A 113,370-nucleotide genomic window follows, 5' to 3' on the forward strand; every position below is an offset into this window, starting at 1 on the left:
TCGCAGGGTGTGCGGGTCATCGAGGGTCACGAACAGGCCCTGACCGTCATCGATGTCGATCGACCGGGCCTGTTCAGCCGCGTCGCCGGCGTACTCGCGCTCCACGGCCTCGCGGTGCTCGACGCCAACATCTCGACCATCGACGGCCGGGCACTCGAGGTCTTGACCGTTGAATCGAGCTTCGGCCCGACGTTCTCGTGGGACGCGATCGAGACGGACGTCGCGTTGGCGCTGGACGGCCGCCTGGCGCTCAAGGCCCGACTGGCGGAACGGGAGGCGACCTACCGACGTCCCCCGAACGCGCTGGCCGTCGACGCTCGGGTGGAGTTCCATCTCGACGACTCGTCGACCGCCACGGTGGTCGAGGTCCACGCAGCCGACTCCGTCGGTGTCCTCTACCGGATCACCGATGCCATCGCCGAGCTCGACCTCGACATCAGCAGGGCTCGGGTACAGACCCTGACCGACGAGGTCGTCGACTCGTTCTACGTGCAGGGCCGTGGTGGCGAGAAGGTCGGCCAGGACCGGCGTGTCGAGCTGCGCAAGGCGATCCTCCACGCCCTGGCCTGAGCGTCGGTCGCCTCGTCCGTCTCACTCGGCGTAGCTGTTGCGGCCCCGCTGGTCCCACTCGATCGCGAACGCGAAGAACTCGTCGCCGAACGGGTCGGCGCCCTGGAGTGGCATCGACCCGCGACGGATCGTCCAGTCGTCGGGCGCGAGCGTCGCGGCCTCGGCGAAGTGCGGTGCGGCAGCCTCGTCGTCGCCGGAGCGATGGAGCCAGGCCGCGACCCGTCGATGTGCCCGAGCGAGCGAGGGTGCTTCCGAGGGCGGCTGCGACCAGCGTGCGAGGAGCTCGCGGTCGAGCTCGCCGTCGACGACCCAGCGGCGCAGGGCGTCGTGGTGCACGGAGGAGTCGACACCGGAGAACTCGCGGAAGCGGTCGTCGCCCGGAGCGATCGTGGGAGGGCGGACCATGTTCCCGTCCTCGTCGAACCAGACGGCGGTCGGCACGTTCACGATCCCGAACCAGTCGGCGACGACGTGATTGACGTCGAGCACCGACGGGAAGCTCAGTCCGGCCTCGACGACCCACGGCCGGGCGGCATCGACGTCACCGTCGAGGCTGACCGCGACGGCGGTCACCCCGTGGTCGGCGAGATCGGCGATCAGTTGCTCCCAGACCGGGAGCTCGTGGCGACACCCTCACCACGACGCCCAGGCGATGAGCACGACCTTCTTGCCGGCCAGGCCGGACAGGTCGACCAAGCGACCCTCGTCGTCCGACGCCGAACAGTCGGGGAGCGCGAGGTCGTGGAGGTTGCGGACCTCGCCGCGGCCCATCGGGTCGTCGGCCAACGCGAGGACGGGTCCTGCGGGGTCGAAGACCGTCTGCTTGCCGAGCGCCGCGGCGACCGCGCGCAGGTCGAGTGCACCGTCGTCGCCGTCGATGGGCTCCCGGACCGGGACGCACACCGGGCCGCGACAGAGCCCTTCAGGCTTCCGAGTCCAGCCGATGGCTGCGTCGAGATCGTCGGCGGAGATCCACACGGCGTCACCGTCGATGCGTGCATCGACGGTCGTCTCGGCGTCGTCGAGCACGGTGATGGTCATCGGCCCACCGTGCCACATCGCTGTGGCTAGCGTCGCTCCATGACCGATTCCGGAGGACCCACCCGCCAAGACCTCCTCCGGTGGTCTGAGGCATTGGCCGGGATCGCGAAGACCGGTCTGGGGTTCACCGACAGCCTCTACGAACGAGAGCGCTACGAAGAGATCCTCGCGGTCGCCGGCGACATCCGCGTGGCTGCCGGCTCGGACTTCGACCCCGATCACTTCATCGACGAGTGGATGAAGGGGGTCGGCGACGGTGTCCCGGGATATCAGACGCCCAAGATCGCGATCGGTGCCGTCGTCCACAACGACCAGGGCGAGATCCTGCTCGTCCAGCGATCCGACTCCGGGGTCTGGCTGTACCCGACCGGGTGGGCCGACATCGGCTACTCGGCCGCCGAGGTCGCGGTGAAGGAGGTGCACGAGGAGACCGGCATCACCTGCGAGGTCGAGCGCGTGCTCATGGTCCTCGACGGCATGCGCCTCGGGTTCACCACGGTCCCGCTCTATTCGCTCGTGTTCTTGTGCCGGGCGACGGGGGGAGCGCTGCAGGCCCACGAACTCGAGACCATGGACGTCGGTTTCTACGGCCGCGACGCGCTGCCCGCACCGATGGCGGGATACGACCACTGGGGCGACCACGTGTTCCGAGCCATCGACGGTGAAGACGTCGACGTCTGGTTCGACGTCCCTCGCTCCGACATCTGGCGCCGCTGACGCCTCAGTCCTGATCGCGGAGGAAGCGCTCGACCTCTTCGATCAGGTCGGTGGGGTCGTCGTCCTGGCCCTCGTCGTGGCGCTGTTCGAGCGCGGCCACATAGGCCTGCGTCTCGTCGTCGTCCTCGACCAGTTCGTTGATCTGGCGCTCGTACGACGCAGTGGCGATCTCGAGGTCGGTCGTGATGACACCCACGTCGAGCAGCGCCGCGGTCTTCTCGACCAGCGCCAACGTCGCCTTGGGGGACGGTGACCCGGGCACGTAGGTCGGCACGGTCGCCCACAGTGATGCCGAGGTCATCCCGGCGGCGCGGCACTGTGCGTGGAGCACGCCCACGATGCCGGTCGGGCCCTCGTAGGTCGACCGGGTGAGCCCGAGTTGTTCGACGACCTCGCCGTCGTACGCAGTGCCGGCGATGCCGACGGGGCGGGTGTGGGGGACCTCGGCAAGCAGTGCCCCGAGGGTCACGACCATCGCAGCGTCGTAGGTCCGGGCCACGTCGATCGTAAGGTCGCAGAACGTCCGCCACCGCAGTTGCGGCTCGACGCCCTGCAGGAGGATCACGTCACGGCCGTTGTCGGGCAGTTGGCCGGCGGAGAAGGTGTTGCTGGGCCAGTCGATCACCCGCGCATCGCCGTCGATGCGGACCTCCGGACGGGTCGACGTGAAGTCGAAGAACTCTTCCGGGTCGATGTCGGCGAAGGGCTCGGCATCCCAACGGTCGGTGAACCAGCGCACAGCCGAAGACGCAGCGTCGCCCGCATCGTTCCAACCCTCGAACGCCGCGATCAGCACGGGACGTTCGAGCGTGGGGCGGTGATTCCATCGGAGATGCTCCACGTCGCGAGGCTACCGGCGTCCCGCGTCGGTTCCGGTGGAGTCCGTTCGGTGGAGTCAGGCGGTCGCGCGGGCGTCGTCCGGCGACGTTCGTGACGCCACCCGCTGGCGGAGGGCCTCGACGTCCCGCTCGGCGTCGTGATGCCGCAGCAGTTCACTACGGCAGTTGCGCAGCGCTCCGGCGGTGCCGACGGAGTCGTCCCAGATCACCCGCACGATGTCGACGACGTTCATGATCGTGACGGTACGAGGGGACCGTGACACCCGGGTCGCCGCGTCGTGACGATGACGTCTCCACCGTCTGAACACTGGCTGACGTCCCGAGGAGACCACGAGCCGCCGATAGCGTGCCGGGCATGTTCATCGAGATCGTCGCCGAGGTCACCGACGCCCTGGTCGAGGCGTACCAGCGCCTCACGCCCCAGCTGTCGAAGTCGAACCCTCCGCCGGACCGGGAGGCGCTCGAGGACATCGTCGCCGCCACCGCGACCGACATGTTCATCGCCACGGACGACGACGGGACGATCCTCGGCACGTCGACGCTCGCGGTCTTCCGGATCCCCACGGGACGTCGGGCCTGGATCGAGGACGTCGTCGTCGACGAGGCCGGTCGGGGCCTGGGAATCGGCGGGGCGCTCACCCGCGCCATGGTCGACCGCGCCGCCGAACTCGGGTGCACGACCGTGGACCTGACGTCGCGCCCGTCACGCGAAGCCGCCAACCGCCTCTACGTCCGCGAAGGCTTCGAGGTGCGAGAGACCAACGTCTACCGGCGAACGTTGGAGAGCTGACGTCGCCGAGGGTGGACAGGCGTCAGCGAGACGACGACCGTGTGCGATAGGTAGTGGTTCCGGATCGCCCCACAGAACACCTCAGCACCCCCGGTGTGGCGTTCGATCTGATTCTGGGCTGCGAATCCGCGCGCCGGTGAGCGGAATCGCAACCCAGAGGCTGTGAGCCGCGACGACGTGCCGATAGCCCTGGCCCTTCGTGGACGTCCAAGGCAACAGAACGGTGCCGCCGCTCATTCGGTGGTTCGACCGTGCCATCCGAACCCGCAACCGGACTCAGGCGAGACTGAGTACCTGGGCGTGGAGGGCATCGGGGGCGAGGTCAGCTCCGTCGGGCCACGTGACGGTGCCGAGTTCGGAGTCGACCGCGACTCGGGAGAAGTACTCGGCGTCCTGGAGTGCCTCGAAGACGGGGCCGACCGGGGAACGGAGGCGGTCGGACAGATCGACGTCGCCGACGAGGCCGTCGGCGAACGTGAGCTGGAGGCGGAATCCGCCGAGATGTTCGACGGCGAGGATCTCGTAGGGCGCGGTCATGGCAGCGGGCCGGTGAGTACGGTGCCAGTGCCGGTGGCGATCGCGATCTGGGCTTGGTCGTCGCCGTACTTGGCATGGACGGTTCACGCACGATGACGAAGGACCCCGACGACGTGAAGCTGCTCTCCGGCGGCAACCCACAGATCCCCAAGGGCGACGGCGACGAGCCGGTCCAGGCGTACCTGGACGCCATGCCGGAGTGGAAGGGCACCATCGGGCGTCACCTCGATGGCCTCGTCCGGGAGGTCGTTCCCGAAGCGGTCCGGGCGGTCCGGTGGAACTCGCCGTTCTACGGCATCGACGGGAACGGCTGGTTCCTCAGCATGCACTGCTTCACGAAGTACGTGAAGGTCACGTGGCTGAACGGCGGCGCGCTCGATCCGCCCCCGCCGGGGACGTCGAAGTACGAACACGTCCGCTACCTGGACATCGGCGAACACGACGGGATCGACGATGCCCAGGTCCGAGACTGGCTACGTCAAGCGGCGGCGATTCCCGGCGAGGCCACGTTCTGAACCTGCAGCGCGGGTGTCCGCCTCCATTGGCGGGTCAGTGGCCGCCGCCACCACCGTGGAGATCGATGCCCTTCGCGGGATTGCACAGTGCTCCCGGCGTCTCGCCGAGCTCGTCGAGGAAGGCCTTGAGTCCGAGTCGGACGGCCTGACCGTACGACTGGACCTGTCCGCCTTCGGGGAACTCGGCATCCGGATCGTCGTTCAGTCCGGAGAACGAACAGATCGAGCGAGCGTGCTCCGGACCGCGCTCCACTTGTCCTCGCGGAACGCCCTCCGGTTTCCCGGCGCCGGCGGCGTCGATCCCGACGCCGCCGATGACGACCGCACACATTGCACCACTGGCCAGAATCCGTCGCAGCTTCATCGCGACACCTCCATGCTCGTTGGACAACGCTGATTTGCGCTACCGGAAAGTGTCGCGCCGAGTGGCACATCTGGGAATCGGAAATGTGGTCAGCCGTCGCCGGCGGTGAGGAGGGTGGCGAGCTTGTCGATGGCCATGGTCCACCCGGCAGCTCCGGGGGAGTCGGCGGGGACGCCCGCGTGGGTCATCGTCATGTGGGTCTTGCCGCCGTCGTCGACGAGTTCGACGGTGACTCGGGTGGTGGTCGGGTGGCCCTCGGCCATGCCGGCCTCGGCGGCGGTCAGGACGGTGCCGTCTTCACGGCACATGGCTTCGGTGTAGACGAGGCGACCGTGCGGGGCGACCTCGAGGTACTCGCCGGTGAACCACATCTGCATCAGGCCACCGGGTGTCTGCATCTCCATGCAGATCAGCCGTGAGCCGCCTTCTCGGACGTCCATCTCGGCGACCGGGATCGATGCGCCGGTGGGGCCGTACCACTGGGCGAAGTGGACCGGGTCGGTCCACAGCGCCCAGACGCGCTCGATCGAGGCGTCGAAACTCCGCTCGATCACCACGTCCTTCGAAGGTCCTTGTCCGGTCATCGTCGTTTCCTCGTCATTCGTGGAGTCGGGAGAGGTAGTCGTCCATCTGGTCGAAGCGGGTCTCCCAGACGTGCCGGTACTGCTCGGCCCAGGTCGACACCGCCTCGAGTGGCGCGCCGTCGAGAGCGCACGGTCGGTACTGCGCTCGGCGTCCTCGAACGATGAGCCCGGCGCGCTCGAGGACCTTGAGGTGCTTGGAGATCGCGGGCAGTGACAGCTCGAAGGGCGCAGCGAGTTCGTTGACTGTCGCCGCACCCTCGGAGAGGCGCGCCAGGATCGCTCGCCGGGTCGTGTTGGCGAGCGCGGCGAAGGTCTCGCTGAGTCGTTCCTCGTCCATCGTCGCGATCGCTGCCATGGCCTGTACTTTCCCTCTTGGTTTGTTAACCAACACCGAAAGTACGAGAGATTGCGGCAGATGTCAACGCCCGCGTCGGTGTGTGACACTGGCGCCGCTGCCCGTGGCGGGCCGCCACGTATTCCTGAGGGGGAACCGATGACCGAAGACGACGGGTCGATCGCGACCGTGACCACCGATGTCGTGGTGGTCGGCGCCGGCTTCGCAGGGCTCTACCTGCTCCACCGGTTCCGCAACGCGGGCATCGACGCCCTGGGCATCGAGGCGGGCGACGACGTCGGCGGGACCTGGTACTGGAACCGGTACCCCGGCGCACGCTGCGACATCCAGAGCGTCGACTACTCCTACAGCTTCGACCCGGAGCTCGACGAGGAGTGGGAGTGGTCCGAGCGCTACGCCACCCAACCCGAGATCCTCCGCTACGTGAACCACGTCGCCGACAAGCACGACCTGCGTCGCGACATCCGGTTCGGCACCCGGGTGGTGTCGGCGGTCTGGGACGACGACGCGAGCGTGTGGACGATCAACACCGCCCGCACCGACGGGTCGGGGGCCGACACCGTCACGTGCCGCTACTACGTCATGGCCACCGGCTGTCTGTCTGCACCGAAGGAACCCGACATCACCGGGGTCGATCGATTCGAGGGTGAGGTCTTCTTCACGAGTCGGTGGCCGCACGAGGACGTCGACTTCACGGGCAAGCGCGTCGGCGTGATCGGGACTGGGTCGAGCGGGATCCAGTCGATCCCGATCATCGCCGCCCAGGCCGCCGACTCGGTGGTGTTCCAGCGCACGCCCAACTTCTCGCTGCCGGCCCGCAACGGTCCGGTCGCCGCCGACAAGATGGAGAAGATCCTCGGCCGCCGATCGGAGTACCGCGAGGAGGCGCGCTGGTCCCGCACCGGCGTTCCCCTCGAGCGTGCCGTCGAGAGCGTGTTCCAGGTCGACGAGGCCGAGCGACTGCGTCGGTTCGAGGCGGCGTACGACGAAGCCGAGCTGTTCTCGATCCCTGGCACCTTCACCGATGTCCTGGTCGATCCCGCGGCCAACGAACTGGCGTCCGAGTTCGTCCGCGGCAAGATCCGTTCGGTCGTCGACGATCCCGAGACGGCCGAGAAGCTCTGCCCCACGACCTTCCCCCTCGGGAGCAAGCGACTCTGCCTCGACAGCGGGTACTACGAGACCTTCAACCGCCCGAACGTGCACCTCGTCGACCTCCGGTCGACGCCCATCGAGACGATCACGGAGTCGGGACTCAACACCACGGACGCTTCGTTCGAGTTCGACGTGCTCGTGTTCGCCACCGGATTCGACGCCATGACCGGCGCCATCGTCAGCGTCGACATCACCGGACGTGACGGCGTGCGCCTGGCCGACAAGTGGGCGCACGGGCCCAAGACCTACCTGGGCCTCACCAGCGTCGGGTTCCCCAACCTCTTCATGGTGACGGGGCCGGGCAGCCCGTCGGTCCTGTCGAACATGATGGTCTCGATCGAGCAACACGTCGACTGGATCACCGACTGCATCGAGGACCTCCGCCGAGACGGCCTCGACGTGATCGAGCCCACCCCGACCGCAGAGGACGCGTGGGTCGAACACGTGAACCGTTGGAGCGAGCTCACCCTCTACCCCCAGGCCGACTCCTGGTACATGGGAGCCAACGTCCCGGGGAAGCCGCGGGTCTTCTTGCCCTACGTGGGCGGCGTCGACCGCTACCGGCAGGTGTGCGTCGACGTCGTCGATGCCGGATACCTGGGCTTCGAGCGACGGGGTGATGATCGCGTCGAGCGGGCCGATGGCGTGATCCGGCGGATGATGCCCGACGTCGAGGTCCTGCTCGAGACCATGGCCGAACTCGATCTCCCGACGATGGACTCGATGTCCCCCGAGGACGCTCGGGCGTTCGACGCGGCCGTCGAGCGCGCAGCGTCCTCCCGGACCCGAGGTCGGCGAGATCGTCGACGGAACCCTCCCGGGGGCCGACGGAACGCTGCGCTATCGCTGCTACCGGCCGGCGACCGACGGCCCGTACCCCGTGGTCGTGTACTTCCACGGCGGCGGATGGGTCCTCGGGAGCGAGGTGTCCGACGACCCGTTCTGTCGGGACCTGTGCGTTCGTTCCGGCGCGATGATCGTCTCCGTCGACTATCGACATGCGCCCGAGGCCCGGTTCCCCGCGGCAGCGGACGACGGGTACGCCGCCGTGCGCTGGATCGCGGACCACGCGGAGGAACTCGGCGGGATCCCCGGCCGTGTCGCCGTGGCCGGCTGGAGTGCCGGCGCGAACGTCGCTGCCGTGGCGTGCCAGACGGCCCGCGACGCCGGTGGTCCCACGATCACCGCGCAGATCCTCGTCTGTCCGGTGACCGACTCCGACCTGACCCGGCGTAGCTACCGCGACAACGGTGAGGGCTATCTCCTCACCGCCGATCTGATGTCGTGGTTCTGGGACCACTACGCCGACCCGGCCGATCGGACCGATCCGCGGGCAGCGCCGCTGCGTGGCGATCTGGCAGACCTGCCGCCGGCGCTGGTCGTGACGTGCGAGTTCGATCCGCTCCACGACGAGGGCGTCGCGTACGCCGAGGCCCTGGCCTCGGCCGGTGGCGAGGTCGAACACCTCGAGTGCCTCGGTCAGGTCCACACGTCGTTGACTGCCGTCGGCATGATCGTCACCGGTGCGCCCCACCGTGAGGAGATCGCCGCAGCGATGGCTCGTCTCGTCGCCGTCGAACCGGCGCGCTGATCGACGTCAGCGTCAGCCGGCGGGCTGCGCGGCGCGCCAGGCGCCGTAGCCGCCCAGGAGGTCGGACACGTCGCCGAAACCGGCAGCAGCCAGGCGACTCAACGCGATCGACGAACGGAAGCCGCCTGCACAGAACACGACCGTGGTCTGCGACGCATCGAGGCTCGCGAGCCGCTCGTTGAGCTGTGTGAGCGGGAGGAGTCGGGCACCCTCGATCGTGCCCTCGGCCGTCTCCCCGGGTTGCCGGACGTCGACCAACTGCAGACCGGGGTCCGACGCCATCGCCTCACGGAGCATGTCCACGTCGATGCGCGAGCTCTGGACGACGTCGTCGGGGTGCGCAGACATCACACCGACCGGATCATCGAGATGGCCGACGACGTTGTCGAACCCGATCCGGGCCAGTCGGGTCTTGGCCTCGAGTTCCATCCCCGGCTCGGTGACGAGGACGATCGGCGCGCCCGGTTGGATCACCCCGCCGGCGAACTCGGCATACCGTCCACCGAGGCCGACGTTGACCGCACCCACGAGGTGCCCGACGGCGAACTCGTTGGGGTCGCGGGTGTCGAGGACGATCGCCCCCGCACGCTGGTGACGGAGTACAGCATCGAGATCGAGTGACGTCGGCGGTGTCTTCTCGTCGAGGATGGGATGGACTTCGCGGTTCCGGTGAGCGTCGTAGGAGAAGTAGGCCGGCGGTGCCGACTGCCCGTCGGTCACGACCCGGACGAACGCTTCCCTGGTCATCGGCGCGAGCGCGTAGTTGGAGGTCCGTTGCTCGCCGATCGTCGAGGTCGTCTCCGTCGACAGGTTCTTGCCGCAGGACGAACCCGCGCCGTGGGCGGGGAAGACCCGAGCGCTGTCGGGGAGCGTGAGAAGTCGTTGGTGCAGCGAGTCGTAGAGCATCGATGCGAGGTCGTCGCTCGACATGCCGATCGACGACAGGAGGTCCGGTCGGCCGACGTCGCCGATGAACAGCGTGTCGCCGGTCAGCACGCCGTAGGGCTCGTCGTCGGCGTGCTCGCGCACGACGATGCTGATCGATTCCGGCGTGTGTCCCGGCGTGTGGCGGATCTCGAGCGTGACGTCGCCGAGCGAGATGACCTCGCCGTCGGCGAGCTTGCGCGAGTCGAACTCGGTCTCGGCGACCGAGCCGTAGGCGATGGTGGCACCGGTCGCTGCTGCGAGCTCGAGATGGCCCGAGAGGAAGTCGGCGTGGAAGTGGGTCTCGATGACGAGCTCGATCTGCATGCCGTGTTCGGCCGCAGACTCGACGTACGGCGCGATGTCGCGCCGTGGGTCGACGACGACGGCCCGCTTCGAGGTCTCGTCGCCGATGAAGTACGACGCCTGCGACAGGCAGTCGAGATAGTGCTGCTCGAAGATCATGCGAGGAACTCCCTGGGTCGAACCCGACTCGGTCCAATCGTGTCACTCCGGGGCGATCGCTGCTGCCGATCGGCAACACTCTGACCCATGGACGTGACGTCGCGCTTCCACGAGCTGCACCGGCGGGGCTTCTTCGCGATGCCGAATGCGTGGGACGTGGGGTCGGCCGTCCGCCTCGAACGCCTCGGGTTCTCCGCCGTCGCCACGACGAGCTCGGGGCACGCGGCATCGCTCGGCAAGTCGGACCAGGAGGTGACCTTCGACGAGCTCTGTGCGCACGTCGAAGCCGTGGCCGCTTCGGTCTCGGTCCCGCTGAGCGTCGACAGCGAGCGTCTCTTCTCCGAAGATCTCGACGGTGTCGAGGCCAACGTCGGAGTCTTCGGGCGGCTGGGTGCTGCCGGGGTGTCGATCGAGGACTACGACCCGTCGACCGGCTCGATCGACGCGATCGACGTCGCCGCCGACCGGGTCGCCGCTGCGGTGTCCGGTGCGCAGGAGCACGGCCTCGTCGTCACCGCGCGAGCCGAGAACCATCTCTACGGCGCCGGCGACCTCGACGACACGATCCACCGACTCCTGGCCTACGCCCGCGCCGGCGCTCACTGCGTCTACGCCCCTGGTCTCACTGAACTGAGCGACATCACCCGCGTGGTCGACAGCGTCGACACGGCCGTCAACGTCCTCCTCCGTCCCGCCGGCCCGCCGCTCGTCGTCCTCGCCGACCTCGGTGTCCGCCGTGTGAGCGTCGGTGGACGACTCGCCCACGTCGCCTACGACGCGATGGAGACCGAGGCGAGATCGCTCCTGGCGCATGTCGCTCCGCCGGGTGAGGACCCGTCGAGTCCCCGCGAATCGTGACGTCGGCCCCGTCCGGCGACGCGGCTGGGTCAGCCGACGGCGTCGGGCCTCCGATGGACGAGGATCACGCCGACGTTGCGATAGAGGACGCGATCGTCGGCGTCGACCAGTGCGTTGTCGACCTCGATGATCCCCATCGTCGGCCGTGACGACGAGGGCCGCTTGTCGACGACCTCGAGGCGCAGTCGGATGACGTCGCCGATCCGTCCGGGAGCGGCGAACTTGCCTTCCCGCTGTCCGAGACCGGCGGCGAGCGCCATGGGCCGAGGGTTCTGGAAGTGGAGCGCCGACATGACGCACTGGAGGTGGCAGGCGCAGGCCACGAGCTCACCGAACACCGAGTCCTTGGCTGCTTCGTGGTCGAGGTGCCACGGCTGCGGATCGAAGCGGGTGGCCATCTCGATGATCTCGGCTTCGGTCAACTCGTAGGCGCCCCACTCGTGGGCGACGCCGACCTGGAGGTCCTCGAAGTACAGGGGTTCGGTCACGGCGGGCGAGTCTGCCAGGCTCCTTCGCCGTGGCCGATTGGGTGATCCGTGACGTGACCGTGGACGACGTCGAGTCGGTCGTGGCGGTGAATGCGGCGAACGAACCCGAGGTCGGGCCGCTCGACGTCGCTCGGGTCGAGCTGTTCCTGTCCTCGGCCGACCGGTTCCGTCTCGTCGAGCTCGACGGCGAGATCGTCGGCGTGTTCGTCGGCCTCGTCGAGGGCCTCGACTACCCGAGTCCGAACTACCAGTGGTTCGCACAGCGTCACGCTCGGTTCGCGTACGTGGACCGCATCGCACTCCAACCCGCAGCGCGCGGACTCGGTGCCGCCGCGGGGCTGTACGACGAGTTCGAGACCTGGGCGCGCGGGTCGTCTCGGCCGGTGGTCTGTGCCGAGGTGAACACCGTGCCGCCCAACCCCCGGTCGCTCGCGTTCCACCGTCGCCGCGGGTTCGCGGTCGTCGACGAGATCGCCCCCTACGGTGGCGACGAACGGGTCGCCATGGTCGAGATGGTGCTGTGATCGACGGGGCGACTGTGGGTTCGCAGCGCTTTCGGGCGACAATGGCGCCGTGGAGATCGGCCTGAACGAGCACTACGACGTCGCGGTGATCGGCGGCGGACCTGCCGGCGCGGCTGCAGCCATCCAGGCGGCGCGGGGCGGCGCCAAGGTCGTGGTCTTCGAGAAGGGCAAGTACGGGCGCGACAAGGTCTGTGGCGACGGTCTCACGCCGCGAGCCGTGGCTGCACTGCAGGACCTGGCGGTCGATCTCGACGCCGAGGGCGTGCACCGAATCGACGGGTTGCGCATGATCGCCGGCAAGCAACGCCGCCAGCTCCCGTGGCCGTCGCACGGCCGGTTCCCGTCGCACGGCGCTGTCTGGCCACGTCGCCGGCTCGACGCCCACCTCGTCGACGTCGCCGACAAGGCCGGCGCCGAACTCGTCTACGAGACCGCAGCCCTTCCGATCATGGACGGCGACCGGGTCATCGGGGTCGAGGCCGGATCGCGTCGGATCGGTGCCGACCTGACGGTCGTCGCCGCCGGCGCCCAGGGCAAGACGGCGCGCATGCTCGGTGCCGAGCGGGACCCGAACGAACCGTTCGGCCTCGCCATCCGCGCCTACATGGAGACGCCACGGCATCTCGATCGCCATCTGGAGGCGTGCCTCACCCTGCGCGATCGCCACGGCACACCCGTCCCGGGATACGGGTGGATGTTCCCCTGCGGCGACGGGACCGTGAACATCGGCGTGGGTGCGTTGTCGACGATGAAGCGGTTCAACGACCTGAACCTGAACACGCTGCTCGACGACTATCGGGCGCTGGTCCGCGACGAGTGGGGTCTCGACGGCGAGTACCTCGAGCGCCCCCGGGCCTGGCGTCTGCCGATGAGTTCGGTCAAGCGGCACGGTCCCGGCTGGGTCGCGATCGGCGACGCCGCAGGTCTCATCAACCCGATGAACGGCGAGGGCATCGACTACGGCCTCGAGTCGGGAATGCTGGCGTCCGACCTCTTCCTCGCCGACCCGTCGACCGCTCCGGAGAAGTACGACGTCGAGATCGGTGAGCGCTTCGACGCCTTCCTCCGCACCGGTCGTCGCTTCTCCTTCTTGATCGGCCACCCGTGGATCCTCCGCAACGGCCTTCGTCTGGCGGTGGGGACCGAGGCGATCGCCAACATCACGCTGGCGGTCATGGGGAACCTCGTCGACAACGACACTCCCGGTGCCGCGGGCCGTGTGCTCCGCATCGCCGACCGGGCCCTCGCGACGGCCGACCCACTCCTCCGCAGGACCCGCGCCTCGTCCTGACCCACCCGCCCCCCGCACCCACATTTCGTTCTGGGTGCGCGATCGGGACGTGGAGAGTGACAATCGCGCACCCAGAAGCGTGGGGTCGGGGGCTGGCAGGATGCCGGGGTGCCGTCGCTGTCGAAGGTCCTGATCGCCAACCGGGGGGAGATCGCCGTCCGGATCGCCCGCGCCGTCCGAGCGGAGGGCATGGTGCCGGTCACCTGCCACACCGTCGACGACGCCTCGTCGCCCCACGTCGGCGCCGCGGACGAGACGGTGGCGCTGCCCGGGACCGGGCCGGCGGGCTATCTGGACATCGCAGCGGTGGTGACGGCGGCGGTGGAGTCCGGATGCGACGCGATCCATCCCGGCTACGGCTTCCTGAGCGAGAACGAGACCTTCGCCCGGACGGTCGGCCAGGCGGGCCTGACGTTCGTCGGCCCCGGCCCGGACCAGTTGCGGCGCTTCGGTGACAAGGCGGAGGCCAGGGCAGCGGCCAGCGCGGCCGGGGTCCCGGTGCTCTCCGCGACCGAGGGTGGCGTCGACCTCGACACCGCCCGGACCTTCCTGCAAGAACACGGCGCGGTCATGCTCAAGGCCGTGGCCGGCGGCGGTGGCCGGGGGATGCGTCCGGTGCGCGACCTCGACGCGCTCGAGGAGGCCTTCGCCGCATGTTCCCGTGAGGCCGAGGCCGCCTTCGGTGATGGTGCGTTGTACGCCGAGGAACTGCTGGCCGACGCGCGGCACGTCGAGGTGCAGATCGTCGGCGACGGCGTGAGGGTCGAGCACTGCCACGAACGGGAGTGCTCGCTCCAACGCTCGCGCCAGAAGCTGATCGAGTTCGCTCCCGCGTGGTGGCTGGACGCCGACCTCCGACGAGCGCTGCACGACGCCGCTGTGCGGCTCGGCGAGCGGGTGGCCTACGACTCTGTCGGCACCGTCGAGTTCCTCGTGTCGGGCGATCGGTTCGCCTTCATCGAACTCAATCCCCGCATCCAGGTCGAGCACACCGTGACCGAGGAGGTCTGTGGCATCGACCTCGTGCGGTTCCAACTGCGCCTGGCCAAGGGCGAGAGCCTCGGAGCGCTCGACCTGTTCTCCCCGCCGCGCCTCGACGGTTTCGCCGTCCAGGCGCGCGTGAACATGGAGACCCTGGGAGCGGGCGGGCAGATGGTGCCGACCGGCGGGGTGATCGAGACGTTCACGCCACCGCCCGGCGTACGCGTCGACACGTTCGCGGCCGTCGGCTACGAGACCAGCCCACGGTACGACTCGCTCCTGGCCAAGGTCGTCGTCCGCCATGGCGACCACACAAAGGTCCTCGGCGCCGCAGCCGATGCACTCGACGCCCTGGTGATCGAGGGCGTCGAGACCAACCGGACGCTGTTGGCGACGATCCTGCGCGAGCCGGACCTCGAGGTCGGCCGATTCGACACGACATGGCTCGAGACCCACCTCGCCCGGCTCGCCCCGGCGGCGGCTCCCGTGGGCGAGACCTCGACCGGCCAGACCCAGACCGACCAGACCGACACCGGCCAGACCGGCGGGACCGGTCAGATCGCCGCACCGCTGCAGGGGACCATCGTCCGGTTCGAGGTCGCCGTCGGTGACGAGGTCCCCGCCGGCGCTCCGGTGGCGATCATGGAGGCGATGAAGATGGAGCACGTCGTCACCGCGACGGGCTCCGGGATCGTGCGGTCGCTGGGCGCGTCGGTCGGCGACGCCGTGGTTGCCGGTCATCCGTTGCTCACCGTCGAACCGGCCGAGGTCGCTGCCCGTGTCGAGGCGGTCGAAGACGACGTCGATCTCGACCACATCCGCCCCGACCTGGCCGAGGTGATCGAGCGGCACGCGCACGGACTGGACGAGAACCGCCCGGACGCCGTTGCGAAGCGACGGAAGCTGGGCAAGCGGACGGCGCGGGAGAACGTCGCCGACCTGCTCGACGACGGGTCGCTCATCGAATACGGGGCGCTCGTCGTGGCTGCGCAGCGGAAGCGGCGCTCGGAGGAGGAGTTGCGCGAGAAGACGCCGGCCGACGGGATGATCGGCGGCGTCGGCACGGTGGGCGGACACTCGGTCGCCGTGGCCTCGTACGACTACACCGTCCTGGCCGGCACGCAGGGGCTGAACAACCACCGCAAGAAGGACCGGCTCTTCGAGATCGCCGAGCACCAGCGACTGCCGTTCGTGTTCTTCACCGAGGGTGGGGGAGGTCGCCCCGGCGACACCGACGGCACCGGTGTGGCCGGCCTCGACTGCTTGGCGTTCGCCTACTTCGGGCGCCTGTCGGGCCTGGTGCCGCTCGTGGGCATCGCCAGCGGCCGCTGCTTTGCCGGGAACGCTGCGATCCTCGGATGCTGCGACGTCGTCATCGCCACCGCCGACGCCAACATCGGCATGGGCGGGCCGGCGATGATCGAGGGGGGTGGCCTCGGCGTGTACCGCCCCGAGGAGGTCGGTCCCATCGACGACCAGATCGCCAGCGGCGTCGTCGACATCGCGGTCGCCGACGAGGCCGAAGCGGTCGCCGTCGCCACGAAGTACCTGTCGTACTTCCTCGATCCGGTGCTCGAGGGCTCGGCCCACGACCACGCCGACCAGCGCCTGCTCCGCCGAGCGATACCCGAGAACCGGCTGCGCGTGTACGAGGTCCGGAACGTGATCGAGACGCTCTTCGACACCGACTCGGTGCTCGAGTTGCGCCGTGGGTTCGGGGCCGGGATGGTCACGGCGCTGGCCCGGATCGACGGGAGAGCGGTTGGCGTGATCGCCAACGACCCGACACACCTCGCCGGTGCCATCGATTCCGACGGGGCCGACAAGGCCGCCCGGTTCATGCAGTTGTGCGACGCCCACGACCTGCCGATCGTCTTCCTCTGCGACACCCCGGGGATCATGGTCGGCCCCGAAGCCGAACGGACCGGTCTGGTCCGACACGCGAGCCGCTTGTTCGTCACCGCCGGAGGACTGACCGTCCCGTACATGACCGTCGTGCTCCGCAAGGGCTACGGCCTCGGCGCCCAGGCCATGGCCGGCGGGTCGTTCCACGCCCCGTCGTTCATCGTCGGGTGGCCGACGAGCGAGTTCGGGGGCATGGGTCTCGAGGGTGCGGTACGCCTCGGCTACCGCAACGAACTGGCCGCCATCGAGGATCCCGACGAACGCGAGCGGACATTCCAGGAGATGGTGGCCCGCATGTACGAGGTGGGCAAGGGCGTGCGCATGGCCGAGGCGTTCGAGATCGACGACGTGATCGACCCCGCCGACACGCGGCGCTGGATCAACGCCGGCCTGGCCGCAGCGCCGGCGCCGACGCCGCGCTCCGGCAAGAAGCGTCCGAACATCGACACCTGGTGAACGCCATGTCCTAGCTTCCGCCCATGCCTCGCGCCGAAGTCCATGGATACTGCTGGCCCCAGTCGGCGGCCGCCGGTGAGCGGGTCGACCTCCATCTGTCCGCGACCGCGCTCGACGGTGACGACCGTCCGGTCCGGGTCGAGATCGCCCGCGTGGGAGCGACCCGAGACGTCGTCCACCGCGAGACGGTCGATGTCGGCGATCATCCGACACCCGACGACGCTGCCGCTGCTGGATGCGGGTGGCCGGCCGGGGCATCGGTCGTGGTCCCCGACACCTGGCGTTCTGGCTACTACGAAGTGCTGCTCGAGATCGACGACGGCGACAAGGTGCGGACGAGCCACGCGTTCTTCGTCGTCCGTCCGACCGCACCCACTGCGAAGGCGTTGCTCGCGCTGTCGACCAACACGTGGCATGCGTACAACGACTTCGGTGGTCCCAATCTCTACACCGGCGGGACACACGTCTCGCTCCAGCGTCCGATGGCGCGTGGGTATCTCCACAAGCCGCCGGGACAGGGTCGGCGGGTGACGACGATGCAGCCGCCCGATCCCCAGATGGCGGCGCACCGCGGCTATGTGCAGATCAACCATCTGTCGGGGTACGCCGGGTCGGCAGGCTGGCCCGACTGGGAGGAACCGTTCATCGCATGGTGCGAGCGTGAGGGCCATGCGCTCGACATCTGCACCAACGCCGATCTCGAGGATCACCCCGAGTTGGTCGAGGGCTATCCGTTGCTCCTCTCGGTCGGCCACGACGAGTACTGGTCGGCGGGGATGCGGGACACGGTCGAGGCGCACACTGCCCGTGGCGGCAACGTCGCCTTCTTCTCGGGCAACACGTCGTTCTGGCAGGTTCGACTCGAGGACCGGATCGACGGCGGGCCCGGGTCGGTGATGGTCGGCTACAAGGCGCAGTTCAAGAACGACCCCGTGTGGGACACCGACCGTCAGGCCGAGGCCACGACCATGTGGTCGGACCACGCGGTCGAGCGCCCGGAGAACCACATGACCGGCGTGACGTTCAGTCGCGGTGGCTACCACCGGATCGGGAAGGTCATCACCAACGGGTCCGGTGGCTACACCATCCATCGGGCGGACCACTGGATCTTCGACGGCACCGGGCTCGGCTATGGCGACCTCCTCGGCCACGACGTGACCGTGGTCGGCTACGAGTGTGACGGCTGTGCGTTCACCTATCGCGACGGGCTGCCCTACCCGACGCACGAGGACGGGACTCCCGAGTCGTTCGAGATCCTCGGCACCGCCCCCGCAGCGCACTTCACTCGCGAGACCGCGACGCGTCCGCCCCCGCCGGGTGCTCCATCCGAGGTCGAGTACGTGGCGTCGCGTGTCTTCGGGACGCGCGACCAGTGGGCGGTCGACAAGATCTCCCACGGACACGCAGTGCTCGGGGCATGGACGTCGGCTTCCGGCGGAACGGTGATCACGTCGGGCTCGACCGACTGGGCGCACGGTCTCGCCGGTCGTGATCCTCAGATCGAACAGATCACCCGCAACATCCTCGATCGCCTCACCCGCTGACCCGACGGCTGTCGCGACGACGGACCGGCGTCAGGCGGTGTCGGTGCCCAGGTGGTGGTCGGGGTTGGCGGCCACGTAGTCGGTCACCGGGATCCGCTCGAGTTGCTCGAACCCCGACGGCAACCACACGTCGCCGGAGGTCGACAGGTACACGACCTGCCAGTGGTAGAAGCCGTTGAAGGCGGCCGGGTCCTCGGCCATGACCGCGGCGTACTGCTTGACGCCCTCGACGTAGCGGTCGCTGTGGTTGTAGTTCCACAGTGCGGTGTCGATGTCGCCTCGACCGCCGCCGTTGTGGGCCAGGTACCGCGCCGCACCGAAGATCGCATCGTGGGGGTCGTTGATGTCGCCGCCGGCGCCGAACGCCTCCCAGGTCGCGGGCATGAACTGCATCGGACCCTGCGCCCCGGCGACCGACGTACCCCGGATGCGACCCATGCCGGTCTCGACCAGGTTGACGGCGGCGAGGACCTCCCAGGGCACGCCGAACTCGGCCTCGGCCTCGCGGTAATACGAGAGGAGCTCCTCCGCGGGTGGGGGATCGACGATCCGCCACGGCGGCAGCGTGTCGGACAAGGTGCGGTGCATCGAGCGGAACTGGCGCCGCGCCGTGGTGTTCGCACGGACCGTGGTCCGCAGGTCGTCCGGGACCGCCTCGAGCACGGCGGCGTCCCAGTCGGGGGCGCGTCCGAGTTGACGGTAGAACTGTTGCAGTTCGAAGGCGGCGGCCTGGACATCGGGGAGCGGCGATGCGGGGTCCCGGGTGATGCGCTCGGCCTCGACGATGCCCGCCGCCAGTTCGACCGGGTCGGCTGCCGGCTCGACGGCTCTCGGAGCAGCGGGAACCGTGATCGTGGTGGTCGTCGGGGCGGTCGTGGTCGTGGTCGACGTTGACGAGGTCGTCGTCGGGTCTGCGGCGCGCTCGGTGGTCGAGGTCCCCTCGTCTGCAGCGCAGGCGGCGACGAGCAGGACGGCGACGAGCAGCGCCGTGGCGATTCGGCGGGTGCGCACGTCGTTCATCGTAGAGATCTGGGTGCCCGGGGAATAGTCGACCCAGCAGGTCATGTTTACAATGGCGTGATGCAGCCGAAGCCCATCGACCCTCGTGCACCCCGGTTCAACCAGGCCGTGCTGACGGCCGCCCTGCTGGCGGGATTCGTCGCCGACCTCCGGGTCGTCGTGCCGATCTTTGCGGTCGTCTTGTTCCTCGGCGCCGCGTTCGGTCCGCAGTACGGACCGTTCCTCCGGATCTACGGCGCACTGATCAAGCCGCGGCTCGCCCCGCCCCGATTCCTCGAGGACCCCCGCCCGCCCCGGTTCGCAGCCACCGTCGGTGTCTGCTTCCTGTCCGCTGCGACGCTCGCGTTCGCCGCCGGCGCCCCGGGGTTGGCGTGGGGCCTGGCGCTGATCGTCGCCGCACTGGCCGGTCTCGCCGCCTCGACCGGCATCTGCGTGGGCTGCGAGATGTGGCTCTTCGTGGCCCGCCGTCGTGGTGTCGAGGTGGTGGCGTGATGCGCCTGCTCCTCGTCGTGGCCCTCCTGGCCGTCTTCGCCGTGGCGAAGGTCTGGTACGACCGGCGGTCGGCATCGCTCAGCGATCGGTCGTCCCTCGACCTCCCGAACCTCCCCGACCGCCTGCGCGGTCCGGGCCGGACGTGGGTCGTCTTCGCGACCGAGTTCTGTGCGACGTGCGGGCCGGTGGCCGATCGCCTCCGTGCGCTGCACCCCGACGACACGGTTCACAAGGTCCTGGTCGAGGACGATCCCGCCCTCGCCGACTCCTACGCCGTCCGCACCGCTCCGACGCTGCTCGAGGTCGCACCATCCGGTGCCGTCGTGCACTCGGTCGCCGGCGCCGAGCCGGTGCTGCGCCACGTCGGCGCCCTCGCCGTGTAGTCGTCAGGCGGCTTCGATGCGGTAGACGTCGCCGGTCTGGGAGAGCACGAGGAGTTCGCCGTCGGAGTCGACGCCGAACGAGATCGGTGTCCCGACGTCGACGTCGAAGGTGTGCTCCTCCACCAGTTCGCCGCCGCCGGCCCGCAGCGCCCGGACCGTCGAACGGCACAGGTCGGCGAACAGATACGCACCCTGCAGGTCGGGGATGGCCGAGCCGCGGTAGACGAACCCGCCGGTGATCGAGCAACCGCCGTCGTCGTGGGAGTACTCGAACACCGGGAGGGTCGAATCGTCCGGTGCCGATCCCTCGAATGCGTGGGTGCCCTCGAGGGCGTTCCACCCGAGGTTGGCGCCGAGGCCTGCGCCGTCGGCTGCGGGGAGCACGGTGATCTCCTCCCAGGTGTTCTGGCCGACGTCGGCGACCCAGAGATCGTCGGTCTCCGAGTCGAAGGCGATGCGCCACGGGTTGCGGACCCCGAAGAGGTAGATCTCCGGCGCGCCGCCGCCGTCGGCGAACGGGTTGTCGTCGGGGATGCCGTAGGCCTTGCCGTCGGCAGGCGCGCTCGGGTCGATCCGCAGGATGGAACCGAGCAGCGTCGAGGTGTCCTGCGCGTTGCCCTCGGGGTCGCCGCGGCTGCCGCCGTCGCCGAGCGCGATGTAGAGCATCCCGTCCGGTCCGAGGTGCACGTCACCACCGTTGTGGTTGCTGAACGGCTGCGTGACCTGCAGCAACGTCCTGACACTGTCGAGATCTGCCGTGCCGTCGGCGAACGCGTATTCGGCGATCATCGTGTCGCCGTCCGAGTCGGAGTACGACACGTAGACGTCGCCCCCGTCCGCGCTGAAGGCGAAGCCGAGGAATCCCTGCTCGCCGTCGTCGGTGACGAGATCGGTGATGTCGAGGGCCACGTCGCCGGACTCTGCGTCGAGGATCCGTCCCGCCTTCTCCGCGATGAACGCGGTGCCGTCGGGATGCGTGCGGTAGCTGATCGGGACGTCGAACGAGCCCACGGACCGGACCGTGAGATCGATGTCGGCCAAGGAACCCGGTCCGGCGTCCGACGGCGTGGACCCGTCACTCTGTTCGGGCTGGTCGGTCTGTCCGGGCTGGTCGGTCTGGGGAGCTGCATCGTCGTCGTCGGACGAACAGGCCGTGGTGAACAACAGGAGTGCGGCGATCGCTCCGCCGACCCGCATGGCTGGCGTGGAGATGCGGGTCATTTCGTGGTGCGCATGCGACGGATCAGGCCCTCTTGGACGACGGAGATGAGCAGGTTGCCGTCAGGATCCCACATGAGTCCTCGGGCGATGCCGCGGCCCCCGGACGCCGACGGGGTGTCCTGGTCGTAGAGGATCCACTCGTCGGCCCGGAAGGGGCGGTGGAACCACATCGCGTGGTCGAGGCTGGCCATGAACACGTCGGGGTCGTGCCAGGTGCCGTGGGGGAGCAGTGCGGTGTCGAGCAGCGTCATGTCCGACGCATAGGTCACCAGGCAGGCGTGGAGCAGCGGGTCGTCGCCGAGCGTGCCGGCGGCTCGCATCCACACCCGCTGGCGAGGAGGGAGTTCGGCGCGACGATCCTCGGGCTCCCAGTCGACGTAGCGCATGTCGATGGCCCGAGGACGGTCGTACCAGTCGCCCAGCTGGTCCTTCATGTGGGCGTAGCGGGTGGCGAAGTCGGGAAGGGTCTCCGGCGGCGGCGTGTCGCCCACGGGCGACTCGAACTGGTGCTCGAAACCCTCCTCCGGGGTCTGGAAGCTCGCCGACATGTGGAAGATCGCCTTGCCGTGCTGGATGGCGACCACGCGGCGGGTCGTGAACGAACGACCGTCGCGGATCCGGTCCACCTCGTAGAGGATCGGCGTCCCGGGATCGCCGGCCCGGAGGAAGTAGGCGTGCAGCGAGTGGACGGTGTGGCCGTCGTCAACCGTACGAGCGGCGGCGACGAGCGACTGACCCGCCACCTGGCCGCCGAAGGTGCGCTGGCGGTCCTCGTCCGGTGACTGGCCGCGGAAGATGTTCATCTCGATCGGTTCGAGGTCGAGGAGACGGACGACACCGTCGAGTGCACGTTGGTCCATGCGTTCATCTTGGCGCACGGCCATCTCGACGCACCGTGCCGTCGGGCACGGTGGGCGCCCTCTGGGTCATCTGGCCCACCCGATTTCAGATCCGATCCGAGAGCGACGATGCTTGTTCGATGGAATGGGTGAAGGACCGACTCGGGGGCGTCGAATGGTTCCGAGCGCTGCGGTATTCCGCGGTCTCGATCGTCGGCGTCGTGGTCACCCAGGTGCTGCTCTTCGGCGCGCACGGCGTCTTCGGACTCGAGGCCGTTCCGGCCAACACGCTCGCGGTGTCCGTCGCCGCCATCCCGGTGTTCTTTCTCAATCGTGCCTGGGTGTGGCAGTTGAACGGACGGAGCTCGTTCCGGCGTGAGGTGGTCCCGTTCTGGGGCTTCACCCTCGCCGGTCTGGCCTTGTCGACCCTCGCCGTGGCCGTCGTCTCGTCGATGACCTCGGCGACGCTCGCCGTGTCGGCGGCCAACATCGGCGCCTTCGGCGTGCTGTGGGTGGCCAAGTTCTTCGTGCTCGACGAGGTCGTGTTCGCGGCAGCAGCCGCAGCGTCCGGCGACGAGATGGTCGGGATCACGTCCTAGCGCAGCGACGTCGTAGGGTCCGTCGCCGTGCCCAGCATGGATCCTGACGTCCTCACCGCCGCCGAAGCTGCCCGCGGCTTCATGCCGCCCGACGAAGGCCTCGCGCTCTTCGACGCCGCGTCGGCGGTCGCGGTCGACGGCCCGTTCCTCGAGATCGGCAGCTACTGCGGCAAGTCGAGCATCTACCTGGGTGCGGCGGCTCGCGACCGCGCGACGGTGCTGTTCGCGCTCGACCACCACCGTGGGTCGGAGGAGAACCAACCGGGCTGGGAGTTCCACGAGCCGGATCTCGTGGATCCGGAGGTCGGTCGGATCGACACGCTCCCGAGGTTCCGCCGAGCTGTCCACGATGCCGGCCTCGAATCACACGTCGTCGCCATCGTCGGCGACTCTCCGACGGTGGGATCGCACTGGACCACGCCGCTGGCGTTCCTGTTCATCGACGGAGGGCACGGCCGGGAGCCGGCACATGCCGACTTCGACCGGTGGGTGCCGCATGTGGTGTCCGGCGGGACGCTCGCGATCCACGACGTCTTCCCCGACCCCGCCGACGGCGGCCAACCGCCCTACGAGCTCTACCTGCGAGCGGTTGCCGGCGACTTCGAGCCGGTCTCGGCCACGGGCTCGCTGCGCGTCCTGCGCCGACGCTGAATCCACCATCCGGCGGCGGCGAGAACGCTGATGCCGGTGATGGCCCGCCCGGCCGGACCGGCTGCGCTCTCGCGGAACCGGAGCGTCACGTCGTGGTCGCCGGAACCGAGCTCGATCTCGACCCTCCCGTGGATCGACCGGCCGACGTCGACCGTCTCTCCGTCGACGGTCGCGTGCCACGAGGGTGAGTAGCCGAGCGCGAACTCCACCGGACCATCGCTGTCACGCTCGACCATGACGTCGTAGGTATCGAGGTCGTAGCCGACGATCTGCGAGCGACCGGTGAGTGCGAGCGTCCCGGTGGGTCGGTCCGGTCGCGACTCGATCCGCCACAGCGACAGCGAGTCCGACTCGAGGAGGGGTCGGAGACGTTCGTTGCCGTGGAGAAGGGCTGCCTTCTCGTCGTTCCCGGTCACGATGTGCGTGGCCCCGAGCAGTCGGACGTCGTCGATCCACGGCTCGACGGCCTCGTCCGGCGGTCCGTTGGACGCCACGCTCACCGTTCCCGATCCGGGTGCGTACTCGGGCCCGAACGGGGTCGTGGAACTCCGGTCCGCCTTCCACGCCAACCATCGCTGGGGCTCGGGGACACCGAGGTCGTTCGTTCCGCCGTCGATCCACGCGAAGCGGGCGCTGTCGGGGACGTCGTCGGCGAGGATGCGGGCAGCGGCCTGCAGGTCGTCGATCGGCCGGTAGCGGTCGACGGGCCCGATCTCGAGCGTCGTGACCGACCGGAACGTCACGGCGGCGATGATCGCGAACAGCGCAACCGAGGTCGCCACCGCTGGCAAGCGTCTCCGGAGCCGTTCGGGGGTCGTCGACAGCCAGTCCTCGAGATTGACCGCGACGGCCGGCGCGGCCAGTACGGCGACGAACACCAGGCCGCGGTTGGGGAGTTGCCGGCCCACGTCGTTGTCGATCCCGAGGATCCCATGGGCGAGATGCAACAGCACGAAGGCGGAGACGGGGATCAGCGCGAGCGACAGCACGCGTCGGTCGCGATGGACGATGGCGTCGGCCACTGCCGAGACCACACCCAACGTCGCGATCGGACCCGCGATGCCCCGCCAGCCCCGCTCTCCGGTGATCAACAACTCGATGTGCTCCCACACCCCGGGGAGGGTGAACGAGGTCACCGGGCCCCGCAGGTCGCTGTGCACCGTCGCCGGCAGCCACCACCATGCCGAGAGCCCGACCGTCCACACCGCGGCGACGAAGAGGACCCGCCAGCCCCGCCGGTCGACGGTGCCCTGGATCCACACCGCGAGCAGGACGACCGGTATGAACATCGCGAGGACGAGGAGCGAGAGCGGGTGGGTGAGTGCGAGCGCCGACACGGTGAACGCCAGCGGGAGCGGCCCGCGCCGGCTGTTGCTCGTCGAGGCCCGGTTCACCCGCTCGACGATCATCGCCAGAGCGAGGACGACGAGTGGCATCGCCACCTGCTGCGCTGCGAGCCCGGTGGCGAAGGTGCCGTCGATGCCGCCGCCTCGTGTCGAGCCGGCTGCCAGGGAGAGCACGCCAGCAGCCATGGCGGCGATCGGTTGCAGTCCGAGCCCCCGTGCGAGCCGTGCCGTGGCGAACGGGGTGGCGACGTAGGCGACGACCAGGACCAACTCGAGCGCTCCCGCGTCGCTCACCAGGCCGAAGGTGACGACGTGCGCCAGGCCGATGAGGATCGTCAGACCCGGCCCGTAGAACAGGAAGAGCTGGTACCCCAGCATCGACGACGGATACCACGCATCGAACCGTCCACTGCCGAACACCTCGCGCAGGCCGAAGCTGCTCCGTTGGAGATGTCCGGTGATGTCATTGCCCGGCGCGAGTTCGCCGCCGGGCAGGATCCGCAGTGCCCACGCCGCGATCAAGACGGTGATGACGTCGGCAGCCCAACGCAGCCACCGCGGGTCCCGATCGACGACGGGTGCGGTCAATCGGGGAGGTGCGGCACCGGTGCCGGGAGCACCGCGTCGTGGTCGGCGAAGAGCGCGGCCGACGGCGACGAGCCGTCGAGCGCCTCGGCGGCGAGGATCACCGCGGCGGCCGAGTACGTGGAGCGCTCGTCGGCGGGGAAGTGGACCTCCTGGGGGTACACGATCCCGGTCCAGTAGTGGCCGTCGTCGAGCCGCTGCGTCTGGGCATGGGCGAAGAGTTCGCGGGCTCGGTCCTCCATGCCGACGCTCAGATACGCCATGGCGCACTCGCACGTCTCGGCCGTGGTGATCCACGGACGGTCGGAGACGCAGCGGATGCCCTTGTCGTCGGCGGCGAAGGTCTCGTAGCGCGACTCGAGGTGCTCGCGGCCCGTGGCTCCACCGACGGCGCCGGCGAGCACCGGGTAGTACCAGTCCATGGCCCAGCGATGCTTCGGGGCGAAGGCGTCGGGAACGTTGCCGACGACGTGGGTCAGCGCCGCGCTCGACGTCTCCCACTCGGGCCGCTCGTGGCCGAGTGCCCGGGCGATGGCGATGGCGCACCGGAGGCTGTGCGAGATGCTCGACGAGCCCGTCAGCAGGGCGAACGACCACGGCGTGCCGTCGGCGTGCCGGGCCCACAGGATCTCGCCCCGGGGCGTCTGGAGGTCGAGCACGAAGTCGATGGCCGCCTCGACGGTGGGCCACAGCGTCTCGAGGAACCCGGTGTCCTTGTGGCGCAGGAAGTGGTGGTAGACGCCGGCGGCGACGTAGGCGCAGACGTTGGCGTCGAGCTTGTCCTGCTCGACGCTCACTGTGCCGTCGTCGGCCTCGACGTAGTACTGGTGCCAGGCGCCGTCCGGACGCTGGAGCCCCATGAGCCACTCGTAGGCCCGTTCGGCCTCGGCCCGGTGGCCGCCGATGTCGAGCGCCATCGCGGCCTCGACGTGGTTCCACGCGTCGGCGTGTCCGCCCGGGAACCAGGGGATCATCCCCGACGGGTGCTGCCAGTCCGCGATCGCGCCCGCCGTGTCGTGGACGTCGGTCGCCGAGATGAGCCCGTCGACGGACGGAGTCATGCGGCCGCGCCCGCCTTGGCTCGCGTCGAACCGCTGCCGGCGGCGGCGGGCTTGGTCGCGTAGACGATGAGGCTCTTGCCGATGACCGGATTCAACAGCGCTTCGGTGAGGCGGGTGGCCAGGGGACGATCGGTGATGTCCCAGACCAGGAGGCGGTGGTACGCCTTGACCAGCGGGTGGTCGTCGGAGTGCTGCGGATCGATCGCGCACCGGAGCCACCAGTACGGCGAGTGCAGCGCGTGCGCGTGGTGGGCGTCGCCCGGCTTGAGACCGGCCGCCCGCATCTTCCGACGCAGGTCGTTCTCGGTGTAGATGCGGACGTGGCCGCCCTCGACGAACGGTGCGTGGTACTCGTCGGAGAGCTTCCAACACAGCTGCTCGGCGAGCCAGGCGGGGACGGTGACGGCGATCGTGCCGCCGGGCTTGAGCACCCGCTGGAGCTCGCCCATCGCGGCTTCGTCGTCGGTGATGTGTTCGAGCACCTCGGCCGCGATGATGCGGTCGAAGGTGTTGTCGGGGAACGGGAGTCGCACGGCGTCGCCGCGGCAGGCGGCGCCGTCCTCGGCTCGTTCGATCTCTCCTGCGATGGCCATGGCGCCGCAGAGGTCGGCCACCTGGCGGAGTTCGTCGAGGTCGTAGTCGAAGGCGACGACGCGGGCACCGTTGCGCAGCGACTGGAACACGTGACGACCGGCGCCGCAGCCCAGATCGAGGATCAGCTCGCCCGGCTCGAGGCCGAGGCGGTCGTAGTCGACGGTCAGCATCAGACGAGACCTCCGGGGATGGTGACGCCGCTGGTGGCGTCGCTGGCGTCGATCTGGCCGAGACGGACCCGGTACTGCTCGACGGTGCGTTCGGCGGTGTGGCGCCAGCTCCAGTTGTCCTTGACCCGCTCGCGTCCGGCGAGGCCGATGGCACGCGACCGTTCGGGCTCCTCGAGCGCTTGGCGGATCCTGGAGGCGAGGGCGTCGCTGTCGCCGGGAGGCACGAGCATGGCGGTCTCGCCGTCGGGGCCGACGACCTCGGGGATCGCGCCGCCGGTGGTGGCGACGAGGGGGCAGCCGCACGACATGGCCTCGATGGCCGGGAGCGAGAAGCCCTCGTAGAGCGACGGCACGACGGCCAGCTCTGCCTCGGAGTACAGCTCGATGATGCGCCGCTCGGGGACGCCGGTCACGAACTCGACGTGGTCGCGTAGACCGAGCGCCTCGATGGCCTGGCTCGATGCCCCGCCGGGCTTCTCCTTGCCGATGACGACGAGGTGCAGGTCCTCGCGCTCGGTACGCAGCTTGGCCATGGCCTCGAGCAGGTACTTGAGGCCCTTCATGGTCACGTCGGCGCTCGCCGTGGTGACCAGTCGGCCGGGGATCCGCTCGATCTCGGGGAGGGGCTCGAACACGTCGGGATCGACGCCCACCGGGACGATGGCCATCTTGTCCGGATCGACCTCGTGGTCGGCGACGATGTCCTTGAACGAGTTGGACGACACGGTGACGACTCGCTGGAGGCGCTTGGCGACCCGGGTCTGCATCTTGGTGAACCCGTACCAGCGGCCGAGGCTCCACCGCCGGTAGCGGTTCGGCGCGTGGCTCATCTCGAGCCGACGGTCGACCGTGATCGGATGGTGCACGGTGGCGAGCACCGGCAGGCCCATCTTCTCGATCAGCAGCAGGCCATAGCCGAGGGTCTGGTTGTCGTGGACGATGTCGAAGTCACCCTTGCGATGCCGCAGGTGGTCCCAGGCACGCATCGAGAACGCCAGCGGCTCGGGGAACTGCCCGGCCGAGAACGTCATCAACTCGACGAAGTCCTTCCAGTCGTCGATCTCCCACAGGCCGGGCATCCGGGCCGGGAAGTGGTCGTTGTAGATGTCGAGGCTCGGCAGCTCGACGAGGGGCACCTCGTCGGGGAGCTCGGGGTAGGGCTGGCCTCCCAGGACCTCGACCGAGTGTCCGAGGTCGACGAGCGCCTTGGCGAGCTGGCGGACGTACACGCCCTGGCCGCCCACGTGGGGCTTCCCGCGGTAGGCGAGGAGAGCGATCCGAAGCGGCGCGAAGCCGTCTTCGCCGTGCGGGGCCTGCGTCTGCATAGCCGACAATCGTCGCCGTTCATTGACTGGGGGGTCAAGTGAGGAGGCCTCGGAGGCGGCGTCAGTCCTCGTGCATCGAGACGATGCGGCCCACGTCGGGGGGCACGGTGCCTCCGGCGACGTCGTGCCAGGTGCGCTCGGCGGCCTCCGGACCGTGGCTCCGCTCGACCCGCAGCCAGTCCCGGCTGCTCTCGACGAACGCCTCGAGCGCCGCTGCCGTGCGCTCCTGATAGCCGGCAGACCCCCAGGCCTCGACCCGCTTCGGGATCTCGGATGGGGCGAAGAACATCTGCGGTGCAGGGCCGTGCTCGATGTCGGCCGGCGGGGCGTCGTGATGGCTCATCCCGACGGCCATCGAGTACTGGAGATGGTCGCCCAGGCGCTCGTGCACCGCGGCCAGGACCGAGCGGTTCCCGGCCATGTCGATCACGACGGCGTCGCGGCCGCCGTCGATGCCGCTGAGGTCGTCGTAGGTGACGACGTCGTCGTACGAGCCGACCGAACGGACGAAGTCGGCATTGGCCGCCGAGGTCACGCCGACGACCCGGACGGCGCCGCGTGTCGAGGCGTTCTGGGCGAAGCCGATGGCCGTCTTGCTCGACGCCGACAGGACCACGACCGACTCGGCGCCGTGATAGGAGGCATCGGCGAAGAACTCGTCGGCCAGGAACCCGGTGAGGAACAGCCCGCGCAGGAGGGCGTGACGGTCCTCGGCGTCGATGTCCGGGTCGTCGGGAGAGGGTCCCGGATGATCCGGGTCGTTGCGGGTGTCTGTCCACGCCCGGTAGACGGCCGCATGCTGCTGGCGGTGCGGGCCGTCATCGCGGAGTCCGCTCGCCGTCGGGGCGACCAGGGCGGTCACGTACCCGGCCATCGGGAACCACCCGAAGTACCGCCCGCCCGGTTCGACTGCCGGGTTCGCCGACTCGACCACGCTGGCCCAACCCATCGCCGGGACTCGCCCCCAGGGCAGTTCGGTGGGGTGAAAGTCCCAGTAACCGAGCATGTCGCCGGCCACCGCGTACGTGATCGTGTTGGCGGTGACGGCGAACCGTTCGACCACGGCACGGACCTCACCCGGTGCGAGCGGGGCGAGGTCGACGTCGACGAGTCGCGTCGTGCTCACGTCGTTGCGGTCGACCTCGAGGACGGTGTCGGACTCCGGTGTGATCATCTCCGCAGTGTGGTCGACGATCGTGCGTGATGCCCTCCGCTTCGAGGTATCCGTCATCGTCGATCGGTGACGACGGAGCCCTAGAGTCGAGAGAACGCTCGGCGACCCTCATCGAGCACGGCGGAAGGAATCCAGATGAAGAAGGCTGTTGGTGCCCTCGCGGGCGCCGCGATGTTCCTCGGTGGTGCGGGTGTGGCTGGGGCCACGGAGTTCGCTCGGGGCGTTCCAGCGGAACGACCACCCATGACGCTGTCGCCCGAGACCGGGGTCCCGGGTAGCTCGTTCACGCTGTCAGGCGCGGACTGCACGTCGGGCGAGGTCTACGTCATCGCTCCCGGACCCTACGTCCAGAATTCGACGCCGGAGGCAGTGGTGGCGCCCGACGGGTCGTGGACGGCGGAATTCACGCTCGCTGACAACGTCGGACCCGACGTCACTGTCCGGATCGAAGCCGACTGCCTGGAGTCGGGCGGCGCGCAGTCGAGCGCGAGCGCGTTCCGGGGTGCGCAGTCCGAGAACATCCTGTTCGAGTACCAGACCGCGTACTTCACGGTCGTCGAGGACCCGACCCTGACGCTGTCCCCCGAGTCGGGCGAGCCGGGTTCCACGTTCACGGTGTCCGGCGGGACGTGCTTCAACCAGTTCGCGGATGAAGAGGTCACCGTCACCGCAGGTGGGGAGACGCAGGAGCTCACGGCGAACAGCGACGATGGAACCTGGAGCGCGACGTTCGATGTTCCCGACGACGCGGCCATCGGGTCCACGATCGACGTCGAAGCGACGTGCGCATTCCCCAACTACGACGACGACCTGCCGACCATCCGACGGGCTCCGTCCGGCGAGGCTCAGGTCGACACCTTCGACTACGACACCGCGGTGTTCACGGTGACGGGTGAGACGACGACCACCGGAGGCACGACGACGGCCACTGGCGCCGTCGGGGCCGCGGCGGCAACCCCCACGACGGCAACGCCGACCTTCACCGGTTGACGATCAGCTGACGCGCAGCCAGCCTCGCCGCTCCATCATCAAGGTCGGCGAGGCTGGTCAGTGCGCAACGTGGTCCCGTCGCCAGCGCCATGTCGTCGTGATCGTCCACGACTCGCCCGGTGCGATCTCGACGAGGTCATGGCCGGAGTTGTGCGAATCGGGCGGCGCGGACTGGGGTTCGACACACACGCCGCGGTCCTCCTCGTCGTACACGACGACGTGTCGGCAGTCCGACTCGACGGTCAGGGCGAGGATGCCCGGCCACCGCACGATCACCGGGCCGTCGAGATCGGTGAAGCAGTCATCCCAGGGTCCGTCCGGTGGGTCCACGAGCGTCCCGTCGGGGATGCCGTCCGGGTCTCGCCGCCACATCCGGGCGCCGGGGAGTTCGATCCGTGCGGTGGCGTCGCCGATCGTTCGGCGGAACCAGGGATGCCACCCGGCCGAGACGGGCATCGTCTGCACGTCGTCGTTCGTCACCGTGATCGTGAGATCGAGGTGGTCCGGGCCGAGGCGGACGGTCTGGTGTGCACGTCCCTTCCAGGGCCAGGCGTCGCCGAGGTCGGTCGTCGATGCGCCGGGGCCGTGCGACGTCCACGGACGGAGATACGTCGTGCCGTGGATGGCGTGTGGTGGGAGTCCCATCGGGAGACGAATCTCCTCGCCCCCGTGTTCGAATCGAGCGTGGTGTACCCGGCCGGCCCACGGGATCATCGGGAACGATCCCCACCGCATCGGGTCGTCGACCGCGGCGACCAGCAACTCGTGACCGTCGACGGTCAGTGAGGACAACCGTCCACCGGCGGCGCGATCGATCGTGAGCGAGGCATCGCCAGCGTGCAGTGTCTCGACAGGAGGCATCGGCGACCTACGTTGCCGGACATGCGTGCGGTGGTCCAGCGAGTGTCCTCAGCGTCGGTGTCGGTCGACGGCGAGGTCGTCGGCCAGATCGGTGCCGGTCTGCTCGTCCTCGTCGGAGTGACCCACGACGACGGACCCGACCAGGCCGTCAGGCTGGCCGCGAAGCTGGCGAAACTCCGTCTGCTCGACGACGCGGATGGCGTGATGAACGAGTCCGTGCTCGACCAGGCAGCCGAGGTGCTCGTGGTCAGCCAGTTCACCCTCTACGGCGACACCCGCAAGGGGAACCGTCCGTCCTGGCTGGCGGCTGCCCGACCCGAGCATGCGGAACCATTGGTCGATCGGCTCGTGGAGGAACTGCGGGGCATGGAGCTCACGGTCGAGACGGGTCGCTTCCGGACCGACATGTCGGTCTCGCTGGTCAACAACGGTCCGGCGACGGTCATCGTCGACTCGTGACGATGCTGCCCTAGAGTCGGCGGGCGCTCGACGACCTTCGTCGAGCACGGCGGAAGGAAAACCAGATGAAGAAGACGGTTGGCGCCCTCGCGGGCGTCGCGATGCTGCTCACGGGCGTGGGGGTGGCTGGCGCCACCGAGTTGGCCGGACCGATCGCGGAACCCGCGATGACGATGACGGTCGCTCCGGGCGAGGGCTTCGCCGGCACCACGTTCGAGGTGTCGGGTGAAGACTGCATCGGCGACGTCGAGCTCGAGGTCTGGGAGGAGTACGTCGAGAACTCGTATCGAGTCGTGGTGCCCGAGGTCGACGGATCGTGGTCGACCGAGTTCACGGTGTTCGACGACGTCGACGTGCACACGGTCATCTGGGTCGACGCAGACTGTGTCGGCAACTCGGAGGACGTTTCCTCCTACGAGAGCGCGTTCTTCGAGGTGATCCCGGACACGGCGTTGGACCTGTCGCCCGAGAGCGGACCGGCGAAGTCGTCGTTCGAGGTCAGCGGCACCGACTGCGTCCTCGAGGATGCGGAGGAATCCGTCACGGTGACGGCCGGCGACCTCGAGCAGACGGTGGCCCCGGGCGAGGCCGGCGACTGGACCGCGACCTTCATGGTCCCGGACGACGCCGCGATCGGCTCGACCATCGACGTCGAGGCCGTGTGCACCTTCTCCAACTTCCAGATGATGCGTTCGATCCGCCAGCTCCCCGCAGGCGGGAACGTCCAGACCTTCGACTACGACGCTGCGGTGTTCACGGTCACGGGTGAGACGACGACCACGCAGGGCACGACCACGACGACCGCGGCCGGCGCCGTCGAGGCCACCGCAGCGACGGCCACCACGGCGACGCCGACCTTCACCGGTTGACGATCAGCTGACGCGCAACCGGCCTCGCCGCTCCACGATCCAGGCGGCGGCGAGGCCGGCCAGCGCAAGCGCGATGGCCAGGTAGTCACCGACCCGCACGTAGATCGTCCGGCCGGTCCGCAGCTCGACGGTGTCGTACAGCACCGCTCGCTCCGAGACCGCCGTGCGCTGGAGCACATGACCGTCGGGATCGACCACGGCGCTGAAGCCGGTCGGTGCGATCTGGGTCACCCAGCGACCGTTCTCGATGGCCCGCATCCGTGAACTCGCGACCTGTTGCGTCTGGACCTGGGTGCCCGAGAACGACGCACCATTCGTGGGGTTGACGAGCAGTTGTCCACCGTGGTTGGTGGCGTCGCGTGCCCGCTCGCCGAAGAAGATCTCCCAGGAGATCGACACGCCGAGTCGACCGACCGGTGTGTCGACTACGGCGGGTGTCGTACCGATCGCCGCGTCGCGGGCCGGGAGGGCGTCTCCGGCGATCGACTCGAGCACGCCCCGGAACGGGACCCACTCGCCGAAGGGCACCCGCTCGACCTTCTCGTACCGATCGATCTCGTCCCCGGCCGGGTCGTAGACCACGGCCCAGTTCCGGAACGCGTCGCTGCCCTCGTCCTCGATCACGCCGGCCATGAACGTCGCGCCGCTGTCGCGGGCGAGATCCTGCAGCTGGGCCTCCTCGGGGCTGCCGACGAGGGTCGCGACGTCGACGACGTCTTCCGGCCACAACACGAGGTCGACGTCGCTGATGCCGTCCGAGGCCGCGAGGTGTCGCTCGAGCACGATGCCGTCCTCGGTCGTGGCCGCTCTCGTCCCCTGGGGTCCGCCGCCCTGGACGAGCGCCACGTCGAGGAACTCACCGGTTGGTTCACCGTCGGGTGCGGCGACGCCCACGAGGAGCACGACCACGGCGGAGGTCGCCAGCATCGCGGCCACCGACCAGTGGCGCTTCCAACAGGCGGCGAGGGCCGAGCCGACGACGACGGTCATGCCGACGACGAACAACGCCCCGCCCAGACGGAGCATCGGTGCGAGGATCCCGTCGACCTGCCCGATCGCCAGGTTCGACAACGGCACGCCGCCGAAGGGCCACCGCCACCGGAGCCACTCGGCGAGGATGATGCCGCCCGGATAGGCGAGGAACCGGCCGGGCCCCTTGGGGGCGAGGATCGTCCCGGTCGCCAGGAAACCGGCGTAGGTCATCGACGCGATCACATAGCCCGGCGCCGTGAGGTCCTTCATCCAGAACAGGGTCGGGAGCAGCAGCGCCAGCCACGCGATCCACGCTCGGCCGAGACGGACGATCCCGTCGGCGCCGTCGAGCACGTGGTCGAGGAGGGCGATGCCGGCGAAGGCCAGCGGCCAGAACCCCCAGGGCGGCGTGGCCGCGGCCAGGAGGAGGCCGGCGACGACGGCGAGCAGCGTGGGTGGGGGGCGGTGCATGGCGGCGGCGAGTCTGTCACCGCCCCGGCGCTCGGTGACAGCGCCTACAGGTCGCCGATGGGGCTTCCGGGCCCGATGGTGTCGAAGAACTCGATCGGCGTCGTGTTCTTGATCGTGAAGTGCCCGACGATGCGCTGGCGGGCCGAACCGCGTGGATGGCACGCGAAGAGCGTGGCCGTCCGCTCGTGGGTCTGTTCGATGATGTGGATGTCGGTCGGATAGACGATCTCGGTCCGATCGAGCACGTACACCGTCTCGGTCCCGTCGATGGTGAAGATCAGTTCGTCGCCCGGCACCAGTTCGTTCAACGCCCAGAACGGCTTCGAGTACGTCGTCCGGTGTCCGGCCACGACCACGTTGCCGACCTCTCCGGGCATCGCCGAGCCCGGCCAGTGACTCGGGCCCCGGTTGATGGCGGTGAGGGTGACGCCTTCGAACAGGGTCTGCGAGAGGCCGATGGCGGGGATCTCGAGCGTGCCGTGGCGGACCTCGGCGGTGGGGGCGTAGGGGTTCGACGGTGCCGGTTCCGGTTGGGGGAGCTCGATCGACGGGTCGATGTCCTCGGGACGCTGGACGTCGACGACGATGCCGGCCAGCGGATCCAGGTCGGTCTCGACCGGTTCTGCCGTCGACGCCAACGCAACCGCTGCAGCGGCGATGTTGTCGTCGGTCTGCGTCGTGAGGTCGACGGCGATGACGGCGACGTCGGCGATCAGGAGAGCCGCGATGGCAGCGCCCAGGGCGCGTGTCCGCATGGAGGTCTTGTACCACGCCGCGTGGGTGATCTCCTTCTCGCGACGGCCGGATCCGGTCAGCGCTGGCGGCCCAGCAACGTCCTGGCGGCAGCGCGACCCTGCCGGATGCAGGCCGGGACGCCGATGCCGCCGAGCGAGGCGCCGGCGAGCGCGACCGGTCCGGCAGCGGCTGCCGCGCGATGGACGTCGGCGACGAGGTCGAGGTGACCGGGCCGGTACTGCGGAAAGGACCGGCGCCAGCGTCCGACCCGGCTCCCGACCGGCGAGATCTCGATCCCCATGGTCGACTGCAGCCCATCGAGCGCGACGGCGACAAGGGATGCATCGTCGTACGAACACCAGTCGGTCGGGTCGGCGTCGTGGCCGATCGAGATCCGGAACACGGCGTGGTCGCCGTCGGCCCAGTGCGCCCACTTCGACGAACCCCACGAGCACGCGGTGATCGGCACACCGGCGGTGCGGGCGACGACGAAGCCGCTGCCGTCGAGGGCATGGTCGACGGACGCGGCGTCCGCCACCACGGTGACCATCACCACCGACGCGAAGTCGACGCGGCCGAGCACGTCGGCCGCGTCCGGCACCGCGGTCTGCAACAGCGTGGCGGCGACGTCGGCGGGAGTGGCGACGATGACGCCGTCGAAGGGCTCGTCTCCGAGGTGGGCGCCGTTGTCGTCGAGTCGCAGTGCCGGCGCCGGGGTCGAGCGACGGATGTCGGCGGCGAGGCGGGCGACGAGGTGTTCGGGGAGAGCGGCCATGCCGTGGGCGGGGGTGGCGAAGACCGGATCCCCCGATGCAACCGCCCGGTTCCGGGTCTCGGCCGCCGCTCGGATCAGTGAGCCACCGGCATTCGCGCAGGCCCAGATCTGCGGTGCCACGGCAGCGGCCGACAGAAGGTCCGCCTCGCCGGCGTTGATGCCACCCAGCAGCGGCTCGACGAGGTGGTCGCAGACCTCGTCGCCGAGGCGGGACCGCACGAGGGCGCCCACCGACATGTCCTCCGTCGGAGCGCTGGCGTCGGAGGTCAGGTCGGAGCGGGCACGCTCCAGCCCTCCGTCGGAGACGAGTCCGGTGGACGCCAGGTCGTCGAGATCGGTGGGTACGCCGAGCAGGTGCGCGGCTGGGAGCGGCCGGAGCGCCCCGTGGGCGAACACGAAGGCCCGACCGATCGCCGGGTGTTCCAGTTCGTCGATGCCGATCTCGGCGCACAGTTCGAGCGCGTCAGGGACCCGGGCGAGGAATGCGTCGGCTCCCTCGTCGAGGGGGATTCCGAGTCCGGCGACGGCTGATCGCCGTAGCTTCCCGCCGACGTGGTCGGTGGCCTCGAACACGGTGACGGCGGCCCCGTGCCGTTCGAGCTCCCACGCCGCCGAGAGGCCGGCGATGCCGCCGCCGACGACGGCGACGCGAGCAGTCATCCCCGCTCGTGGACGTGGTCCACGACCTGGCGCAGGATCCCGGGATCCGATCCCGGGAGCACCCCATGGCCCAGGTTGAACACGTGCCCGGGCCGACCGGCGTTGCGGGCGAGCACGTCGTCGATCGCCTGCTCGGTGGCGTCCCAGCCGGCGAAGACGATCGCGGGGTCGAGGTTGCCCTGTACGGCCTTGCCCGGGACCCGCTCCCTCGCCGCGTCGAGCGGCACTCGCCAGTCGACTCCGACCACGTCGGCACCGGCATCGCTCATCAGCCCGAGGATCTCGCCGGTGCCCACCCCGAAGTGGATGCGGGGCACGCCGAGGTCGGCGACACCTTCGAGGACCCGGCGCGAATGGGGGAGCACGAAGCGTTCGTAGGTCGCAGGGTCGAGCGCGCCGGCCCACGAGTCGAACAGCTGCACGGCGCTGGCACCGGCCTCGACCTGGTCGCGCAGGCTGGCGAGCGCGATGTCGGCGAGGCGATCGAGCAGCTGGTGGAACAGCTCGGGCTCGGCGAACATCATCCGCTTCGTCTGCTCGTAGGTCCGGCTGGGCTTGCCCTCGATGAGGTAGCTGGCCACGGTGAACGGCGCGCCGGCGAACCCGATGAGCGGCGTGTCCCCAAGCTCTCGGACGAGCAGCTCGACGGTCTGTGCGATGTACGGCGCGTGCTCGGCCGGTTCGAACTGTGGCAACCGGTCGAGGTCGGCGGCGGTGCGGAACGGATGCTCGGCCACCGGCCCGACGCCCGCCACGATCTCGATCCCGAAACCGATCGCACGGGCCGGGACGACGATGTCGCTGTAGAAGATGGCGGCGTCGACGCCGTACCGCTTCACCGGCTGGAGCGTGAGCTCGGCGGCGAGTTCGGGCATCTCGACCGCATCGAGGATCGAGAGGTCGCCCTTGCGCTCGTTGTACTCGGGCAGCGATCGCCCTGCCTGACGCATGAACCACACCGGGACACGACTGGTGGGCTCACCTCGGCAGGTGGCGAGGAACGGATGATCGGGTGACGGCGCCATGGGACCACCGACGCTATCGGGGCCGCTGCTAGCGGCCCTCGTCCTGGCCGGCCTCGATCAGAGCGTCGCGTAGCGCGAGACGCAGCCGACGGGCGACGGTGGGGGACAGGTGGGCGATCAGTCCCGCTCCGGGGTTGCCCACCTCCTCGACCGTCAGCACCACGCGGGGTTCGGCGTCGTCGTAGTCGTCCGAGATCGCCACCCCCCACGACACCCGTTGGATGTCGAGTTCGTCGGCATCGGGAGGCAGGTCGTCCTCGGAGAAGGGATAGTCGTCGATCGAGCGTCGCACTCGGCCAGCATGTCGCGTAGCGTCGAACGATGCCCGCAACCCCGGACCAACCGGCACCTCCACGCGCCGAGCGTCGCCCCGTCACACGCGAACGCCACGGCCGGACTGCGGTCGACGAGTACGGGTGGCTGTGTGACGTCACCCGCACCGATGCCGACGTGATCGCCCATCTGGAGGCCGAGAACACCTACGTCGACGAGGTCCTCGGTCACACCACCGACCTGCAGGCCACCTTGTTCGAGGAGATCAAGGGGCGGGTGCAGGAGACCGACCTGTCGGTGCCGAGCCACCAGCGGGGCCGCTGGTACTACGCCCGGACGATCGAAGGTCAGCAGTACCCGGTGTACTGCCGTGTCGAGGCCGAGCCGGGGGTGACCGATCCTCCCGACCCCGACGACGTCGGCGTGGCCGCCCGCGAACAGGTGATGCTCGACGCCAATGCCGAGGCCGGCGACGGCGACTACTTCGCCCTCGGCGTGCTCGACCTCTGCGAGTCGACCCAGGTCCTCGCCTGGGCCGCCGACCGCAACGGTTCCGAGCAGTACGAACTGCGTTTCCGGGACCTGACCACCGGCGCCGATCTCGGCGACGTCGTCGAAGGCGTCTACTACGGGTCGGCGTGGTCGGTCGACGGTCGCCACTTCTTCTACACACGACCCGACGACGCCATGCGCCCGCACGAGATCTGGCGTCACGAGTTGGGGACGCCGTCCGCCGACGACGTGCTCGTGCACCGTGAGGACGACGAACGGTTCTTCTGCTCGATCAGCACCACCAAGGACCGGGACTTCGTCCTGCTCGAGATGGGGTCGAAGATCACCAGCGAGATCCGGGTCTGCCCCGCCGACGACGTCGATGCCGGGTTCACGGTGCTCGTGCCGCGGCGGCAGGGAGTCGAGGCGTCGGTCGAACACGCCGCAGGTGCCTTCTTCGTGCTGACCAACGACGGTGCGCTGGACTTCCGCATCGCCACGGTGGCCGATGACGAAGTCGGTTCGGACCCCGACTCGTGGGTCGACGCCGTGCCCCACACCCCGGGCGTTCGCATCGAGGACGTCGACGTGCTCCGCGACCACCTGCTGGTCGCCGAGCGCATCGACGCGACCACGCGACTCCGTGTGCGGCGGCTCTCGACCGGCGACGAGTTCCTCGTCGACCAACCCGAGGAGGTGTCGACGGTCCACGCCGGCGCCAACGACGACATGGACTGGTCGCAGCTCCGGTTCACCTACACCTCGCTGGTCACGCCGTCGACGGTGATCGACCTCGACCTCGACGGGGAACTCGGTGCTCCGGGCACGCGCCACGTCCGGAAGGTGCAACCGGTGCTGGGCGGCTACGACCCGGCCGACTACGTGTCCCGACGACTGTGGGCGACCGCCGACGACGGTGTCCGCGTGCCGGTCAGCATCGTGCATCGCCGCGACCGCGAGGCGCCGGGGCCGGTCCTGCTCTACGGCTACGGGTCGTACGAGATCTCGATCGACCCGTCGTTCTCCTCCGCCCGGCTCTCGCTGCTCGACCGGGGCTGGGCGTTCGCCATCGCCCACGTCCGCGGTGGCGGCGAGATGGGGCGCCGGTGGTACGAGGACGGCAAGTTCTCGGCCAAGACCAACACGTTCGACGACCTCATCGCTGCCGGGCGGGCCCTGATCGACGACGGTCTGGCCACACCGGACGGCATCGCCATCCGTGGCGGTTCCGCCGGCGGGCTGCTCGTCGGCGCGGCGCTGAACCGATCGCCGGACCTGTGGGCGGCCGTCGTCGCCGAGGTCCCCTTCGTCGACGCCCTCAACACCATCCTCGATCCGTCGCTGCCGCTCACCGTCATCGAGTGGGAGGAGTGGGGCAATCCGGTCGAGTCACCCGAGATCTTCGACGTGATGGCCGGCTACACGCCCTACGAGAACATCCCGGCGGTGCCGCTGCCGCCGGTGTTGGCCACGGGCGGCCTCCACGACCCCCGGGTCGGCTACTGGGAGCCGGCCAAGTGGGTGGCTCGGCTGCGCGACGAGACCGCGGGGATCGACGGTGCCGGGCCGTTCCTGTGCAAGACCGAGATGGGTGCTGGGCACGGCGGGCCGTCCGGGCGGTACGACGCCTGGAAGGACGAGGCATTGGTGTTCGCCTTCCTGTTGGACAGCGTCCGGCCCGGGTAGGCTGTTCGATCCCTCGATTCGCTGAATTTCCCGTGTTCCATCGGAAGGTGCCACGTCGTTGACGTCACATCCCGAACTGGCTTCGGAGCAGGCCTACGTCGATCACGCCCACGAGTGCCTCGACGCGGCCCGAGACCGAGCTCGCTCGCTCCGTTCGATGGTCGAGGTGGGCAAGGGCGGGACCGAACAGGCCCGCTGGGAACGCGAGATGATCGAGGGAAACATCGCCAATCGGCTGACCCAGCTCAACCTCGGTGACCACTCGTTGGTGTTCGGTCGCATCGACACCGACGCCGAGCACGAGCACGACACGTACTACATCGGCCGGATGAGCGTGTCCGACGACCACCAGGAGCCGGTCGTCGTCGACTGGCGGGCGCCGGTGGCCGAGGCCTTCTACCGGGCGACGGGCCCGAATCCGATGGGACTCGCACGCCGCCGGCACTTCACCTCGCGTGGCCGGACGCTCCTCAACCTCGAGGACGAGCTCTTCGGCGATGCCGTGCACGGCGAGGACGGGGGGATCACCCTCGTCGACGACGACCGCATCCAGGGTCACGGGGCCCTGATCAATGCCCTCGAGACGAACCGTGCCGGCAAGCTCGGCGACATCGTCGGGACGATCCAGGGCGAGCAGGACGAGATCATCCGCTCGCCGCTCTCGGGTCTCCTCGTCGTCCAGGGCGGGCCGGGCACGGGCAAGACGGTGGTGGCGCTCCACCGCGCCGCCTACCTCCTCTACACCCACCGCTTCCCGCTCGACGGCCAGGGCGTCCTGGTCATCGGCCCGAACCGCCTGTTCCTCGGCTACATCGACCAGGTGCTGCCCTCGCTCGGCGAGGCCGGCGTCGAACTGGCGGTCCTCGACGACCTCGTCGATCGTGAGGTCATCCGCGACACCGACCGAGCGCCCGTCGCTCGCGTCAAGGGCGACAGCCGGATGGCACACGTCATCCGCAAGGCCGTGGCCGACCGGCAGCGCCCGTTGCGCTCCGACGTCCGGGTCGGCATGGGCGCCCAGACCCTCGTGCTCTCGGTCGAGGCCAGCGCCGCCATCGTCCGCGACGCCCACCGTCGCTACCGCCTGCACAACAGCGCCCGGAAGTTCGTCGAGCAGCAGGTCTTCGAGGCGTTGGCCGACTCGGCCCGCAACCCTGTCAGCGCCGACGACGTCCGCGACCAACTGCGTCGCTCGCCGGCCGTCGTCGAGGCACTCGAATGGATGTGGCCGCTCCTCACGCCCGGGCAACTCCTGCACGACCTGTTCGGATCCCGTGCCCTGGTCGAACTGGCCGGGCGGAAGTGGCTGGACGCAGAGGAGTTGGCGCTGCTCCACCGTCCGCGCACGCCGCTGGGCGAGACGGTGGTGTTCAGTCGCAACGACGTCCCACTCCTCGACGAGGCTCGCGAGTTGCTCGGCCCCCGCAAGAAGCGACGTGGGGTGGACGAGAGCATCCGGACGTACGGCCACATCGTGGTCGACGAGGTCCAGGACCTCTCGCCCATGCAGCTGCGCATGGTCTCGCGTCGTTCGCTCAACGGGTCGCTCACGATCGTCGGCGACATCGCACAGGCCACCGGCGCGTGGGCGCACGAGAACTGGGACGAGATCATCAGCCATCTCCCGACCCGGCGTGGCGTCCAACGTCGCGAACTCACCGTCGGATACCGGATCCCGGCACGGAACATGGAGCTCGCCGCTCGGGTCCTCCGGGTCGCAGCGCCGCAGCTGTCGCCCCCACGCTCGGTGCGCGAGGGCGGCGACGACCCGCTGATCGAACGAGCGCCCCTCGGGGCACTCGCCGCCCGCGTCGCCGAGGTCGCCCGCTCGGAACGCGATCTCATCGAGCCGGGGTCCCTCGCGGTGATCGTTCCGGCGACGATGCTCGACGCCGTGTCCGTCGCGCTCGATGCTGCTGGAGTCCCGCACGGCAAGGCGACGCGACAAGGGCTCAACGAACCGGTCACCGTGGTGCCCGTGAGCATGGTCAAGGGCCTCGAGCTCGACTCGTCGGTCGTGGTCGAGCCGGCGGCGATCGTGGACGAGGAGGCGCAGGGCCTCCGGGCGCTCTACGTCGCGCTCACGCGGTCGACCAAGCGACTCGCCGTGGTCCACGAGCGCCCGCTGCCCGACTTCTTCGACGAGCCCGTGCGCCTCGACCAGTTGTCCCTCGACATCGATCGGGCCGTCTGATGGTCGGAACCGGCGAGGGCATCGACGTCCACGACCTCTCGGTCAGCTTCGACGGCACCGAGGTGCTGCACGGGGTCGACCTCGAGGTGACGGCCGGTCAGGTCACCGCGCTGCTCGGCCCGTCGGGCTGTGGCAAGACGACGCTCCTGCGATCGATCGCCGGCCTCGAGATCCCCGACGCCGGCACGATCGTGATCGGCGGGCGCGCCGTCACCGGGCCGGGAACGCAGGTCGCCGCCGAGAAGCGCCGAGTCGGGATGGTGTTCCAGGACTGGGCGCTGTTCCCGCACCTCTCGGTGGGCGGCAACGTGGCCTTCGGCCTGCCCCGGGCCGAGCGCAAGGGCCCCAAGGTCGAGGCTGCGCTCGAGATGGTCGGCCTCGGCGGCTTCGCCGACCGTGCTCCCGGGACGCTCTCCGGCGGGCAACAGCAGCGGGTGGCCCTCGCCCGAGCGCTGGCGCCCGAGCCATCGGCCCTCCTGCTCGACGAGCCGTTCTCGAACCTCGACACCGCGCTGCGCTCGAAGGTCCGGACCGAGGTCCACGAACTGCTGCACCGGGTGGGCATCACCACGGTGTTCGTCACCCACGACCAGGACGAGGCGTTCGTGCTCGGCGACGACGTCGCCGTCATGTCCGACGGCGTGATCGTCCAGCAGGCGCCACCGCACCGGATCTACAGCGAGCCCGCCGACGCCTGGGTCGCCCGGTTCGTCGGCGACGCCAACCTCGTCCCCGGGACGATGACCGGGGCGTTCGCCGACACCGCCGTGGGCCGGGTGCCGGTGCGCTCCGCGGTGACCGGAGCGGTCGATGTGTTGCTCCGCCCCGAGGATCTCCGGATCCTGTCGGCCCAGCAACAGGCCGAGGGCGCGTGTGACGCGGTCGTCGAACTGGCGGAGTACTACGGCCACGACACCGTGTACGTCGTGGCGCTCGCCGACGGGACCCAGGTCCGGATCCGCGAGGTGTCGGTTCCCCGCTTCGACCGGGGCGACACCGCCAACGTGGTCGCCATCGGGTCTCCCGCCGTCGCATTCGTGCGCCCGTGATCGCCGTCGTCGGCGCGGGTCCTGCCGGCCTCGCGTTGGCCTGGCGTCTCACCCGAGCCGGCCACGAGGTCGTGGTGCTCGAGGCCGGCGACCGCGTTGGGGGCATGGCCGGTTCGAGGACGATCTCCGGCCAGCGCGTCGACCTCGGGAGCCATCGTCTCCACCCGGTGATGACGCCGGAGACGCGAGCGGCGATCGACGAACTGGTCGAGGTGCAGGAGCGACCCCGCAACGGTCGTATCCGACTCGGCGGCCGCTGGCTCCCGTTTCCCCTCACGCCGGTCGGGCTCCTCCGGGGCCTGCCGGCCGGCGTCGCCGCGAAGGCGGGCCTCGACGCCGTGACCGGGCCGGCGCGGTCGCCGAACGCCGACTCGTACGCCGAGGTCGTCCGGGCCGGCCTGGGCCCGACCGTGTGGCGGGAGTTCCACGAGCCCTATGCCTGGAAGCTGTGGGACACCGACCCCAGCGAACTCTCGGGCGAGCTCGCCCGGCGCCGGGTCTCCGCGTCGTCGCCTGCCGACATCGCCCGCCGCCTGGTGCGTGGCGTCCGGAGCACCCCGACGTTCCTCTATCCGCGGCGGGGGTTCGGCGCGATCAGCGAGGCGATGGCCGAACTCGTGCCGGACGTGCGACTCCAGACGAAGGTCACGGGGCTGATCGAGCACGACGACCGGGTCATCGTGGGCCTGGCCGACGGACGGATCGTCACCGCCTCGCACGTCTTCTCGACGCTGTCGGCCGGTCTCACGGCGTCGTGGCTCGGCCTGATCGACGCCGAGCGGGTGGCGATGCCGGTGCGGGCGATGGTGCTCGTGTACCTCACCGTCGCCGGCCGGCCCTACACGCCGTTCGACGCCCACTACCTCCCGGAGCGGACCGTCCTCGCCACTCGGATCTCCGAGCCGGCGAACTACCGGACGAGTGCGACCGACCCGACCGACCGCACCGTGCTCTGCGCCGAGATCCCGTGCTGGCGCGACGACGGCGTGTGGCGGGCGAGTGCCGCCGATCTCGGGCTCCGCGTGGCCGACGACCTCGTCCGCAGCGGACTTCCCGACCCGGTGGTGCAGTCGGTCGACGTCGTCCGCCTGCCCTCGGTCTATCCGGTCATGACCCCGGCTGCGCTCGCCGCGCTCGATCGGGCAGAGCAGGCGTTGGCGTCGTCACGTCGGGTCACCGTCCTCGGACGGCAGGGCCTCTTCACGCCGGACAACACCCATCACGTGCTCGAGATGGGTTTCGCCGCCGCCGACTGCGTCGCCGCCGACGGCAGCTTCGATCACGCCGCCTGGCGAGCCGCCCGCGATCGCTTCCGCGACTTCGTCGTCGAGGACTGACCAATCGTTCTGGGTGCGCGATCGGGACGCAGGATGGCAGAACGTGCACCCAGAACCGGATCGTGGTGGGTGCGCCAGACCGCGTAGGCGGTGGGGACGACGCGGCGTAGGTAGGTCGGGAGGCGGACGAACGACCGGCCGATCTCGCGGTGGGCGTAGTCGATCGGGACCTCGAGGTAGCGGAAGCCCCGGCCCAGCAGGTCGAGCGTCAGCACCTGGGCGTAGTTGTAGTCGTGCGCGATGTCGACGGCGGCGGCCGCCGAACCCGAGAGCGCCCGGTAGCCCGACTGGCCGTCCGTGAGGGGCACGTCGCGCTGGTCTCGGGTGGCTGCCCGAACGAGCATCGTGAGGAGACGGTTGCCGAAGTGCCGGTGCGGCTTCATGCGTCGAGCGCCACCGAGGAAGCGTGAGCCGACGACGTAGTCGGCCCGGCCGTCGAGGATCGGAGCGACGAGGTCGTGGAGTGCGGCGGTGTCGTACTCGAGGTCGGCATCGCAGAACGCGACCGCGGCGGCGCCGATGGTCGCTGCGTGACCGAGTCCCAGACGCACGGCGGCCCCGAGCCCGAGGCCGTCGGTGCGGATCACCGTGGCGCCGGCCGCACGAGCGAGGTCGCCGGTGCCGTCGGTCGAGCCGTCGTCGACGACGAGGAGTTCGACCGGGAACGCGGCCCCGTCGACCTCGACCGACGAGGGTGCGGCGGCGAGCACGTCGGCCACGGTCGCCGACTCGTTCCGTGCCGGGAGGAAGAGCAGGATCGGGGGGTGGACGTCGAGGCTCGCAGTCGGCATTAGGCAGACTTTACACACGACCGACAGCACCAATAGCATCCCCCGCCATGCGTGCACGCCATCTCTTCCTCGCGGTCATCCCGCTGCTGGCGCTGGGGCTCCTGGCTCCCGCGTGCTCGACCGACAGTGACCGTCTGACCGTCTACAGCGGTCGCACCAAGGACCTCATCAGCCCGCTCCTCGACCAGTTCAGCGACGAGACCGGCATCAAGATCGACGTCCGCTACGGCGATTCGGCCGACCTCGCGTTGCTGGTCGACACCGAGGGTGACAACACCGACGTCGACGTGTTCATCTCCCAGAGCCCGGGCGCGGTCGGCTTCCTCGATGCCCAGAAGCGTCTCGCCCAACTCGACGAGGCGGAGCTCGATCTGGTCGACGAGCAGTTCCGATCGGGGTCGGGAGACTGGGTCGGCTTGTCCGGTCGGGTGCGGGTCCTCGTCTACAACACCGACCTCGTCGACGAGGCGGAACTGCCCGATTCGGTGCTCGACCTGACCGACGAGCAGTTCCGTGGCCGAGTCGCCGTGGCCCCCACCAACGGCTCGTTCCAGGACTTCGTCACGGCCATGCGGGTCGAGCTGGGCGAGGACGTCGCCTCCGACTGGCTCGACGGCATGGCGGCCAACGACGCGAAGGCGTACTCGAACAACACCGCGATCGTCGAGGCCGTGACCCGCGGCGAGATCGAGATGGGCCTCGTGAACCACTACTACCTGGCACGGGCGCTGGCCGAGGACCCCAGCCTCCCCGGCGCGAACCACTTCTTCGTCGAAGGCGATCTCGGATCGCTGCTCATCTCGACGGCGGCGTCGATCATCGAGGGCACAGATCAGCGTGACGACGCCCGAGCCCTCGTCGACTTCCTGCTGTCGAAGGCCGCGCAGGAGTTCTTCAGCCAGGAGACCTTCGAGTACCCCCTCGCCCGAGGGGTCGCACCCAGCGACGCACTCCCGCCGCTCGACAGCATCCCGACCACGTCGATCGACCTCGACGAGCTCGGCGGCGGTCTCGCCCGCACGGCGGAGATCATCCAGGACAGCGGTCTGGACGGCTGAGTGGTCGCGGTCGGGCGCGCTCGGGCGCCGTGGGGTCTGAGCCTCTCGTCGGCTGCCGTCGGACTGGTGTTCGCGGCGCCGCTGGCGTATCTGATCTCCCGCGTCGTCGTCGGCGACGTCGACATGGGAAGCGTCGTGGCCGACCCGGTCACGCGCGAGGCCCTCTGGAACACCATCGTCCTCGCCGCGCTCGTGGCGGTGTCGGCGGCCGTGGTCGGGACCGGGCTGGCGTGGGTGGTGGCCCGATCCGACATCCCGGGCCGTCGGATCTTCGCCGTGTTGGTGCCGCTGCCGCTCGTGTTCCCCTCGTTCGTGGGTGCGTTGGCGCTCAAGGCCTCGGTCGCTCCGGGTGGCCTCCTCGAGTCGGTCCTCGGCCCGATCGGGGTCGATCGACTCCCGCAGGTCGACGGCCTGGTCGGGTCGTGGCTCGTGCTCACGCTCTTCACGTATCCCTACGTCCAACTCCCGGTCGCCGCCCGACTGCGGGCGCTGAGTCCGTCGGTGGAGGAGTCGGCCCGCATCCTCGGCCGTCGCCCGCTGGCGGTCTTCTTCCAGGTCGTCCTGCCCCAGGCCCGCACCGCCATCACCGCCGGCACGTTGCTGGTCTTCCTCTACGCCGTGTCGGACTTCGGCGCCGTCGACCTCCTCGGCTACCCGGCGCTGACCCGCGTGATCTACGCCAACCGCGTCCTGCGCCGTGACCTGGCCATGGCGCTCGGTCTCGTCCTCGCCCTGCTCGCCCTCGCCGTGACCATCTCGGAACGGCGGGTCGGTCGACGTGGCGTGGCCGCTCCCGCGGTGCGCACGAAGCGGTCGCTCACCGTGCCACTCGGCGCGTGGCGCTGGCCGACGTTCGCGCTGGTCACGTTCTTCCTCCTGAACGCGCTGGCGGCCCCGATCGCATCGCTCGTCCACTGGACCCGCCGGGGACTGTCGTCGGGCTCGCTCGACCTCGCCGAAGCCGACCTGTGGACGCCGATCCTCAACACCGCAGGCATCGGGTTGGTCACCGCGCTCGTCGCCGTGGTGGTGGTCCTGCCCGTCGCCTTCCTCGGAGCCCGTTACCGCGGTCGCGTCGCCGGGCCTGCGCAGACGATGGTCGTCGCCGGCTTCGCGCTTCCCGGGATCGTCATCGCGCTCTCGATGGTCTTCCTCTCGCTCAACACGCCGGTGCTCGACGGCCTCTACCAGACGTTCCCGCTCCTCGTGATCGCCTACGTCGTCCACTTCGGTGCGCAGTCGGTCCGTGCCGCGGGCATCGCCGTCGGATCGGTTCCCGGCCGACTCGACGACGCCGCCAGGATGCTGGGTGCCGACCGCTGGCGGCGGCTGGTGCGGATCGACCTGCCGCTGATGGCACCGGGCCTCGCCGCCGGCGCGGGGCTGGTGCTGCTGTCGACGATGAAGGAACTCCCGGCGACGTTGCTGCTCGCACCCACGGGGTTCGAGACGCTGGCGACCCGCATCTGGGCGTCGACCGAGGCCAACGCCCTGGCCGAGGCCGGGCTCACGGCGCTGGCGCTGCTCGCTGTGTCGGGTGCGCTCACGTGGGCGCTGGTGGTGCGGCGCGCCGACCTGTTGGACTGACCGCCGGTGAACGTCGGACCGCGCCGTCGCGTCCTGCTCCTGGTCTTCGTCGTGACCGCGGGGTGGGCGTTGCTCGGAGCGGGAGCGCACGCGACCCGCGACGACCGGCTCACCGCCGACGAACCGCAGTACGTGCTGAGCGCGATCAGCCTGATCGAGGACGGCGACCTCGACATCGCCGACGAGTTGGCCGACGAGCGATGGCGGGCGTTCCACGCAGCGAGCCTCCCGCGCCAGACCGAACCACGGCCCGACGGCTCGGAGCTCAGTCCCCACGATCCGTTGCTCCCGCTGCTGCTGGCACCGGGGGTCGGATCGTTCGGCTGGGTCGGTGCGCGGCTCACGATGGCGTTGGTCGTGGGCGCCCTCGGATCCGTGCTGGTCTGGACGGCCGTCGCCCGGCTGGGCGTGCGCCCGCGGACCGCGGTGCTGGTGACGTCGGCCTTCTGCATGAGCCCGCCGATCACGTCGTACGGGAGCCAGATCTACCCCGAGTCGGTGGCCGCACTCGCGGTCGCCGTTGCCGCGGCATCGTTGCTGGGACCGAGGTCGCGGGCTCGGACTGCCGTGTGGCTGCTCGCGGTGGTGGCCCTGCCATGGCTGGGTGTGAAGTACGCCGGGGTGGCGCTCGTCCTCGGGATCGTCGGTCTGTGGCGTGACCGCCACCTGGCGCCGGCGGTTCTCGGCGCTGCGGGCGTGGCCGGTGCGTCGTACCTGGCGTTCCATCAGGCGGTCTACGGCGGATGGACCGTCTACGCGGCGGGCGACCACTTCGTCGGTGGCGAGTTCACCGTGGTCGGCGACGACCCCGATCACCTGGCGCGGACGGTCCGCCTCCTCGGGCTGCTGGTCGACCGGGACTTCGGGTTGGTGGCATGGGCGCCGGCATTCCTCCTGGCGGTCCCTGCGGTCGCATGGACCGCCCGGCGTGCCGATGCCGCGCGCGTCGTCCTGCTCGCACCGCTCGCCGCCGGCTATGCGACTGCGACCTGGGTGGCGCTCACCATGCACGGCTGGTGGTGGCCCGGCCGTCAGACGGTGGTGGTGCTCCCGCTCGCGGTGTTGGCCGTCGCTCGGTTCGTCGACGGTCGCCGTCGGCTCGTCAACGCGGTCGTCGCCGCTGGTGCGCTCGGCGCGCTCTCATGGCTGTGGTTGACCGTCGAGACGACCCACGGTTCGCTCACGTTGATCGTCGACTTCTTCGACACGACCAACCCCTGGATGCGGGTGTGGCGCTCGGTGCTCCCCGACGAGCGTGCCGACGGTACGGCGACGGTGATCGGAAACGTCGTGTGGGCGGCGATCCTGGCGGCCGGTGGGCTCTGGGGATGGCGGTCAGCGGGAGCGGACGAGGATGCGTTCGCTGGCGAAGGCCCCGATGCCGATGGCGTTGCCGTCGATCTCGATGGTGGTCGTGCCGTCGGGCGATGACGCCTTGACCGACCCGGTGGTGCCGGGGAGGACCGACGCGCTCTCGAGGAACTCGAGGAGTCCCGGCGTGAACTCGAGCTCCTCCGGGATGCGGCTGACGGTGAACGACGAGCCGACGTCGACGCCCGACAGCGGGACGGTCAGCGGCGCGTCGTAGTCGGAACCCGGGATGGGGTTGCCGTGCGGACAGGTGGTGGGCGAACCGAGATGGCGGTCGATGGCCTGCTCGACGTTGTCGGAGATGACGTGCTCCCACTTGCCGGCCTCCTGATGCGCCTCGGCCCACGACAGGCCGAGGATGTCGGTCAGGAACCGTTCGGCCAGGCGGTGACGGCGCACGACGCGCTCGGCCAACTTCTTCCCGTCGGCGGTCAGCAGGATGCGGCTGCCGTCGGCGTCGACGAGGCCTTCGCCGTCGAGACGTCGGATCATCTCCGACACCGCAGGACGGCTCACCTCGAGGCGTTCGGCGATGCGCGCCTGGATCACCGAGATGTCGTCTTCCGCGAGCTCCCAGATGGCTTCGCAGTACTCCTCGAAGGCCGGATGCCACTCGGGCGTCTCGTAGGTGCTCATCCCGCCATCCTACGGGTGATGCGGCGATCCCGGTTCTGGTGATCCCGTGCCGCGTGCGGCAGTCGTCCCGTGTCAGCATGCGCCCGTGCAGCATTCGAGGCTTCCCGTCACGCTCGACGACGTCCGGTCTGCCGCCGCGGCCATCCGCGGGTCGGTCCTGCGCACGCCGACCACCCGGTCGCACACCCTGTCGGCCATCACCGGCGCCGACGTCTGGGTGAAGTTCGAGAACTTCCAGTACACGGCGTCGTTCAAGGAACGAGGCGCCCGCAACCGCCTGTTGGCGCTCGACGAGGACGAACGTCGACGTGGCGTCGTGGCCATGTCGGCCGGCAACCATGCGCAGGCCGTGGCCCACCACGCGACGTTGCTGTCGATCCCGTCGACGATCGTGATGCCCGAGGCGACGCCGGCGACGAAGATCAGCCGCACCGAGGACAACGGGGCGACGGTCGTGGTCGAGGGCGAGTCGCTGGACGAGGCCGCAGAGGTGGCGCACCGGATCGCTGCCGAGCAGGGGGCCACGTTCGTGGCGCCCTACGACGATCCGTTGATCATCGCCGGGCAGGGAACGTGCGCGTTGGAGATGATCGAGGACACCCCCGGTCTCGACGCCATCGTGGTGCCGGTCGGTGGCGGCGGCCTCTTCGCCGGGAGTTGTGTGGCGGTCCGCGGTGTCGCCCCGAGCGTCGAGCTCATCGGTGTGCAGTCCGAGCTCTATCCCGCGATGATCGCCGCGACCAACCGCCAGACCACGGAGCCACCGGCGGGTTGGGGGCCGACGATCGCCGAGGGGATCGCGGTGAAGACCCCCGGCATCTTGACCACCGAGATCATCGGTTCGTTGGCGGACGACATCGTCGCGGTCCCCGAGCGGGCGATCGAGGAGGCGGTGGTCTGGTATCTCGAGGTCGAGAAGGTCGTCACCGAGGGTGCAGGCGCGGCGTCGCTCGCTGCGCTGCTCGCCGATCCCGATCGATACGCAGGACGGTCGATCGGCGTGGTGCTGTCGGGCGCGAACATCGACCTCCGGCTTCTCTCGTCCGTCATCATGCGTGGCCTCGCCCGCACCGGTCGCCTCAGCCGGTTGGTCATCGACGTTCCCGACACCCCCGGGGCGTTGGGAGCACTCACCGCAGCGGTCGGGCGGGCCGGCGGCAACATCGTCGACCTGACCCATCACCGCGAGTTCGGTGTCCACTCGGCGCGGGTCACCGAGATCGAACTCCTGGTCGAGACCCGCGATCTGGAGAGTGCGGCCCGCATGCGAACGCAACTCACCGACCTCGGCTACGTGGTCGACGACGACCCCCGACGCATGGAGCAGGACCGATGAACGGTGCAGAACTCGCCCTCCGTACTGCGGTCGGAGCGGGCGTCGACGTCTGCTTCGCCAACCCGGGTACGACCGAGATGGAGTTGGTTGCCGCCGTCGACCGGGTGCCGTCGATGCGTGCCGTCCTCGGGCTCTTCGAAGGAGTCGTGACCGGCGCCGCCGACGGCTACGGACGTGTCACCGGTCGACCCGCGCTGACGGTCCTCCATCTGGGTCCCGGCTTCGCCAACGGCATCGCCAACCTCCACAACGCTCGTCGAGCGCACACACCCGTGGTCAACCTCGTCGGTGATCACGCCAGCTGGCATCTCGGCGTCGATGCACCGCTGACCAGCGACATCGAGTCGCTGGCCCGTCCGGTGTCCCGCCACGTGGCCAGGGTCTCCTCGGGAGCACACGCCGGCACGGCAATGCGCGAGGCGATCGGCGCAGCGATGGGTCCGCCGTCGGGGGTGTCGACGCTGATCTTCCCGCAGGACGCAGCCTGGGGTCAGGCGAAGGTGCACGACGTGTCCGAGGGGAGTTCGACCTCGGTCACGATCGACGCCGACGCGATCAGCCTCGCTGCCGCCGGCCTCCGCAGCGGCGTGAAGGCCGGGTTGTTGCTCGGGGGCGTCGTCCGGCGGGCCGAACTCGAGGCCGCCGCCGCCGTCCAGGCCGCGACCGGGTGCAGCGTGTGGATCGACACCTTCCCCGCCGTCCTCGAACAGGGGGCGGGCATCCCGCACTTCGACCCCATCCCGTACTTCCCCGAGCAGGCCCTCGAGGTGTTGGCGTCGGTCCAGACGCTGGTCGTCGCCGGAACCCGGGCTCCGGTCGCCTTCTTCGGCTACCAGCGGCTCGGCATCAGCGAACTCCTCCCCGCCGACGCCAGCGTGGTGTCGATCGCTCCGCCGGGTGTGCGGGGGAGCGAAGGGCTCGAGGCGCTGGTGGCGGCGGTGGCTGCTGCCCGCGCGAAGTCCGCGCCCCACGACGGGTCTCCGACGGTGCCGACCGGCGACCTCGACATGATGACGATGGGAGCGATGGTTGCCGCCCTCCAGCCCGAGGGTGCGATCGTCGTGAACGAGTCGGCCACCTCCGGGCTCGGCTGGGCCATCGCCTCTGCCGGGGCCGCTCCCCACGAGGCGTTCTCGCTCACCGGTGGCGCGATCGGGCAGGGGCTGCCGTGCGCTGTCGGGGCTGCGGTCGCGGCACCCGACCGGAAGGTCATCACCCTCCAGGCCGACGGCTCGGGCATGTACACCCTCCAGTCGCTGTGGACCATGGCGCGCGAGTCGCTCGACGTCACGGTCGTGGTGTGCGCGAACCGCGCCTACCGGATCCTCCAGATGGAGCTCCACCGCACGGGACACGACGACGCCGGCCCGCAGGCACGCTCGCTCACCGACCTCTCGGACCCGGCGCCCGACTGGGTGTCGCTGGCCAAGGGATTCGGCGTCGAGGGCATGCAGGCCACCACGCTCGACGAGCTGCGGGCCGGCCTCGAACGGGGTCTGTCGACCGAGGGCCCGTACCTGGTCGAAGCAATCCTCTGATCGACGACGTCGCTGTGGGCGCGAGCAGTCAGGGGTTGCGAGGCGGCGAACCGACGTAGGCGGCGCGCGGTCGGAATCGGAGTGCGTGCTCGTACTCCTCGATCGCGTGCGCCAGCCATCCGACGGTGCGAGCGACGGCGAAGACCGCTTCGGTGGCGCCGTCGGCGAAGCCGTACGTCTCGGCCGCGGCGGCGAGTGCGAAGTCGATGTTGGGGAACGGCAGCTTGCGCTCGTCCATCACGGCGAGGATCTCGGGGACGACGCACGGGACGTCGTCGGGTCCCAGTACCTGGAACACGACGTCGGCTCGTGGATCCGACGACTCGTAGACCCGGTGACCGAACCCCGGGATGCGGTCGCCGTTGCCGAGCCGTCGCCCGATCGCCTCGGCGGCCGAGGTCTCGCCGGCCTCGCGGAGGAGCTGGCGAGCCTGCTCGCTGGCGCCCCCGTGGAGTGGCCCGCCGAGCACGGCGAGGCCGGCCTGGAACACCAGGTACGGATCCGCCCAGGTCGACGCCGCGACGCGCGCCGCGAACGTGGACGACGCCAGTTCGTGGTCGGCGAGCAGCACGAGGACGGCGTCGAGGAACCGGACCCGCGATGCCGACGGCTTGGCGTCGGTGATCCGGGCCCACAGACGAGCGGCCAGCGGTGCGCCGTCGGGGGCGTCGTGGCGGCCGAGCACGTCGAGGCACTCGACCATGGCGGCAACGGTCGACCGGCCGGTGTCGGCGACAGCGCTGGGCCGCCGGTCGGCGCGGAACGGATCGGCGTGCCGCATCACGGCGAGCGCGGTGCGGAAGCGGTCGATGGGCGGGAGGTCGCCGACGGCGTCGACCGCGCTGCGGGCGACGGCCACGGCGGACTCGGAGGCCACGAACGGCGTGTCGGCCACGGTGCCGGTCCACAGCCAGGAGGCGATCTCCTCGAAGCTCGCTTCGGCGACGGCGTCGGCCACGTCCCATCCGCGGTAGTAGAGGTGTCCCGAGGGCTCGAGCAGGGTGAGTTGCGTCTCGACGACGACCTCGAGCCCCGCCGTGCGTCCGCCGCGCCTGCTCCGTGACGCGTGGCGTTCGACGTCGGCGCGCAGGAACCGACTCCGCCGTTGACCCGGGACCTTCTCGCTCCGGATCAACCCGCGGCTGACGTAGGCGTACAGCGTCTCGGGTTTCACCTCGAGCCGGCGCGAGGCCTGCTCGCTCGTCATCCACGGGTCGACGACCATGGGTTGACCATAGCTTGATCCGATCAACGTTGACGACATGAACTGGCCGCCCGAGACTGGAGCCGTGAACACCACCGAACGAGACACCACCGCTCCCCGGACCGTCGGCGACGTCATGACCGTCCCCGCCCGGTCGGCATCACCCGACGACAGCGTTGCCACCGCGGCAGCACACATGAACCGCGACGTCGTCAGCTCGCTGGTCGTGACCGACGCCGGACGCCCCGTCGGCATCATCACCGAGCGCGACGTCCTGCACGCAGCCGGCACCGGCGCCGACCTGGCCACCGAGTCGGTCGCCGCCTGGATGACGCCCGACCCCGACTGTCTCGACCCCGACGCCTCGATCGATGCCGCCTGGGCCCAGTTCGCCGAACGCCACTACCGCCACCTCCCCGTGGTGGTCGACGGCGAACTCCAGGGCGTCGTGTCGCTCCGTGACCTCACGGCCATGGCCCATCTCCATCCGGCCGACGAGGCGCTCGTCGCACCGGTCGGGCTCAAGGGGATGATCGTGGCCGAGACCGCCCTCGGCGACGTCCGAGGCCAGGAGGGCTTCTACCACTACCGCCAGTACGCGGCCCCCGAACTGGCGGCCTCACGGACGTTCGAAGACGTCTGGCACCTCCTCGTCGACGGCGACCTCCCCGACGCTGCCCGCCGCCGGACGTTCGACGCCGAGGTCGCCCCGTACCGGGCGCTCCCCGAAGCGGTCCTCGCCGTCCTGCCCGCCATCAGCCGATCGGCCGGCTCGGTCTCCTCCGCACTCCGCACCGCCCTGTCGCACCATGCGTCCGTACTGGCTCTCCCCAACTCGATGGACGTCGACCATGTCGCCCGCCGCACCCAGGCGTTGCAGTTGAGCGCCGTGGTCCCGGCGCTCATCGCCGCCATCCACCGCCTGCGTCGCGGACTCGAGCCGGTGGCCAGCCGGCCCGACCTGTCGTACGCGGCGGACTACCTCCACATGCTCCGCGGCGACGAGGCCCCGCCCGAGTACGTGCGAGCGATCGAGCAGTACCTGATCCTCGGCATCGACCACGGCTTCAACGCCTCGACGTTCACCACCCGCGTCGTCACGTCGACCGGCAGCGACCTGGGCTCGGCGATCGTCGCCGGAGCGGGCGCGCTCCTCGGCCCGCTCCATGGTGGAGCACCGAGCCGTGCGCTCGACACGCTCGACGAGATCGGGTCGCCGGACCGCGCAGCCCAGTGGGTGCGTGAGAAGGTCGAGGCCGGCGAGCGGATCATGGGCTTCGGTCATCCCGTCTACAAGACCGCCGATCCCCGCTCGGTCATGCTGCGATCGATCGCCCAGGGACTCGGCGGCGAACTGGTCGACTTCGCGGTCCAGGTCGAAGCCGAGGTCGAGCGAACGCTCGCCGAACTCAAGCCCGGCCGGGAACTGCACACCAACGTCGAGTGGTACGCCGCCGTGGTGATGGACCGGTGCGGTCTCGACCGTGACCTGTTCACCCCGACGTTCACGGCCAGCCGCGTCGTCGGGTGGTGTGCCCAGGCGCTGGAGCAGGCTGCCGACAACCGGATCATCCGCCCCAGCAGCCGCTACGTCGGGCCGCCCCCGCCCCAGCCGGTGCCGGCGATCTGAGTCGCCCGCAGCCGGTGTCGACTCAGGTGGTCGGAGTCACGGATCGAGGCGCCGCCGCGTCGCCGATTCCCAGCCACAGGTGATCGGCGGCGACGCCCCGGCCGTACCAGAGGATGTCGACGCGTCCGTCACCGTCGAAGTCGCCGGCAGCGGGCTCGTAGCGACCACGTACGCCGAGGCTCCTGCGGGTCGAGCCGTCGAAGAGCACGTCGTCGTGGGCGCCGGGGCCGTAGAAGTGGACCTCGTCCGCGGCGTCGCCGTCGAAGTCACCGACGATCGGGAGGTGGAGGTCGGGGAGCGACTCGCTGCTGCTGGCGAAGTCCGCCGGCCCACCGGTCGCACGCCACCGCCGGTCGGCGTCCGCTCCCGGCGCATACCAGACGATGTCGTCACGGGCGTCGCCGTCGAGATCGGCCACGACCGGTTGGAAGCTGCCGTTCACCGAGCGAGCCGTCGATGCGAACGAGCCGTCGTCGGTCGCGGTCCAGACGAAGTCGGGCGTGGAACCGGATGCGTACCAGAAGACGTCGTCGGCGTCGTCGCCGTCGAAGTCGCCGACCGCGGGGTCGTAGCGGCCGCTGACCGATGTGGCGCTGCTCGCGAAGGTCGACTCCGGCGTGCCGTTCCAGACGAAGTCGGACGCTGGCCCGGGGGCGTACCAGAAGATGTCGTCGGTGCCGTCGCCGTCGAAGTCCCCGAGGAAGGGTTCGTATCGGCCGTTGACGGGTCGGGCGTTGCTGGTGAAGGTGCCGTTGGTCTGGCCGTTCCAGACGAAGTCGGCGGCGGGTCCGGGGGCGTACCAGAAGATGTCGTCGGTGCCGTCGCCGTCGAAGTCCCCGACGAGGGGTTCGTATCGGCCGTTGACGGGTCGGGCGTTGCTGGTGAAGGTGCCGTTGGTCTGGCCGTTCCAGACGAAGTCGGCGGCGGGTCCGGGGGCGTACCAGAAGATGTCGTCGGTGTTGTCGCCGTCGAAGTCCCCGACGAGGGGGAGGTAGACACCGTTGATCGTCGAACCACCCGGGACCGGGGGCGCAGATCCGAGGCGGGGGGCGCAGGCCCGCATGCCGGACAACGCGCTCGATCCGCCGCCGGCCACCGACTGCACACCACCGGGGTCGCCCGGCACACCGAGGCGGCTGGCGACGTTGGACCACGACTCGCCACCCGAGGCCTGCACACACCGTGACCGGTCGACGAGGCGAGGGGCGGCATCACCGGTGGTGAGCACGGTGGCGACCTCGGCCGACACGAACTCGACGAGGGCCTGGCCCGCCGCATGGGTCGCGTTGCGGTCGCTCTGGACCGTGATGGCGTAGCCCTCGCCGGTGAGGTCGTCGCGGACGAAGCCGGTCGAGCCGATGCGCCACCGGGCGGTGCCCGACAGGGGGTAGAAGCCGTTCTTGAGGGCCACCGTGTACCCCGCGGGGACGCCGGCCGAGATGCCCCACTGCTGGGTCGGGTGCACGGCGGTCATGAACTGCCATGCCCTCCCGCGTGCGGTGGCGCCGAGCGCCCCGCCGCCGTGGAGCATCGCGACTGCGAGTCGGGTGCGGTCCTCGGCGGTGCTGACCGTCGCGCCCCAACTCGTGGTGTGCGAGGTCCTGGTGAGGCCGAACCGACGATCCATGGACTCGAGCCCCGCCACCCCGCCGAGCGAGTGGAACAGCTCGCTGGCCGGCGGGTTGTGACTGAGCCACATGGTGGGCTCGAGGCGGCTCCGTTCGAACGACGTCAGGCCGCGGCCCTCGTCCTGGGCCCGGAGGAGGACGCCGGCCAGGAACTGCGCCTTGATCACCGAGGCGGTGGTGATCTCCATTCCGCGGTCGAGGTGGTACCAGCAGTCGGTCCGCGTGTCGTACACGGCGGCGGTGACCCGCTGGCCGGGAAAGCGATCGCGGAGGTCGGCCCGGAAGGACGCCGTGAAGGGATCGGTACACGCAGCAGCGCCGGCTGGCGCCGCGGTGGGGATCGTGAGCGCAAGCAGGACGAGCGTCGTCGCGATGGCGACGATCGGGCGCGTCCCGAGAGGCCGACCGTGTTCGCGCACGTCAGGTCCGACGGGTCGCCGCGCGGAACGCGGTCACGAGTGGCTGCAACATGGCCGCAGCATCGTCGACGTCGGCGGGCAGCGTCACGCCGGTGTGGAAGGTCGTCACTCCTGCGGCGACCGCGTCGGCCACGGGCTCGAGCGTGGCGTCGACGTCGATCGCCCCGTCGTCGTCGGTGACGACGCGCAAGCCACCGACGACGCCGATCGACGACGGATCGCGTCCGTGTTCGGTGACGGCATCGCGCATGTGCCCGATCGACGCAGCGAGGTCGGCAGCGTCGGCCCCCCAGGGGATCCAGCCCGAGCCGAATCGTGCGAGGCGTCGCATCGACCGGGGGTTGACCGTGCCGCTCACCCAGATCGGCACGCCACCGGACTGGACGGGTTTGGGTTGCTGGTGGATCCCGGAGAACTGCAGTTCGTCCGACTCGTGGCTGGCGGCGTCCTCGGTCCAGAGCTGTCGGCAGACCTCGAGCGTGTGGTCGAGCAGGCGGCCTCGATCGGCGTACGACAGCCCGGCGGCCTCGTACTCCTCTCGCTGCCAGCCGACGCCGACCCCGAGGTCCAGTCGTCCCTCGGAGAGCACGTCGATCGTCGCGCACTGACCGGCGAGCACGACCGGTCGCCGGAGCGCGGCGAGCAGGATGTTGGTGCCGAAGCGGACCCGGTCCGTGATGGCGCTCAGATGGGCGATCACCGCCAGTGGGTCGAGCCAGTGGCCATCGGGGCCGGTCGGTTGGCGACCCCCGGCCTGCCCGCCACGTGCCGGGTCGCCGTAGGCGTCGAGGTTCTCGCCCATGACGACGTGGTCCGACATGACGAGGCGGTCGATGCCGACGGCGTCGGCTGCACGCGCCACGGTGCGCAGTGAGCGCCAACGGTCGGCGGGCTCATCCTTCGACCAGGTCGTCAAGCGGAGCGAGAGTTCGGGGTCCATCGAGCGGCGAGGGTATCGGGACGCCGACGCTCGATCAGACGGTGACGGCCCGCCAGCAGGCATCGCACAGCGTCTCCATGCTCCTGGCGTCGAGCCGTTCGCCCGAGGCGACCAGTCGGATCGCCGGGCCGAGTGCCAGGTCGAAGATCACGAGGAGGGGGAGTGGAGCGAACCGTTCCATCATCCCGGCCGCGGCAGCAGCATCGAGCAGGCCATCGCCCGACTCGTCCATCGATCGGGAGTGGGCCTCGTGCGCATACGGCGAGGTGTCGACCTGGAGCAGGAAGCGCGCCCGGTCGGGGTCGTCGGCCAGGTGGTCGTGGACGCGGAACCACAACTGCCGGAACGTCGACTCGGTGTCGCCGGGCCGGAGGTCACGGGTCGCCGCTCGGCCGAGGTCCTCCTTGACCTCCACATAGGTGGCGAGCACGAGATCGTCCTTCGACTCGTAGTGCACGTAGGCGGTGCCGGTTCCGACACCTGCCTCGCGTGCGATCGCGGCCATCGACGTGCCGTGGAATCCCTGGCGGGCGACGAGACGCACGACGGCCGAGCGGATCGCCGCGGCTCGGTCGACCGTTGCCGGCACGCTCACGTGTCGAGCGACGCCTTTGCCGCGACCACGTCGAGCGCCACCCCGGTCTCGCGTTCGGAGACCTCCCACAGGGTGGCGACCTTGCCGTCCAGGCCGAGCGTGCGGAGCACCGGACGCTTGACTGCCGGCCCGTTGCTGCCGAACAGCGGGCCATAGAGCTCGCCACCGTTCGCCGATGGATCGGTCGCGGCGCGGAGCTGCATGCGTGCGCCGTCGGCCGGCTTCATGCCGACGAGGGCAGCGAGCTTGTCGGACACGGCGCCGATGACCCCGCCGCCGCCCTCGGCCTGGGTGTGCGACTGCAGGTCGGTGTGCGACAGGCCCGGATGGGCGATGAGGCTCGAGACCCCGACACCGGCGTCGTCGAAGGCCTTCTGGAGCCCGAGTCCGAAGTAGTAGTTCGAGAGCTTGGCCTGTCCGTAGGAACCCCAGGCGCTGTACTTGCCCTCGAGATGAGGGTTGGCGGGGTCGACCCCGGTGCCCATGAACCGGGCGACACTCGTGACGGTGACGACGCGAACGTCGTCGCCGGCGGCGTCGGCGCGGAGCAGCGCGGGAAGCAGCCCGGCGGTGAAGGTCCAGTGGCCGAGGTGGTTGACGCCGAACTGCATCTCGAAGCCGTCGTCGGTCTTCCGCTCGGGCATGGCCATCAGGCCGGCGTTGTTGACGAGCAGATGGATCTCGGGGTGGGACTTCGTGATCGTGTCGGTGGCGGCCTTGACCGAGTCCTGGTTCCCGAGGTCGACGGCGACGAGTTCGAGCGACGCCGTCGGGTGCGCGGTCAGGATCCGGTTCTGGGCCGCTGCGGCCTTGTCCTGGTTGCGAACCGCCATGACCACGTGGGCGCCCTTGCCGGCGAGCGCCTCGGCGGTCTCGAGGCCGAGCCCGCCGTTCGCCCCGGTGACGACGGCGACGCGTCCGGTCTGGTCGGGGATGTCGTCGATGGACCAGGGCATGGGAGCTCCTCCGCAGAATGAATGAACGTTCAGTCAGCATAGCCCGAGGTGGCGATCGGCCGAGGTCCGGTGGTCACGGCCGGCCGATACCGTTCCTCCGATGCCAGGTTCCGCCGCGCTCGAGCAGTTCTCGCCCGCCGTGCACGCGTGGTTCGAGACGTCGTTCCCGGCCCCGACCCCGCCGCAGGAGCAGGGCTGGCCGGCCATCGCCGCCGGCGACCACAGCCTGATCCTGGCTCCGACCGGCAGCGGCAAGACCCTGTCGGCATTCCTGTGGGCGATCGACCGCCTGACGTCGAGTCCACCGCCCGAGGAGCGCACGCACCGCACCCGCGTCCTGTACATCTCGCCGCTGCGCGCCCTCGCCGTCGACGTCGAGAAGAACCTCCGGGCGCCCATCCAGGGGATCCGTCTCGCCGCCGACCGTCTCGGCGTGGCGTACACCGAGCCGACGGTCGGACTGCGTTCGGGCGACACGCCGAGCGACGAACGTCGGAAGCTGGTCCGGAACCCGCCCGACATCTTGATCACCACGCCCGAGTCGCTCTACCTGATGCTGACGTCGGCAGCGCGCGAGACGTTGATGGGCGTCGAGGCGGTGATCATCGACGAGATCCACTCCGTCGCGAAGACCAAGCGTGGGGCGCATCTCAGCGTGTCGTTGGAACGCCTGGTCACATGGATCGAACAGAACGGCGGAACGGCGCCGCAGCGCATCGGGCTGTCGGCCACGCAGCGGCCGCTCGAGGAGATCGCCGCGTTCCTCGGCGGACGGGCCGACGATGGGTCGTGGCGGCCGGTGTCGATCATCGACGCCGGTGTGCGCAAGGAACTCGACATCGAGGTCATCGTCCCGGTCGACGACATGGGCCAACTCGGCCAGGTGATCGAGGAACCGGTGAGCGGACCCGCCGCCGCCGGTCCGGTGCGGCGGAGCATCTGGCCGTCGATGCACCCGCGGCTGCTCGAGCTGGTGCAGGAGCACAACTCGACGCTGATCTTCGTGAACGCCCGTCGGTTGGCGGAGCGGTTGGCCGCCCGGCTCAACGAGCTCGCCCACGACGAGGCGACGGCCACCGCCGGCGACGGGGTGGGCGCCATGGGTCGTTCCTACGAAGCGCCCGACGACGCCGACGACGGGCCGCCGCCGGAACTCGTGAAGGCGCACCACGGGTCGATTTCGCGTGAACGTCGTCTCCAGATCGAGGACGAACTCAAGTCGGGCCGGCTCAAGGGGCTGGTCGCGACGTCGTCGCTCGAACTCGGCATCGACATGGGCGCTGTCGACCTCGTCATCCAGGTCGAGTCACCCGGCAGCGTGTCGTCCGGACTGCAGCGCATCGGGCGCGCCGGTCACCAGGTCGGCGAACCGAGTCGGGGGAAGCTGTTCCCCAAGCACCGGCAGGACCTGCTCGAGGCCGCCGTCGTGGTCAAGCAGATGCACGACGGTCTGGTCGAGACCACCCGCTACCCCCGCAACCCGCTCGACGTCCTCTGCCAGCAGATCGTGGCGGCCTGTGCGCTCGACGAGTGGAAGCTCGACGACCTCACCCGGATGATCCGCCGGTCGGCCAACTTCGCCTCACTCTCCGACGACGTCCTCACCGCCTGCCTCGACCTCCTCGGCGGTCGCTATCCGTCGGAGGAGTTCAGCGAGCTCCGCCCGCGCATCGTCTGGGACCGCACCGACTCGATGGTGCGCGGGCGCGCCGGTGCACAGCGCCTGGCCGTCACCAATCCGGGCACCATCCCCGACCGCGGGCTCTTCGGGGTGTTCCTCCCCGACGGCACCCGCGTCGGCGAACTCGACGAGGAGATGGTCTACGAGTCGCGTGCCGGCGAGACCTTCCTGCTCGGCGCGTCGACCTGGCGGATCGAGGAGATCACCTTCGAGCGCGTCATCGTGACGCCGGCACCGGGCGTGCCCGGCAAGATGCCGTTCTGGCACGGCGACGGCCCCGGGCGACCGCTCGAACTCGGTCGAGCGATCGGGGCCTTCACCCGGTCGATCCGCGACCGCACCGAGACCCCTGACCCGATCGCCACCCTCCGGGACGACCACGGCCTCGATGCCCTGGCGGCCCAGAACCTGGTGTCGTTCCTCGACGAGCAAGCCGAGGCCACCGGCGTCGTCCCCGACGACCGGACCATCGTCGTCGAACGGTTCCGTGACGAGATCGGCGACTGGCGGGTGTGCATCCTCTCGCCCTTCGGTGCGCAGGTGCACGCCCCGTGGGCCATGGCGCTGCAGACCACGCTCGGCGAGCGATGGGGCGTCGAGGTCGAGATGATCTGGTCGGACGACGGCATCGTGTTGCGCCTTCCTGAGGCCGTCGACGACCTCCCGATCGACGAGCTGGCGATCCCGCCGGAGGAGATCGAGGACATCATCCTCGGCCAGTTGCCGAACACCGCCATGTTCGCGTCGCGGTTCCGTGAGTGCGCCGGTCGGGCTCTGCTCCTCCCGCGCCGCCGTCCCGACCGCCGGCAGCCGCTGTGGCAGCAACGTCAGCGGGCCGCCGACCTGTTGAAGGTGGCCAGCAAGTACCCGACGTTCCCGATGCTGCTCGAGACCACCCGAGAGTGCGTCAACGACGTCTTCGACCTCCCCGCGCTGAAGGAGCTGCTCTCCGACATCCGGTCGCGGCGCATCCGCGTGGTCCCCGTCGACACCGACCAGTCGTCGCCGATGGCGCAGTCGCTGGTGTTCGGGTGGATCGCGGTCTACATGTACGAAGGCGATGCTCCGCTGGCCGAGCGCCGTGCGGCAGCGTTGGCGCTCGACCGCGATCTGCTGCGCGAGCTGCTCGGTTCCGAGGAGCTCCGCGAGCTGATCGACCGCGACGTGCTCGCCGACCTCGAGCTCGAGCTGCAACGCCTGGTCGACGGACGACGTGCCCGCGACGCCGACGAGTGCCACGACCTCCTCCGCCTGCTCGGGCCGCTGAGCATCGACGAGTTGGACCTCCGGTCCGAGGGTGATGCCAAGGCGTGGATCGACGACCTGGTGACCGAACGCCGCGCCTACGCGGTCGGCGTCGGCGGCGAGGAACGCTGGGCGGCGACCGACGACGCCGCACGGCTGCGCGATGCGCTCGGCGTCGCCGTCCCCGTCGGGCTTCCGGCGGCGTTCACCGACCCTGTCGACGACCCGATGGCCGACCTCGCGGCCCGCTACGCCCGCACGCACGGTCCCTTCACGGCGATGGAGGCGGCCGCTCGCTACGGGGTGGCCGTCGACCGGATGATCCCGGCACTCGAGCGACTCGAGGCCGAGGGCCGGGTGCTCCGAGGCGAGTTCCGCCCCGGCGGCCACGACCGGGAGTGGACCGACCCGGAGGTGCTGCGGGTCCTGCGTCGTCGGTCGCTGGCCGCCCTGCGCAAGGAGGTCGAACCAGTCGAGGGCGATGCTCTCGGACGCTTCCTGCCCGAGTGGCACCACGTCGGGTCGAATCGCCGTGGCGTCGACGCGCTGATCGACGTGGTGGCCCAGCTCCAGGGCGCGCCGATCCCGGCATCCGTGCTCGAGGCCGATGTCCTCCCCGCGCGTCTGCGGGAGTACTCGCCGTCCGACCTCGACCAGCTGTGCACTGCGGGCGAGGTCGTGTGGGTCGGTGGCGGATCGCTCGGTGCGCGGGACGGTCGGATCCGGCTCCTGTTCCGCGACACGGCTGGCCTCCTCGTCCCCACGCTCGACGCTCCACCGGACGGACCCATCCACGTCGCCCTGCTCGAACACCTCGGCGGCCGCGGCGCGTCGTTCTGGTCCGACCTCGTCGGCGCCGCACAGGCCGCCGGCGTCGACTACGACGACACCGCGGTGCTCACTGCGCTGTGGGACCTCGCATGGGCGGGCTACGTGACCAACGACTCGCTCACCCCGTTGCGAGCCCACCTCGCCGGTAAGCCCCGACGGTCGGCGGCAGGCAAGGGCCGCGGCCGCCCGCGCCCGGGCCGACTCTCGCGGCTGGGTCCAGCGGCGGGCGCAGGCCGGTGGTCGCTCGTGGCTCCGCTGCTCGCGCCCGCGCCGTCCCCGACCGAGGCCGCACACGCCAAGGCCCGCCAGCTGCTCGAACGCTATGGCGTGCTCACTCGGGAGGCGGCGCTGGGCGAGGGGAGCGAGGGTGGTTTCGCCGGCGTCTACCCGGTGCTGAAGGCGCTCGAGGAGCGTGGCGAGCTGCGACGTGGCTACTTCGTGTCCGGCCTCGGGGCGGCGCAGTTCGCGTTACCCGGGGCGGTCGACCGACTGCGCGCCGCCCGCGAACCCGACGCTCGTCCCGGCGCCGTCGTGCTCGCCGCCACCGATCCCGCCCAGCCGTACGGCGCAGCACTTCCGTGGCCCGAGTCCGCCGGCCGCCCGGCGCGTCAGGCGGGGGCGCACGTGTTGCTGGTCGACGGTGCCCTCGTCGCCTACCTGGAGCGAGGCGGTCACAGCGTGTCGACGTTCGCCGACACCGCCGATCACCCCGACTGGGCCGAACACCTCAAGGTCCTGGTCGAGTCGGGCCCGGATCGTCGTCCGCGCTACCGATCGCTCGAGATCCGCAAGATCGACGGCGAACCGGCCGGCGACTCGCCGTGGCGCGTGGCGCTCGAGACCGCCGGCTACCGCGACGGCTACAAGGGCTTCGTCCACCGCCCCACCCGCTGACCACCCGCTGACGCCCCCCGGAACCCGACCAACATTCGGTTCTGGGTGCGCGATCGGGATGTGTGGCGTCCCGATCGCGCACCCAGAACGGGAGAGGGGGTCGTAGCGTGGTGGGGTGCCTGAAGGCGACACGATCCATCGGGCTGCGGCGCGGCTGCGGCCGGCGCTGGTCGGTCACACGCTCACCCGTTTCGAGGCCGCACGACTGGCGGGGGACCGGCCCCGGCCCGGCGAGACGATCGAGACCGTCGAAGCCCGCGGGAAGCACCTCCTCATCGGCTTCAGCGGCGGGCTGGTGCTGCGCACCCACATGCGGATGACCGGGTCATGGCATCTGTACCGCGACGGCGAGCGATGGCAGAAGGGGGCGCACCTCGCCCGAGCCGTGGTCGGTGCCGACAGCGGTTGGGTCGCCGTGTGCTTCCAGGCGCCCGTGGTCGAGATCCACCACCGAGAGGGTCGTCAACCCGACGCGCTCGCCGGCCTCGGACCGGACCTCACCGCCGAACATCCCGACATCGACGCGGTCCTCGCTCGTGTTGCCCGATCGACGGATGACGAGACCGAGGTCGCCGACGCCCTCCTCGACCAGCGGCTGGGCGCGGGAATCGGCAACGTCTACAAGTCCGAGGTCCTCTTCCTCCACGGCATCGACCCCTTCACCGCGGTGGCGTCGATCGAGCCCGACCGACTCCGGGCCGTGTACGAGACGGCGCACCGTCTGCTCCGGGCCAACCTCTCGACGTCGAGACGGGTGACGTATCGCGGTGGCGTCGCCGTCTACGGACGCAAGGGCCAACCGTGCAAGCGCTGTGGGACCGTCGTCCGCATGCGACGACAGGGCCCGATGGCCCGCTCCACCTACTGGTGCCCCGAGTGCCAGTCGCCCGAGAAATCGGTTGTCACCACACCAGTTCGTGAATAGATTCACAAGCATGCAGGACCGTCCGCACGTGATCGTCATCGGTGCCGGGTTCGGTGGACTCGCCGTGGCCCGCGAGCTGGTGGATCAGCCGGTCGACGTGACCGTCGTCGACCGCAACAACTTCCACACCTTCCTGCCACTGCTCTACCAGGTGGCCACCAGCGGACTGAATGCTGCCGACGTCGCCCACTCGGTGCGGGCCGTGTTCCAGAAGGCCGACAACGTCCAGGTCCGGCTGGGGACCGTCACCGGCGTCGACTGGGACACGCGGTCGATCGAGATCGAGGATCAGCAGCCGTTGGCGTTCGATCACCTCGTGGTGGCAGCGGGATCGTCGACCAACTACTTCGGCGTGCCCGGTGCGGCCGAGCACGCGTTCCCGCTCTACTCGATCACCGATGCGGTCGCGCTCCGGAACCGGATCATCGAACAGTTCGAGGCGGCGGACCGGGAGCCGGCGCTCATCGACGAGGGCGCGCTCTCGTTCGTGATCGTCGGCGGCGGTCCCACCGGTGTCGAGCTCTCGGGCGCGATGGCCGAGCTGTTCGACCGCGTGCTCCGCAAGGACTTCTCCCACCTCCCGGTCGACCGTGCACGCGTCGTCCTCGTCGAGATGTCCGACTCGTTGCTGACCCCGTTCCAGAAGCGGAGCCGCCGTCACGCCATCGATGCGCTGCGTCGCCGTGGAGTCGACGTCCGACTCGCAACGCGCGTCGAATCGGTCGCAGCCGACGACGTGGTGCTCGACGGCGGCGAACGAGTCCCGACCAGGACCCTGATCTGGGCGGCCGGCGTGCAGGCGAGTCCGTTGACCGCGGTCCTCGACGTCGACCTGGGGCCTGGCGGTCGGGTCGTGGTCGACGACGACCTGTCGATCCGTGGCCGTCCCGGCGGCTGGGCGCTCGGCGACGTCGCCCACGTGACCAGCGCCGACGGCGCAGCCGTGCCGCAACTGGCACCGGCCGCCATGCAGGGTGGGCGTCTCGTGGCGCAGAACATCGTCCGCTCGGTCGAGGGCCGCCCCACCGAGGCATTCGCCTACCGGAACAAGGGGACCATGGCGACCATCGGCCGCCGGTCGGCGGTGACCGAGATCCCGCATCTGCCCCCGCTGGTGGGCTCGGTCGCGTGGCTGGCCTGGCTCGTGCTCCACCTCTACATGCTGATCGGATTCCGCAACCGGGTCTCGGTGCTCGTGAACTGGGCGTGGAACTACCTGACCTGGGATCGCGGTCCCCGCATCCTGCTGCGGAGCGGCAAGTAGCGTCCGGCGCATGGCCGATGCAGACGCGATCCGGAACACCATCCACACCTATTGCGAGCGGTACACCGACGACCGCGACGGCTGGCTCGACCTCTTCGCCGAGGGAGCGACCGTCGAGGACCCCGTCGGATCCGAGCCCAACGTCGGCAAGGAGGCGATCGGGGCGTTCTGGGACATGACCCACGCGATGGCCGACAACGTGACGCTGACCCCGTCCTCCTACGTGAAGGTCGCCGGCAACGAGGCCGCCTTCGCCATGGACGCTCGGATGGAGTCGGCGGACGGCGTCAACGGGATGAGCATCATCGACGTGATGACGTTCGACGACGACGGCAAGATCACCAGCCAGCGCGCCTATTGGGACTTCGCCGACATCACCGCGGTCTAGCCAGCGGCGGTCGTCCGGCCGGGGCGGTGTTCCTTGCGCAGGACGAGTCGCAGTCCCGACCAGATGTCGTCGATGGCGCACACCTTGTTGTCGACCATGCCCGTGGGCAGACCGACCTCGCGGACGACGTCCTCGGTCATGTCGGTCGGTACGCCCGACGCCCGCTTGGGCCACGCGATCCACAGACCACCGGCGACATCGAGCGCTCGCATGGCCACCGGGAGTCGCTTCTCGAAGCTCGAACGCGTCGTGTGGAACGACACGATGACGTCGTTGCGGCCACGCGCCGCTCGGCGCACCACCACGCCATCGGGAAGTGGGCCGAGCGTTTCGTCGAAGCCATCGGGCGCATCGAGCAGTGCGACGGTGTGCTCCTCGCGGATGCCGAGCTTCTTCGGCAGCGGGGTGCCGGAGTATCCGGCCATCAGGCCCGCCCGAGCACCCGATCGACCGCGATCTCGATGATCGCCCGGTCGTCGCGCTGCTTGGGTTCGCGATAGCGCTCGGCGTAGCGCCGCTCGCCCTCCCGGCAGTCGTCGGGGTTGGTCGTCACCGTCGCCGGTCCCTCGAGGCTCAACCACCGGCCGCCGTCGACCTGGCTCACGACGGCCCTGGCGCCGGGAGATGCGAGCACGTTGCGGGCCTTCTTCGACGTGTCCCACGTGATCACCCGCGCCAGACCCGCGTCGTCGTCCCAGGTGAACCCGACGGCCACCACGTGGGGCGAGCCGTCGGGGCGGAGCGTCGTCAACGTCGCCAGGTGACGCTCCCGGAGGAACGTGAGCGTGTCGTCATCGAGTGCGGTGGGATCGAGCGCCATGGGTCACTCGGCCCCGATCGCATCGAGGATGTCGAGCTTGGCTGCCCTTCGGGCCGGCCGGATCGACGCCAGGACGCCGAGGGCGGCCGACGCCACCATGACGACGATCATCGACGGCACCGGGATGCTGAACGTGCTGAGTCCGAACGAGCCCAGTGCGGTGACGAGCGCCCAGCTGGAGAGGAGGCCGACGCCCAGGCCGACGATCGTGCCGAGGAGAGAGATGATGACCGCTTCCCACCGCACGGCCGATCGCAGCTGCGAGCGCGACATACCGACGGCTCGGAGCAGGCCGAGTTCGCGAGTGCGCTCGTGGATCGACAGCGACAGCGTGTTGGCGATGCCGATCATCGCGATGACGATCGACAGGAGCAGGAGGGCGTTGATCAGCGTGAGGAAGCTGGTGATCTGGCTGGCGAGGTCACCGATGAACTCCTCGCGGTCGAGCACGTTGACCGACGGGATGTCGGCGACGACCGTCTCGAGGTCCGCCTGGACGGTCTCGAGGTCGGCGCCGTCGGCGAGGACGACGATCACCTGGACCAGTTGTTGTTCGGTGACGAGCTTCCCGTAGGTGTCGAAGTCGATCGAGAAGTTGCCGAGGAGCGTGAAGTCGTCGGAGATGGCGTCGATGCGCAGCTCCTCCATCTGCCCGCCGGTACCCGTGACGGTGACCGTGTCGCCGATGGCGAGAGCGTGGTTCTCGGCCACGCCCACGTCGACGACGAGACCGCCGGGACCGAGATCGGTGATCGCCCCCTCGCTCATGCGGGGCGTGAACGCGTCCTCCGCCGACTCGGGGTCGAGCGCGAAGACGAAGTCGGTGGCGGTGTCGCCGTCGTCGTAGGCCACCTGGCCCTGGGTGAAGCCGACGCGAGTGACCGAGTCGACGCCGTCGGTGGCCGCGATGTCGTCGGCGACGGTGGGCGAGAAGCCTCCGGGCGGGCCGAATCCGGCGTCGGCCTGCACGATCAGGTCGCCGGTGAAGCCACGTTCGACCTCGCTCCGGACCGACACCCGGGCCGACTCACCGAAGATCGTGATGAAGCCGATCAGGGCCACGCCGATCAGGAGCGCCGAAGCCGTGGCCGAGGTGCGCTTGGGGCTGCGGGCGGCGTTCTCCGTCGCCAGTCGACCGGTGACGCCCTTCACCCGGGGCAACCAGCCGCCGAGGATCCGGACCGTGGGCTCCGCCAGCACCGGTCCGATGACGATGGCACCCACGATGAGTGCGATGGCGCCGAGTCCGACGACAGGGATCGAGTCGGAACTCCCGTCGCGCCATGCGGCAGAGAGGTTCCACGCACCGAGCGCCAGGATGCCGATGCCGACGACGATGCGGGCCTTCGAGGCTCCCGCTCGGTCGACGGCGACCTCGCGCAGTGCGGCAAGCGGCGGCACACGAGTCGCCTGCACCGCCGGCAGGAGGCTGGCGATCATGGTCACGCCGAGGCCGATCACGAAGGCGATGAGCACGGTGGTCGAGCTGATGACCAGTCCCGAGGTGGGGAGGTCGGCGCCGCTCGCCGAGAGCCCGGCGGTCACGGCGATGGCGAGTGCCACGCCGCCGAGGAGTCCGAGTACCGCCGCGACGAGGCCGATGACCGCGGCCTCGAGCATGACCGAGGTGAGCACCTGACGGCGGCTGGCGCCGATGGCCCGCAGCAGGGCGAGTTCCCGCGTACGTTGCGCGACGAGGATCGAGAAGGTGTTCGAGATGATGAACGTTCCGACCAGCAGGGCGATGGCCCCGAAGATCGTGAGCAGCTGGCGGAAGAAGGCGAAGCCCTCCTGCACGTTGGCAGCGTCCTGCGCGGACGCTTCCTCGCCGGTGATCGCCTCGGCACCATCGGGGAGCGCCTCGGCGACGCGCTGGGTGAGCGTCTCGTCGTCGACCGAACCGTCGCCGGCCGCCACGACGACCTGGGTCAGCCCATCGAGCCCCGCGATCCGCTGTGCTTCCGGGAGGGTGAAGTCGGCCGAGATCGCGCCGGCGGCCGACTCGGCCTCACCGAACGTGAACGTGCCGACCAGCGTGTAGGACGACTCGCCGAACTGTGTCAGGACCGTCAGCGTGTCGCCGATCTCGATCTCGGCATCGTCGGCAGCGGCGACGTTGAGCGCGATCTGGTCCGCGGCGGTCGGCGCCGCACCATCGGCGAGGTCGTAGGGATTCAGGACGTCGTCGTCGATCCAGCTCTCGAGGAGTGTGGGCGGCCCCTGGCTTGCACCGAGGACCTCGCCGTCCGGGCCGATGACCCGGTTGGTCGCGCCGAAGCCGAGCGTCTGGACGAACGGCGCGGCCCGATCGACGCCTTCGACGGCGGCGACGGTGTCGACGATCGAGATGTCGAGGTTCTCGCGGGCCTCGCCGCCCCCGAACCCTCCGTCGAAGAGGGTCACACCCTGGACCTGGACGTCGACGGCCTCGTTGACGTCGGAGAAGAGGTCGTCGAAGACCTTGTCGATGGTGTCGGCGAAGACGAACGTGCCGGACATGAACGCCACGCCGAGCACGATGGCGAGCACCGTCGAGACGAGCCGTCGTTTGTGCTCCCAGATCGAGCGGAGGGTGACCCGCCTCATCGACGGTCACCGAACTGCTTCATGCGGTCAAGAACCCGCTCGGAGGTCGGGTCGGCCATCTCGTCGACGATCTGGCCGTCGGCGAGGAACAGCACGCGCTGGGCGTACGAGGCGGAGACCGGGTCGTGGGTGACCATGACGATGGTCTGTCCGAGTTCCTCGACGGCACCGTGCATGAACGTGAGGATCTCGCCGGACGTCGAGGAGTCGAGGTTGCCGGTCGGTTCGTCGGCGAAGACGATCTCGGGCTGACTGGCCAGCGCTCGGGCGACGGCGACGCGCTGTTGCTGTCCGCCGGAGAGCTCCGACGGTCGGTGGTCGAGACGGTCGCGAAGACCGACCGTGTCGACGACCTGGTCGACCCAGGCCGAGTCGACCTTGCCGCCGGCCAGGTCGATGGGCAGCGTGATGTTCTCGCTCGCCGACAGGGTCGGGATCAGGTTGAAGGCCTGGAACACGAAACCGATGCGGTCGCGGCGTAGACGCGTGAGTTCCTTCTCCGACAGCGACGAGAGGTCGATGTCGCCGATGAACACGTGTCCCGAGGTGAGGGTGTCGAGGCCGGCGACGCAGTGCATCAGCGTCGACTTCCCCGAACCCGACGGGCCCATGATGGCGGTGAAGCGGCCCTTGGCGAATTCGACATCGACGCTGTCGAGGGCCGTGACGGCGGTCGATCCCGAGCCGTAGGTCTTGACGGCGGAGACGGTTCTCGCCGCGGCGGTGGCGACGGGGGCTGACATCGGTGCACTCATGGTGGGCACGGTATCTCTCCTGTCAGGAGAGACCCATGGGGTATGTCTTCGAGGCCCCGTAGACTCGCGCCCGTGAACTGTCCGCAGTGTCGAGCCGAGGTTCCGCCCGAGGCCCGCTTCTGTCCCTCGTGCGGCCATGAGCTGGTGGTGGTGGGCGACCAGCGTCGGATCGCGACCGTGCTCTTCGCCGACCTCGTCGGGTTCACGTCGTTGTCGGAGACCCTCGACCCCGAGCAGGTCAAGGCCCTGGTCGACCGGTGCTTCGAGCGGCTCGCCCTCGACATCGAGGCGTTCGGTGGTCGGGTCGACAAGGTGATCGGCGATGCCATCGTGGCGCTGTTCGGGGCACCCGTCGCGCACGAGGACGATGCCGAGCGAGCGGTGCGCTCCGGACTCCGGATGCAACAGACCATCGCCGTCGTCGGCGCCGAGTTCGACCACGCCGTACAGATGCGCGTCGGGGTCAACACCGGCGAGGTGCTCGTCGGCGCCGTCCAGGGCGGACGGGAGTACACCGCCATGGGCGACGTGGTGAACACCGCCAGCCGCCTGCAGACCGCGGCCGAGCCGGGCACGGTCCTGGTCGGGCCGCTCACGTACGCCGCGACCAACGCGGTGGTCGAGTACGACTCGATCGATCCGGTGATCGCGAAGGGGAAGGCGCTGCCCGTCTCGGCCTGGGTGGCGAAGGCCGCCTTCCGGCCCCCGGGCTACCGACCGCGCCGTCACCAGTCGCCCCTCGTCGGACGGCAGACCGAGCTCGCGCTGCTGACCAGCGTCACCACCAACGCGATCGACCGATGCCGGGCCGCACTCCTCGTCGTCCACGGCGAGGCCGGCATGGGCAAGTCCCGCCTCGCCGAGGAGATGTCGTCACACGCCTCGTGCGAGTTGGGGGCACTGGTTCTCGAGGGCCGCTGTGTCCCCTACGGCGAGGCCAACGTCTGGTGGCCGATCGCCGACGCCGTCCGTGGTGCGGCTGGGCTCGACCTCGACGCATCGCCGTCGGAGATCGACAACGAGCTCCGACGCATCACCCACGCCGCGCTCACCGAGTCGCGGCGTCTCACCGAGATCGATCGAGTGGTCACGGGTCTCAAGCACTTGCTGGGGACGGACAGCAGCCTGCGGGGCATCGACGTCGCACGGGCGCGCGAAGAGGTGATCCGCTCGGTCGTGGCCGTCGCCGAGGGGTACAGCCACATCCGACCGGTGATGGTCGTGCTCTCGGACCTCCACTGGGCCGATCAGGAGGTGCTCGACCTCGTCGACACGCTCCTCGCCCGGCTGGCCCGCCGACCGTTCGTCCTGATGGCGACGGCACGCCGGTCGATCGGCGACCACTGGCGTCCCTCGCCCGAGGCCGCCAACAGCGTCGTCCTCCACCTCGATCCCCTCGACGCCGACGCGAGCCGCCGGCTGCTGTTCACGCTGACCAAGGGCGACCTGCACCCGTCACTCGCGGCGATGCTGGTCGACCGTTCGGGCGGCAACCCCTTCTACCTCGAGGAGTTGGTCTCCCTCGTCACCGAAGCCGGTGTGAACACCGTCGAGCAGTTGCTCGACACCGAGTCGGGCGAGCTGCCGAGCACGCTCCGCGGTCTGGTCGCTGCCCGTCTCGACGCGTTGTCGCCGGCCGATCGGTCGATCCTCGACGATGCCGCCGTGCTCGGCCGTCGGAACAAGATCGGCGCGCTCGCGACGATGGCCGAGGTCAAGCGCAACATCGACAGCGAAGCCGCCCGCGGGAACATCGAGAGCCTCGCTGCCCGGGAGTTCCTCGTGATCGAGGGCGACGTCTACACCTTCCGGTCCGATGTGATCCGCGAGGTCGCCTACTCGACCCTCACCAAGGCCGACCGGGCCAAGTCGCACGCCGGCATCGCCGTCTGGATCGAGAAGCACTTCGAAGGCGCTCTCGAGGAGCACGAGCACGAGTACGCGCACCTCGCCCACCACTGGGCATCGGCCGCCGAGTTGGTCGACGAGCTGGGCCGTATCCCGGGCGTGCCCGACGACGCCCGCGACCGTGCCGTCACCTGGCTGACCACGGCGGCAAAGCAGGCCGACGACGAGTTCTCCCCGTCGGTCGCCGAGTCGCTCAGCGATCGTGCGTTGGCGCTGCTGTCCGACGACGATCCCCGGCGCGTCGACCTGCTGCGGCTCCGCGCCGACGCTCGCACCGACCAGTACCACCTCGACTCGGCCGAGCGCGATGCCACCGCATCGCTGGAGCTCGCATCGGCCGCCGACGACCAGGTGGCCGTGGCGCGTGCACAGCTGGTTCTCGGAGAGATCCAACAGCACCGGGGCGACATCGTCGGCTCCATCGCCGTCCTCGACGACGCCCGCCGTCGATTCGTCGATCAAGGCGATCGGACGGGCGAGGGCGCGGCCTTGCGCCAGATCGGGATGACCAACATCTTCGCCGGCGACTTCGAGGCGGCCGACGTCGCGCTCGAGGCAGCGCTCGCGCTGTTCGAGGAGCTCGGCGAGGCCCGTCACGCGGCGTGGGCGCACCAGAACCTGTCGTGGTCCGCGTACGTGTCCGGTCGCGTCGACGAGGCCGAGGAACGCGTTCTCCACGCCATGAAGACGTTCGAGGAGTTGGGCGACCCCGGCGGCCTGACGTGGTCGCGTGGTCTCCTGGCCTGGGTGCGCTTCCACCAGGGCCACGACGACGAGGCCCTCGCCCTCGCGACCGTCGTCGGCGACGATGCCCACGAGCGGGGCGAGGTCTGGGGCGAGGCGATGATGGTCGTGCTGACCGGCTCGATCACGTTGTGGGCCGGACGGACCGACGACGCCATCGCCACGCTCGCACGCGCAGGCGATCTCTTCGACGAGATCGACGACGCGTTCGGTGCCCTCCAGGCCAAGTGCAACCTCGGCCGGGCGCTGGCGATGCAGGGCGACGTCCCCGCCGGATTGCAGGTGCTCCACGCCGTCCGTGAAGCAGATCTCACCGCGTCGTCGGAGGACATCTTGAACTTCGAACGCATCACGGCGTTGGCGCTCTCGGTCCAGCTCGGCGACGTGGCCATGGGGGACGAGATCCTCGGTGGATCGCATGAGGTGCCGACCGACATCGTCGGTGCACCCGATCAGACGGTCGCCTCAGCGATGCACGCGCTCCAGTGCGGCCAGGCCGAGGCTGCCCGAGCGGCGCTGGCCGGTCTCGACGACGACCGTGGCTACATCGGTGCCGGTCGGGCACTGGCTGCAGCGGTGCTGGGCGACGTCGAGGGCGCGCGCAGCGCAGCGCGCTCCGTGCCCGAGAAGCCGCACACCTATCTCGACCTCGTCTACGCCCACATCGCCGAGGCGGTGGCCGTCGCCCGTGCCGGGTCGATCGACGAGGCCCGGGCCGTGCTCATCGCCGCGATGGAAGCGGTCGATGCGACCGGCGATCGCATCGCGCAGGCGCTCGTGCGCCTCACCGATGCCCACGTCGCCGAGGCCGCTGGTCGCGACGACGCGGATGCCGCTCGGCGCGTCGCCGAGGAACGCCTCGCCGCACTCGGCATCGCTGCCGATGGCTGGCGGGCACTCCTCAGCGACGCACTCGGCGTCGTCGTCGGCGTCTAGCTCGGCTGCTTGGTCACCCGGAGGTAGGGCTTCTTGGCGTCGTAGGTGCCGAAGCGCGCCGTGGCGTCCTCGTCCGACACGGCCGGAGCGATGATGACGTCCTCGCCGCTCTTCCAGTCGGCCGGCGTGGCGACCGAGTGGTTGGCGGTCAGCTGGAGGCTGTCGATGACCCGGAGCAGTTCGTCGAAGTTGCGGCCGGTCGAAGCCGGGTAGGTCAGCGTCAGCTTGACCTTGTTGTCCGGTCCGATGACGAACACCGAGCGCACGGTCAACGTGTCGTTGGCGTTCGGGTGGATCATGTCGTACAGGTCGGCGACGGTGCGATCGGGATCGGCGAGCAGCGGGTAGTTGAGCTCGTTGCCGGTGACGTCGGCGATGTCGCCCTTCCACGCGTTGTGGGAGTCGACCGGGTCGACCGAGAGGCCGAGGACCTTGACGTTGCGCTTGTCGAACTCGGGCTTGAGGCCGGCGACGCGTCCCAGTTCGGTGGTGCAGACCGGGGTGAAGTCCTTCGGGTGCGAGAACAGGATCGCCCAGGAGTCGCCCTTCCACTCATGGAAGTTGATGGTGCCGTCGGTGCTGTCGGCGGTGAAGTCGGGAGCTTCGTCTCCGAGTCGGATTGCCATTGGGGTTCCCCTTGCAAGGTGTGGATGGAAGTTGACGGCCCGACCCTAGCGAGATCGCGCGGAAACCCGACCGAGTTGGTCGGGTTTCCGTCGTGACCGATGACACATGGCGTATCAAGCGACTGCTTGATACAGTTAGCAAATCAGCGGGCGACAACACGCCCATCGCCCCACGACAGGAGCAACACCAATGAGCAAGGTCATCACCACCGTCACCGAGTACGAAGCCAAGGCCCTCGAGGTCATCGTGAAGGTCCAGGAAGAGGTCCTCGGTTACGTCAAGCAGGCCGTGGCGTTCGTCGACGGCCGCGTCTCCGGCATCGAGCTCCCGTTCGAGCTCCCCGAGATCGAGGCCATCGACACCATCCTCGACGAGGTCCCGACCCTGTCCGAGGTCGTCGACACCCAGTTCGCGTTCTCCAAGAAGCTCCTCGCCAACCAGGAGAAGTTCGCCAAGAACGTCGTGAAGGCCGTCAAGCCCCTCACCCGTGACGCCAAGCCGGCCGCCAAGACCACCAAGGCTGCCGCCTGAGCACCCGGGTCCCCTGCACGAGCAGGGACCTCGCGGAGAGAGCGACGCTTCGGCGTCGCTCTCTTGCTTTTTCCGGCCTGCTTCTTCAGGCCTGCTTCTTCAGGCCTCGTTGGCGGCGTTCGCCGCTTCGAGGCTCACGTTCTGGGCGACGTAGCTCCGGTACACGGCGAGGATCGCCGCCTTCTGGTCGTCGGTGAGGAGCGAGTCGGCGCGCACGGCGTCCTCGACGCTGGGTCCTGCGGTCTTGTCCGGGTCGCCCTCGAGCAGACCGGCCTGCACCAGCAGCGACTCGGCCGAGACGTTGAGCGCCGTGGCGATCGCCTTGAGCACGCGGACCGACGGTGTGTGGAGCCCCCGCTCGATCTGACTGAGGTACGGGTTCGAGACGTTCGCCTTCTCGGCCAGGTCGCGCAACGAGTACTCGGCCGCCTTGCGGCGGTCGCGGATGAACGTGCCCAGCGACTCGAGCTGTTTCCGTGCGGCCTCGTCGAGATCCATGGTCTCCCCAGGCTACGGGGTCGGGGCCCCGGCAGCGCGGCGGACGTCCGGCTCGAGGTAGATCACCTGGGTGTGCGTGACCGACGCCCGGATGGCCCGCTCGACATCGTCGACCGCCGTCGCCAGGTCTTCCATGTCCAAGGAGTCGCCGAAGTCGATCTTCGCGGCGACGAGGAGCTCCTCGGGTCCGAGGTGTTGCGTCCGCATGTGGATCAGGGAGTCGACGGCGGGATGCTCCTCGATCGCAGCACGGATCGCTCGCTGGTCGGCCACCGTCGCCGACTCGCCCATGAGGAGACTCTTCATCTCGACGGCGAGGACGATGGCGATCAATCCGAGGAGCAGGCCGATGCACAGCGTGCCGATGCCGTCCCACACCGGATCGCCGGTGATCTCGGAGAGGCCGACGCCCGCGAGTGCGAGGACGAGACCGGTCATCGCGCCGGCGTCCTCGAGGAGCACGACCGGTACCTCGGGCGCCCGGGAGCGGCGGATGAACTCCCACCAACCCGCGTCGCCCTTCATCCCGCGACCGATCTTGATCGCCGTGCCGAACGAGTAGCCCTCGAGGACGATGCCGAGGAGCAGGATGCCCACGGCCACGCCGAGCGAGTCGATGACGTGGGGATGGCGGATCTTCTCGATGCCCTCGTAGATGGCGAAGCCGGACCCGAGGGTGAAGAGGACCAGGGCGACGATGAACGACCAGAAGTAGCGCTCGCGTCCGAACCCGAACGGGTGCTGGGGCGTCGCGTCCCGCTTCGCACGGTTCCCGCCGTAGAGCAGGAGTCCCTGATTGGACGTGTCGGCCACCGAGTGCACGGACTCGGCCAGCATCGACGACGACCCGGTGATCAGGAACCCGACGAACTTGGCGATCGCGATCCCGGCGTTGGCCACCAACGCCGCGACGATCGCCTTCGTCCCACCTTCTCCACCTGCTGCCATGGGCGACATCCTGCCCGATCGGTCAGCGATCGCGGCGTTTCGCCCCGCCCTTGGTGCGGGCGGTCGGCGCGGCGACGGTCGGGTCTTCGGGCCAGGGATGCTTGGGGTAGCGGCCCCGCATGTCCGCCCGCACCTCTCGGTAGGCGCCGGACCAGAAGCTCGCCAGATCCTGGGTCACCTGGAGCGGGCGACCGGCCGGTGAGAGGAGGTGGAGCACGACGGCGACCCGGCCGTCAGCGACCGTGGGGGTGTCGGTCGAGCCGAACATCTCCTGCAGCTTCACCGCGAGTACCGGCGGGTCGACCGAGTAGTCGACCCGGTGGGTGTTGCCGGACGGCACGGCGAGACGCGGCGGGGCGATGCGGTCGAGCGAGGCTCGCTGCTCCCAGTCGAGGCCTCGAAGCAGGACCTCGCGGCCGTCGACGCGACGGAGGTCGCGGCGTCGGCGGGCGTTCCCGAGGAAGGGTCGGATCCTCTCGTCGGCCTCGGCGAGGAGCGTGTCGTCGTCGACAGCCGGCCAACGATCGGGGTCGACGCCGTGGAGGAACTGGAGACGGGCCTGCACGGCTCGGACCTCGTCGCTCCAGCCGAGGATCGAGATCCCGACGTCGCGTACACCGTCCATCAGCGCATCGACGTGGGCGGCCGCCGGAGCATCCGACACCGGCGACGACGAGAGCGTCAAGGCACCGAAACGCTCGACCCGACGGGCGACGACGTCGCCTCCACGTCGGTCCCAGTGGACCTCGTCGATCTCGTCGACGTCGTCGCCCGCGATGACCCGGACGTCGCGTTCGTCGAGGGTCGTCCCGAGGAAGATGCGTGCTCGTGTCGTCTGGCCGTCGAGCTCGACCGCGCAGACGTAGTCGGCACCGGCGAGCACGTCGTGGTCGTCGACGAAGGCGCCGCGACCCCCGGCGAGCAGGAACTCGCCTCGTTGTCCGGCACGGGCGCGTCCGACACGGTCGGGGAACCCCAACCCGACCACCAGGCCGAGCGCGCCCGCCGCAGCCGATCCGGGCTTCCCGTCGGCGCCGACGAGCGAGCGGAATCGCGTGGCATCTCGCCTCGCCCGATCGACAGCGCCGCGATCGAATCGCCCCGGACTGCGGAGGGCGGCGAGCCGCTCGGCGACGTCGGATCCGCGGCGACGCAGTCCCGACTCGTGGAGCACGGCGGCGACATCTGCCGCCAGGGCGCCGTGCCCCAGTTCGGCGCCGCGCAGGAGGAGGTGTGCGAGTCGGGGGTGGATCGGGAGTTCGGCCATCGCACGCCCGTGGGCGGTCACGGTGCCGGCATCGTCGAGTGCGCCGAGTCTCCGCAGGAGATCGCGAGCGGCGGCGAGGTGGGCGGCCGGTGGCCGGGTGGGCCAGGTCAGGTCGTCGACCTCGGCGCCCCAGGCCGCGAGATCGAGGGCCAGTGGCGCGAGGTCGGTGACCTCGATCTCCGGTTCCGGGTGGTCCCGCAGTGTGGCGTCCTCCGCACGACTCCAGAGTGCGTACGCGGTGCCAGGAGCGAGACGCCCGGCGCGGCCGGCGCGCTGCGTCGCCTCGGCCTTCGTCACCGGCACGGTCACGAGTCGGGTCATGCCGCTGCCGGCGTCGAGTCGCGGAGTCCTCCGCCAGCCGGCGTCGACCACGGCCGTCACGCCCTCGATCGTGAGGCTGGTCTCGGCGATCGACGTCGCCAGCACCACCTTGCGGCGACCGTCGGGCGCCGGCTGGATGGCGGCGTCCTGGGCGTCGGGCGGCAGTCGCCCGTGGAGCGGCCGCACGTCGACGTCGGGGCCGAGGTCGCCGAGCGCCCGCATGGTCCAGTCGATCTCGGCCGCGCCGGGCAGGAAGACGAGGACGTCGCCTCCATGGGCGGCGAGCGCCCGCACGACCGCTGCGGCGACCGCTGGTTCCATCCGCGCACGTCGGCCGTTGACGACTCGTGGCGTGTCGACGTGCACGACGTCGACCGGATGGGTGCGGCCCTCGGAACGGATGACCGGCGCGTCGAGCAGTTCTGCGATCGGGTCGGTCTCGAGCGTCGCCGACATGACGACGATCCGGAGGTCGGGGCGCAGTGCATCGGCCACGTCGAGTGTCAGTGCGAGACCGAGGTCGGCGTCGATGCTGCGTTCGTGGAACTCGTCGAAGATCACCACGGAGACGCCGGCCAGTTCCGGATCTCGCTGGAGGCGCCGGGTCAGCGTGCCTTCGGTGACGACCTCGATCTCGGTGCGGCGCGACACCTTGGTGTCCTGGCGCATCCGCCAGCCGACTCGTTCGCCGGGGCGTTCGCCGAGCAGCGTGGCCAGTCGGGTCGCGGCCGCTCGCACCGCGAGACGGCGGGGTTCGAGCACGACGATCGTGCCGTTGCGCCACGGTTCGTCGAGGAGGGCCAGCGGGACGATCGTGGTCTTGCCGGCGCCTGGTGGGGCGTGGAGCACGGCGCGACCTCGGTCGCGCAACGCCGCCTGCAGCGGTTCGATGGCCTCACCGATCGGGAGGCGGCTGGCGGCGTCTCTCCAGGCGGCGTCGGTCACCGTCGGGCGTGTGCGTCGAGCACGTGGCTCACGGTCGCGGCGATGCTCCGGGCCATCGGCAGGTGGAGGAACTCGTTGGGGCCGTGGGCGTTCGAGCCGGGGCCGAGCACGCCGGTGATGAGGAACTGGGCGTCGGGGAACTGCTCGCCGAGCATCCCCATGAAGGGGATCGTCCCGCCTTCACCCATCGCGGACGACGGACGCCCCCACAGGCTCTCGGACGAGCGGTCGACCGCCGCCTGCAGCCACGGTTCGGTGTCGGGCGCGTTCCAGCCGGCCTCGGCGGCCTCGACCTCGACGGTGACGACCGCGCCGTTGGGTGGGTCGTCGGTGAATCGACGGCGAAGGGCGTCCGTCGCCGCCGACGGGTCGGCCGTCGGCGGGAGCCGGATCGCCAGCGACACCGCCGTGTGTGGCCGCAGGACGTTTCCGGCGCGATCGGGAGGCGGGAAACCGTCGACGGCGATGGTCGCGATCGAGGGCTCCCACGTGCGCGCCCGCACGGCGTCGATCGGGCGTCGATGGTCGGCGACGGTCGATCCGGCGAACGGGAAGGCCATGTCGCCGGCGATCTCGTCGGCGATCTCGTCGATCTGGCGGAGGCGCTCGTCCGGCACGTCGACCCAGAGTTCGTCGACGAGCACCCGGCCGGTGGTCGAGTCCTCGATGCGGTCCATGAGCTGGCGCAGGATCCGGAACGACGACGGCACCACGCCACCGGCTGAGCCGCTGTGGACACCTTCGGTCAGAACGTCGACCCGCAACGTCGCCGACACGACGCCGCGCAGCGAGGTGGTCACCCAGAGTCGGTCGTAGGAGGCCGCGCCCGAGTCGAGTCCGACGACGAGCGAGACGTCGCCGAGTCGATCGCCGAGCGCCTCGAGGTGCGCTGGGAGGTCGGGGCTGCCCGACTCCTCGCTGGCCTCGATGAGCAGCAGCAGTCGGCCGTGGCTCCCGCCCGACTCCTGCAACGCCTCGATCGCGGTGAGGGCGGCGAAAGCGGCATAGCCGTCGTCGGCGCCGCCACGGCCGTAGAGGAGGTCGCCGTCGAGCACGGGCGTCCACGGGCCGAGACCGTCGCGCCAGCCGCTCATCTCGGGCTGCTTGTCGAGGTGGCCGTACAGGAGCACGGTGTCGCCGGCGAGCGAGGGCTCGGAGGCAGGGATCTCGCAGAGCACCAGCGGCGTACGGCCGTCGAGTTCGCGGACCTCGACGGTCAGCCCGTCGATCTCACGCGCCGCGCACCAGTCTCGGACCAGGTCGCCGGCTCGGCCCATGTGGCCGTTCGCCGCCCACAGACGGTCGAACGCAGGGGAGACGTTCGGGATGCGGATGAAGTCGCACAGCGTGTCGACGACGTCGCTCGACCAGCGGGCGTCGACGGCGGAGCGGACGGAGTGAGGATCGAGTGTCACCGGTCCACCCTGACCGGCGGTCACCGCCTAGGCAAGCGGTCCCTTCACGCGGGGGATGACCTCGTTGCCCAGCAACTCGAGGTGCTCCCACGAGACCTCCGGTGGGATGCCGCCGCAGAGCGGGTGGGTCGTGACGGGGTCGAGCGGGCCGATGGCGTCGGCGTACTCGACGCACTCGTCCGGGGTCATGACGGCGTAGATGCCTGCGGCCTTCATCTCCTCGACCGTCGTCGACTTGTCGTGCACGGCCGACGTGACGCCCTTCTGCCACGCGGCATACTCGGTCGCCTCGTAGAGGAGGTGGTCGCCGATGCGCTCCCACGTCCGTTCCGGGTCGCGTGAGACGAAGATCGTCCCGGGCCCGTGCTCGGGCGGGGCGAGTGCCATGCCGGGCTCGAGGCCCAGCGTCTGGCGTTCGTCCTGGTACGCCTGGGCCACGCCCGGGTCGCCGTGCTGCGCGAACAGTGGCATGTCGAGGCGAGCGGCTCGCTTGGCCGCAGCGACCGAGCCACCGCCGTAGAACATCATCGGCCGGGGCTGCGAGAACGGCTTCGGGGTGACCTGGACGGTCCGGCCCTCGTACTCGAACGGCTCGCCGGTCCACGCCTTGAACAGGGTGTCGAGGCAGTGCTCCATGCGGGCGCCTCTGCCCTTCCAGTCGAGTCCGGCCTGCTCGTACTCCTCGGGTCGGTAGCCGAGGCCTGCCGTGTACTGGACCCGTCCCATCGACGCGATGTCGGTGACCGCGATCTGCTCTGCGAGGCGGATCGGGTCGTGCAGGGGGACCAGCAGCGCCGAGATCATGATCGGCAGCGTCGTGGTGACGGCGGCCATCGATGCCGCCAACGTGATCGGTGACGGGAGATAGCCGTCGGCCACGCCGTGGTGTTCCGACAGGACCAACATGTCGAAGCGATGCTGTTCGCACCACGCCGCCTGGTCGAGGGCGGTGCGATACAGATCCGCGTGGGACACGTCGCCGTCGACGGGGGCGCGGAGGTCGTATCGAGCGATGAAGAGGGCCACGGCCAGAGCTTGCCAGGAAATCTGACACCCCGTCAGATCAATGGGGCAACGGTGCGGACACCCGTGCTGCTGCGAGACTCAACCCGTGCTCCTCGATGCAATCGATCACGTGCAGCTCGCGATGCCTCCCGGTGGAGAGGAGGTCGCGACGTGGTTCTACGAAGAGGTGTTGGGCGTGCCCCGGGTCCCGAAGCCGCCGCATCTGGCCATCCGTGGCGGCTGTTGGTTCGAACGTGGCGCACTGCGGATCCACGTCGGCGTGCAGGACGATTTCGTGCCGGCAACGAAGGCGCACCCCGCGTTCAGCGTGATCGACCTCGACCGCATGGAGGCGTCGTTGGCCGACCGGGGCGTGCTCGCACGTCGCGAGTCCGATCCGGTGGGCCCCGACGTGCTCTACGTCGACGACCCGTTCGGGAATCGCATCGAACTCCGTCCCGGCCGGGGCCCGGCCGACGAGGCCTGCGAGCGAACCGAGACGGTCGTCGAGGTCGCCGGCCAGACCCTGGGCGACCGTTTCGCCCGACAGATGACGTTCATCCAGGAGCTCGACCGCCTCAAGACCGTCGAGCGGCAGTCGTTCATCCTCGACGGGCTACGGCGAGAGAACACGGCCGAGCACTCGTGGCACGTGGCGATGCTGGCGCTGGTCCTCGCCGACCATGCCGACGACGAGGTCGACATGGCTCGGGTCGTCGTACTCCTGCTCGTCCACGACATCATCGAGATCGATGCCGGTGACACCGGCATCCACGACACCGACGGTCGCGAGTCCAAGGTCGAGCGTGAGCAGGCCGCGGCGGAACGCCTCTTCGGACTGCTGCCCGACGACCTGGGCGCGACGCTCCGCGCTGCATGGGACGAGTACGAATCGGCCGAGACGCCCGAGGGTCGGTTCGCCCGGGTGTTCGACCGGCTCGCTCCGTTCCTCCTCAACATCGGTGCCGGTGGACTGACGTGGCGGCGTTGGGGTGTCACCTCGGTGCAGGTCCGGAACGTGCTCGAGCCCATCGCCGCCGAGGCACCGGAACTCGGTCGTTTCGTCGAAGCGATGATCGATCGTGCCATCGAGGATCGCCTGCTGGTCGACGGTTCGTCGGGCATCATCCTCCCGTGAGACGTCCAGCAAAGCGGTCCATGGATCCGATCGACCTCGACGCGCCGAAGCACAAGCGGTTCCCGGTCGTCGGAGTGGTCCACGGAACTCCGATCACGCACCTCCCGTCGCGCACGTCCGGCACGGTCGAGAAGCTCGCGAACACCCTGATCCAGGTCCGCGACGCCACGGGTCACGTGCACACCTTCACCATCGCCCCCGGCGAGTTCGTGGTCGAGGGCGTGGCATGCGAGCCGGTCATGGGTTCGGCGAAGCCGGCCGAGACACGGACGATCTCGGCGTCGGGCTCGGTCGCCGTCGACCATCGGGCCCGGGTCGCGCGAGCCAGCCGGATCCTGGTCGAGGGCATCCACGACGCCGAACTGCTCGAGAAGATCTGGGGCGACGACCTCCGGCACGAGGGGATCGTCGTCGAGCGACTCGAACGGCATGGACGACCTCGCCGCCGTCGTGCGCGACTTCGGACCTCGATCGAACCGACGCCTCGGCGTCCTGCTCGACCACCTCGTCGACGGATCGAAGGAGTCGCGGGTGGCCGCGACGATCGACGACCCGAACGTCTTGATCACGGGCACGCCCTACGTCGACGTGTGGCAGGCGGTCCGGCCGACGGTCGCCGGGATCGACGCCTGGCCCGACGTCCCGATGGGCGAGTCCTGGAAGGAAGGTGTGCTCGCTCGCATCGGCCGGCGTGGCGACCATCCGGGGGCGTTCTGGAAGGAACTGCTGGGTCGCGTCGACACCTACGCCGACCTCTTCCCGCCGCTCGTCGGTGCCGTGGAGCAGCTCATCGACTTCGTCACCGAGATCGACGACTGAACCGGGGTCAGAGGTCGAGGAGGGCGTTCTCGAGAACCTCGGTCAGTGCCGGGTGCACCCACATCTGGCCGTGGGCCATCTCGTCGACCGTCTGCCCGAACCGCATGCCCTGGATCAGCAGCTGGATGAGGGTCGAGGCCTGGGGTCCGATGATGTGGGCGCCGAGGAGCTTGCGGGTCTGGGCGTGGGCGACGAGCTTCACGAACGACGTGGAGTCGTCCATCGCCCAGCCGTACGCCGTGGTTCCGTAGTCCTTGACGGTGGTGATGAACGGGACCCCCTCGGCGGCGGCATCGCGTTCGGTCATGCCGACCGACGCCACCTGCGGACTGCCGAACACCGCGTGGGGAACGGCGAACTCGTCCTTGAGGCGGAGATCGTCGGGGTGGGCGACGTTGTGGAACACCATCTTCGCCTCGGCATTGGCGACGTGCTTGAGCTGGAAGTGGTTCGACAGGTCGCCGAACGCCCAGATCCCCTCGACGTCGGTCTGGTGGTCGTCGTGGGTGATGACCCGGCCGGCCGGGTCGCACGTCACGCCGGTCGTCTCGACCTGGAGCTGGTCGCTGTTCGGGATGCGTCCCGTCGCCACCAACAGCGCGTTGGCCTCGAGGACGATCGTCTCGCCGTCCCGGCGGATCTGGACCCGTGTGACGCCGTCCTCGCCCTTGTCGACACGCTCGATGGCGGAGTCGAGGTACAGGGCGAAACGTTCCGACGCGAGCTCGGTGTAGCGACGCGAGATGTCCTCGTCCTCGGACCGGAGCAGGAAGCCACTGCGGTTGACGATCGACACCTGTGCACCGAACGCCTCGAAGACATGCCCCAACTCGGTGGCGATGTAGCCGCCGCCGATCACGACGAGCCGCTCCGGGACCTCGCGCACGCGCATGATCGAGTCCGACGTGTGGAACCCGGCCTCGGCCAGTCCGGGGATGTCAGGGACGAAGGGGCGTGCGCCGGCACCGAGGATGAATTTGTCGGCGTGCAGGCGTTCGCCGTTCACCTCGAGGACCTTGTGGTCGACGAAGGTGCCGTTCCCCTGGAACACGGTGATGTTGTCGCAGTCCTCGATGCGGTAGCGCTCGCCGCTCGCCGCGATGGGGTCGATCCGCCCGAACACCCGGTCGACGACGTCGGGCCAGTCGAACCCGTCCAGGGTCGACCGCACGCCGAAGCGTCCGGATTCGCGGACGTGGAGGGCGACGTCTGCGGCGTAGATGAACATCTTCGAGGGGATGCATCCACGGTTGAGGCAGGTGCCACCGAAGACGTCGCGCTCGACCAGGGCGATGTTCCAGTCGTCGAGTTCGGAAGGGATCGAGTTGCCGGATCCGGTGCCGACGATGACGAGATCGAATTCGTTCAATGGTGCTCCTGGTCGTGTGCTTGTCGGGTGGGAACGCCCCGGCTGCGTCAGTTGTTCCGCCACGTCGAGTCCACTTCGCGTCACGGTGGAGCCGGACCCTGTCTGTCCCGAACCGTTTCTGGTCCCTACAATGGTCCATTCGCCATGTCACCCGGGCGTGGCGAGAACCTTCGGGATATCAGTCATGGCAACACAACGATCGAGTTTCGCCAAGCGTGAGCGAGACCGCGCCAAGAAGGCGAAGGCAGCAGCGAAGCGGGAATCCCGCCTCGACAAGACGCCCGACGACGAAGACGTCGAAGAGGAAGCGGTGCCCACGGGTCCGCAGGAGTCGGCCGAGGTGATCATGGAGAAGCTCGCAAAGCTCCATGCGCTCTTCGACGACGACAAGATCGAGTTCGAGGACTTCGAGGAGCAGAAGGCGGACCTCATGGCCCGCATGCCCATCGAATAGCGGTCGGCGGAATCTCCTCCCATCGTTCGGGTTGGTGGGGCATGAAGGATTCCATCGACACCGACGAGCGCTACGACATCCAGTTCCACTTCGACCCGGTCTGCCCGTTCGCGTGGATCACCTCGCGGTGGGTGCAGAAGGTCGCGGCACAACGCGACTACTCGGTCGACTGGCAGTTCATCTCACTGCGGATCGTGAACAAGGACGTCGACTACGACGCGCACTTCCCGCCCGAGTACGAGCACGGCCACACCGCAGGACTCCGGATGCTCCGTGTCGCCGCGGCGGCGCGCGAGGCGCACGGCCGTTCGGTCGTCGGTGACCTCTACACCGGGCTCGGTGCCAGCGTGTTCGACGTCGAGAAGCCGGCCGATCGGGCCGCGTACCAGGCCTCCATGGGCTCCCGCGACACCGTCGAGAAGGTCCTGGCCGACATCGGTCTCCCGCTGTCCCTGGCCGATGCGCTCGACGACGACTCGTGGGACGCCGTGATCGAAGCCGAGACCGATGCCGCGCTCGCTCTCACCGGCAAGGACGTCGGCACGCCGATCATCGCCTACGACCCGCCGAACGGCCCCGCCTTCTTCGGCCCCGTCATCTCCCGGGTCCCCTCCGACGAGGACGCACTCCGCCTGTGGGACGCCGTGCTCGAACTGGCGAACTTCCCCGGCTTCTCCGAGATGAAGCGCAGCATGCGGGAGGCGCCGGCGCTGCGGGTCCTCGGCCTCGCAGATGACGAGACCGGTGCGTCCGAGGACTGGCACCAGGGCAGCCCCCGGCTCAAGAAGAAGCGGCCCTCGCGAGCAGACGCTGGTGGAGCGGCGCCGCCCGTTCGACCAGCTCGGCGATCCGCCCATCGGTCACGACTGGCGGGTTGCTCGGCTCACGCGCCGTGAAGCCGCTGGAAGCGATCGCGCTCGCGTGGAACTCGAGCCACCGATTCCACTGCGCGACGACGCCGGGTTCCCAGCGGAGCGTCGCGGGGTCGAAGTCGAGGTCGTGGCGTGCGCACCACGCCCGGAGCGTCGGCTCCGGTGCGCGCTGGAGATCTGCCGCGTCGAGCACGTCGTAGTCCTGTCCGGACGTGTCGAGGAGATCGGCGAACTCGGCGAGGGTCCGCCGCCGCACTCCTCCCACGTCACGTCGGCCACACCTGAACGAACGACGGGATCGCCCGTGCCGGGTCGCGCGTCAACAGCGTGTGGCGACCGAGCGCGGCGACGGTCGCCCGTCGCTCCACGGGGACGTGATGGACCATGTCCTTCACGAACAGGGGCGTGGGTGCCCGCTCGACGGTTTCCATGACCGCCGCTGCCGTCGACGCCGGCTCGGTCAACGGATAGCGGCCCGACACCCGGTCCGGACCGAGGTAGTAGACCGCGGAGAACGGTTCGTCGACGACGTGGTGGTCGGCGCGCTCGATCATCCAGCGCTCGAAGGCCGTGGACAGCGAGCGAGGGACGGCCCAGAGGAAGCGTCGGATCTAACGGTCCCGCAACTCGGCGAGCATCTCGTGGTCGACCAGGTCGGCGTACTCGTCGTGGCGCTCGATGTAGCCGGCGATGAACGGGCACAGCGGGACGATCTTCTCGCCGGCGTCGCGCATGGCGTCGAGGGCGCCCCGGGCGATCGCGCTGCCCACGCCCTGCCCCTCGTACGCGTCGTCGACCTCGGTGTGCGGGAAGATCACCCGGCCGTCACGTCGCTCGTACTCGGTGAACCCGGCGAGCTTGCCGCCGATCTTCGCCTCGAAACGAGAGGCATCGGGAACGTCGGTCACCTCGACCGTGGGCGTGTCGCTCATCTGTTCCTCCTGCGAATGGGGGTGCGGCCGTGACGAACCCGAAGGGTTCGCGTGCCCTCGACAGGAATCGAACCTGTGGCCTACCGCTTAGGAGGCGGTCGCTCTATCCGACTGAGCTACGAGGGCGGGGGCTGTCGGTCGCAGGCTAGCGATGGTCTCGGTCGGGGCCGACGTCCGCCTCGGCCGTGACGACGAGGGCGGCGGTGCCGAGTCGCAACTCGCCGTCCACCACACGCTCGGACAACGCCGAGCGGACGGCAGCGCGGATGTCGCTCTGGATCGCCGGATCGTCGGTTCGCTCGAGCGCCTCGCGCACCGCTCCGACACGGCAGGATGCATCGGCCCAATCCCCGAGCCGATCCTCGTCGACGATGACGTGCTCGGCATGCGGGACGACATCGATGGCCCGGAACCCCGCCCCCTGAAGCAGCGCTTCCACGTGAGCGGGGTCCGACAGCGAGAACGGGCCCGGTTCGCCTGGACCTGGCATCGGCGGCAGCTCGCCGGTCACCGACATCGCGGCAGAACCCGGGATGAGCATCCATTCGTTGGCGAACACGTCCTGCCAGCAGACGAATCCAAGTCGTCCTCCCTCGCGCAGCGCCGTCCGGATGTTGGCGAACGCCGCCCCCGGATCGGCGAAGAACATCACGCCGAAGTGCGAGAAGACGGCATCGAAGCTGCCGGTTCCGAGGTCGTCGGTCTCCACGTCGCCGACCGCGAATTCGACGTTGCCAACGCCCTCCTTCTCGGCCCTCGTTCGTGCGGCCACGAGCATCGAGGGCGCAATGTCGACCCCCAGGACGGTTCCCCCAGGCGCCACGCGACGAGCCAGCTCCGTCGTCGTCGGCCCGGTGCCGCATCCGACATCGAGCACGCGCTGGCCCGCATCGAGTCCGAGCCCATCCATGGCCCGACGCCCGAAGGAGGCAGCGACCAGGGTCGTGAAGTCCTCAGCCTGGATCCATTCCGGCGACCGCGCTTCCCAGTACTCGGCCTGACCGGCGTTGCCCCGAAGGTCGCCCATGGGTCTCACGCTACGCGAGCGTCGTTTCGCGCACTCGGGGTTCCCGATCGAAGGTCAGATCGCCGGGGTGATGGGCCCGCCCCCGTCTGGTCGGAAGATGGTCCAGGTGCCGTCAGGATCCCGGACGGGCCGGAATCCTCGTTCCTTGATGCGGTTGTGGCTTCCGCAGTGCACGTCGGAGTTGGCGATGTCGGTCGGTCCACCGCGTGCAGCTGGTTGTCGGTGGTCGATCTGAAGGCAACCTCCTCGGGCGTCGCAGCCGGGCCACAGACATCGAAGCCCACCCGGTCCACGCAACAACGCCTGCAACAGGGCGGCATCTCTCGATGAGCCGGTGAACAGCCGACGTCTGCGGCCGACGTCGACGACAGTGCCTGCTGCGTCGACCACGACCCGTCGGACGTGCCCGACGATCGCGGCAGCCAACGCGTCAGAGGGGTGCAGGGTGGCGCCGCCGATGGTGTGACAGCGACGGCCCTCCGATGCATCGGGATCGGTGTCGACCGGCGCTCCGGCCGAGCGTCGGATCTCGTCGTCGAGCGTGTCCTGGTCGACGACGATGTTCACGAGTGGCTCGGGGGAGCGGGCGTCGGGGGCAACAGCCCCGGCGCGGCGGAAGATCTCGAACGCCGCGTCGGCACGTCGCTGCGCCGGAGTCCGGGCGAGATGCTCGACCCGGGTGTCCGCGCCGTGGATCGCTCGGGCCTCGGCCCAGTCGGCCTCGAACTCCGCCCGTTCGAACACGTCGAGCAACTCCGACATGGCCGCGCCCTGGAGGGCGCCGTGGAGTCCGGCAGCGGTGAACGACCCGTCGATCTCGTTCTCCAACAGCGAGAAGCGCCGTCGCTCGTGGGCCGCCTCGGTCGCCTCGGCGGCGCCGTCGGCGTCGGCCAGCGATTCCCACTGCCGGAGCCAGGAGCAGAACTCGTCGTAGCCCAACGTGCTCGCCATCTCGGCGAAGACCGGGTCGGCAACGGCGACGAAGTCGCTCACCCGGGGGTTCGAGACCGCACGGGCGATGGCCCGCACGTGTCCGGTCGGGATCTGACCGCGCGCGTAGGCATCCTCGACCGTCGGCAGGCCCCGCAACGCCCGAGCCGTCGTGACCCTGCCCAGGGCTTCAGCTCCAGGCAACCGGCCCAGGTGTTTCAGCGCGCAGCGGGCGTTGCGATGTCCGTCGAGGCTGAATGCCGCACACGCGTCGAGGTGTCCGGCGACCCGGTCGGTGCCATGGTCGAGACGTCGTCGCGTTGCCTCCAGCCGGCGAGCGACCAGCAACTCGTCAGCCGGGGCGGCGTCGAGGTCGGCCGTCTGCAGAAGTTCGACGGCGGCATCGAGTGCGTCCAACGCAGACTCGACCGACGGTGCACTGGCCGTGTGAGGGTGGGTCTGGAGGGTCAGCATCGACGCCACGGGCGTGCGACTTCCCCCGACCAACAGCGTGGATCACGCATGGTCGCTCCTGAGAGATCCTGGAACTGGAAGGGGAAGTACGAACAACGTTACGCAGAGGGTCTGACAAGAACTCCGGTTCGTGCGCGGAGCCCTGGGCTCAGGACTTCATCGCCGCTGCGTAGGCGGCCCCGAATGCCTGGCCGACGGCGCGATCGGAGCGGACCAGCCCCATCCACGCCTCGTGGGCGGCGGGCCACGCGCCGGGAGCGACGCCGTGGGACTGCGCGACATCGTCGTGTCGGTCGGGAGTCACCCGATCGCGGACCAGGGCGGCCTGCACGGCCACGAAGGTCGAGAACGAGACCCCGTCGATCGGGGGCGCCGGCTCGGCGACAGGGCCAGAGGTCTCCGGGTGGTTGCGGATGGCGTCGACGACCTGCTTCGGCACCGCGGCGAGGTCGCGGATCGCCGGCCCGATGTCCGAGAGTTGCTCGCGGTCGAGGCCGATGCTGCGTCGGACGTCGTTGACCACCGAATGGGGCTTCAGCGACTCCTTCAGCTCTGACTTCCGGGCCTGGTAGAGCGCGTCCAGGGCGGGACGGTCGAAGCCGACCACCAAGTCGGCGTCGTCGACGATGACGGGCACGGTGTCGCCTTCGGCCATCATCCAGAACGCGAGCCCCGAAACCTTGCCCGTGACGTGCTGGCGTCGGGTGTCGCCGTCGAGTTGCACGATCGCCTCGGTGCGCGTCGACGCCTTCAGTGACTCCGGCGGGGTCTCGCCAGCGGTGCGGCCGCGGCCGTAGTCGACGATGACGGCCGGGACGCTCCGCCCCCCGACCTGTTTCCTCCTGCCCCACGGCATCCTGGAACCGTAGTCCTGGATCGGTGGTGTCGTCATCGAGCATCGGGACGTTCGACTCTGGGCTGATCGGTCCGGAGCGTCGACGATGGCGTCGTGGTCACCAGAGAGCGAGTCCGAGACACGGACGCACTGATGTGGAACATCGAGATCGACCCGATCCTGCGGTCGACGATCGTCGTCGTCGGCATGCTCGACCGCTCGCCGGACCGAGAACGCCTTCGGGACACCTTCGCCTCGGCGAGTTCCATCCTTCCCCGGTTCGAGCAGCGGGTGGTCGGCACCGGTGGACGGGCCGAGCACTGGGAGACGGTCGAGGCCGACCCGGACTTCCACGTCCGTTTCGTACGGGCGCCGGGCGCGGGAAGCGTCCGCGACGTCCTCGACCTCGCGGCGCCGCTGACGACCGCCGCGTTCGATCCGGCGCGGCCGCTGTGGGAGGTCTTGGTCGTCGACGGCGTCGAGACCGACCGGGCTGCGGTCATCATGCGGATGCACCATGCCGTGACCGACGGCGTCGGCGGTGTCGCACTCGCCGGTCTGCTCTTCGACGGCGAGCGTTCGCCCAGCGCCACGCGCGTCGAGCACGTCGCTGCGGCGCCGCCCGCTGCGGGGTTGCGGCTGGTCCACGCCGCCATGCGCGCTGCTGGGCAGGCGGGGCACCAGAGCGTGCGATTCGCCACCCACCCGCTCGACGCCACCAAGGACGTCCTCCAGACCGCCGAGTCGATCGGGCACCTCCTCGCGCCGGCGACCACTCCCTGTTCACCGCTCATGACCGAGCGGGGGTTGTCTCGCCGCCTCGACACGCTCGACATCGACCTCGAGCGGTTCCATGCGGCGGCCAGGTCGGCAGGGGTGACGCTCAACGAGGCGTTCCTCGCCGCAGTCGGTCGAGGTGTGGCGGAGTACCACGAGCAGAACGACAGCGGTCTCGACCGGCTGCGGGTGACGATGCCGATCAGCATCCGTGACCCGGACGACCCGCTCGGCGGGAACCGTTTCGTCCCGGCCCGGTTCGAGTTGGGCGTCACCGGCACCGTCGCGGAGTCGGTGGCCCGGTCGAGAACGGCCGTGCGCGCCGCTCGAGACGAACCGAGTCTGGCGTTCACCGACCCACTCGCTGCAGTCCTGCGGCAACTGCCCGCTCCGGCGGCGGCGGAGGTCCTCGGTGCCATGTTGACCGGGGTCGACGTCGACGTCGTCGACGTCGCTGGGTTCGACCGACCGGCGTTCGTGGCCGGTTCTCGGATCGACCGCCTCTACGCCTTCGCCCCACCGACGGGCGCAGCGATGAGCGTCACGTTCCTCTCCCATCTCGATCATGCGTGCATCGGGATCGAGACCGATCGACGCGCGATCGAGGACCCCGAACAGATGGCGCGATGCCTCGAAGCCGGGTTCGATGCCATCGTCGCCGAGCCCTTCGACCCGACCTGACGGAGCGCCATGGACACGTCACAACCGGAGACCCATCTGACCGCCCTCGATGCCGCGTTCCTCGCGTTCGAGGGCGACCGCACTCCTGCCCACGTCGGGTCGGTCTGCTTCTTCGACGGTGCGCCGTTCCACGATGCCGACGGCCGATTCCGGATCGCAGAACTCCGGAGACGGATCGAGGCGCGGCTCCACCTCGTGCCGCGGTTGCGACAGATCCCCCTCTCCGGCCCCCTGGCACTCACCCGTCCGACGCTGGTGGACGACCCTGCGTTCGACATCGCCCATCACGTGAAGGTGCTCGAGGCCGGCGCGCCCGGCGACGACGCCAGCGTCCTGAGCCTTGCCGCCACCTTGCACATGGAGTTGCTCGATCGCTCCCGTCCGCTGTGGGAGCTCTGGTTCGTCGACGGTCTGGCTGACGGTCGGGTCGCGCTCATCGAGAAGATCCACCATGCGATCGTCGACGGTGTCTCCGGCGTCGAGGTCGCAACTGTGTTGCTCGACCTGCAGCCGGACGTCGAGGCCGCCGACCCGACACCGTGGACCCCTGCTCCGTTGCCCCGGCCCGTCGGTCGGCTCGCCGCGGAGATCTCCCAGAGCCTGCGTCCGCCGGTCGACGCGGTGACTGCGGCCATCGGCCGGCTGCTGCACCCCGTCTCGTCTGCGACCGATCTCGCCAGCGACCTCCTCGACATCCGCGACGGACTGTCGCAGCCGAAGCGTGCTCCCGAGAGCCCGCTGAACCAGGAGGTCGGGCATCGGCGAGAGCTGACCGTCGTCCGGCGACCGCTCGAGGCGGTTCGGGACTCCGCCCACGCCCACGATGCGACGGTGAACGACCTCGTGTTGTCCGCGGTGGGAGGCGGCCTCCGTCGGTGGCTCCGAGCCCGAGGCGACCTCCCGGACGATCCTGCCTTCGAGCTCCGGGCGCTGATCCCGGTGTCGATGCACACGAGCGACGGCGAGATCGGGAACCAGGTCGGGTCCCTGTTCGTTCCGATCCCGGTCGGGATCGACGACCCCGTCGCCCGGCTGCAGTCCATCGCGTCGGACCTGGCGGAGCGCAAGGCCGGGGGTGCGGCGCGTTCGTCGGCGATGCTCCTCCACGCCGTCGACCTCCTTCCCGCGGCGATCACGCGGACCATGAGCCTCGCCGTTCACCATCAGGGACTCGTCAACCTCGTGATCACCAATGTGCCGGGACCACCGTTCGCGCTCTACGCGATGGGAGCGGAGATGCTCGATGCCGTGCCGGTGGTGCCGCTTGCCGGGAACCTGGGCCTCTCGGTGGGCGTGCTGTCCTACAACGGTTCGCTCAACATCGGTCTCTTCGCCGATCCGGACGTCGTCCCGGACCTCGACGTGCTCCGCGATGGAATCGACGCCGAGTTCGACCTCGTCTGACCCGCCGGGTCAGTTGGGTGCGATCTCGGCTCCCATGCACAGCGCTGCGTTGCCGTCGTGGGGGCGGACACGCCACACGCACCCCGTCGACGCTTCGTCGGCGACGATCTCGACCGCCTCGGCCAGCCTGGCGGCGGTGGCGTCGTAGCCGAACTGGGGATGGTCTCCCGGCTCAGGGTCGAACAGCTTGATGTGTTCGGCCGTGGCGCGGGCGTCGTCGATCGGGACGAACACGAGTTGGCCCCACGCGTGGAACGCGAGGGCGGGTCGGCCGAGGAACGTGACGAGCGCGGGACGGCTGATCATGCCGATGTAGGCGTAGGAGGTCGAGGCGCCGTTGCGGTCGAGGAGTTCGGTCCCTGGATGGATCTGAGCGTCGTAGCGGAGCACGCGGTACCGCTCGCCGGCCTCGTGTCGTTCGAGGTCGGCGATCAACGACTCATCGGCAGCGGAGAGCGTGGGTCCGGCGGGCGGGGCAGTCGTCGTGGTCGTCGTCGTGGTGGGGGTCGACGGCGGTGACGGCGGGGGAGGAGGTGTTGTCAGTGGGGTGGTGGCTTCGGGCGCTGGCGTCGCCGGCGGGGCCGTCGTGGACGTGGTCGTGGGCGACGTGGTCGTGGTGACCGTGGTGGTCGTCGGGGCGGTGACCCCGGCAGAGAGCACCTCGATCAGGGTGTCGCCCGAGCGTGGCCCGGGATCCGGGCCGGCGGCGACCTCCGCCGTGGCGTCCGGTCGCAGCGCGAGCGCGGCGACGAGCCCCACGCCCACTCCGACGGCGATCCACACCGTGCGCCGCCTGTTCCTGTCCCACCGCATGGGTTCGAGTGTGGCGGACCTTCTCGCGCAGTGCGAGCACTTCGCGCATCTCCGTAGCCGCTCCGTGACGTTGCGTGGTGTCGCGCAGCGCGGAACGGCGGTTGTTGCGAAGTCAGCCGGGCTTGCGGGCGATGATCCGCCAGTTGAGATCGGCGATCTTCGCCTTCTCGGCGATCGTCCACGACTCGCCGCCGGTCTGGAGCAGGTCGAGCGACTCCTCGACCCACGGCGGCATGAGCCGCATGCGCTCGAGGGCGCGGACGGCGATCCGGACCCGCAGGATCAGGTCGCGCTTCTGCTCGCAGATCGGCCACGCCTCGCTCTTCGAGGGGGCGGAGAGCAGTACCTCGAAGCCGGCCCGTTCGAGTGCCGCGCACACGTCGGCCGGGTACATCGACTGGGTCGCCGCGAGCGTCGGCAGGAACGACTGGTGCAGCGCCACGTGCTCGGGATCGTTCCAGTCGAAGAACGGGGTGAGCAGGTACTCCGAGCAGGCGTAGCGCCCGCCGGGCTTGAGCACCCGGAACATCTCGGTGGCGTGGGCGTCGAGCTCGTCCTTCTTGAAGAACGGCCACACGGCCTGGAACGAGTACAGGCCGTCGAACGACTCGGACTCGTAGTCGAGCGGGTCGTGGTGGTTCCCGATCTCGTAATGGAGCCGGTCCGACATGTCGCACTCGGCGGCCCAGTCGATGGCGTTGCCGATCTGGTCGGGATCGATGTTGTACCCCGACACCTCACCGCCGGTCAGGGTCGCGAGGTGATGGGCGATCCGTCCGCGGCCACAGCCCATGTCGAGGAGGTGCGATGTTGCGGGCGACTCGAGCGCGAGGTCGTCGAGCAGGGCGCGCTCGCACAGGATCTGGTTCCCGTACAGTCCCTGGTCCCGGTCGAGCTGCGGCGGGATGTAGAGCTTCTCGAGGTCGAACACCGACAGCAGGTTGTTGAGGACCTTGTAGTACGCCGCCACCGCTGCGGTCTCGTCCTCGGTCTCGGTCTCCTCGCCGTCCTGCATGCGCTGGAAGAACCGGTACGCCTCGATGCAGGCGTCCTTGTCCTCGCGGGGCAGCGTCGCCAGCCGCTTCACGCCGTCCAGTGACGTCTTGATCCGGTACCAGTTCAGCATGGTGCTCAGTTCCTGTGGAGTGTGGCGGAGAGGTGGTGGGTGAGCGGGACGCCGACCGCAGCCATGCGGACGTCGTAGCGCAACACGTCCCCGTCGACGACCAGATCGCGCTCGACGATGGTGACCTCCTTCGCCGAGCCCGTCCCGGCGACCGTCGTCGACCGCAGCTCGATCCGGCCGTCGACGATGGTTCCTTCGTCGACCTCGACGATGCCGGTCGGGTGGGCGATCACCAACTCGACGAGCCCGGCACCCGGCGCACGGAAGTACCCGGTCTCGGCGTGGAGCGGGCGACCGTCGTCGGCGTGCTTGGTCCGCTGCGCGTACGCGAGGAACGGCTTGCCGACGTGGCCGATGGTGATGGTCTCGGTGTAGTCGAAGGGCTCGATGGTGGGGTACTCCCCGCGCCCGCCCCCGGTCCACGTGCCGAGGAGTGGAGCGAGCGCGTCGACGTCTGGGTGCAGTGCAGGGGCCATCACCGCAGTCTGGCTGGTCGTCGATGGCATCGCGCCACGTGGGCCAATACGGTGCGACGCATGGAACGCGGGGGATCCACGGTGGCGAGCGACGCAGCGGGGGAGGGCGGCGATCCCGCGTGTTGGTCCGAGCAGGTGTGTGACGCCTGCGGACAGATGACCGACGCCGGCGACACGCATCGTTGTCCTCGTCCGCTGAGCGCCGACGATGTCGAGTCGTTCGCCCGTGAGGGATTCCTGGGTGTTCCGGCGCTCGTCGGCCCCGACGACCTGGCCACGTTGCGGAGCGCGTGCGACGACGTCCTCGACGCCGGCGACTCGGACGGCGACCGCCTGCTCGGCGGCCTGATCCGGCAGGTGGTGCTTCCCCATCAGGCCCACCCGACCTTCGCCGACAACGCGGCGCTGTCGGCCGGCATCGACATCGCCAAGCAGCTCTTCGGCAAGGACGAGGCCATCCGGGTCTACGACCAGATCATCCACAAGCCGGCCGGCGACCCGAACACGACGCCGTGGCACCAGGACCAGTCCTACGTCGAGGAACCCTTCGCTCCTGCAGGATCACCGATCGGGGACAACGCTGCGATGTTCTGGGTCGCGCTCGACGACGTCGACGTCGCGACGAGCTGCATGCACTTCATCCCCGGAGTCCACCGCGAGCCCTTGCTCCCGCACCACGTCGCCGGCGGATCGCCCGACGACCCGGGTCGCATGCTGGCCATCACCGATCCGGAGACGCACTTCGACGTGGCGGCCACGGTGCCGGTCCCGCTCTCGGCCGGCGGTTGCACGATCCACGCCGCCGGTACGCCGCACATGACCCCGCCGAACACGAGCCCCGACCGTGACCGGCGGGCCTACATCTTCACGTTGGTCGCGTACTGACGTACCGGCGACTGGCGTGCCGGATCGTGGTGCGACGGACTACTTGATCAGCGGATCGCGGGGGAGTCCGAGGATGCGCTCACCGATCTGGTTGCGCTTGATCTCCGACGTGCCGCCGGCGATCGACATGCCGCGGTGCATCAGCACGAGCATGTTGCTCATGCCGCCGGCGCCGTCCATGAAGACGGAGTCGGGGCCGTTGAGTTCGGTGAGGATCGCTGCCGCCTCGTGTCCGATCTCGGAGAGAACGAGCTTGGTCATCGCACCCTCGGGGCCGGGCTCGCCGCCCGAGACCGCACGGTTGGCGGCCCGCAGGTTCAACAGACCCATGGCCTGGTGCTGTGCGATGTAACGACCGACCCGGCCGGCGCCGCCGGCGAGACGATCGGGGTTGGCGTCGAAGGGCGGGATGAGGCCGGCGCCGGGGAACGACATGCCGCCGTCGCCACTGCCGATGGAGACGGACTCGTTGCCGAGGGTCGAGCGAGCGACCGTCCAGCCGCCGTCGACGGGGCCGACGACGTCGTCGTCGGGCACGAACACGTCGTTGAAGAAGACCTCGTTGAACTCCGAGTTGCCGGAGGTCATCTTGAGCGGTCGGACCTCGACGCCGTCGGCGTGCATGTCGATGGCCATCATCGTGATGCCCTGGTGCTTGGGGAGATCGGGGTTGGTCCGCACGGTGGCGAAGCCCATGCCCGAGACGTGGGCGCCCGAGGTCCACACCTTCTGGCCGTTGACCAGCCAGCCGCCATCGACGCGGGTGGCCTTGGTCTTCACGCCGGCCGCATCGGAACCCGCGTCGGGCTCGGAGAACAGCTGGCACCAGATGACGTCCTGGTTCAGCGCAGGCTCGACCCAACGGTCGAGCTGGTCCTGGTTGCCGTGCTGGATGATCGTCAGGATGTTCCAGGCGGTGATGCCGTACGACGGGCGCTGGACGCCCGCAGCGGCGAATTCCTCCTGGATGACGAGCTGTTCGACGGCGCCGGCGGCCCGGCCGTAGGGCTTGGGCCACTGCGGCATGACGTAGCCGGTCTCGATGAGTTTGGTGCGCTGCTCGTCGGCCGGCAGGTCCTTGATCGACTCGGCGAACGCCCGGACCTCGGTCCGGATGGCCTCGGCCTCGGGCGGCAGCTCGATCGCCTTCGCTCGCTGGACCCCGTCGCGGACCAGGTCCGTGAGATCGCAGGCGGCGCCGTCGGCGTCGATGAAGTTGAGGAGGGTGGTGGCCCGGCGCATGAACAGGTGGGCGTCGTGCTCCCACGTGATGGCGATGCCGCCGTGCACCTGGGTCGACAGGTTGGCGCACAGGTCGGCTGCAGGGGCCGCGAGCGTGGCGGCGACGGCTGCGGCGTAGCGGCGCTGGTCGCCACCGGTCGAGGCGGCGCGAGCGGCGTCCCACACGGCGCTGGTGGCCATCTCGGTCGCGACGACCATGTTGGCGCAATGGTGCTTCACGCCCTGGAACATGGCGATCGGGCGGCCGAACTGCTGACGCTCGCGTGCGTAGTCAGCAGCCATCTCGGTGCATTCACGGGCCAGGCCGACGGCCTCGGCCGACAGGATGATGCGGGCGAGGTCGACGAGCGCGGTGCGGGCGCCGGTCAGGACCGTTGCCGCTGCGCCGTCGAACGTCACGCGCGACGAGCGTCGCGTCGGGTCGAGGTTCTGGGGAGTCTCGATCGAGACGCCGTCGCCGACGGTCACGACAGCGACGTCGTCGCCGGCAGGGACGAGGAGGACCGAGGCGAGGCCGCCGCCGAGCACGACCGCCGACCCGCTGACCGATCCGCTGTTGGCCGTGACCGAGCCGTCGACGGCGATGCCGGCGAGCGTCGAGCCGTCGGTGAGGCCGGGCAGGAGTTCCTTCTTGGTCGCATCGTCGCCGACATCGGCGAGGACCGCGCTGGCGATCACCGTGGGGACGAACGGACCGGGCGCAACGGCACGGCCGAGCGCCTCGACCACGACCACCAGTTCCTCGAGGCTGTAGCCGGAGCCGCCGTGCTCCTCCGCGACGTGGAGCCCGAGCCATCCGAGGTTCGCCAGGTCACTCCAGAACTCGGGGGCGGACTCGTCGGTCGCCTCGAGCAGGGAGCGGGCGGCGCCGCGCGCGTCTCGCTTGGTGAGGAAGTCGGTGGCGGTCTCCGCCAGCGACTGATGGTCTTCTGTGATCGCGATCGACATGGTCTGCGAGCCCCCCGGGCATTGGTGTACATGAGCGAATGAGTGCAGCATCTTGACCCAAGCGCGTCGGGCCGAGCGAGTGAGGGCTACCGTCCCCGGCGTGGACTGCGAAGCCATCACGTTCGACGTCGCCGATCAGGTCGCGACCATCACCCTCGATCGCCCCGAGGCGATGAACTCGTTCAACAGCCGGATGGCGAGCGAGCTCTCGTGGGCGTGGGAGACGATCCGTGAGGACGACGACATCCACGCGGTCGTGGTGCAGGCCAACGGCGACCGGGCCTTCTGCACCGGGGTCGACGTGCGGAGCCAGGAGTTCTGGTTCATGAAGTCCAACGTGTGGAACTCGTTCGACCCGGGGGCGACGCTGGGGCCCAAGTTCCATCACAAGGTGTGGAAGCCGGTGATCGTCGCCGTCCACGGGCTGTGCGCCGGCGGTGCGCAGTACTTCCTCAACGAAGCCGACATCATCATCTGCTCCGACGACGCCGAGTTCTTCGACCCCCACGCCAACGGCGGCATCGTGTCGGCGCTCGAACCCATCGGCATGCGTGCTCGTGGCGTTCCCCTCGGCGAGGTGTTGCGATGGGCGCTGATGGGCTCGGACGAGCGGATCACGCCGGAGACGGCGCTGCGGATCGGGCTGGTGTCCGAGGTCGTCGAGCGGGCCGAGCTCCGAGATCGGGCGCGGTCGATCGCCCTCAGCATCGCCGAGCGGAACCCGCGAGCGATCCAGGGCACTGTTCGCGCCATCTGGGAGTCGCTCGACATGCCGCGCACGACGGCGCTGCAGAACGGGTTGGCCTACGCCCACATCGGGAACGAAGGCGAAGGCGTGACCCCGGTCCGCAGGGACGAACCGCCGACCTACCGCTGAGCGCCGGCTCGCGGGGCCAGGTCGGCCTGCAGCGTCCGCTGTTCGCTGTCGCGGATCCACTGCGGGATCGACATCGCACGCCGGCCGACGGTGTCGAACGCCAGGCTCACCGTCTCGAAGCTCGTCAGCAGGTCGCCGGTCTCGAGATCGAAGGCCCACTGGATCCGGTGCGTCGTCTTGTCGTGCATCTCGATCAGCGCGCCGAAGCTCTGGATCAGGTCACCGCGGTCGGGGAGTCGAGGCGACGCCATCCGCGTCTCCATCGACGCCCAGCCCATCTTCTCGCCGTTCGGTCCGTCGTGGAGGGCGTCGCCTCGCGGGCCACCCCCGACGGGGACGCCGGCCCAGGTCAGCATGGGAGCGAACTCGGGGATGTAGTGGCCGTCGGCGTCGCACTCGTCGCCGTCCACTCGCCGTGGCTCCCGCATCTCGAGCCCGCGTGCGCGGACCTCGTCGAGCGTGGGGGCGGTGTGCATCGGGTCGGCGTCGAGGTCGATCGAGCGGCTGCCCCCGTGGGCCGGGATGTCGATGATCGTGGCCTGCTCGACGGCCTCCGTCGGGAAGGCGGTGCCGTCCGGACGGGAGAGGCCGTGCACGAACGTCGCCGCGAGCGAGTCGTCGTCGGTGTTCACGAGCTCGTGGTAGATCCGGAGCAGGTCGGGCCGCGTCTCGATCACGCCGCTGCGGACCGCCAGGCGGGCGCCCAGCAACTGCTCGCGGTGGTGACGGGTGTAGACGTCGGTGAGCGCCACCTCGGCGGTGTCCAGGCCGAGCCCACGCACGACGGCCTTGGTGGCTCGCTGGGCGTTGGTGCCGTAGAACCGCACGTTCATGTGGCCCAGATGGTCGATCTGGTCGTCGGTGACCGTGCTGGTGTGGGTGACCGGGAGCTCCGTCATCCGCTGAGGATGCTCTGATCTTGACCCGCGGGTCAAGATGACGGGTCAGCGCGGAACGACGGTGTACTGGAACCGCCGGCGGAACTCGGGTGTCGACGAGATACGTCGGATCGCCTCGAAGCGGTTCATCTCGCCCTGATCGAGCAGACGCACCAATTGTCGGCGGCCGACGAGATCGAGTTCCCGGCCCAGCAGTCGTTGATGGGTCGCAGCGACGAACCGCTCGTTCGAGAGGCTTCCGTCGAGCGGCGTGAGCGCGGGCGACAGTCCGAGCCGTTCGGCGATCGTCTCCGCCGGCATGCCCTTGGCGTGTGCCTTCAGCAGGGTCCGCGCCACGGCGGCATCGGGCTCCTGGTCGGTGAGCGCACGGTAGAGGCGCAACATGTCGGCCTCGCCGGCCGTCACCATGCGCTCGCCGGCATCGACGGTCGAGTCCGTGCTCCTCGGCGACCACCGCCGCGGTCGGAACGGCCAGCGCGACGGTGGTCCGGGCGGCGTGGTCGTGGGCGGGGCGGTCGTCGTCGTCGGGGGGACGGTCGTGGTGGTGGGTGGCGCGGTCGTGGTGGTGGTGGGTGGCGCGGTCGTGGTGGTGGTGGGTGGCGCCGTGGTCGTCGTCGGCGGTGTCGTGGTGGTCTCCAGGAACGGGACGGGCGTGAACTCGCCGCCGAGGATCTCGGTGTGGCTTGCGCCCAGCACGCCGTCGATCAGCGTCGCGAAGACCGAGCGGTAGTCGATCTCGTGGGTCAGGTTGCCGTCGGCCGTGAGCGATGTCAGCGACGGCAGCGATCCGTGGAAGCCGCCGGCGATGGGTCGTCCGACGGCGATCATGGCGTTGCCGGCGCCGTGGTCGGTTCCGGCGCCGCCGTTGGCGCCGACGCGACGGCCGAACTCCGAGATGCAGACGAGGGTGACGTCGTCGGCGACGTCGGCACCCAGCGTCTGGAAGAACAGGTCGATGCCCTCGTCGAGCTCGGCCATGCGGTTGCCGTGCATCTCCGTCTGGTTGGTGTGCGAGTCGTAGGGCCCGTGCCGAACCGTGAGGACCCGGGCGCCGAGACCGGCGTTGACGAGGTTGGCGCAGAGTTGGAGCTCGCCGGCGAACGACGAGCCGGAGAACGAACTCGCATACGACGGGCGCAGCGAGTCGGCCGAGCCGAGCATGCCGGCAGTGGCGCCGGCGACGCGGTCGGCGAGCGCCCCGTGTCCGGTCGGGATCTCGCCCCACTGCTCGATCGCGCCGTCGAGTGGCGCGGCCCAGGAGCGCCGCTTGGGGACCCGGTCGATCTTCCACGGCAACGTGATGGCCGAGCGTGTCTCGCCGTGTGCGATGAGCGGGACCCGGTCGCCGATGGCGATGGCACCGAAGGGTCCGGCACCGGTCTGGTCGAGGTAGCGACCGACCCAGCCTGTGCGGGAGAACTGTGAGGCAGGACCGCCGTGCTGGAAGTCGGCCATGGCCGAGAAGTGGCTGAGGTCCCGTCGCGGGTTGCCCACGCCGTCGATGATCGCCACGTCGCCGGCGTCGTATCGAGCCTTCAACCGGGTCAGCGCCGGATGGAATGCCCGCTGGCCGTTGATCGGCAGGGAGTTGGCCTCGGAGAACGCGAGGGCGCCGCGAGCGTCGTGGTAGCTGCCGTTGCTGATGGGCGGGACCATGTGGAGCCCGTCGTTCCCGCCGTCGAGCACCACCAAGACGAGGGTGCCGCGGTTCCCGGCCGTGCCGGTGGGTATCGCTGTCGATGCGCCGGCGGATTCGGTGATCCAGTTCGGCAACATGCTGATGCCGATGCCAGCGGCGGCGGCCTGCAGGAAGTGCCGCCGGGACAGCGACAGTGCGTCGGTGGGGGCGGGGAGCGACAGTGCGGTCCGGAGTTCGGACATGGTGGGGTCGATGCTGCTCATGCGAGTGCGAACTCCGGGGAGAGGAGGCTCATGGTGAGGAGGCCGCGCCGTTCGAGCCACTTCTCGTCGGCCCGTGTCTGGCTGACGAACGAGGCGAGCGTGACGCGGGTCGCCTGCGACGGCGCCGTGACGCCCATCGTGGTGAGGGCGGTCATGACCGCGTCGTCGACGGTCCGCGACTCGCTTCCTGCGAGGAGGCCGGCGTCGGCGCCGACCTGGCCGACGCGGTCGGCGAAGCGAGAGCGCGCCCAGAAGGTCGACGTGGCGACGTAGCCCTCGTTCTGGGGCCAGCCGTCCACGTTCGGCGGCATGAACGGACGCTGACCCATGTCGGGGAGGTACCACTCGGCATGGATCTGCGAGGCCGGGAGTCCGGTGTGGATGCCGGCGGCCACGGCGAGTTCGATCGGGGACCGGAGCAGGCCGTTGCGGCACTGGTCGGACCGGAACTCGGGGTGCAGGAAGATGGCCCGGACGAGGGGCAACAGCTCGAGGTCGGCAGCGTCGAAGGTCGCCGCGAGCGAGTCGACGATCGCGTCGCTCGGGTCGGGATACGCGAAGAACGACCACAGCCGACGGGCCAGATGACGAGCGGCGATCATGCGCGTCGGTCCGTTGAGGATGTGGTCGATGATCGCCGGTCCGTCCCAGTTCTTGGTCACGCCCATGAAGGTCTTGTCGCCCTCGTCGTGATGCGTTGGGAGGAAGTAGTAGCTCTGGTCTCCGTCGTCGCCCTCGCGGACGCGATACCCGGTGAAGGCCCGGGCCGCGGCTCGCACGTCGTCCTCGGTGTAGTTCCCGACGCCGAGGCAGAACAGCTCCATGAGCTCTCGGGCGAAGTTCTCGTTCGGGCTCCACCGGTGGCTCGACTTGCCGTCGAGGTAGATCAACATCGCGGGATCGATGGCCACGGCGTCGACGAGTTCGTCGTAGCGGCCGAGGCCCGACCGCTGGAACAGCACGTGCTGGTCGAGGATCGGTCCGAGACGCACGCCTGATGCCGACGACGTGAGATGTCCGTGCCAGAACAGGGTCATCTTCTCGACGATCGGTGTCGCCGTCGTCGCGCACCGGTCGAGCCAGTGGTGCACCATCGGGACGTAGTCGCCCGACCAGTCGGTGGTCGCGGCCGGCGCACGAGCGACCGTGGGCAGTCCTGCGGCCGGGTCGGGTGCGCCGCTCAGGTCGAGGACCGCGTCGACCGCCTGTTCCCAGTCGAGGCCGACGAGCGCGTCGACGTCTGCGGTCCTCGCTCCGAACCCGGAGCGCCGGAGGAGATGTTCGATGTCGCCACGGTCTGCTGCCTCACCCACAGTTGGTCCTTCGGCACGGGGGCCGGGAATCTGGAGCGAATCATCCAGATGGGCGATTGGTCCGAATAGTTCTCGTGACCTTCGACCTGGACACCTACAAGCGCATCACCGGACGCCTCGATCTCGACGGCATCGACTTCGACACGTTCCGCGATGCTCCGCTGTCGCCCGAGCACCTCCGATGCGTGCGGTTCATGCACGACGTCGAGATGCACACCTCGTGCTATCTCCGGAACCTGCTCAACACCAAGGCCCACCACGACCCCGAGGTCACGACGTTCCTCACGATGTGGAACTTCGAGGAGTACTGGCACGGTGAGGCACTCGCCCGTGTCCTCGAAGCCCACGGTGAGGTCGCCGGCGAGGCTCGGGTCGGGACCATGCGCCAGCGGCTCGGCTGGCGCATCACGACGAGCCCGATCCTGTGGATGGGGTTCTCCGCCGCGACGAAGCACTTCCTGGCCGTGCACATGACCTTCGGCGTGATCAACGAGTGGACGACGCAGGGCGGGTACTCCCGGCTGTTGCAGCTGGCCGATCACCCCACGCTGACCGAACTGCTCAAGCGGATCATGAAGCAGGAAGGCCGCCACATCGACTACTACCGCCAGACCGCGATCGAGCATCTCGACGGCAGCAAGGCTGCTCAGCGGACCACCCGTTGGATGATCAAGGCGTTGTGGAGCCCTGTGGGCGCTGGCGTCATGCCGCATGAGGAGACCGTCCATCTCGTCGACACCCTCTTCGGCGGTCCCGATGGCCGTGCGGTCGTCGAGCGGATCGATCGGCGGATCGACCGTCTCCCCGGACTCGAGGGACTCGGCCTCATGGCCGGCGCCTCACAGGCGTACGGGAGTCCGACGTCGCTGGACGCCGTCCGCGGGTCAGGCGTCGGCGTCGGGACGGCAGCTCCGGCACCAGCCGGTCAGCGCGACGTGGTCTGGGTCGAGGCGGAAGCCAGTTGACGCGTCGAGCCGTTGCCGGACCTCGTCGAGGAGGTCGGGCGGCGCGTCGATGATGTCGCCACAGTCCCGACACAGCAGGTGCAGGTGGGCGCGGTCGGTGTCGATGAGGTGATAGCGAGCGGCGCCGTGGGGCAGGTGGACGTGGGCGACGATCCCGGCCTTCACCAGCGACTCGAGCGTCCGGTACACGGTCGCCCGATGCGTCGACGAGGCATCGCCCTCCATCCGGTCGGCGATGTCTTCGGCGCAGAGATGGTCGTCGTTCTCGGCGAGGATCTCGATCAGAGCGGTCCGGGCCTTGGTGACGCGCTCGCCGTCGAGACGGAGACGGTCGATGGCGGCGTCGATGCGCTCGCGTGCGCTGGTGGGGCTCATCGGACCACGGTGGCCGGGTCGAAGCCGAACGGGAGCTCGAGGCGGTTGGCCTCCATGAGCGCCCGGTCGCCGAGGATGTCGGCGGTGTTCCCGTCGGCGACGATCGCCCCGTCGTTCATCACCAGCGCCCGGGGGCACAGCTCGAGGGCGTAGGGGAGGTCGTGGGTGACCATGAGGATCGTCTGGTCCAGGCTGCGCAGGATCTCTGCGAGTTCGCGACGGCTGGCCGGGTCGAGGTTGGACGACGGCTCGTCGAGCACGAGGACGTCGGGCTGCATCGCGAGCACGGTCGCCACCGCGACCCGTCGGCGTTGGCCGAAGCTCAGGTGGTGGGGCGATCGGTCGGCGAGGTCGGCCATCCCGACAGCGTCGAGGGCGTCGTGCACACGCCGGCCGAGTTCGTCACCCCGGAGTCCGAGATTCGCCGGGCCGAAGGCCACGTCCTCGCGGACCGTGGGCATGAAGAGTTGGTCGTCGGGGTCCTGGAACACGAGGCCCACGCGCCGGCGGATCTCCTTGAGGGAGGACTTGGCCACCGTGGTGCCCGCCACGCGCACCGATCCGTGTCCGGGGAGGTGGATCCCGTTGAGGTGCAGGACCAGCGTCGTCTTCCCGGCGCCGTTCGGCCCGAGGATGGCGACGCGTTCGCCGCCGTCGACTCGGAAGTCGACACCGAACAGGGCCTGGTGGCCGTCGGGGTAGGCGTAGGCGAGGGATTCGACCTCGAGCGCAGGCGCCGTCATGTCTGGACCATCCACGCGCCGGCGGCGACGAAGCATGCGGCGGTGGGCAACGCTGCGGCCGTGAGCCACTCGCGTCGGGACGCTGCGTCGTCGGCCATGCGCGGCATCGACCCGTCGAAGCCGCGCGACAACATGGCGAGGTAGACGCGCTCACCCCGCTCGTACGACCGGACGAAGAGCGTGCCCGCCGAGTGGGCGATCGCCCGGATCTGCCAGATCCAGCGGGGGTCGTGTCCCCGGGATTCCCGGGCGATCTTCATGCGGTGGGTCTCGCCGGCGATGACCTCGGCGTAGCGGACCATGAACGAGGTGATCGCGGTGAATGCTCGCGGCGCGTGGAGGCGGTCGAGGCCGGCGATGAGGTCGGGGAGCGACGTGGTGCCGGTGAGGATCACGCTGGTCGCGACGCCGAGCGTTCCCTTGGCGACGATGTTCCACGCGGCCCAGAGTCCGTCGATCGACAGCGACCACCAGCCGTCACCGATCTGTTCACCGCCGGCGAAGAACGGCAAGAAGAACGCGAACGCGAGGAACGGCGTGTCGATGGTGAGCCGACGGACGACCAGCCCGAGCGGGAGCGATGCGGCCCTGGCGAGGACCAGGAGTACCACGGCGTAGATGCCGAACGCCCAGATCTGCTCGCGCGGCGTGGCGACGACGACGAACACGAAGGCGAGGGCTGCCGCGAGCTTGCACTGCGGGCGGAGTCGGTGGATGAGCGAGTCGCCGGGGACGTGGAGCGACGAGGCGTGGGCGCCGGCCATCAGGCGGTCGTGGCCGGCTCGTGGTCCGTGTCGGCCTGGTCGGTGCGTAACACCCGGAGGACGCCGAACACCGCCGTCCCGAGGCCGAAGGTGACCAGGATGCCGATGACACCGGAGATGGCTCCCGAGCGGCTGTCGTCGTTTCCGTCGATCCCGTAGTCGGCCAGAGGACTGTCGGACGTCGCCGAGTCGTTCGCGGCGTCGGCGAAGCCCTCGTCGATCGCCACCCGTTCGAGACCGTCGGGCTCGCTGCTCGCGAAGGGGGAGACGAACAACCCGAGCGCCACCGCGAGGAGGAGGCCGGCGACGACGAAGATGCGGACGTTGGTGCCCATCACGCCGCCACGTCGGGCTCGGCGGCGGGGGAGGTGCGGAGATCGAGTCGGGTGACGAGCGCCGTCGCTCCGTGGACGAGGTCAGGACGGGTCCCGACGACTGCGCTCACGACCGCCGCGGTGATGGCGGCCTCACCGATGCCGATCAGCACGTGTGTCCCGACCATCGCCACGAGCACCGACCGGAAGTCGAGGTCGATGGTGCCACCGATGCCGAAGAGCAGGGCGAACGTCGCCGCGGCGACGGGAACGGAGAGCGCGGCGCCGATGGCGGACGAGGCGACGACTCCGCTCTTCGCCTTCGGGAGCAGGGTGCGAGCCAGGACGAAGGCGCCGTATCCGATCACGACCGGCACGATGGCCATCAGGATCACGTTGATCCCGTAGGCGCTCAGGCCGCCGTCGGCGAAGAGGAGCGCCTGCACGAACAGGACGATCGACAGACAGACGATCGCGACCCATGGCCCGACGAGCACCGCGGCGAGCGCTCCGCCGATGAGGTGCCCGCTGGTGCCGCTGGCGACCGGGAAGTTGATCAACTGCAGGGCGAAGATGAACGCGGCGACGAGGCCGGCCATGGGTGCCAGTCGGTCGGAGAGGTCGTCGGCGGCCTTACGGAGGCCGACAGCGATCGTTCCTGCGCTGAACACGCCAGCGCCGACCGACGTCGTAGCGTCGAAGAAACCGTCCGGGACGTGCACCGGGACGACGATATCGCCGACGGATCCCAGATGCGACCGAGTTGCATGTGGAAGTTCGCCCTCCTTCGGGGGACTTGTCCGACATGACAGGGTGCGGCGATGACCGAACCAGCACCTCGCCCGTGGCTCGCTGCTCTGGAGGGGTACTACGGCCGACCGCTCGACCCCGCGGAACGGATCGATCTGGTCCGGTGGTTGGCCACGGTCGGCTACGACGCCTACGTCCACGCACCGAAGAACGACCCCTACCAGCGCGACCAGTGGCGTGATGCGTACCCGGACGACGCGCTCGCCGGGCTGGCCGAGGTCTCGAAGGCCTGCCGTGATGCCGGGCTCGGGTTCGGGCTGACGATCTCGCCGGGTCTCGACTGGGAGATCGGGTCGTCGTCGGACGTCGACGACCTGGTCGCGAAGGTCGAGTCGTTGCTGCCGGTCGGCCTCGACGTGATCGGGATCGCCTGGGACGACACGCCGGGTGCAGGCGAGGCGCTCGGTCGGGACCACGCGGCTGCCGTGGCCACGGTGGCCGACCGTGTCGGGAGGAGCGGCGTGCGTTGGTTCACGTGCCCCGTCGACTACGCGGTCTCGGCGCCGACGCCGTACCTGGCGGCCTTCGCCGAGGCGCTGGGCGACGGCATCGAGATCATGTGGACCGGCCCGAGCGTGGTCACCGCCGATCTCGCGCCCGAGCCGGCCCGGTCGCTCGCGGCATCGCTGGGCCGTCCGGTGTTGTTCGCGGAGAACTTCCCGGTGAACGACGTGGGCATGTCACCCGCACTGCATCTGGGCCCGTATCCGCATCGGGCGTCCGAAGCGATGGCGGCCGTCACCGGAAACATCGTGAACTTCATGTCGCGGCCCCTGGCCAGTCGGGTCGGTCTCGAACTCGCCGCCCGGGCATGGCTCGACCCCACCGAGGACCGCGCCGTCGCGTGGAGCGAAGTCGTCGAGGGCACGCCCGGTCTCGCTCCGCTGGCGCGGGCGTGTCGTGCGTGGCTCGACGAACCCGGACCCGATCCGGAATTGGTCGCCTGGGCCGAGGCGGCGGGCCCGGACGACCGTCGACTCCACGACTTCCTCGACGTCGGATGTCGCGACGGTCTCGCGCCAGCGCTCGCCGCGGAGGTCGAGCCATGGCTCGAGGCCTGGGACCGGGAAGCGGCGGTGATGCGGCGAGCGCTGGCGATCCTCGAGGTGGACGTCGAGCCGACGTTCGAGTCGGTGGCGACGCTGGCGCTCGCCTGGCGGGCAGCACAGGCCGAACGGCGGCAGGTCTTCGGGACGCGATTCGCGATCTATCCGTCCACACTCCGGCGCGACGGCGACTTCCTGGCCCGAGCCGACGCGATCGTGCGCGAGCCCAACCTCACCGACCTGTTGGTCGACCGGGTGCTCGGGGTCAGCTGAGGATGTCGGTGAGGTCGATCACCGCGAGCACGGTCAACAGCACGATGACCGTGCAGTTGAGTGCGGTGATCGGCCACTTCCAACGGTGATCCGAGCGATGGAAGCGCCGGATGCTCGCGATGTTGAACCCGATGGCGATGACGCCGACGGCGAGGCCGATGCCGGGGCCGACGCCACCGGCGAGTCCGAACAGCGGGAGCATCCACGGGAACACGACGTAGGCCAGCGTGCAGCGCACGGCCGAGATGAGGATCGACGTGCTGAACGCCCGATTCGCATCGTCGGCGGAGACCGTCGATGTCGTGGGCAGCGTCTCCGCCGCCGTGGTCGTCTGGGTCGTCGTCACGGGCACGATTGTTGCCGTTGGGACGGAGTTGCGTCCAACCACCCCACCGCCGGTCAGACGAGGGGACGGGCGGTCGGCGGGATCGGTGCCGGCAGTGCCGAGGAGCCCATGAGGTGCTCGTCGACGGCAGCCGCGCACGCACGACCTTCGGCGATCGCCCACACGATGAGGCTCTGGCCCCGGCCCATGTCGCCGCAGACGTAGACGTCGTCGACGTTGGTGGCGTAGGAGTCGTCGCGTGCGACGTTGCTGCGCTCGTCACGATCGACGCCGAAGCTGTCGGCCAGCGGGTTGTCGGGACCGGTGAAGCCCATGGCCAGGAGGACCAGGTCGCACTCGAGCTCGAAGTCGGAACCTTCGACCTTGGTGAAGCGACCGTCGATCATCTCGACCTCGTGGGCCTTCAGTGCCTTGACGTTGCCGTTGCCGTCGTCGACGAACTGCTCGGTGTTGACCGAGTAGACGCGCTCGCCACCCTCCTCGTGGGCCGAGGTGACCTTGTAGGTCATCGGGAACGTCGGCCACGGGTTGGCGTCGCTGCGCTCCTCGGGCGGACGGGGCATGATCTCGAACTGGTGGACCGACACCGCACCCTGGCGGTGCGACGTGCCGAGGCAGTCGGCGCCGGTGTCGCCACCACCGATGATGACGACCTTCTTGCCCTTGGCCGAGATCGGCACCTCGTCGACGGCCATGTCGCCCTCCTGGGCCCGGTTGGCCCACGGGAGGAACTCCATCGCCTGGTGGATGCCGGAGAGCTCGCGGCCCGGGATCGGCAGGTCGCGCGCCTGGGTGGCGCCACCGGCGAGGACGACGGCGTCGAACTCGGCGGTGAGATCGTCGGCGGCGACGTCGACACCGACGTCGGCGTTCACGCGGAACTCGGTTCCCTCGGCGCGCATCTGGTCGAGGCGCCGGTCGATGTGGCGCTTCTCCATCTTGAACTCGGGGATGCCGTAGCGGAGCAGGCCGCCGATGCGGTCGGCCCGCTCGAACACGACGACGTCGTGGCCGGCGCGGGTCAGCTGCTGAGCAGCGGCGAGGCCGGCGGGGCCGGAGCCGACCACCGCGACCTTCTTGCCGGTCTTCTTCGAGGGGAGGACGGGGGCGACCCATCCCTCCTCGAAGCCGCGGTCGATGATCTCGACCTCGACCTGCTTGATCGTGACCGGATCCTGGTTGATGCCGAGCACGCACGCGCCCTCGCACGGGGCGGGGCACAGGCGCCCGGTGAACTCCGGGAAGTTGTTGGTCGCATGCAGTCGCTCGAGCGCGTCCCGCCAGTGATCCCGGTAGACGAGATCGTTCCAGTCGGGGATGAGGTTGCCGAGCGGACATCCGTTGTTGCAGAACGGGATGCCGCAGTCCATGCAGCGCGAGGCCTGTGTCTGGAGGTGGTCCTCGGGGAAGTCCTCGTAGACCTCTTTCCAGTCGTGGACCCGAACGGGGATCAACCGGCGCTTGGGGAGTTCGCGGTCGTGCTTCAGAAAGCCCTTGATGTCTGCCATCGTCTTCGTCTCCGTCTCTCTGCGGCTCAGACCGCGGCCGAGGCCATGATCGCTTCGTTCACGTCGAGGCCCTCGGCCTCGGCTCGGGCCTGGGCCTCGAGCACGCGCTTGTAGTCCTTGGGCATGACCTTCTTGAAGTGGCGCACGTTCGAGTGCCACCGGTCGAGGATCCGTTGCCCCACGGCCGAGTTGGTCTCGGTCACGTGCTCGCGGACCTGCAGGCGCAGCCAGTCCTGGTCCTCTTCCGAGAGCGGGTCGAGGTCGACCATCTCGTTGTTGAGGTTGCGGTGGAACACGTCGTCGGGGTCCCACACGTAGGCGATGCCACCCGACATGCCGGCACCGAAGTTCCGACCCGTCGGTCCGAGGACCACGGCCTTGCCGCCGGTCATGTACTCGCAGGCGTGATCGCCCACGCCCTCGACCACGGCGACGGCACCCGAGTTGCGCACGCAGAATCGCTCGCCCACGACGCCGCGGACGAAGACCTCGCCGCGTGTCGCTCCGTAGAGGATGACGTTGCCCGCGATGATGTTGTCCTCGGCGACGAGTTGGGGATGGCTCTCCTCGGGCGGCCGGATCGTGATCCGTCCTCCGGAGAGGCCCTTGCCGAGGTAGTCGTTGGTGTCGCCGTAGAGGCGGATGTTGACGCCTGCAGGCAGGAACGCGCCGAGGCTCTGGCCGGCCGAACCGAAGAACGTGATGTTGATCGAGCCTTCGGGAAGGCCTGCCTCACCGTGGATCTTGGTGATCTCGTGGCCGAGCATCGTGCCCACGGTCCGGTTGAGGTTGCGGATCGGGAGCTGCACCGAGATGGGATCGCCACCACCGATCGTCTCCCGGGCGAGGTCGATGAGCTCGTTGTCGAGCGCATCCTCGAGGCCGTGCTCCTGAGGCTGGCTGCAGAAGCGGTCCTGCGGCCAGGGGGTCTCGGGGACGTGCAGGATCTTCGACAGGTCGAGGCCGTCGGCCTTCCAGTGCTCGATGGCCTGCGTCGTGTCGAGCGCG

The 113,370-nt window shown here is 69.7% G+C and carries 106 protein-coding genes, 1 tRNA gene and 3 pseudogenes (2 of these 110 running past the window's edge); 45 read left to right on the plus strand and 65 right to left on the minus strand.

Annotation, left to right across the window (positions count from 1 at the left end; genetic code table 11):
• On the plus strand, window positions 1-570 hold the 3' end of the coding sequence (locus AB8619_RS02630) for a [protein-PII] uridylyltransferase (RefSeq protein ID WP_436794906.1). Its footprint begins 1,698 nt before the window's first position; 570 of the gene's 2,268 nt are visible here — the last part of the coding sequence; its start codon lies beyond the left edge, outside the window; its stop codon occupies window positions 568-570.
• 21 nt (window positions 571-591) lie between these two features.
• Here the strand turns inward: AB8619_RS02630 and AB8619_RS02635 are convergent.
• Together AB8619_RS02635 and AB8619_RS02640 are read right to left on the minus strand one after the other, a co-directional pair.
• Window positions 592-1,191: pseudogene (locus AB8619_RS02635) on the minus strand (TlpA family protein disulfide reductase); the annotation flags it as partial.
• A 12-nt stretch (window positions 1,192-1,203) separates the two neighbouring features.
• Entirely contained in the window at window positions 1,204-1,611 is a 408-nt protein-coding gene (locus AB8619_RS02640) for a hypothetical protein (RefSeq protein ID WP_436794907.1), read from the minus strand.
• A 39-nt stretch (window positions 1,612-1,650) separates the two neighbouring features.
• Here AB8619_RS02640 and AB8619_RS02645 point away from each other — a divergent pair, with 39 nt between their 5' ends.
• Window positions 1,651-2,328, plus strand: coding sequence for an NUDIX hydrolase N-terminal domain-containing protein (locus AB8619_RS02645; protein WP_436794908.1), 678 nt, complete (start codon window positions 1,651-1,653; stop codon window positions 2,326-2,328).
• 4 nt (window positions 2,329-2,332) lie between these two features.
• Here AB8619_RS02645 and AB8619_RS02650 read toward each other — a convergent pair whose 3' ends face one another.
• Both AB8619_RS02650 and AB8619_RS02655 read right to left on the minus strand, forming a co-directional pair.
• The gene (locus AB8619_RS02650; RefSeq protein ID WP_436794909.1) at window positions 2,333-3,169 is read right to left on the minus strand and encodes a PAC2 family protein; all 837 of its coding nucleotides are present in this window, start codon (window positions 3,167-3,169) and stop codon (window positions 2,333-2,335) included.
• Window positions 3,170-3,223: 54 nt separating this feature from the next.
• A complete protein-coding gene (locus tag AB8619_RS02655) occupies window positions 3,224-3,400 on the minus strand; it encodes a hypothetical protein (RefSeq protein ID WP_436794910.1) in 177 nt (58 codons plus the stop codon).
• Between the two features lie 74 nt (window positions 3,401-3,474).
• On the opposite strand from AB8619_RS02655, the gene AB8619_RS02660 reads away from it, so the two are divergent.
• Complete coding sequence (locus tag AB8619_RS02660) at window positions 3,475-3,957, plus strand: GNAT family N-acetyltransferase (RefSeq protein WP_436796338.1); 483 nt, start codon at window positions 3,475-3,477, stop codon at window positions 3,955-3,957.
• A gap of 276 nt (window positions 3,958-4,233) precedes the next feature.
• Here the strand turns inward: AB8619_RS02660 and AB8619_RS02665 are convergent, their stop codons facing one another.
• Entirely contained in the window at window positions 4,234-4,494 is a 261-nt protein-coding gene (locus AB8619_RS02665) for a DUF2442 domain-containing protein (protein ID WP_436794911.1), read from the minus strand.
• A gap of 92 nt (window positions 4,495-4,586) precedes the next feature.
• Here AB8619_RS02665 and AB8619_RS02670 point away from each other — a divergent pair, with 92 nt between their 5' ends.
• Complete coding sequence (locus tag AB8619_RS02670) at window positions 4,587-5,009, plus strand: DUF1801 domain-containing protein (RefSeq protein ID WP_436794912.1); 423 nt, start codon at window positions 4,587-4,589, stop codon at window positions 5,007-5,009.
• Between the two features lie 34 nt (window positions 5,010-5,043).
• Here AB8619_RS02670 and AB8619_RS02675 read toward each other — a convergent pair whose 3' ends face one another.
• The 3 genes from AB8619_RS02675 to AB8619_RS02685 all read right to left on the minus strand — a co-directional run bounded on the left by AB8619_RS02675 (window position 5,044) and on the right by AB8619_RS02685 (window position 6,312).
• The gene (locus AB8619_RS02675) at window positions 5,044-5,373 is read right to left on the minus strand and encodes a hypothetical protein (RefSeq protein WP_436794913.1); all 330 of its coding nucleotides are present in this window, start codon (window positions 5,371-5,373) and stop codon (window positions 5,044-5,046) included.
• Between the two features lie 89 nt (window positions 5,374-5,462).
• Complete coding sequence (locus AB8619_RS02680; protein ID WP_436794914.1) at window positions 5,463-5,957, minus strand: SRPBCC family protein; 495 nt, start codon at window positions 5,955-5,957, stop codon at window positions 5,463-5,465.
• Between the two features lie 13 nt (window positions 5,958-5,970).
• Window positions 5,971-6,312 (minus strand): ArsR/SmtB family transcription factor, encoded by a 342-nt coding sequence (locus AB8619_RS02685; protein ID WP_436794915.1) that lies wholly within the window; start codon window positions 6,310-6,312, stop codon window positions 5,971-5,973.
• Between the two features lie 138 nt (window positions 6,313-6,450).
• Between AB8619_RS02685 and AB8619_RS02690 the strand changes: the two are divergent.
• Window positions 6,451-7,098 (plus strand): annotated as a pseudogene (locus AB8619_RS02690) (flavin-containing monooxygenase); the annotation flags it as partial.
• 1,255 nt (window positions 7,099-8,353) lie between these two features.
• A complete protein-coding gene (locus AB8619_RS02695; protein WP_436794916.1) occupies window positions 8,354-9,058 on the plus strand; it encodes an alpha/beta hydrolase in 705 nt (234 codons plus the stop codon).
• A 12-nt stretch (window positions 9,059-9,070) separates the two neighbouring features.
• Here AB8619_RS02695 and AB8619_RS02700 read toward each other — a convergent pair whose 3' ends face one another.
• Window positions 9,071-10,447: an MBL fold metallo-hydrolase gene (locus AB8619_RS02700; RefSeq protein ID WP_436794917.1), complete on the minus strand. Its 1,377-nt coding sequence runs from the start codon at window positions 10,445-10,447 to the stop codon at window positions 9,071-9,073.
• An 87-nt stretch (window positions 10,448-10,534) separates the two neighbouring features.
• On the opposite strand from AB8619_RS02700, the gene AB8619_RS02705 reads away from it, so the two are divergent.
• Window positions 10,535-11,305 (plus strand): isocitrate lyase/PEP mutase family protein, encoded by a 771-nt coding sequence (locus tag AB8619_RS02705; RefSeq protein ID WP_436794918.1) that lies wholly within the window; start codon window positions 10,535-10,537, stop codon window positions 11,303-11,305.
• A 29-nt stretch (window positions 11,306-11,334) separates the two neighbouring features.
• Here AB8619_RS02705 and AB8619_RS02710 read toward each other — a convergent pair whose 3' ends face one another.
• Window positions 11,335-11,793 carry a MaoC/PaaZ C-terminal domain-containing protein gene (locus tag AB8619_RS02710; protein ID WP_436794919.1) on the minus strand — a complete coding sequence of 153 codons (459 nt, stop codon included), beginning with the start codon at window positions 11,791-11,793 and terminating at the stop codon, window positions 11,335-11,337.
• Window positions 11,794-11,822: 29 nt separating this feature from the next.
• Between AB8619_RS02710 and AB8619_RS02715 the strand changes: the two genes are divergently transcribed.
• From AB8619_RS02715 to AB8619_RS02730, 4 genes are all read left to right on the plus strand, one after another.
• Window positions 11,823-12,317 carry a GNAT family N-acetyltransferase gene (locus tag AB8619_RS02715; protein ID WP_436794920.1) on the plus strand — a complete coding sequence of 165 codons (495 nt, stop codon included), beginning with the start codon at window positions 11,823-11,825 and terminating at the stop codon, window positions 12,315-12,317.
• 49 nt (window positions 12,318-12,366) lie between these two features.
• Window positions 12,367-13,608 (plus strand): NAD(P)/FAD-dependent oxidoreductase, encoded by a 1,242-nt coding sequence (locus AB8619_RS02720; RefSeq protein WP_436794921.1) that lies wholly within the window; start codon window positions 12,367-12,369, stop codon window positions 13,606-13,608.
• A 108-nt stretch (window positions 13,609-13,716) separates the two neighbouring features.
• Window positions 13,717-16,950, plus strand: a complete 3,234-nt coding sequence (locus tag AB8619_RS02725) for a carboxyl transferase domain-containing protein (protein WP_436794922.1) — start codon at window positions 13,717-13,719, stop codon at window positions 16,948-16,950.
• A 23-nt stretch (window positions 16,951-16,973) separates the two neighbouring features.
• Window positions 16,974-18,494, plus strand: a complete 1,521-nt coding sequence (locus tag AB8619_RS02730) for a N,N-dimethylformamidase beta subunit family domain-containing protein (protein WP_436794923.1) — start codon at window positions 16,974-16,976, stop codon at window positions 18,492-18,494.
• Window positions 18,495-18,524: 30 nt separating this feature from the next.
• Here AB8619_RS02730 and AB8619_RS02735 read toward each other — a convergent pair whose 3' ends face one another.
• A complete protein-coding gene (locus AB8619_RS02735; protein ID WP_436794924.1) occupies window positions 18,525-19,505 on the minus strand; it encodes a transglycosylase SLT domain-containing protein in 981 nt (326 codons plus the stop codon).
• Window positions 19,506-19,574: 69 nt separating this feature from the next.
• On the opposite strand from AB8619_RS02735, the gene AB8619_RS02740 reads away from it, so the two are divergent.
• Window positions 19,575-20,006 carry a DUF4395 domain-containing protein gene (locus AB8619_RS02740; protein WP_436794925.1) on the plus strand — a complete coding sequence of 144 codons (432 nt, stop codon included), beginning with the start codon at window positions 19,575-19,577 and terminating at the stop codon, window positions 20,004-20,006.
• Window positions 20,006-20,389 carry a thioredoxin family protein gene (locus AB8619_RS02745; RefSeq protein WP_436794926.1) on the plus strand — a complete coding sequence of 128 codons (384 nt, stop codon included), beginning with the start codon at window positions 20,006-20,008 and terminating at the stop codon, window positions 20,387-20,389. The genes AB8619_RS02740 and AB8619_RS02745 overlap by 1 nt, the downstream gene beginning before the upstream one ends.
• A 3-nt stretch (window positions 20,390-20,392) precedes the next feature.
• Here the strand turns inward: AB8619_RS02745 and AB8619_RS02750 are convergent, their stop codons facing one another.
• Together AB8619_RS02750 and tesB are read right to left on the minus strand one after the other, a co-directional pair.
• Window positions 20,393-21,610 carry a PQQ-dependent sugar dehydrogenase gene (locus AB8619_RS02750; RefSeq protein ID WP_436794927.1) on the minus strand — a complete coding sequence of 406 codons (1,218 nt, stop codon included), beginning with the start codon at window positions 21,608-21,610 and terminating at the stop codon, window positions 20,393-20,395.
• A complete protein-coding gene (gene tesB, locus AB8619_RS02755) occupies window positions 21,607-22,470 on the minus strand; it encodes an acyl-CoA thioesterase II (protein ID WP_436794928.1) in 864 nt (287 codons plus the stop codon). The genes AB8619_RS02750 and tesB overlap by 4 nt, the downstream gene beginning before the upstream one ends.
• A gap of 119 nt (window positions 22,471-22,589) precedes the next feature.
• On the opposite strand from tesB, the gene AB8619_RS02760 reads away from it, so the two are divergent.
• On the plus strand, window positions 22,590-23,048 hold the full coding sequence (locus tag AB8619_RS02760) for a GtrA family protein (RefSeq protein WP_436794929.1): 459 nt from the start codon (window positions 22,590-22,592) through the stop codon (window positions 23,046-23,048).
• A gap of 36 nt (window positions 23,049-23,084) precedes the next feature.
• A complete protein-coding gene (locus AB8619_RS02765; protein ID WP_436796339.1) occupies window positions 23,085-23,699 on the plus strand; it encodes a class I SAM-dependent methyltransferase in 615 nt (204 codons plus the stop codon).
• Here AB8619_RS02765 and AB8619_RS02770 read toward each other — a convergent pair.
• The 5 genes from AB8619_RS02770 to AB8619_RS02790 all read right to left on the minus strand — a co-directional run bounded on the left by AB8619_RS02770 (window position 23,624) and on the right by AB8619_RS02790 (window position 29,954).
• Complete coding sequence (locus tag AB8619_RS02770; protein WP_436794930.1) at window positions 23,624-25,633, minus strand: hypothetical protein; 2,010 nt, start codon at window positions 25,631-25,633, stop codon at window positions 23,624-23,626. The genes AB8619_RS02765 and AB8619_RS02770 overlap by 76 nt on opposite strands.
• Window positions 25,630-26,691, minus strand: a complete 1,062-nt coding sequence (locus AB8619_RS02775) for a prenyltransferase (RefSeq protein ID WP_436794931.1) — start codon at window positions 26,689-26,691, stop codon at window positions 25,630-25,632. Before AB8619_RS02775 ends, AB8619_RS02770 begins: the two co-directional genes overlap by 4 nt.
• The gene (locus tag AB8619_RS02780) at window positions 26,688-27,455 is read right to left on the minus strand and encodes a class I SAM-dependent methyltransferase (RefSeq protein ID WP_436794932.1); all 768 of its coding nucleotides are present in this window, start codon (window positions 27,453-27,455) and stop codon (window positions 26,688-26,690) included. The genes AB8619_RS02775 and AB8619_RS02780 overlap by 4 nt, the downstream gene beginning before the upstream one ends.
• On the minus strand, window positions 27,455-28,780 hold the full coding sequence (locus AB8619_RS02785; protein ID WP_436794933.1) for a glycosyltransferase family 4 protein: 1,326 nt from the start codon (window positions 28,778-28,780) through the stop codon (window positions 27,455-27,457). Before AB8619_RS02785 ends, AB8619_RS02780 begins: the two co-directional genes overlap by 1 nt.
• A 61-nt stretch (window positions 28,781-28,841) precedes the next feature.
• Window positions 28,842-29,954 carry a DUF2855 family protein gene (locus AB8619_RS02790; protein ID WP_436794934.1) on the minus strand — a complete coding sequence of 371 codons (1,113 nt, stop codon included), beginning with the start codon at window positions 29,952-29,954 and terminating at the stop codon, window positions 28,842-28,844.
• A gap of 135 nt (window positions 29,955-30,089) precedes the next feature.
• On the opposite strand from AB8619_RS02790, the gene AB8619_RS02795 reads away from it, so the two are divergent.
• On the plus strand, window positions 30,090-30,944 hold the full coding sequence (locus AB8619_RS02795) for a hypothetical protein (RefSeq protein ID WP_436794935.1): 855 nt from the start codon (window positions 30,090-30,092) through the stop codon (window positions 30,942-30,944).
• 57 nt (window positions 30,945-31,001) lie between these two features.
• On the opposite strand, the gene AB8619_RS02800 is transcribed toward AB8619_RS02795, so the two are convergent.
• A complete protein-coding gene (locus tag AB8619_RS02800; RefSeq protein ID WP_436794936.1) occupies window positions 31,002-31,805 on the minus strand; it encodes an aldose 1-epimerase in 804 nt (267 codons plus the stop codon).
• A 21-nt stretch (window positions 31,806-31,826) separates the two neighbouring features.
• Here AB8619_RS02800 and dtd point away from each other — a divergent pair, with 21 nt between their 5' ends.
• Together dtd and AB8619_RS02810 are read left to right on the plus strand one after the other, a co-directional pair.
• Window positions 31,827-32,264 (plus strand): D-aminoacyl-tRNA deacylase, encoded by a 438-nt coding sequence (gene dtd, locus AB8619_RS02805; protein ID WP_436794937.1) that lies wholly within the window; start codon window positions 31,827-31,829, stop codon window positions 32,262-32,264.
• Window positions 32,265-32,329: 65 nt separating this feature from the next.
• Window positions 32,330-33,133, plus strand: a complete 804-nt coding sequence (locus AB8619_RS02810) for a hypothetical protein (RefSeq protein ID WP_436794938.1) — start codon at window positions 32,330-32,332, stop codon at window positions 33,131-33,133.
• Window positions 33,134-33,136: 3 nt separating this feature from the next.
• On the opposite strand, the gene lnt is transcribed toward AB8619_RS02810, so the two are convergent.
• Genes lnt through AB8619_RS02835 form a run of 5 tightly spaced genes read right to left on the minus strand, consistent with a single transcriptional unit; the run spans window position 33,137 to window position 38,063 of the window.
• The gene (gene lnt, locus AB8619_RS02815; RefSeq protein WP_436794939.1) at window positions 33,137-34,576 is read right to left on the minus strand and encodes an apolipoprotein N-acyltransferase; all 1,440 of its coding nucleotides are present in this window, start codon (window positions 34,574-34,576) and stop codon (window positions 33,137-33,139) included.
• Window positions 34,577-34,620: 44 nt separating this feature from the next.
• Window positions 34,621-35,331: a class E sortase gene (locus AB8619_RS02820; RefSeq protein WP_436794940.1), complete on the minus strand. Its 711-nt coding sequence runs from the start codon at window positions 35,329-35,331 to the stop codon at window positions 34,621-34,623.
• A 56-nt stretch (window positions 35,332-35,387) separates the two neighbouring features.
• Window positions 35,388-36,746 carry a protoporphyrinogen oxidase gene (gene hemG, locus AB8619_RS02825; protein ID WP_436794941.1) on the minus strand — a complete coding sequence of 453 codons (1,359 nt, stop codon included), beginning with the start codon at window positions 36,744-36,746 and terminating at the stop codon, window positions 35,388-35,390.
• The gene (hemE, locus tag AB8619_RS02830) at window positions 36,743-37,771 is read right to left on the minus strand and encodes a uroporphyrinogen decarboxylase (protein ID WP_436794942.1); all 1,029 of its coding nucleotides are present in this window, start codon (window positions 37,769-37,771) and stop codon (window positions 36,743-36,745) included. The genes hemG and hemE overlap by 4 nt, the downstream gene beginning before the upstream one ends.
• A 28-nt stretch (window positions 37,772-37,799) precedes the next feature.
• Entirely contained in the window at window positions 37,800-38,063 is a 264-nt protein-coding gene (locus tag AB8619_RS02835; protein WP_436794943.1) for a hypothetical protein, read from the minus strand.
• Window positions 38,064-38,092: 29 nt separating this feature from the next.
• Between AB8619_RS02835 and AB8619_RS02840 the strand changes: the two genes are divergently transcribed.
• From AB8619_RS02840 to AB8619_RS02855, 4 genes are read left to right on the plus strand one after another with little or no spacing between them, the layout of a single operon-like run.
• Window positions 38,093-40,222, plus strand: a complete 2,130-nt coding sequence (locus AB8619_RS02840) for a S9 family peptidase (RefSeq protein ID WP_436794944.1) — start codon at window positions 38,093-38,095, stop codon at window positions 40,220-40,222.
• 58 nt (window positions 40,223-40,280) lie between these two features.
• Window positions 40,281-42,416 (plus strand): HelD family protein, encoded by a 2,136-nt coding sequence (locus AB8619_RS02845; RefSeq protein WP_436794945.1) that lies wholly within the window; start codon window positions 40,281-40,283, stop codon window positions 42,414-42,416.
• The gene (locus tag AB8619_RS02850; RefSeq protein WP_436794946.1) at window positions 42,416-43,465 is read left to right on the plus strand and encodes an ABC transporter ATP-binding protein; all 1,050 of its coding nucleotides are present in this window, start codon (window positions 42,416-42,418) and stop codon (window positions 43,463-43,465) included. The genes AB8619_RS02845 and AB8619_RS02850 overlap by 1 nt, the downstream gene beginning before the upstream one ends.
• A complete protein-coding gene (locus tag AB8619_RS02855; protein ID WP_436794947.1) occupies window positions 43,462-44,802 on the plus strand; it encodes a protoporphyrinogen/coproporphyrinogen oxidase in 1,341 nt (446 codons plus the stop codon). The genes AB8619_RS02850 and AB8619_RS02855 overlap by 4 nt, the downstream gene beginning before the upstream one ends.
• Here the strand turns inward: AB8619_RS02855 and AB8619_RS02860 are convergent.
• On the minus strand, window positions 44,745-45,593 hold the full coding sequence (locus AB8619_RS02860) for a glycosyltransferase family 2 protein (RefSeq protein WP_436794948.1): 849 nt from the start codon (window positions 45,591-45,593) through the stop codon (window positions 44,745-44,747). The genes AB8619_RS02855 and AB8619_RS02860 overlap by 58 nt on opposite strands.
• 47 nt (window positions 45,594-45,640) lie before the next feature.
• Here AB8619_RS02860 and AB8619_RS02865 point away from each other — a divergent pair, with 47 nt between their 5' ends.
• Genes AB8619_RS02865 through AB8619_RS02875 form a run of 3 tightly spaced genes read left to right on the plus strand, consistent with a single transcriptional unit; the run spans window position 45,641 to window position 49,669 of the window.
• Window positions 45,641-46,651 carry an extracellular solute-binding protein gene (locus tag AB8619_RS02865; protein WP_436794949.1) on the plus strand — a complete coding sequence of 337 codons (1,011 nt, stop codon included), beginning with the start codon at window positions 45,641-45,643 and terminating at the stop codon, window positions 46,649-46,651.
• On the plus strand, window positions 46,652-48,238 hold the full coding sequence (locus AB8619_RS02870) for an ABC transporter permease (protein ID WP_436794950.1): 1,587 nt from the start codon (window positions 46,652-46,654) through the stop codon (window positions 48,236-48,238).
• 6 nt (window positions 48,239-48,244) lie between these two features.
• Window positions 48,245-49,669: a hypothetical protein gene (locus tag AB8619_RS02875; RefSeq protein WP_436794951.1), complete on the plus strand. Its 1,425-nt coding sequence runs from the start codon at window positions 48,245-48,247 to the stop codon at window positions 49,667-49,669.
• Here the strand turns inward: AB8619_RS02875 and AB8619_RS02880 are convergent.
• Entirely contained in the window at window positions 49,574-50,245 is a 672-nt protein-coding gene (locus tag AB8619_RS02880; protein ID WP_436794952.1) for a metal-dependent transcriptional regulator, read from the minus strand. The genes AB8619_RS02875 and AB8619_RS02880 overlap by 96 nt on opposite strands.
• 85 nt (window positions 50,246-50,330) lie before the next feature.
• Here AB8619_RS02880 and AB8619_RS02885 point away from each other — a divergent pair, with 85 nt between their 5' ends.
• Window positions 50,331-51,581 carry a threonine ammonia-lyase gene (locus AB8619_RS02885; RefSeq protein WP_436794953.1) on the plus strand — a complete coding sequence of 417 codons (1,251 nt, stop codon included), beginning with the start codon at window positions 50,331-50,333 and terminating at the stop codon, window positions 51,579-51,581.
• Window positions 51,578-53,119, plus strand: a complete 1,542-nt coding sequence (locus AB8619_RS02890) for an acetolactate synthase large subunit (protein WP_436794954.1) — start codon at window positions 51,578-51,580, stop codon at window positions 53,117-53,119. Before AB8619_RS02885 ends, AB8619_RS02890 begins: the two co-directional genes overlap by 4 nt.
• 28 nt (window positions 53,120-53,147) lie before the next feature.
• On the opposite strand, the gene AB8619_RS02895 is transcribed toward AB8619_RS02890, so the two are convergent.
• Window positions 53,148-54,344, minus strand: a complete 1,197-nt coding sequence (locus AB8619_RS02895) for a citrate/2-methylcitrate synthase (protein WP_436794955.1) — start codon at window positions 54,342-54,344, stop codon at window positions 53,148-53,150.
• Between the two features lie 115 nt (window positions 54,345-54,459).
• Between AB8619_RS02895 and AB8619_RS02900 the strand changes: the two are divergent.
• Window positions 54,460-54,780, plus strand: a pseudogene (locus AB8619_RS02900) (CBS domain-containing protein); the annotation flags it as partial.
• 15 nt (window positions 54,781-54,795) lie between these two features.
• Complete coding sequence (locus tag AB8619_RS02905; protein ID WP_436796340.1) at window positions 54,796-55,953, plus strand: citrate/2-methylcitrate synthase; 1,158 nt, start codon at window positions 54,796-54,798, stop codon at window positions 55,951-55,953.
• A gap of 22 nt (window positions 55,954-55,975) precedes the next feature.
• Here AB8619_RS02905 and AB8619_RS02910 read toward each other — a convergent pair whose 3' ends face one another.
• Genes AB8619_RS02910 through AB8619_RS02925 form a run of 4 tightly spaced genes read right to left on the minus strand, consistent with a single transcriptional unit; the run spans window position 55,976 to window position 60,491 of the window.
• Window positions 55,976-58,000, minus strand: coding sequence for an FG-GAP-like repeat-containing protein (locus tag AB8619_RS02910; protein ID WP_436794956.1), 2,025 nt, complete (start codon window positions 57,998-58,000; stop codon window positions 55,976-55,978).
• A 1-nt stretch (window position 58,001) separates the two neighbouring features.
• Window positions 58,002-58,940, minus strand: coding sequence for a TIGR03619 family F420-dependent LLM class oxidoreductase (locus tag AB8619_RS02915; RefSeq protein WP_436794957.1), 939 nt, complete (start codon window positions 58,938-58,940; stop codon window positions 58,002-58,004).
• 34 nt (window positions 58,941-58,974) lie between these two features.
• Window positions 58,975-59,535 carry a TetR/AcrR family transcriptional regulator gene (locus AB8619_RS02920; protein ID WP_436794958.1) on the minus strand — a complete coding sequence of 187 codons (561 nt, stop codon included), beginning with the start codon at window positions 59,533-59,535 and terminating at the stop codon, window positions 58,975-58,977.
• Entirely contained in the window at window positions 59,532-60,491 is a 960-nt protein-coding gene (locus AB8619_RS02925; protein WP_436794959.1) for an oxidoreductase, read from the minus strand. The genes AB8619_RS02920 and AB8619_RS02925 overlap by 4 nt, the downstream gene beginning before the upstream one ends.
• A 100-nt stretch (window positions 60,492-60,591) precedes the next feature.
• On the opposite strand from AB8619_RS02925, the gene AB8619_RS02930 reads away from it, so the two are divergent.
• From AB8619_RS02930 to AB8619_RS02945, 4 genes are all read left to right on the plus strand, one after another.
• Complete coding sequence (locus AB8619_RS02930; RefSeq protein ID WP_436794960.1) at window positions 60,592-65,142, plus strand: Lhr family helicase; 4,551 nt, start codon at window positions 60,592-60,594, stop codon at window positions 65,140-65,142.
• 115 nt (window positions 65,143-65,257) lie between these two features.
• A complete protein-coding gene (locus AB8619_RS02935; protein ID WP_436794961.1) occupies window positions 65,258-66,067 on the plus strand; it encodes an Fpg/Nei family DNA glycosylase in 810 nt (269 codons plus the stop codon).
• A 10-nt stretch (window positions 66,068-66,077) separates the two neighbouring features.
• Complete coding sequence (locus tag AB8619_RS02940; protein WP_436794962.1) at window positions 66,078-67,331, plus strand: NAD(P)/FAD-dependent oxidoreductase; 1,254 nt, start codon at window positions 66,078-66,080, stop codon at window positions 67,329-67,331.
• A gap of 10 nt (window positions 67,332-67,341) precedes the next feature.
• Window positions 67,342-67,719 carry a nuclear transport factor 2 family protein gene (locus tag AB8619_RS02945; protein WP_436794963.1) on the plus strand — a complete coding sequence of 126 codons (378 nt, stop codon included), beginning with the start codon at window positions 67,342-67,344 and terminating at the stop codon, window positions 67,717-67,719.
• Here the strand turns inward: AB8619_RS02945 and AB8619_RS02950 are convergent.
• The 4 genes from AB8619_RS02950 to AB8619_RS02965 are packed head-to-tail and all read right to left on the minus strand — an operon-like array spanning window position 67,716 to window position 71,880.
• Complete coding sequence (locus AB8619_RS02950; protein WP_436794964.1) at window positions 67,716-68,144, minus strand: DUF3052 domain-containing protein; 429 nt, start codon at window positions 68,142-68,144, stop codon at window positions 67,716-67,718. The genes AB8619_RS02945 and AB8619_RS02950 overlap by 4 nt on opposite strands.
• Window positions 68,144-68,539 carry a TIGR03618 family F420-dependent PPOX class oxidoreductase gene (locus AB8619_RS02955; RefSeq protein ID WP_436794965.1) on the minus strand — a complete coding sequence of 132 codons (396 nt, stop codon included), beginning with the start codon at window positions 68,537-68,539 and terminating at the stop codon, window positions 68,144-68,146. The genes AB8619_RS02950 and AB8619_RS02955 overlap by 1 nt, the downstream gene beginning before the upstream one ends.
• Window positions 68,540-68,542: 3 nt before the next feature.
• Window positions 68,543-71,125: an ABC transporter permease gene (locus AB8619_RS02960; RefSeq protein WP_436794966.1), complete on the minus strand. Its 2,583-nt coding sequence runs from the start codon at window positions 71,123-71,125 to the stop codon at window positions 68,543-68,545.
• Window positions 71,122-71,880, minus strand: coding sequence for an ABC transporter ATP-binding protein (locus AB8619_RS02965; RefSeq protein WP_436794967.1), 759 nt, complete (start codon window positions 71,878-71,880; stop codon window positions 71,122-71,124). The genes AB8619_RS02960 and AB8619_RS02965 overlap by 4 nt, the downstream gene beginning before the upstream one ends.
• Window positions 71,881-71,952: 72 nt before the next feature.
• Between AB8619_RS02965 and AB8619_RS02970 the strand changes: the two genes are divergently transcribed.
• Window positions 71,953-75,468, plus strand: coding sequence for an ATP-binding protein (locus AB8619_RS02970; protein ID WP_436794968.1), 3,516 nt, complete (start codon window positions 71,953-71,955; stop codon window positions 75,466-75,468).
• Here the strand turns inward: AB8619_RS02970 and AB8619_RS02975 are convergent.
• A complete protein-coding gene (locus AB8619_RS02975; RefSeq protein WP_436794969.1) occupies window positions 75,465-76,094 on the minus strand; it encodes a peroxiredoxin in 630 nt (209 codons plus the stop codon). The two genes, AB8619_RS02970 and AB8619_RS02975, sit on opposite strands and share 4 nt — an antisense overlap.
• Before the next feature lie 190 nt (window positions 76,095-76,284).
• On the opposite strand from AB8619_RS02975, the gene AB8619_RS02980 reads away from it, so the two are divergent.
• Window positions 76,285-76,626, plus strand: coding sequence for a hypothetical protein (locus AB8619_RS02980; protein ID WP_436794970.1), 342 nt, complete (start codon window positions 76,285-76,287; stop codon window positions 76,624-76,626).
• Between the two features lie 99 nt (window positions 76,627-76,725).
• Here AB8619_RS02980 and AB8619_RS02985 read toward each other — a convergent pair whose 3' ends face one another.
• From AB8619_RS02985 to AB8619_RS03005, 5 genes are read right to left on the minus strand one after another with little or no spacing between them, the layout of a single operon-like run.
• Window positions 76,726-77,124 (minus strand): helix-turn-helix domain-containing protein, encoded by a 399-nt coding sequence (locus AB8619_RS02985; RefSeq protein WP_436794971.1) that lies wholly within the window; start codon window positions 77,122-77,124, stop codon window positions 76,726-76,728.
• Between the two features lie 12 nt (window positions 77,125-77,136).
• On the minus strand, window positions 77,137-78,072 hold the full coding sequence (locus AB8619_RS02990) for a cation diffusion facilitator family transporter (RefSeq protein ID WP_436794972.1): 936 nt from the start codon (window positions 78,070-78,072) through the stop codon (window positions 77,137-77,139).
• A 22-nt stretch (window positions 78,073-78,094) separates the two neighbouring features.
• A complete protein-coding gene (hrpB, locus tag AB8619_RS02995; RefSeq protein ID WP_436794973.1) occupies window positions 78,095-80,605 on the minus strand; it encodes an ATP-dependent helicase HrpB in 2,511 nt (836 codons plus the stop codon).
• A complete protein-coding gene (locus tag AB8619_RS03000; RefSeq protein ID WP_436794974.1) occupies window positions 80,602-82,020 on the minus strand; it encodes a M20/M25/M40 family metallo-hydrolase in 1,419 nt (472 codons plus the stop codon). The genes hrpB and AB8619_RS03000 overlap by 4 nt, the downstream gene beginning before the upstream one ends.
• A 27-nt stretch (window positions 82,021-82,047) precedes the next feature.
• Window positions 82,048-83,046, minus strand: coding sequence for an LLM class flavin-dependent oxidoreductase (locus tag AB8619_RS03005; RefSeq protein WP_436794975.1), 999 nt, complete (start codon window positions 83,044-83,046; stop codon window positions 82,048-82,050).
• An 85-nt stretch (window positions 83,047-83,131) separates the two neighbouring features.
• On the opposite strand from AB8619_RS03005, the gene AB8619_RS03010 reads away from it, so the two are divergent.
• Window positions 83,132-84,163, plus strand: coding sequence for an HD domain-containing protein (locus tag AB8619_RS03010; protein WP_436794976.1), 1,032 nt, complete (start codon window positions 83,132-83,134; stop codon window positions 84,161-84,163).
• Window positions 84,164-84,335: 172 nt separating this feature from the next.
• Here AB8619_RS03010 and AB8619_RS03015 read toward each other — a convergent pair whose 3' ends face one another.
• Complete coding sequence (locus tag AB8619_RS03015; RefSeq protein ID WP_436794977.1) at window positions 84,336-84,512, minus strand: hypothetical protein; 177 nt, start codon at window positions 84,510-84,512, stop codon at window positions 84,336-84,338.
• Window positions 84,513-84,592: 80 nt separating this feature from the next.
• Between AB8619_RS03015 and AB8619_RS03020 the strand changes: the two genes are divergently transcribed.
• The gene (locus AB8619_RS03020) at window positions 84,593-84,982 is read left to right on the plus strand and encodes a DUF3097 family protein (RefSeq protein ID WP_436794978.1); all 390 of its coding nucleotides are present in this window, start codon (window positions 84,593-84,595) and stop codon (window positions 84,980-84,982) included.
• A gap of 7 nt (window positions 84,983-84,989) precedes the next feature.
• Here the strand turns inward: AB8619_RS03020 and AB8619_RS03025 are convergent, their stop codons facing one another.
• A complete protein-coding gene (locus AB8619_RS03025) occupies window positions 84,990-86,351 on the minus strand; it encodes a mycothione reductase (RefSeq protein WP_436794979.1) in 1,362 nt (453 codons plus the stop codon).
• A 184-nt stretch (window positions 86,352-86,535) separates the two neighbouring features.
• Here AB8619_RS03025 and AB8619_RS03030 point away from each other — a divergent pair, with 184 nt between their 5' ends.
• On the plus strand, window positions 86,536-86,805 hold the full coding sequence (locus AB8619_RS03030; protein ID WP_436794980.1) for a hypothetical protein: 270 nt from the start codon (window positions 86,536-86,538) through the stop codon (window positions 86,803-86,805).
• 41 nt (window positions 86,806-86,846) lie between these two features.
• Window positions 86,847-87,701, plus strand: a complete 855-nt coding sequence (locus AB8619_RS03035) for a mycothiol-dependent nitroreductase Rv2466c family protein (protein ID WP_436794981.1) — start codon at window positions 86,847-86,849, stop codon at window positions 87,699-87,701.
• Here the strand turns inward: AB8619_RS03035 and AB8619_RS03040 are convergent.
• The 7 genes from AB8619_RS03040 to AB8619_RS03070 form a co-directional block, all read right to left on the minus strand.
• The gene (locus tag AB8619_RS03040; protein ID WP_436794982.1) at window positions 87,586-87,942 is read right to left on the minus strand and encodes a hypothetical protein; all 357 of its coding nucleotides are present in this window, start codon (window positions 87,940-87,942) and stop codon (window positions 87,586-87,588) included. The genes AB8619_RS03035 and AB8619_RS03040 overlap by 116 nt on opposite strands.
• Window position 87,943: 1 nt before the next feature.
• Window positions 87,944-88,288 carry a hypothetical protein gene (locus tag AB8619_RS03045; RefSeq protein WP_436796341.1) on the minus strand — a complete coding sequence of 115 codons (345 nt, stop codon included), beginning with the start codon at window positions 88,286-88,288 and terminating at the stop codon, window positions 87,944-87,946.
• Window positions 88,289-88,609 (minus strand): GNAT family N-acetyltransferase, encoded by a 321-nt coding sequence (locus AB8619_RS03050; protein ID WP_436794983.1) that lies wholly within the window; start codon window positions 88,607-88,609, stop codon window positions 88,289-88,291.
• A gap of 52 nt (window positions 88,610-88,661) precedes the next feature.
• A tRNA-Arg gene (locus AB8619_RS03055) sits at window positions 88,662-88,735 on the minus strand.
• A gap of 19 nt (window positions 88,736-88,754) precedes the next feature.
• A complete protein-coding gene (locus AB8619_RS03060) occupies window positions 88,755-89,636 on the minus strand; it encodes a class I SAM-dependent methyltransferase (protein WP_436794984.1) in 882 nt (293 codons plus the stop codon).
• 54 nt (window positions 89,637-89,690) lie between these two features.
• A complete protein-coding gene (locus tag AB8619_RS03065; protein WP_436794985.1) occupies window positions 89,691-90,983 on the minus strand; it encodes an HNH endonuclease signature motif containing protein in 1,293 nt (430 codons plus the stop codon).
• A gap of 205 nt (window positions 90,984-91,188) precedes the next feature.
• The gene (locus AB8619_RS03070; protein WP_436794986.1) at window positions 91,189-91,896 is read right to left on the minus strand and encodes a hypothetical protein; all 708 of its coding nucleotides are present in this window, start codon (window positions 91,894-91,896) and stop codon (window positions 91,189-91,191) included.
• A gap of 93 nt (window positions 91,897-91,989) precedes the next feature.
• Between AB8619_RS03070 and AB8619_RS03075 the strand changes: the two genes are divergently transcribed.
• Together AB8619_RS03075 and AB8619_RS03080 are read left to right on the plus strand one after the other, a co-directional pair.
• Window positions 91,990-93,333, plus strand: a complete 1,344-nt coding sequence (locus tag AB8619_RS03075; protein ID WP_436794987.1) for a wax ester/triacylglycerol synthase domain-containing protein — start codon at window positions 91,990-91,992, stop codon at window positions 93,331-93,333.
• A 9-nt stretch (window positions 93,334-93,342) separates the two neighbouring features.
• Entirely contained in the window at window positions 93,343-94,737 is a 1,395-nt protein-coding gene (locus AB8619_RS03080; RefSeq protein ID WP_436794988.1) for a wax ester/triacylglycerol synthase family O-acyltransferase, read from the plus strand.
• A 9-nt stretch (window positions 94,738-94,746) separates the two neighbouring features.
• Here AB8619_RS03080 and AB8619_RS03085 read toward each other — a convergent pair whose 3' ends face one another.
• From AB8619_RS03085 to AB8619_RS03095, 3 genes are all read right to left on the minus strand, one after another.
• The gene (locus AB8619_RS03085; protein ID WP_436794989.1) at window positions 94,747-95,550 is read right to left on the minus strand and encodes a hypothetical protein; all 804 of its coding nucleotides are present in this window, start codon (window positions 95,548-95,550) and stop codon (window positions 94,747-94,749) included.
• A 112-nt stretch (window positions 95,551-95,662) separates the two neighbouring features.
• Window positions 95,663-96,676, minus strand: a complete 1,014-nt coding sequence (locus AB8619_RS03090) for a class I SAM-dependent methyltransferase (protein WP_436794990.1) — start codon at window positions 96,674-96,676, stop codon at window positions 95,663-95,665.
• A gap of 5 nt (window positions 96,677-96,681) precedes the next feature.
• Window positions 96,682-97,152: a peroxynitrite isomerase gene (locus AB8619_RS03095; protein ID WP_436794991.1), complete on the minus strand. Its 471-nt coding sequence runs from the start codon at window positions 97,150-97,152 to the stop codon at window positions 96,682-96,684.
• A 60-nt stretch (window positions 97,153-97,212) separates the two neighbouring features.
• Between AB8619_RS03095 and AB8619_RS03100 the strand changes: the two genes are divergently transcribed.
• Window positions 97,213-98,037, plus strand: coding sequence for a phytanoyl-CoA dioxygenase family protein (locus AB8619_RS03100; protein WP_436794992.1), 825 nt, complete (start codon window positions 97,213-97,215; stop codon window positions 98,035-98,037).
• Window positions 98,038-98,076: 39 nt separating this feature from the next.
• On the opposite strand, the gene AB8619_RS03105 is transcribed toward AB8619_RS03100, so the two are convergent.
• Entirely contained in the window at window positions 98,077-100,227 is a 2,151-nt protein-coding gene (locus AB8619_RS03105; protein WP_436794993.1) for an acyl-CoA dehydrogenase, read from the minus strand.
• 100 nt (window positions 100,228-100,327) lie between these two features.
• Between AB8619_RS03105 and AB8619_RS03110 the strand changes: the two genes are divergently transcribed.
• Complete coding sequence (locus AB8619_RS03110) at window positions 100,328-101,104, plus strand: enoyl-CoA hydratase/isomerase family protein (RefSeq protein ID WP_436794994.1); 777 nt, start codon at window positions 100,328-100,330, stop codon at window positions 101,102-101,104.
• On the opposite strand, the gene AB8619_RS03115 is transcribed toward AB8619_RS03110, so the two are convergent.
• Genes AB8619_RS03115 through AB8619_RS03125 form a run of 3 tightly spaced genes read right to left on the minus strand, consistent with a single transcriptional unit; the run spans window position 101,095 to window position 105,218 of the window.
• Window positions 101,095-102,003 carry an acyl-CoA thioesterase gene (locus AB8619_RS03115; protein ID WP_436794995.1) on the minus strand — a complete coding sequence of 303 codons (909 nt, stop codon included), beginning with the start codon at window positions 102,001-102,003 and terminating at the stop codon, window positions 101,095-101,097. The two genes, AB8619_RS03110 and AB8619_RS03115, sit on opposite strands and share 10 nt — an antisense overlap.
• 45 nt (window positions 102,004-102,048) lie before the next feature.
• Window positions 102,049-103,905, minus strand: coding sequence for a DUF1501 domain-containing protein (locus AB8619_RS03120; protein ID WP_436794996.1), 1,857 nt, complete (start codon window positions 103,903-103,905; stop codon window positions 102,049-102,051).
• Window positions 103,902-105,218, minus strand: coding sequence for a DUF1800 domain-containing protein (locus AB8619_RS03125; protein ID WP_436794997.1), 1,317 nt, complete (start codon window positions 105,216-105,218; stop codon window positions 103,902-103,904). Before AB8619_RS03125 ends, AB8619_RS03120 begins: the two co-directional genes overlap by 4 nt.
• 74 nt (window positions 105,219-105,292) lie before the next feature.
• Here AB8619_RS03125 and AB8619_RS03130 point away from each other — a divergent pair, with 74 nt between their 5' ends.
• Window positions 105,293-106,183: a ferritin-like domain-containing protein gene (locus AB8619_RS03130; RefSeq protein ID WP_436794998.1), complete on the plus strand. Its 891-nt coding sequence runs from the start codon at window positions 105,293-105,295 to the stop codon at window positions 106,181-106,183.
• Here AB8619_RS03130 and AB8619_RS03135 read toward each other — a convergent pair.
• From AB8619_RS03135 to AB8619_RS03155, 5 genes are read right to left on the minus strand one after another with little or no spacing between them, the layout of a single operon-like run.
• Window positions 106,103-106,558 (minus strand): Fur family transcriptional regulator, encoded by a 456-nt coding sequence (locus tag AB8619_RS03135; protein WP_436794999.1) that lies wholly within the window; start codon window positions 106,556-106,558, stop codon window positions 106,103-106,105. The genes AB8619_RS03130 and AB8619_RS03135 overlap by 81 nt on opposite strands.
• Entirely contained in the window at window positions 106,555-107,301 is a 747-nt protein-coding gene (locus tag AB8619_RS03140) for an energy-coupling factor ABC transporter ATP-binding protein (RefSeq protein WP_436795000.1), read from the minus strand. Before AB8619_RS03140 ends, AB8619_RS03135 begins: the two co-directional genes overlap by 4 nt.
• Complete coding sequence (gene cbiQ, locus AB8619_RS03145; RefSeq protein ID WP_436795001.1) at window positions 107,298-108,065, minus strand: cobalt ECF transporter T component CbiQ; 768 nt, start codon at window positions 108,063-108,065, stop codon at window positions 107,298-107,300. Before cbiQ ends, AB8619_RS03140 begins: the two co-directional genes overlap by 4 nt.
• Entirely contained in the window at window positions 108,065-108,400 is a 336-nt protein-coding gene (locus AB8619_RS03150) for a PDGLE domain-containing protein (protein WP_436795002.1), read from the minus strand. Before AB8619_RS03150 ends, cbiQ begins: the two co-directional genes overlap by 1 nt.
• Window positions 108,400-109,101: an energy-coupling factor ABC transporter permease gene (locus AB8619_RS03155; RefSeq protein WP_436795003.1), complete on the minus strand. Its 702-nt coding sequence runs from the start codon at window positions 109,099-109,101 to the stop codon at window positions 108,400-108,402. Before AB8619_RS03155 ends, AB8619_RS03150 begins: the two co-directional genes overlap by 1 nt.
• A gap of 99 nt (window positions 109,102-109,200) precedes the next feature.
• Here AB8619_RS03155 and AB8619_RS03160 point away from each other — a divergent pair, with 99 nt between their 5' ends.
• Window positions 109,201-110,508 (plus strand): beta-N-acetylglucosaminidase domain-containing protein, encoded by a 1,308-nt coding sequence (locus AB8619_RS03160; protein WP_436795004.1) that lies wholly within the window; start codon window positions 109,201-109,203, stop codon window positions 110,506-110,508.
• Here the strand turns inward: AB8619_RS03160 and AB8619_RS03165 are convergent.
• The 3 genes in view from AB8619_RS03165 to gltB are tightly spaced (at most 53 nt apart) and all read right to left on the minus strand, a layout consistent with a single transcriptional unit that may run on beyond the window.
• Window positions 110,501-110,854 (minus strand): hypothetical protein, encoded by a 354-nt coding sequence (locus AB8619_RS03165; protein ID WP_436795005.1) that lies wholly within the window; start codon window positions 110,852-110,854, stop codon window positions 110,501-110,503. The genes AB8619_RS03160 and AB8619_RS03165 overlap by 8 nt on opposite strands.
• Before the next feature lie 53 nt (window positions 110,855-110,907).
• Window positions 110,908-112,362, minus strand: coding sequence for a glutamate synthase subunit beta (locus AB8619_RS03170; RefSeq protein ID WP_436795006.1), 1,455 nt, complete (start codon window positions 112,360-112,362; stop codon window positions 110,908-110,910).
• A 26-nt stretch (window positions 112,363-112,388) separates the two neighbouring features.
• Window positions 112,389-113,370: the 3' portion of a glutamate synthase large subunit gene (gene gltB / locus AB8619_RS03175; protein WP_436795007.1), read on the minus strand. It continues 3,578 nt past the right edge of the window; only the last 982 of its 4,560 coding nucleotides appear in the window; its start codon lies beyond the right edge, outside the window; the stop codon is at window positions 112,389-112,391.

The sequence above is a fragment of the Actinospongiicola halichondriae genome (assembly GCF_049103745.1).
Lineage (GTDB): Bacteria > Actinomycetota > Acidimicrobiia > Acidimicrobiales > Salinilacustritrichaceae > Salinilacustrithrix > Salinilacustrithrix halichondriae.

Coding starts and splice junctions, on each gene's coding strand:
- AB8619_RS03100 (WP_436794992.1), top strand. CDS start 97,213: ATGGAACGCGGGGGATCCACGGTGGCGAGCGACGCAGCGGGGGAGGGC.
- AB8619_RS03060 (WP_436794984.1), bottom strand. CDS start 89,636: ATGGGCGACCTTCGGGGCAACGCCGGTCAGGCCGAGTACTGGGAAGCG.
- tesB (WP_436794928.1), bottom strand. CDS start 22,470: ATGGACCAACGTGCACTCGACGGTGTCGTCCGTCTCCTCGACCTCGAA.
- AB8619_RS02700 (WP_436794917.1), bottom strand. CDS start 10,447: ATGATCTTCGAGCAGCACTATCTCGACTGCCTGTCGCAGGCGTCGTAC.
- AB8619_RS02745 (WP_436794926.1), top strand. CDS start 20,006: ATGCGCCTGCTCCTCGTCGTGGCCCTCCTGGCCGTCTTCGCCGTGGCG.
- AB8619_RS02645 (WP_436794908.1), top strand. CDS start 1,651: ATGACCGATTCCGGAGGACCCACCCGCCAAGACCTCCTCCGGTGGTCT.
- AB8619_RS02640 (WP_436794907.1), bottom strand. CDS start 1,611: ATGACCATCACCGTGCTCGACGACGCCGAGACGACCGTCGATGCACGC.
- AB8619_RS02960 (WP_436794966.1), bottom strand. CDS start 71,125: ATGAGGCGGGTCACCCTCCGCTCGATCTGGGAGCACAAACGACGGCTC.
- AB8619_RS03120 (WP_436794996.1), bottom strand. CDS start 103,905: ATGAGCAGCATCGACCCCACCATGTCCGAACTCCGGACCGCACTGTCG.
- AB8619_RS03085 (WP_436794989.1), bottom strand. CDS start 95,550: ATGCGGTGGGACAGGAACAGGCGGCGCACGGTGTGGATCGCCGTCGGA.
- AB8619_RS02860 (WP_436794948.1), bottom strand. CDS start 45,593: ATGCCGACTGCGAGCCTCGACGTCCACCCCCCGATCCTGCTCTTCCTC.
- AB8619_RS03095 (WP_436794991.1), bottom strand. CDS start 97,152: ATGGCCCCTGCACTGCACCCAGACGTCGACGCGCTCGCTCCACTCCTC.
- AB8619_RS03080 (WP_436794988.1), top strand. CDS start 93,343: ATGGACACGTCACAACCGGAGACCCATCTGACCGCCCTCGATGCCGCG.
- AB8619_RS02680 (WP_436794914.1), bottom strand. CDS start 5,957: ATGACCGGACAAGGACCTTCGAAGGACGTGGTGATCGAGCGGAGTTTC.
- AB8619_RS02980 (WP_436794970.1), top strand. CDS start 76,285: ATGAGCAAGGTCATCACCACCGTCACCGAGTACGAAGCCAAGGCCCTC.
- AB8619_RS02685 (WP_436794915.1), bottom strand. CDS start 6,312: ATGGCAGCGATCGCGACGATGGACGAGGAACGACTCAGCGAGACCTTC.
- cbiQ (WP_436795001.1), bottom strand. CDS start 108,065: ATGGCCGGCGCCCACGCCTCGTCGCTCCACGTCCCCGGCGACTCGCTC.
- hemG (WP_436794941.1), bottom strand. CDS start 36,746: ATGACTGCTCGCGTCGCCGTCGTCGGCGGCGGCATCGCCGGCCTCTCG.
- AB8619_RS02950 (WP_436794964.1), bottom strand. CDS start 68,144: ATGGCCGGATACTCCGGCACCCCGCTGCCGAAGAAGCTCGGCATCCGC.
- AB8619_RS02850 (WP_436794946.1), top strand. CDS start 42,416: ATGGTCGGAACCGGCGAGGGCATCGACGTCCACGACCTCTCGGTCAGC.
- AB8619_RS02905 (WP_436796340.1), top strand. CDS start 54,796: ATGGCCCATCTCCATCCGGCCGACGAGGCGCTCGTCGCACCGGTCGGG.
- AB8619_RS02760 (WP_436794929.1), top strand. CDS start 22,590: ATGGAATGGGTGAAGGACCGACTCGGGGGCGTCGAATGGTTCCGAGCG.
- AB8619_RS02890 (WP_436794954.1), top strand. CDS start 51,578: ATGAACGGTGCAGAACTCGCCCTCCGTACTGCGGTCGGAGCGGGCGTC.
- AB8619_RS02795 (WP_436794935.1), top strand. CDS start 30,090: ATGAAGAAGGCTGTTGGTGCCCTCGCGGGCGCCGCGATGTTCCTCGGT.
- AB8619_RS03070 (WP_436794986.1), bottom strand. CDS start 91,896: ATGCCGTGGGGCAGGAGGAAACAGGTCGGGGGGCGGAGCGTCCCGGCC.
- AB8619_RS03105 (WP_436794993.1), bottom strand. CDS start 100,227: ATGTCGATCGCGATCACAGAAGACCATCAGTCGCTGGCGGAGACCGCC.
- AB8619_RS03150 (WP_436795002.1), bottom strand. CDS start 108,400: ATGGGCACCAACGTCCGCATCTTCGTCGTCGCCGGCCTCCTCCTCGCG.
- dtd (WP_436794937.1), top strand. CDS start 31,827: ATGCGTGCGGTGGTCCAGCGAGTGTCCTCAGCGTCGGTGTCGGTCGAC.
- AB8619_RS02990 (WP_436794972.1), bottom strand. CDS start 78,072: ATGGCAGCAGGTGGAGAAGGTGGGACGAAGGCGATCGTCGCGGCGTTG.
- AB8619_RS02975 (WP_436794969.1), bottom strand. CDS start 76,094: ATGGCAATCCGACTCGGAGACGAAGCTCCCGACTTCACCGCCGACAGC.
- lnt (WP_436794939.1), bottom strand. CDS start 34,576: ATGCACCGCCCCCCACCCACGCTGCTCGCCGTCGTCGCCGGCCTCCTC.
- AB8619_RS02865 (WP_436794949.1), top strand. CDS start 45,641: ATGCGTGCACGCCATCTCTTCCTCGCGGTCATCCCGCTGCTGGCGCTG.
- AB8619_RS02765 (WP_436796339.1), top strand. CDS start 23,085: ATGGATCCTGACGTCCTCACCGCCGCCGAAGCTGCCCGCGGCTTCATG.
- AB8619_RS02930 (WP_436794960.1), top strand. CDS start 60,592: ATGCCAGGTTCCGCCGCGCTCGAGCAGTTCTCGCCCGCCGTGCACGCG.
- AB8619_RS03015 (WP_436794977.1), bottom strand. CDS start 84,512: ATGCCCTCGACCAGGATCCGGCTGGCTCGCGCGACCCGGGCCCGATGG.
- AB8619_RS03035 (WP_436794981.1), top strand. CDS start 86,847: ATGAAGGATTCCATCGACACCGACGAGCGCTACGACATCCAGTTCCAC.
- AB8619_RS02775 (WP_436794931.1), bottom strand. CDS start 26,691: ATGACTCCGTCCGTCGACGGGCTCATCTCGGCGACCGACGTCCACGAC.
- AB8619_RS02820 (WP_436794940.1), bottom strand. CDS start 35,331: ATGCGGACACGCGCCCTGGGCGCTGCCATCGCGGCTCTCCTGATCGCC.
- AB8619_RS02665 (WP_436794911.1), bottom strand. CDS start 4,494: ATGACCGCGCCCTACGAGATCCTCGCCGTCGAACATCTCGGCGGATTC.
- AB8619_RS03050 (WP_436794983.1), bottom strand. CDS start 88,609: ATGAGCGACACGCCCACGGTCGAGGTGACCGACGTTCCCGATGCCTCT.
- AB8619_RS02945 (WP_436794963.1), top strand. CDS start 67,342: ATGGCCGATGCAGACGCGATCCGGAACACCATCCACACCTATTGCGAG.
- AB8619_RS02780 (WP_436794932.1), bottom strand. CDS start 27,455: ATGCTGACCGTCGACTACGACCGCCTCGGCCTCGAGCCGGGCGAGCTG.
- AB8619_RS02955 (WP_436794965.1), bottom strand. CDS start 68,539: ATGGCGCTCGATCCCACCGCACTCGATGACGACACGCTCACGTTCCTC.
- AB8619_RS03140 (WP_436795000.1), bottom strand. CDS start 107,301: ATGACGGCGCCTGCGCTCGAGGTCGAATCCCTCGCCTACGCCTACCCC.
- AB8619_RS03030 (WP_436794980.1), top strand. CDS start 86,536: ATGGCAACACAACGATCGAGTTTCGCCAAGCGTGAGCGAGACCGCGCC.
- AB8619_RS02895 (WP_436794955.1), bottom strand. CDS start 54,344: ATGGTCGTCGACCCGTGGATGACGAGCGAGCAGGCCTCGCGCCGGCTC.
- AB8619_RS02655 (WP_436794910.1), bottom strand. CDS start 3,400: ATGAACGTCGTCGACATCGTGCGGGTGATCTGGGACGACTCCGTCGGC.
- AB8619_RS02730 (WP_436794923.1), top strand. CDS start 16,974: ATGCCTCGCGCCGAAGTCCATGGATACTGCTGGCCCCAGTCGGCGGCC.
- AB8619_RS02800 (WP_436794936.1), bottom strand. CDS start 31,805: ATGCCTCCTGTCGAGACACTGCACGCTGGCGATGCCTCGCTCACGATC.
- AB8619_RS02965 (WP_436794967.1), bottom strand. CDS start 71,880: ATGAGTGCACCGATGTCAGCCCCCGTCGCCACCGCCGCGGCGAGAACC.
- AB8619_RS02940 (WP_436794962.1), top strand. CDS start 66,078: ATGCAGGACCGTCCGCACGTGATCGTCATCGGTGCCGGGTTCGGTGGA.
- AB8619_RS02880 (WP_436794952.1), bottom strand. CDS start 50,245: ATGAGCACCTACGAGACGCCCGAGTGGCATCCGGCCTTCGAGGAGTAC.
- AB8619_RS02675 (WP_436794913.1), bottom strand. CDS start 5,373: ATGAAGCTGCGACGGATTCTGGCCAGTGGTGCAATGTGTGCGGTCGTC.
- AB8619_RS03135 (WP_436794999.1), bottom strand. CDS start 106,558: ATGAGCCCCACCAGCGCACGCGAGCGCATCGACGCCGCCATCGACCGT.
- AB8619_RS03020 (WP_436794978.1), top strand. CDS start 84,593: ATGGACGACCTCGCCGCCGTCGTGCGCGACTTCGGACCTCGATCGAAC.
- AB8619_RS02915 (WP_436794957.1), bottom strand. CDS start 58,940: ATGGACCCCGAACTCTCGCTCCGCTTGACGACCTGGTCGAAGGATGAG.
- AB8619_RS03090 (WP_436794990.1), bottom strand. CDS start 96,676: ATGCTGAACTGGTACCGGATCAAGACGTCACTGGACGGCGTGAAGCGG.
- AB8619_RS02740 (WP_436794925.1), top strand. CDS start 19,575: ATGCAGCCGAAGCCCATCGACCCTCGTGCACCCCGGTTCAACCAGGCC.
- hemE (WP_436794942.1), bottom strand. CDS start 37,771: ATGGCGCCGTCACCCGATCATCCGTTCCTCGCCACCTGCCGAGGTGAG.
- AB8619_RS02670 (WP_436794912.1), top strand. CDS start 4,587: ATGACGAAGGACCCCGACGACGTGAAGCTGCTCTCCGGCGGCAACCCA.
- AB8619_RS02925 (WP_436794959.1), bottom strand. CDS start 60,491: ATGCCCTGGTCCATCGACGACATCCCCGACCAGACCGGACGCGTCGCC.
- AB8619_RS02840 (WP_436794944.1), top strand. CDS start 38,093: ATGCCCGCAACCCCGGACCAACCGGCACCTCCACGCGCCGAGCGTCGC.
- AB8619_RS02785 (WP_436794933.1), bottom strand. CDS start 28,780: ATGCAGACGCAGGCCCCGCACGGCGAAGACGGCTTCGCGCCGCTTCGG.
- AB8619_RS02810 (WP_436794938.1), top strand. CDS start 32,330: ATGAAGAAGACGGTTGGCGCCCTCGCGGGCGTCGCGATGCTGCTCACG.
- AB8619_RS03160 (WP_436795004.1), top strand. CDS start 109,201: ATGACCGAACCAGCACCTCGCCCGTGGCTCGCTGCTCTGGAGGGGTAC.
- AB8619_RS03170 (WP_436795006.1), bottom strand. CDS start 112,362: ATGGCAGACATCAAGGGCTTTCTGAAGCACGACCGCGAACTCCCCAAG.
- AB8619_RS02985 (WP_436794971.1), bottom strand. CDS start 77,124: ATGGATCTCGACGAGGCCGCACGGAAACAGCTCGAGTCGCTGGGCACG.
- AB8619_RS02705 (WP_436794918.1), top strand. CDS start 10,535: ATGGACGTGACGTCGCGCTTCCACGAGCTGCACCGGCGGGGCTTCTTC.
- AB8619_RS02750 (WP_436794927.1), bottom strand. CDS start 21,610: ATGACCCGCATCTCCACGCCAGCCATGCGGGTCGGCGGAGCGATCGCC.
- AB8619_RS03115 (WP_436794995.1), bottom strand. CDS start 102,003: ATGACGGAGCTCCCGGTCACCCACACCAGCACGGTCACCGACGACCAG.
- AB8619_RS02790 (WP_436794934.1), bottom strand. CDS start 29,954: ATGATCACACCGGAGTCCGACACCGTCCTCGAGGTCGACCGCAACGAC.